The organism is Pseudomonas sp. NPDC089996 (assembly GCF_044748405.1).
In the GTDB taxonomy this organism is placed as follows: Bacteria; Pseudomonadota; Gammaproteobacteria; order Pseudomonadales; family Pseudomonadaceae; genus Aquipseudomonas.
Window position 1 is genome coordinate 56,139 of record NZ_JBIVGA010000011.1, and the last position, 111,575, is coordinate 167,713.

General features: G+C 63.2%; 102 protein-coding genes, 1 tRNA gene and 2 pseudogenes (2 of these 105 cut by a window edge). 48 read left to right on the forward strand and 57 right to left on the reverse strand.

Annotated features, from left to right (window positions below):
• Window positions 1-1,139 carry the 3' portion of an MFS transporter gene (locus tag ACIPW4_RS19395; RefSeq protein ID WP_400660653.1) on the forward strand. Its footprint begins 103 nt before the window's first position, so the window shows 1,139 of its 1,242 coding nt (coding positions 104-1,242); its start codon lies beyond the left edge, outside the window; it ends in the stop codon at window positions 1,137-1,139.
• Window positions 1,140-1,268: 129 nt separating this feature from the next.
• On the opposite strand, the gene ACIPW4_RS19400 is transcribed toward ACIPW4_RS19395, so the two are convergent.
• Both ACIPW4_RS19400 and ACIPW4_RS19405 read right to left on the reverse strand, forming a co-directional pair.
• The gene (locus ACIPW4_RS19400) at window positions 1,269-2,816 is read right to left on the reverse strand and encodes an AmpG family muropeptide MFS transporter (RefSeq protein WP_400660655.1); all 1,548 of its coding nucleotides are present in this window, start codon (window positions 2,814-2,816) and stop codon (window positions 1,269-1,271) included.
• Window positions 2,817-2,859: 43 nt separating this feature from the next.
• Window positions 2,860-3,213: an MGMT family protein gene (locus ACIPW4_RS19405; RefSeq protein WP_400660657.1), complete on the reverse strand. Its 354-nt coding sequence runs from the start codon at window positions 3,211-3,213 to the stop codon at window positions 2,860-2,862.
• A 151-nt stretch (window positions 3,214-3,364) separates the two neighbouring features.
• On the opposite strand from ACIPW4_RS19405, the gene ACIPW4_RS19410 reads away from it, so the two are divergent.
• From ACIPW4_RS19410 to groL, 5 genes are all read left to right on the forward strand, one after another.
• Window positions 3,365-4,375 (forward strand): DUF481 domain-containing protein, encoded by a 1,011-nt coding sequence (locus tag ACIPW4_RS19410; protein ID WP_400660659.1) that lies wholly within the window; start codon window positions 3,365-3,367, stop codon window positions 4,373-4,375.
• A gap of 162 nt (window positions 4,376-4,537) precedes the next feature.
• Window positions 4,538-5,269 carry a HugZ family protein gene (locus ACIPW4_RS19415; protein WP_400660661.1) on the forward strand — a complete coding sequence of 244 codons (732 nt, stop codon included), beginning with the start codon at window positions 4,538-4,540 and terminating at the stop codon, window positions 5,267-5,269.
• A 67-nt stretch (window positions 5,270-5,336) separates the two neighbouring features.
• Entirely contained in the window at window positions 5,337-5,798 is a 462-nt protein-coding gene (locus tag ACIPW4_RS19420) for an FxsA family protein (RefSeq protein WP_400660662.1), read from the forward strand.
• A 253-nt stretch (window positions 5,799-6,051) separates the two neighbouring features.
• Entirely contained in the window at window positions 6,052-6,345 is a 294-nt protein-coding gene (locus ACIPW4_RS19425; protein WP_009684394.1) for a co-chaperone GroES, read from the forward strand.
• Between the two features lie 48 nt (window positions 6,346-6,393).
• Window positions 6,394-8,037 (forward strand): chaperonin GroEL, encoded by a 1,644-nt coding sequence (gene groL / locus ACIPW4_RS19430; RefSeq protein ID WP_400660664.1) that lies wholly within the window; start codon window positions 6,394-6,396, stop codon window positions 8,035-8,037.
• Window positions 8,038-8,101: 64 nt separating this feature from the next.
• Here the strand turns inward: groL and ACIPW4_RS19435 are convergent, their stop codons facing one another.
• Window positions 8,102-8,830, reverse strand: a complete 729-nt coding sequence (locus ACIPW4_RS19435) for a phosphatase PAP2 family protein (protein ID WP_400660666.1) — start codon at window positions 8,828-8,830, stop codon at window positions 8,102-8,104.
• A 180-nt stretch (window positions 8,831-9,010) separates the two neighbouring features.
• Between ACIPW4_RS19435 and colR the strand changes: the two genes are divergently transcribed.
• The 5 genes from colR to ACIPW4_RS19460 all read left to right on the forward strand — a co-directional run bounded on the left by colR (window position 9,011) and on the right by ACIPW4_RS19460 (window position 12,699).
• The gene (gene colR / locus ACIPW4_RS19440; RefSeq protein WP_102682693.1) at window positions 9,011-9,694 is read left to right on the forward strand and encodes a two-component system response regulator ColR; all 684 of its coding nucleotides are present in this window, start codon (window positions 9,011-9,013) and stop codon (window positions 9,692-9,694) included.
• Entirely contained in the window at window positions 9,684-10,985 is a 1,302-nt protein-coding gene (locus ACIPW4_RS19445) for a sensor histidine kinase (RefSeq protein ID WP_400660667.1), read from the forward strand. The genes colR and ACIPW4_RS19445 overlap by 11 nt, the downstream gene beginning before the upstream one ends.
• Window positions 10,986-11,092: 107 nt before the next feature.
• Window positions 11,093-11,773: a class I SAM-dependent methyltransferase gene (locus tag ACIPW4_RS19450; RefSeq protein ID WP_400660668.1), complete on the forward strand. Its 681-nt coding sequence runs from the start codon at window positions 11,093-11,095 to the stop codon at window positions 11,771-11,773.
• A 6-nt stretch (window positions 11,774-11,779) separates the two neighbouring features.
• On the forward strand, window positions 11,780-12,481 hold the full coding sequence (locus ACIPW4_RS19455) for a lipopolysaccharide kinase InaA family protein (RefSeq protein WP_400660670.1): 702 nt from the start codon (window positions 11,780-11,782) through the stop codon (window positions 12,479-12,481).
• The gene (locus ACIPW4_RS19460) at window positions 12,478-12,699 is read left to right on the forward strand and encodes a hypothetical protein (protein ID WP_400660671.1); all 222 of its coding nucleotides are present in this window, start codon (window positions 12,478-12,480) and stop codon (window positions 12,697-12,699) included. Before ACIPW4_RS19455 ends, ACIPW4_RS19460 begins: the two co-directional genes overlap by 4 nt.
• Before the next feature lie 227 nt (window positions 12,700-12,926).
• Here the strand turns inward: ACIPW4_RS19460 and ACIPW4_RS19465 are convergent, their stop codons facing one another.
• From ACIPW4_RS19465 to ACIPW4_RS19505, 9 genes are all read right to left on the reverse strand, one after another.
• Window positions 12,927-15,971: a multidrug efflux RND transporter permease subunit gene (locus ACIPW4_RS19465; protein ID WP_400660673.1), complete on the reverse strand. Its 3,045-nt coding sequence runs from the start codon at window positions 15,969-15,971 to the stop codon at window positions 12,927-12,929.
• A gap of 13 nt (window positions 15,972-15,984) precedes the next feature.
• Complete coding sequence (locus ACIPW4_RS19470) at window positions 15,985-17,133, reverse strand: efflux RND transporter periplasmic adaptor subunit (RefSeq protein WP_400660675.1); 1,149 nt, start codon at window positions 17,131-17,133, stop codon at window positions 15,985-15,987.
• A 206-nt stretch (window positions 17,134-17,339) separates the two neighbouring features.
• Window positions 17,340-18,437, reverse strand: coding sequence for a DUF1513 domain-containing protein (locus ACIPW4_RS19475; RefSeq protein WP_400660676.1), 1,098 nt, complete (start codon window positions 18,435-18,437; stop codon window positions 17,340-17,342).
• A gap of 2 nt (window positions 18,438-18,439) precedes the next feature.
• Entirely contained in the window at window positions 18,440-19,504 is a 1,065-nt protein-coding gene (locus ACIPW4_RS19480) for an imelysin family protein (protein ID WP_400660677.1), read from the reverse strand.
• 18 nt (window positions 19,505-19,522) lie between these two features.
• Window positions 19,523-20,950 carry a di-heme oxidoredictase family protein gene (locus ACIPW4_RS19485; protein ID WP_400660678.1) on the reverse strand — a complete coding sequence of 476 codons (1,428 nt, stop codon included), beginning with the start codon at window positions 20,948-20,950 and terminating at the stop codon, window positions 19,523-19,525.
• Between the two features lie 275 nt (window positions 20,951-21,225).
• Window positions 21,226-22,563, reverse strand: coding sequence for an imelysin family protein (locus ACIPW4_RS19490; protein WP_400660680.1), 1,338 nt, complete (start codon window positions 22,561-22,563; stop codon window positions 21,226-21,228).
• A gap of 157 nt (window positions 22,564-22,720) precedes the next feature.
• Window positions 22,721-24,772, reverse strand: coding sequence for a putative bifunctional diguanylate cyclase/phosphodiesterase (locus ACIPW4_RS19495; protein ID WP_400660682.1), 2,052 nt, complete (start codon window positions 24,770-24,772; stop codon window positions 22,721-22,723).
• Window positions 24,773-25,010: 238 nt separating this feature from the next.
• The gene (locus ACIPW4_RS19500; protein WP_013974076.1) at window positions 25,011-25,607 is read right to left on the reverse strand and encodes a superoxide dismutase; all 597 of its coding nucleotides are present in this window, start codon (window positions 25,605-25,607) and stop codon (window positions 25,011-25,013) included.
• 191 nt (window positions 25,608-25,798) lie between these two features.
• Window positions 25,799-26,398: a LysE/ArgO family amino acid transporter gene (locus tag ACIPW4_RS19505; RefSeq protein ID WP_400660683.1), complete on the reverse strand. Its 600-nt coding sequence runs from the start codon at window positions 26,396-26,398 to the stop codon at window positions 25,799-25,801.
• 90 nt (window positions 26,399-26,488) lie between these two features.
• On the opposite strand from ACIPW4_RS19505, the gene ACIPW4_RS19510 reads away from it, so the two are divergent.
• The 3 genes from ACIPW4_RS19510 (at window position 26,489) to ACIPW4_RS19520 (ending at window position 29,329) form a co-directional block, all read left to right on the forward strand.
• Window positions 26,489-27,379, forward strand: coding sequence for a LysR family transcriptional regulator ArgP (locus ACIPW4_RS19510; RefSeq protein WP_400660685.1), 891 nt, complete (start codon window positions 26,489-26,491; stop codon window positions 27,377-27,379).
• Between the two features lie 45 nt (window positions 27,380-27,424).
• Window positions 27,425-28,420 carry an NAD-dependent epimerase/dehydratase family protein gene (locus tag ACIPW4_RS19515; RefSeq protein WP_400660687.1) on the forward strand — a complete coding sequence of 332 codons (996 nt, stop codon included), beginning with the start codon at window positions 27,425-27,427 and terminating at the stop codon, window positions 28,418-28,420.
• 87 nt (window positions 28,421-28,507) lie between these two features.
• Window positions 28,508-29,329 (forward strand): ATPase, encoded by an 822-nt coding sequence (locus tag ACIPW4_RS19520; RefSeq protein WP_400660689.1) that lies wholly within the window; start codon window positions 28,508-28,510, stop codon window positions 29,327-29,329.
• Window positions 29,330-29,456: 127 nt separating this feature from the next.
• Here ACIPW4_RS19520 and ACIPW4_RS19525 read toward each other — a convergent pair whose 3' ends face one another.
• Window positions 29,457-30,506 carry an alkene reductase gene (locus ACIPW4_RS19525; RefSeq protein WP_400660690.1) on the reverse strand — a complete coding sequence of 350 codons (1,050 nt, stop codon included), beginning with the start codon at window positions 30,504-30,506 and terminating at the stop codon, window positions 29,457-29,459.
• A gap of 17 nt (window positions 30,507-30,523) precedes the next feature.
• Window positions 30,524-30,826, reverse strand: a complete 303-nt coding sequence (locus ACIPW4_RS19530; protein WP_060508508.1) for a helix-turn-helix transcriptional regulator — start codon at window positions 30,824-30,826, stop codon at window positions 30,524-30,526.
• Between the two features lie 151 nt (window positions 30,827-30,977).
• Here ACIPW4_RS19530 and ACIPW4_RS19535 point away from each other — a divergent pair, with 151 nt between their 5' ends.
• A complete protein-coding gene (locus ACIPW4_RS19535; protein ID WP_400660692.1) occupies window positions 30,978-31,562 on the forward strand; it encodes an ACP phosphodiesterase in 585 nt (194 codons plus the stop codon).
• A 122-nt stretch (window positions 31,563-31,684) separates the two neighbouring features.
• Here the strand turns inward: ACIPW4_RS19535 and ACIPW4_RS19540 are convergent, their stop codons facing one another.
• Entirely contained in the window at window positions 31,685-32,473 is a 789-nt protein-coding gene (locus ACIPW4_RS19540) for a lysophospholipid acyltransferase family protein (protein ID WP_400660694.1), read from the reverse strand.
• Window positions 32,473-33,228: an L-ornithine N(alpha)-acyltransferase gene (gene olsB, locus ACIPW4_RS19545; RefSeq protein ID WP_400660695.1), complete on the reverse strand. Its 756-nt coding sequence runs from the start codon at window positions 33,226-33,228 to the stop codon at window positions 32,473-32,475. The genes ACIPW4_RS19540 and olsB overlap by 1 nt, the downstream gene beginning before the upstream one ends.
• Window positions 33,229-33,372: 144 nt before the next feature.
• Here olsB and ACIPW4_RS19550 point away from each other — a divergent pair, with 144 nt between their 5' ends.
• From ACIPW4_RS19550 to ACIPW4_RS19575, 6 genes are all read left to right on the forward strand, one after another.
• Complete coding sequence (locus ACIPW4_RS19550) at window positions 33,373-34,260, forward strand: acyl-CoA dehydrogenase (protein WP_400660696.1); 888 nt, start codon at window positions 33,373-33,375, stop codon at window positions 34,258-34,260.
• A gap of 152 nt (window positions 34,261-34,412) precedes the next feature.
• Entirely contained in the window at window positions 34,413-35,492 is a 1,080-nt protein-coding gene (locus ACIPW4_RS19555) for a serine hydrolase domain-containing protein (RefSeq protein ID WP_400660698.1), read from the forward strand.
• Window positions 35,489-35,785: an amidase gene (locus tag ACIPW4_RS19560; protein ID WP_400660699.1), complete on the forward strand. Its 297-nt coding sequence runs from the start codon at window positions 35,489-35,491 to the stop codon at window positions 35,783-35,785. The genes ACIPW4_RS19555 and ACIPW4_RS19560 overlap by 4 nt, the downstream gene beginning before the upstream one ends.
• Before the next feature lie 44 nt (window positions 35,786-35,829).
• Complete coding sequence (locus ACIPW4_RS19565) at window positions 35,830-36,411, forward strand: YceI family protein (RefSeq protein WP_400660700.1); 582 nt, start codon at window positions 35,830-35,832, stop codon at window positions 36,409-36,411.
• A gap of 1 nt (window position 36,412) precedes the next feature.
• Complete coding sequence (locus ACIPW4_RS19570) at window positions 36,413-37,570, forward strand: phosphatidylserine/phosphatidylglycerophosphate/cardiolipin synthase family protein (RefSeq protein ID WP_400660702.1); 1,158 nt, start codon at window positions 36,413-36,415, stop codon at window positions 37,568-37,570.
• A gap of 51 nt (window positions 37,571-37,621) precedes the next feature.
• Window positions 37,622-38,200 carry a DJ-1/PfpI family protein gene (locus ACIPW4_RS19575; RefSeq protein WP_400660703.1) on the forward strand — a complete coding sequence of 193 codons (579 nt, stop codon included), beginning with the start codon at window positions 37,622-37,624 and terminating at the stop codon, window positions 38,198-38,200.
• 140 nt (window positions 38,201-38,340) lie between these two features.
• Here ACIPW4_RS19575 and ACIPW4_RS19580 read toward each other — a convergent pair whose 3' ends face one another.
• Window positions 38,341-38,739, reverse strand: a complete 399-nt coding sequence (locus ACIPW4_RS19580) for a nuclear transport factor 2 family protein (protein ID WP_400660705.1) — start codon at window positions 38,737-38,739, stop codon at window positions 38,341-38,343.
• A 115-nt stretch (window positions 38,740-38,854) separates the two neighbouring features.
• Here ACIPW4_RS19580 and ACIPW4_RS19585 point away from each other — a divergent pair, with 115 nt between their 5' ends.
• Together ACIPW4_RS19585 and ACIPW4_RS19590 are read left to right on the forward strand one after the other, a co-directional pair.
• On the forward strand, window positions 38,855-39,445 hold the full coding sequence (locus tag ACIPW4_RS19585; RefSeq protein WP_400660707.1) for a GNAT family N-acetyltransferase: 591 nt from the start codon (window positions 38,855-38,857) through the stop codon (window positions 39,443-39,445).
• A complete protein-coding gene (locus ACIPW4_RS19590) occupies window positions 39,442-40,314 on the forward strand; it encodes a carbon-nitrogen hydrolase family protein (protein ID WP_400660709.1) in 873 nt (290 codons plus the stop codon). Before ACIPW4_RS19585 ends, ACIPW4_RS19590 begins: the two co-directional genes overlap by 4 nt.
• Before the next feature lie 120 nt (window positions 40,315-40,434).
• Here ACIPW4_RS19590 and ACIPW4_RS19595 read toward each other — a convergent pair whose 3' ends face one another.
• The gene (locus ACIPW4_RS19595; protein WP_400660710.1) at window positions 40,435-41,958 is read right to left on the reverse strand and encodes a fumarate hydratase; all 1,524 of its coding nucleotides are present in this window, start codon (window positions 41,956-41,958) and stop codon (window positions 40,435-40,437) included.
• Window positions 41,959-42,208: 250 nt separating this feature from the next.
• Here ACIPW4_RS19595 and ACIPW4_RS19600 point away from each other — a divergent pair, with 250 nt between their 5' ends.
• Complete coding sequence (locus ACIPW4_RS19600; RefSeq protein ID WP_400660711.1) at window positions 42,209-43,129, forward strand: iron-sulfur-binding ferredoxin reductase; 921 nt, start codon at window positions 42,209-42,211, stop codon at window positions 43,127-43,129.
• Window positions 43,130-43,266: 137 nt separating this feature from the next.
• Here ACIPW4_RS19600 and pyk read toward each other — a convergent pair whose 3' ends face one another.
• On the reverse strand, window positions 43,267-44,721 hold the full coding sequence (gene pyk, locus ACIPW4_RS19605; RefSeq protein ID WP_400660713.1) for a pyruvate kinase: 1,455 nt from the start codon (window positions 44,719-44,721) through the stop codon (window positions 43,267-43,269).
• 180 nt (window positions 44,722-44,901) lie between these two features.
• Between pyk and ACIPW4_RS19610 the strand changes: the two genes are divergently transcribed.
• The 3 genes from ACIPW4_RS19610 to sbcB all read left to right on the forward strand — a co-directional run bounded on the left by ACIPW4_RS19610 (window position 44,902) and on the right by sbcB (window position 47,255).
• Window positions 44,902-45,288: a tol-pal system YbgF family protein gene (locus ACIPW4_RS19610; protein ID WP_085675131.1), complete on the forward strand. Its 387-nt coding sequence runs from the start codon at window positions 44,902-44,904 to the stop codon at window positions 45,286-45,288.
• Between the two features lie 124 nt (window positions 45,289-45,412).
• Window positions 45,413-45,772 carry a PilZ domain-containing protein gene (locus tag ACIPW4_RS19615; RefSeq protein WP_400660715.1) on the forward strand — a complete coding sequence of 120 codons (360 nt, stop codon included), beginning with the start codon at window positions 45,413-45,415 and terminating at the stop codon, window positions 45,770-45,772.
• A gap of 46 nt (window positions 45,773-45,818) precedes the next feature.
• The gene (gene sbcB, locus ACIPW4_RS19620; RefSeq protein ID WP_400660717.1) at window positions 45,819-47,255 is read left to right on the forward strand and encodes an exodeoxyribonuclease I; all 1,437 of its coding nucleotides are present in this window, start codon (window positions 45,819-45,821) and stop codon (window positions 47,253-47,255) included.
• Window positions 47,256-47,325: 70 nt separating this feature from the next.
• On the opposite strand, the gene mvaT is transcribed toward sbcB, so the two are convergent.
• Window positions 47,326-47,703: a histone-like nucleoid-structuring protein MvaT gene (mvaT, locus tag ACIPW4_RS19625; RefSeq protein WP_400660719.1), complete on the reverse strand. Its 378-nt coding sequence runs from the start codon at window positions 47,701-47,703 to the stop codon at window positions 47,326-47,328.
• A gap of 297 nt (window positions 47,704-48,000) precedes the next feature.
• Here mvaT and purU point away from each other — a divergent pair, with 297 nt between their 5' ends.
• The gene (gene purU, locus ACIPW4_RS19630; RefSeq protein ID WP_027594078.1) at window positions 48,001-48,852 is read left to right on the forward strand and encodes a formyltetrahydrofolate deformylase; all 852 of its coding nucleotides are present in this window, start codon (window positions 48,001-48,003) and stop codon (window positions 48,850-48,852) included.
• 273 nt (window positions 48,853-49,125) lie between these two features.
• Here the strand turns inward: purU and ACIPW4_RS19635 are convergent, their stop codons facing one another.
• The 5 genes and pseudogenes from ACIPW4_RS19635 to ACIPW4_RS19655 form a co-directional block, all read right to left on the reverse strand.
• A complete protein-coding gene (locus ACIPW4_RS19635; RefSeq protein WP_400660721.1) occupies window positions 49,126-50,118 on the reverse strand; it encodes a lysylphosphatidylglycerol synthase transmembrane domain-containing protein in 993 nt (330 codons plus the stop codon).
• Entirely contained in the window at window positions 50,115-50,879 is a 765-nt protein-coding gene (locus ACIPW4_RS19640; protein WP_400660722.1) for a DUF2334 domain-containing protein, read from the reverse strand. The genes ACIPW4_RS19635 and ACIPW4_RS19640 overlap by 4 nt, the downstream gene beginning before the upstream one ends.
• Window positions 50,872-51,993 carry a glycosyltransferase family 4 protein gene (locus tag ACIPW4_RS19645; RefSeq protein ID WP_400660723.1) on the reverse strand — a complete coding sequence of 374 codons (1,122 nt, stop codon included), beginning with the start codon at window positions 51,991-51,993 and terminating at the stop codon, window positions 50,872-50,874. Before ACIPW4_RS19645 ends, ACIPW4_RS19640 begins: the two co-directional genes overlap by 8 nt.
• Window positions 51,994-52,189: 196 nt before the next feature.
• Complete coding sequence (locus ACIPW4_RS19650; protein ID WP_400660847.1) at window positions 52,190-52,954, reverse strand: methyl-accepting chemotaxis protein; 765 nt, start codon at window positions 52,952-52,954, stop codon at window positions 52,190-52,192.
• A 93-nt stretch (window positions 52,955-53,047) separates the two neighbouring features.
• Window positions 53,048-54,250, reverse strand: a pseudogene (locus ACIPW4_RS19655) (cache domain-containing protein); the annotation flags it as partial.
• Here ACIPW4_RS19655 and ACIPW4_RS19660 point away from each other — a divergent pair.
• Entirely contained in the window at window positions 54,231-55,706 is a 1,476-nt protein-coding gene (locus ACIPW4_RS19660) for a helicase HerA-like domain-containing protein (RefSeq protein WP_400660725.1), read from the forward strand. The pseudogene ACIPW4_RS19655 and the gene ACIPW4_RS19660 overlap by 20 nt on opposite strands.
• A gap of 160 nt (window positions 55,707-55,866) precedes the next feature.
• Here ACIPW4_RS19660 and ACIPW4_RS19665 read toward each other — a convergent pair whose 3' ends face one another.
• Both ACIPW4_RS19665 and ACIPW4_RS19670 read right to left on the reverse strand, forming a co-directional pair.
• Window positions 55,867-57,339 carry an inorganic phosphate transporter gene (locus tag ACIPW4_RS19665; protein WP_400660727.1) on the reverse strand — a complete coding sequence of 491 codons (1,473 nt, stop codon included), beginning with the start codon at window positions 57,337-57,339 and terminating at the stop codon, window positions 55,867-55,869.
• Window positions 57,340-57,655: 316 nt separating this feature from the next.
• Window positions 57,656-57,856 (reverse strand): hypothetical protein, encoded by a 201-nt coding sequence (locus ACIPW4_RS19670; RefSeq protein WP_400660729.1) that lies wholly within the window; start codon window positions 57,854-57,856, stop codon window positions 57,656-57,658.
• 458 nt (window positions 57,857-58,314) lie between these two features.
• Between ACIPW4_RS19670 and pcaR the strand changes: the two genes are divergently transcribed.
• The 7 genes from pcaR (at window position 58,315) to pcaC (ending at window position 66,232) form a co-directional block, all read left to right on the forward strand.
• Entirely contained in the window at window positions 58,315-59,190 is an 876-nt protein-coding gene (gene pcaR / locus ACIPW4_RS19675) for a pca regulon transcriptional regulator PcaR (RefSeq protein ID WP_400660731.1), read from the forward strand.
• A 292-nt stretch (window positions 59,191-59,482) separates the two neighbouring features.
• The gene (locus ACIPW4_RS19680; RefSeq protein ID WP_400660733.1) at window positions 59,483-60,826 is read left to right on the forward strand and encodes an MFS transporter; all 1,344 of its coding nucleotides are present in this window, start codon (window positions 59,483-59,485) and stop codon (window positions 60,824-60,826) included.
• A gap of 153 nt (window positions 60,827-60,979) precedes the next feature.
• The gene (gene pcaF / locus ACIPW4_RS19685; RefSeq protein ID WP_400660849.1) at window positions 60,980-62,185 is read left to right on the forward strand and encodes a 3-oxoadipyl-CoA thiolase; all 1,206 of its coding nucleotides are present in this window, start codon (window positions 60,980-60,982) and stop codon (window positions 62,183-62,185) included.
• Window positions 62,186-62,374: 189 nt separating this feature from the next.
• Window positions 62,375-63,664, forward strand: coding sequence for an MFS family transporter (locus ACIPW4_RS19690; protein ID WP_400660735.1), 1,290 nt, complete (start codon window positions 62,375-62,377; stop codon window positions 63,662-63,664).
• 9 nt (window positions 63,665-63,673) lie between these two features.
• Window positions 63,674-65,026, forward strand: coding sequence for a 3-carboxy-cis,cis-muconate cycloisomerase (locus ACIPW4_RS19695; protein WP_400660737.1), 1,353 nt, complete (start codon window positions 63,674-63,676; stop codon window positions 65,024-65,026).
• Between the two features lie 11 nt (window positions 65,027-65,037).
• Window positions 65,038-65,829 (forward strand): 3-oxoadipate enol-lactonase, encoded by a 792-nt coding sequence (pcaD, locus tag ACIPW4_RS19700; RefSeq protein ID WP_400660739.1) that lies wholly within the window; start codon window positions 65,038-65,040, stop codon window positions 65,827-65,829.
• A 10-nt stretch (window positions 65,830-65,839) separates the two neighbouring features.
• A complete protein-coding gene (gene pcaC, locus ACIPW4_RS19705) occupies window positions 65,840-66,232 on the forward strand; it encodes a 4-carboxymuconolactone decarboxylase (protein WP_028635111.1) in 393 nt (130 codons plus the stop codon).
• Here pcaC and ACIPW4_RS19710 read toward each other — a convergent pair.
• From ACIPW4_RS19710 to ttgA, 6 genes are all read right to left on the reverse strand, one after another.
• The gene (locus ACIPW4_RS19710) at window positions 66,229-66,741 is read right to left on the reverse strand and encodes a DUF962 domain-containing protein (protein WP_400660741.1); all 513 of its coding nucleotides are present in this window, start codon (window positions 66,739-66,741) and stop codon (window positions 66,229-66,231) included. The genes pcaC and ACIPW4_RS19710 overlap by 4 nt on opposite strands.
• A 133-nt stretch (window positions 66,742-66,874) precedes the next feature.
• On the reverse strand, window positions 66,875-67,798 hold the full coding sequence (locus ACIPW4_RS19715) for a LysR family transcriptional regulator (RefSeq protein WP_400660742.1): 924 nt from the start codon (window positions 67,796-67,798) through the stop codon (window positions 66,875-66,877).
• Between the two features lie 159 nt (window positions 67,799-67,957).
• Entirely contained in the window at window positions 67,958-69,121 is a 1,164-nt protein-coding gene (locus ACIPW4_RS19720; protein WP_400660850.1) for an OprD family porin, read from the reverse strand.
• Window positions 69,122-69,452: 331 nt separating this feature from the next.
• Window positions 69,453-70,907: an AdeC/AdeK/OprM family multidrug efflux complex outer membrane factor gene (locus ACIPW4_RS19725; protein ID WP_400660744.1), complete on the reverse strand. Its 1,455-nt coding sequence runs from the start codon at window positions 70,905-70,907 to the stop codon at window positions 69,453-69,455.
• Window positions 70,904-74,056 carry a multidrug efflux RND transporter permease subunit TtgB gene (gene ttgB, locus ACIPW4_RS19730; protein WP_400660745.1) on the reverse strand — a complete coding sequence of 1,051 codons (3,153 nt, stop codon included), beginning with the start codon at window positions 74,054-74,056 and terminating at the stop codon, window positions 70,904-70,906. The genes ACIPW4_RS19725 and ttgB overlap by 4 nt, the downstream gene beginning before the upstream one ends.
• A gap of 3 nt (window positions 74,057-74,059) precedes the next feature.
• Window positions 74,060-75,214 carry a toluene efflux RND transporter periplasmic adaptor subunit TtgA gene (gene ttgA / locus ACIPW4_RS19735; protein ID WP_400660747.1) on the reverse strand — a complete coding sequence of 385 codons (1,155 nt, stop codon included), beginning with the start codon at window positions 75,212-75,214 and terminating at the stop codon, window positions 74,060-74,062.
• 255 nt (window positions 75,215-75,469) lie between these two features.
• Between ttgA and ttgR the strand changes: the two genes are divergently transcribed.
• Entirely contained in the window at window positions 75,470-76,102 is a 633-nt protein-coding gene (ttgR, locus tag ACIPW4_RS19740; protein ID WP_400660749.1) for an efflux transport transcriptional regulator TtgR, read from the forward strand.
• Between the two features lie 221 nt (window positions 76,103-76,323).
• On the opposite strand, the gene ACIPW4_RS19745 is transcribed toward ttgR, so the two are convergent.
• Window positions 76,324-77,775, reverse strand: coding sequence for an MDR family MFS transporter (locus tag ACIPW4_RS19745; protein ID WP_400660751.1), 1,452 nt, complete (start codon window positions 77,773-77,775; stop codon window positions 76,324-76,326).
• Window positions 77,776-78,129: 354 nt separating this feature from the next.
• Between ACIPW4_RS19745 and ACIPW4_RS19750 the strand changes: the two genes are divergently transcribed.
• A complete protein-coding gene (locus ACIPW4_RS19750) occupies window positions 78,130-78,999 on the forward strand; it encodes an oxaloacetate decarboxylase (RefSeq protein ID WP_400660752.1) in 870 nt (289 codons plus the stop codon).
• A gap of 19 nt (window positions 79,000-79,018) precedes the next feature.
• Here the strand turns inward: ACIPW4_RS19750 and ACIPW4_RS19755 are convergent, their stop codons facing one another.
• The gene (locus ACIPW4_RS19755; RefSeq protein WP_400660754.1) at window positions 79,019-79,192 is read right to left on the reverse strand and encodes a hypothetical protein; all 174 of its coding nucleotides are present in this window, start codon (window positions 79,190-79,192) and stop codon (window positions 79,019-79,021) included.
• 149 nt (window positions 79,193-79,341) lie between these two features.
• Window positions 79,342-80,217 (reverse strand): LysR substrate-binding domain-containing protein, encoded by an 876-nt coding sequence (locus ACIPW4_RS19760; protein ID WP_400660755.1) that lies wholly within the window; start codon window positions 80,215-80,217, stop codon window positions 79,342-79,344.
• 114 nt (window positions 80,218-80,331) lie between these two features.
• Here ACIPW4_RS19760 and ACIPW4_RS19765 point away from each other — a divergent pair, with 114 nt between their 5' ends.
• Window positions 80,332-81,969 carry a 5-guanidino-2-oxopentanoate decarboxylase gene (locus ACIPW4_RS19765; RefSeq protein WP_400660757.1) on the forward strand — a complete coding sequence of 546 codons (1,638 nt, stop codon included), beginning with the start codon at window positions 80,332-80,334 and terminating at the stop codon, window positions 81,967-81,969.
• Window positions 81,970-82,103: 134 nt separating this feature from the next.
• On the opposite strand, the gene ACIPW4_RS19770 is transcribed toward ACIPW4_RS19765, so the two are convergent.
• Window positions 82,104-83,024, reverse strand: a complete 921-nt coding sequence (locus tag ACIPW4_RS19770) for an AraC family transcriptional regulator N-terminal domain-containing protein (RefSeq protein WP_400660759.1) — start codon at window positions 83,022-83,024, stop codon at window positions 82,104-82,106.
• Window positions 83,025-83,226: 202 nt separating this feature from the next.
• Here ACIPW4_RS19770 and ACIPW4_RS19775 point away from each other — a divergent pair, with 202 nt between their 5' ends.
• Entirely contained in the window at window positions 83,227-83,520 is a 294-nt protein-coding gene (locus ACIPW4_RS19775) for a putative quinol monooxygenase (RefSeq protein ID WP_103449332.1), read from the forward strand.
• A 12-nt stretch (window positions 83,521-83,532) separates the two neighbouring features.
• Window positions 83,533-83,799 (forward strand): hypothetical protein, encoded by a 267-nt coding sequence (locus ACIPW4_RS19780; protein WP_400660761.1) that lies wholly within the window; start codon window positions 83,533-83,535, stop codon window positions 83,797-83,799.
• Here the strand turns inward: ACIPW4_RS19780 and ACIPW4_RS19785 are convergent, their stop codons facing one another.
• The 6 genes from ACIPW4_RS19785 to bglX all read right to left on the reverse strand — a co-directional run bounded on the left by ACIPW4_RS19785 (window position 83,800) and on the right by bglX (window position 92,551).
• The gene (locus ACIPW4_RS19785) at window positions 83,800-84,405 is read right to left on the reverse strand and encodes a flavin reductase family protein (RefSeq protein ID WP_400660762.1); all 606 of its coding nucleotides are present in this window, start codon (window positions 84,403-84,405) and stop codon (window positions 83,800-83,802) included.
• A gap of 102 nt (window positions 84,406-84,507) precedes the next feature.
• Window positions 84,508-84,834 carry a hypothetical protein gene (locus ACIPW4_RS19790; RefSeq protein ID WP_400660764.1) on the reverse strand — a complete coding sequence of 109 codons (327 nt, stop codon included), beginning with the start codon at window positions 84,832-84,834 and terminating at the stop codon, window positions 84,508-84,510.
• Between the two features lie 621 nt (window positions 84,835-85,455).
• Window positions 85,456-86,775: an MFS transporter gene (locus ACIPW4_RS19795; protein ID WP_400660766.1), complete on the reverse strand. Its 1,320-nt coding sequence runs from the start codon at window positions 86,773-86,775 to the stop codon at window positions 85,456-85,458.
• Between the two features lie 253 nt (window positions 86,776-87,028).
• Window positions 87,029-88,363, reverse strand: coding sequence for a sigma-54-dependent transcriptional regulator (locus ACIPW4_RS19800; protein ID WP_400660767.1), 1,335 nt, complete (start codon window positions 88,361-88,363; stop codon window positions 87,029-87,031).
• Window positions 88,357-90,114: an ATP-binding protein gene (locus tag ACIPW4_RS19805; RefSeq protein WP_400660769.1), complete on the reverse strand. Its 1,758-nt coding sequence runs from the start codon at window positions 90,112-90,114 to the stop codon at window positions 88,357-88,359. The genes ACIPW4_RS19800 and ACIPW4_RS19805 overlap by 7 nt, the downstream gene beginning before the upstream one ends.
• Window positions 90,115-90,259: 145 nt before the next feature.
• Window positions 90,260-92,551, reverse strand: a complete 2,292-nt coding sequence (gene bglX / locus ACIPW4_RS19810) for a beta-glucosidase BglX (protein WP_400660852.1) — start codon at window positions 92,549-92,551, stop codon at window positions 90,260-90,262.
• Between the two features lie 187 nt (window positions 92,552-92,738).
• Between bglX and ACIPW4_RS19815 the strand changes: the two genes are divergently transcribed.
• The 4 genes and pseudogenes from ACIPW4_RS19815 (at window position 92,739) to ACIPW4_RS19830 (ending at window position 95,577) form a co-directional block, all read left to right on the forward strand.
• Window positions 92,739-93,356, forward strand: coding sequence for a TPM domain-containing protein (locus ACIPW4_RS19815; protein ID WP_400660771.1), 618 nt, complete (start codon window positions 92,739-92,741; stop codon window positions 93,354-93,356).
• 74 nt (window positions 93,357-93,430) lie between these two features.
• Complete coding sequence (locus tag ACIPW4_RS19820; protein ID WP_400660772.1) at window positions 93,431-94,645, forward strand: class I SAM-dependent methyltransferase; 1,215 nt, start codon at window positions 93,431-93,433, stop codon at window positions 94,643-94,645.
• A gap of 178 nt (window positions 94,646-94,823) precedes the next feature.
• A pseudogene (locus ACIPW4_RS19825) lies at window positions 94,824-95,086 on the forward strand (hypothetical protein).
• A 2-nt stretch (window positions 95,087-95,088) separates the two neighbouring features.
• On the forward strand, window positions 95,089-95,577 hold the full coding sequence (locus tag ACIPW4_RS19830) for a helix-turn-helix transcriptional regulator (RefSeq protein WP_400660774.1): 489 nt from the start codon (window positions 95,089-95,091) through the stop codon (window positions 95,575-95,577).
• 40 nt (window positions 95,578-95,617) lie between these two features.
• Here the strand turns inward: ACIPW4_RS19830 and ACIPW4_RS19835 are convergent, their stop codons facing one another.
• Window positions 95,618-96,628: a DUF4917 family protein gene (locus tag ACIPW4_RS19835; protein WP_400660776.1), complete on the reverse strand. Its 1,011-nt coding sequence runs from the start codon at window positions 96,626-96,628 to the stop codon at window positions 95,618-95,620.
• Between the two features lie 95 nt (window positions 96,629-96,723).
• Here ACIPW4_RS19835 and ACIPW4_RS19840 point away from each other — a divergent pair, with 95 nt between their 5' ends.
• Window positions 96,724-97,821 carry a glycerophosphodiester phosphodiesterase gene (locus tag ACIPW4_RS19840; protein ID WP_400660853.1) on the forward strand — a complete coding sequence of 366 codons (1,098 nt, stop codon included), beginning with the start codon at window positions 96,724-96,726 and terminating at the stop codon, window positions 97,819-97,821.
• Window position 97,822: 1 nt separating this feature from the next.
• Here ACIPW4_RS19840 and ACIPW4_RS19845 read toward each other — a convergent pair whose 3' ends face one another.
• From ACIPW4_RS19845 to ACIPW4_RS19875, 7 genes are all read right to left on the reverse strand, one after another.
• A complete protein-coding gene (locus ACIPW4_RS19845) occupies window positions 97,823-98,086 on the reverse strand; it encodes a helix-turn-helix domain-containing protein (protein WP_400660777.1) in 264 nt (87 codons plus the stop codon).
• Window positions 98,061-99,779, reverse strand: a complete 1,719-nt coding sequence (locus tag ACIPW4_RS19850; RefSeq protein WP_400660779.1) for a SulP family inorganic anion transporter — start codon at window positions 99,777-99,779, stop codon at window positions 98,061-98,063. Before ACIPW4_RS19850 ends, ACIPW4_RS19845 begins: the two co-directional genes overlap by 26 nt.
• A gap of 175 nt (window positions 99,780-99,954) precedes the next feature.
• Window positions 99,955-100,028 (reverse strand) — tRNA-Gly (locus ACIPW4_RS19855).
• A 110-nt stretch (window positions 100,029-100,138) separates the two neighbouring features.
• Window positions 100,139-101,026 (reverse strand): alpha/beta fold hydrolase, encoded by an 888-nt coding sequence (locus ACIPW4_RS19860; protein WP_400660781.1) that lies wholly within the window; start codon window positions 101,024-101,026, stop codon window positions 100,139-100,141.
• A 335-nt stretch (window positions 101,027-101,361) separates the two neighbouring features.
• Window positions 101,362-102,054: a 16S rRNA pseudouridine(516) synthase gene (locus ACIPW4_RS19865; RefSeq protein WP_400660782.1), complete on the reverse strand. Its 693-nt coding sequence runs from the start codon at window positions 102,052-102,054 to the stop codon at window positions 101,362-101,364.
• A gap of 31 nt (window positions 102,055-102,085) precedes the next feature.
• The gene (locus ACIPW4_RS19870; protein WP_400660784.1) at window positions 102,086-102,316 is read right to left on the reverse strand and encodes a cysteine-rich CWC family protein; all 231 of its coding nucleotides are present in this window, start codon (window positions 102,314-102,316) and stop codon (window positions 102,086-102,088) included.
• On the reverse strand, window positions 102,309-103,799 hold the full coding sequence (locus ACIPW4_RS19875; protein ID WP_400660786.1) for a diguanylate cyclase: 1,491 nt from the start codon (window positions 103,797-103,799) through the stop codon (window positions 102,309-102,311). Before ACIPW4_RS19875 ends, ACIPW4_RS19870 begins: the two co-directional genes overlap by 8 nt.
• A gap of 212 nt (window positions 103,800-104,011) precedes the next feature.
• Between ACIPW4_RS19875 and ACIPW4_RS19880 the strand changes: the two genes are divergently transcribed.
• On the forward strand, window positions 104,012-104,452 hold the full coding sequence (locus ACIPW4_RS19880) for a hypothetical protein (RefSeq protein WP_400660787.1): 441 nt from the start codon (window positions 104,012-104,014) through the stop codon (window positions 104,450-104,452).
• 5 nt (window positions 104,453-104,457) lie between these two features.
• Here the strand turns inward: ACIPW4_RS19880 and ACIPW4_RS19885 are convergent, their stop codons facing one another.
• Window positions 104,458-105,567 (reverse strand): enoyl-CoA hydratase/isomerase family protein, encoded by a 1,110-nt coding sequence (locus tag ACIPW4_RS19885; protein ID WP_400660788.1) that lies wholly within the window; start codon window positions 105,565-105,567, stop codon window positions 104,458-104,460.
• A gap of 126 nt (window positions 105,568-105,693) precedes the next feature.
• Between ACIPW4_RS19885 and ung the strand changes: the two genes are divergently transcribed.
• Entirely contained in the window at window positions 105,694-106,386 is a 693-nt protein-coding gene (gene ung / locus ACIPW4_RS19890) for a uracil-DNA glycosylase (protein WP_400660789.1), read from the forward strand.
• Between the two features lie 110 nt (window positions 106,387-106,496).
• Here ung and ACIPW4_RS19895 read toward each other — a convergent pair whose 3' ends face one another.
• The 5 genes from ACIPW4_RS19895 to ACIPW4_RS19915 form a co-directional block, all read right to left on the reverse strand.
• Window positions 106,497-107,528, reverse strand: coding sequence for an AbrB family transcriptional regulator (locus ACIPW4_RS19895; RefSeq protein WP_400660790.1), 1,032 nt, complete (start codon window positions 107,526-107,528; stop codon window positions 106,497-106,499).
• Window positions 107,521-109,035, reverse strand: a complete 1,515-nt coding sequence (locus ACIPW4_RS19900) for a tripartite tricarboxylate transporter permease (RefSeq protein ID WP_400660791.1) — start codon at window positions 109,033-109,035, stop codon at window positions 107,521-107,523. Before ACIPW4_RS19900 ends, ACIPW4_RS19895 begins: the two co-directional genes overlap by 8 nt.
• Before the next feature lie 3 nt (window positions 109,036-109,038).
• Complete coding sequence (locus tag ACIPW4_RS19905; RefSeq protein WP_400660792.1) at window positions 109,039-109,497, reverse strand: tripartite tricarboxylate transporter TctB family protein; 459 nt, start codon at window positions 109,495-109,497, stop codon at window positions 109,039-109,041.
• A 178-nt stretch (window positions 109,498-109,675) separates the two neighbouring features.
• Window positions 109,676-110,656, reverse strand: a complete 981-nt coding sequence (locus ACIPW4_RS19910; protein WP_400660793.1) for a Bug family tripartite tricarboxylate transporter substrate binding protein — start codon at window positions 110,654-110,656, stop codon at window positions 109,676-109,678.
• 31 nt (window positions 110,657-110,687) lie between these two features.
• A protein-coding gene (locus ACIPW4_RS19915; RefSeq protein WP_400660794.1) for an OprD family porin crosses the window boundary here: on the reverse strand, window positions 110,688-111,575 show its 3' portion. Its footprint extends 402 nt past the window's final position; 888 of the gene's 1,290 nt are visible here — the last part of the coding sequence; the start codon falls outside the window, past its right edge — the gene reads right to left on this strand; the stop codon is at window positions 110,688-110,690.

Sequence of the window (111,575 nt, forward strand, 5' to 3'; positions counted from 1 at the left end):
CGGCCATGCCAGTGGTGGTCGAGCACCTGAACGCCAGCCCCGAGTACATCCCCCATGCGCTCAACCTGTACCTGCTCGGTGGTGTGCTGCTGCAATGGCTGATCGGCCCGCTGGCCGACCGCTATGGCCGCCGTCCGCTGCTGCTGGCCGGCTGCGCGTTTTTCGGCGTCGCCTGCCTGGCCACCTACTGGGTGCAGGATATTGGCCTGTTCAACCTGCTGCGCCTGCTGCAGGGCATCGGCCTGGGCTTCGTGGTAACCGTCAGCTACCCCGCGCTGAACGAAGCATTCAGCGAGGCCGACGCCGTGCGCATGATGGCGCTGCTGGCCAACATTGCCCTGCTGTCGCCGCTGCTGGGGCCGTTGGTCGGTACGCTCATGCTGCAGTGGCTGGATTGGCGCTGGCTATTCGTGGCCTTCGCCATGGGGGCCGTCTTGTGCTGGCTGCTGCTGCATCGACTGATGCCGGAAACCCTGGGTGTGGAGCGGCGCGACGGCTCGCGTCTGCCGTTCACGCCGATCCACCTGTTGCCACTGCTGGCCGGATACGGCCAGTTGCTGGGCAACCGCAAGTTCGTCGCTGGCAGCGCCGCATTGGGCCTGGTAGGCCTGCCGCTGATTGGCTGGATCGGCCTGTCGCCAGTGCTGCTCATCCACGATGAGGGGCTGAGCACGATGGAATATGCACTGTGGCAGCTGCCGGTGTTCGGCGGGCTGATTCTCGGCAACCTGATCATCAACCGCATTGCCGATCGTTACCCACTACCGGCCTTGGTGCGCGGGGCGTTAGGGCCCTACCTGGCCGGGTTGTGTCTGATGGTATTGGCCACCTGGTGCTGGCCGACGGTGATCAGCGTGGTCGCTGGCATGTCGCTCTATGCGTTGGGGCTGGGGGTGGCCAATGCGGTGCTGTACCGCATGACGCTGTTTGCCAGCGAGCAGAGCAAGGGGCTGGTGTCGGCGATGCTGGGGATGATCACCATTGCCTTGCTGGGGCTCGGTGGCGCGTTGCTGGCGATGATCGGGGCGGGGGCCAGCCTCTTGCACTTCGCCCTGGCGGCTGGCGTGGCAGGTGCCTTGGCGCTGTGGCCGTTGTGGTTCGTGGTTGGCGGGCCGCGGGGGGAAGGCGCTGTCGTGTAGGAGCGGCCTTGTGTCGCGAAAGGGCCGCAAGGCGGCCCCAGGATTTCGGCGGTGTTGCAACATTTGCTGGGGCTGCTGTGCAGCCCTTTCGCGACGCAAGGCCGCTCCTACAAGGATCGCTCCAACCCTTCAGGGCTGTTCGGCCGCCGGGTTATCCACCGGCACCTGCTTTCCCCGGCCCGCCTCCTGGCGCCATTGCAGCGCAATCAGGATCAGGGTCGGCACGCCCAACAGCGCGGTAATCAGGAAGAAGTCGTGATACCCGAACTTCTCCACCATCACCCCCGAATACCCGCCGATCAGGCGTGGCAGCAACAGCATGATCGAGCTGAGCAGCGCATATTGCGTGGCCGAGAACTTCAGGTTGGTCAGGCTCGACAGGTAGGCGACGAAGGCTGAGGTGGCCAGGCCCGAGCTGAAGTTGTCCAGCGAAATGGTCACCACCAGCATCTCCAGGTCCGGCCCCATGTCGGCCAGCATCAGGAACAGGATGTTGGTGGCCGCCGAGGCGGCGCCGCCGATGAACAGGATCGGCAGAATGCCGAAACGCACGATCAGCAGGCCGCCAGCACCGGCACCGACCAGGGTCATGATCAGGCCGAAGACCTTGCTGACGCTGGCGATCTGGTCCTTGGTGAAGCCCATGTCGATGTAGAACACGTTGGCCATCACACCCATGACCGTGTCCGACATGCGGTAGGTGGCGATCAGGCCGAGCAGCAGCAGCGCCTGCCAGCGGTAACGGGCGATGAAGTCATGGACCGGTGTCAGCACCGGCGCCAAGCCCCGACGGCCCAGGCTCGACAGGCAGGCCCAGCTCAGCAGCACGTAGAGAATCAGGCGCAGGAAGGCACGGTCTTCAAGCAGCAGGTCGAGTGGTGTCGCATCGCCGGAAATCACGCTCGACCAGCCAGTGTTGAACATCTGGGTAAAGCTGGCCGGCACCGACACCAGCAGGATGATCAGCACGAACACCGAAGCCATCTGATGCATCAGGCCATAGCGCGCGGCCGACAGCTGGGTGCGCATTGGTACCGGTGGCTCACGCATCACCAGGGTGGTGAACAGGGCCGGCAGCATCATCACGCCGAACAGCACGTAGGTCCCGGCCCAGGCCTTGTGCAGGTAGCTGAAGCCGGTGGAACCGAACCATTCGGCGAAAAACAGTGCGCCTGCGGTCGCGAGCAAGGCGGCGACCCGGTAGCCGGCCATGTAGCTGGCGGCGAGGGCCGCCTGGCGCTGGTCGTCGGCAATCTCCAGGCGGTAGGCATCGACGGCGATGTCTTGGGTGGCGGAAGCGAAGGCCACCAGTACTGCCAGGGCGATCAGCCAGGAAAGATGTTGCTGTGGGTCGCACAGGCTCATGCCGACCAGGCCGATCACCACCAGCGCTTGCGACAGCAACAACCACGAACGCCGACGCCCCAGGCCGCCAAGCAGCGGCAGGCGCCATTGGTCGAGCAGTGGCGACCAGACCCATTTGAAGGCATAGGCCAGGCCGATCAGGCTGGCATAGCCAATGGTCTCACGGGCCACACCCGCTTCGCGCAGCCACACTGACAGGGTCGAGAACACCAGCATGTAGGGCAGGCCGGCGGCGAAGCCGAGCAGCAGAAGTACCAAGGTTGACGGGCTGGCATAGGCAGCGAGCGCAGCGCGCCAGGTTTTACGGGGCATGGGCCAACATCTGCCTCAAATTTGCGAAAACAAAGCGCGCACTCTAACCGCTGTGCTCCATCGGGCGCCAGCCATGGCGTGTCATATCCACACGATTATTGGTTACATTCACACCTTCTGCGCGCAGCCTGGCGCGCTGTTCATCGCCCGAAGGCGTGCCCTGTGCCAGGCTCAGGCGCCCGCCTGCGCCAAGTACCCGGTGCCAGGGCAGTCGGGTATCGGCTGGCAACTGCCCCAGGGTGCGCCCGACCCATCGGGCTGCACGCCCGAGGCCTGCCAGTTCGGCAAGCTGGCCATAGCTGACGACCTTGCCTTCAGGCACCTGGCCAAGCACCGAATAGAGGGCCGTTCGTCGGGCTTCGGGTGAATCCTGAGTGTGCTCATATCCCTCAGACATCAAGGCAGCCCTGGCCTGGGATGAAACCGGACGAGTGGTCGCGGTAAATGAGAGTTGAACTCAACGGCATGCACTGGGTCAGTCCTTGCTCTGATCGTCGGTATCTGGATAATGCCCGGCTTTTTCGTCAAATCGAACCTGTAGTCCGCTTATGTATTCTAGATCGTTGCTGTGCCTGTTGACCGCTTCGCTGTTTGCCGCACCGGCATTCGCCGACACCGTGTGGATGAAGAACGGAGACCGCCTGAGCGGTAAGATCCGTGTGTTCGACGGTGGCAAGTTGCTGCTGGAGACCCCGTATGGCGGCTCGATCTCGCTGGACTGGAAGCAGGTGCAGACGCTTGAAAGCGACCAGAAACTGCTGGTCAAGCAGGACGCCTACACCGGCGAGGTGGCCAAGTCGCTCAAGGCAGCCGAGCCGGGCAAGGTGACGCTGGCCAACGGTGATGCGCCAAAAACAGTCGACTTGGCTAGCGTCCAGCAGATCATGAAGCCCAAGCCGCTGGTGGAAGATTTTGTCTGGAAGGGCAACGTCGACGTGGCTCTTGATTACAAGCGAGCTGAAAACGATACCGATGATTACGATATCGGCTTCAAGACCACGGCCCGCCATGGCCGCTGGCGGCACAATGCCGAAGGCGAATACAACCGCGAAACCAAGGACGACGTCACCACCACCGACAACTGGAGCGCCGAATATGCGCTCGACCGCTTCATCACCGAGAAGTGGTTCTGGCAGGGGCGCATGGAGTACAAACGCGACCACATCGAAGACCTGGCCCGCCAGCGCACGGTCGGTACCGGCCCTGGTTACCAGTTCTGGGATGACGAACTGGGCGCGTTCTCGCTGGGCTCGCTGATCAACCGTACCGATTTCGAATACCAGGACGGTGCCAAGGACAACTTCTATTCGGCAGCGGTGAAGTGGGACTACACCCGCTACCTGATCGGCAAGAACGTTCAGCTGTTCACCAACGGCGAATTCGCCAAGCCTCTGGGCGGTGTCGCCGACTACTCGCTGGATGCCGAAGTGGGGCTGCGCTACAAGGTCACCGAATGGGCCTCGCTCAACCTCAAGGCGGAGAAGGACATCATTACCGGCACGCGTGAGAGTGATCTGGACAAGACCCGCTATACCGCAGGCTTCGGCGTAACCTGGTAAAGCGCCGGGGGCGCGTTGCGCCCCTTTCGCGACACAAGGCTCCCACCGTTGATCGGCGTGCGCCTCGTGTCGCGATAGGGCTGCAAGTCAGCCCCATTGGCACTGGATGTGATAATGCTTATCTTGTCACTCATCCAGTCCGCCGCCAGGAGCCGCCCTCAAGTGAGTACCAACGCCATCCGCCCCGCCCGGGAACTGCTGCTCAAGGAATACCGCGGCGTGCTCTCGACCCATTCCAAATCCATGCCGGGCTTCCCCTTCGGGTCGGTGGTGCCGTACTGCCTGGATGCCGAGGGCAGGCCGCTGATCCTCATCAGCCGCATCGCCCAGCATACCCACAACCTGCTCAAGGACCCCAAGTGCTCGCTGCTGGTGGGCGAGCGTGAAGCTGAAGACGTGCAGGCCGTAGGCCGCCTGACGGTGATGGCCGAGGCGCACAAGCTGGTCGACGAGACGGCCATCGAGGCGGCGGCCGAGCGCTACTACCGCTACTTCCCGGATGCCGGCAACTACCACAAGGCTCACGATTTCGACTTCTGGGTCCTGCAGCCGGTACGCCATCGCTACATCGGCGGTTTTGGTGCCATCCACTGGCTCGATCAGGTGACCCTGGCCAATCCGTTCGCCGGCAAGGCCGAGGCAAGCATGATCGAGCACATGAACAGCGACCACGCCAATGCCATCGCCCACTACGTCGAGCTGAGCGAGTTACCGCGCAGCGCACCGGCGCAGATGGTCGGCATCGACAGCGAAGGCATGCACCTGCGCATTGGTCAGGGTATCCACTGGCTGGCGTTTCCTACCCCTTGCAATACGCCGACACAAGTCCGCGAAGCCTTGGTTTTGCTGGCGCGCGCCGACCAATGGCCAGCTGCGACTGAAGTCGAGGCTTGAAATCCCGAGCGCACGCATCCATTTGTAGGTCTTACAGGAAGGATTTCTTCCGACGAGGAATGCTTTGATGCGTGCTTTTCTATTGCTGTTTCTGTTGTTCCCGGTGCTGGAGCTGTTCGTATTCGTCAAGGTCAGCGGCGCCATCGGTTTCTTTCCGGCGCTGCTGCTGATCATCGCCGGCTCCGCCTTGGGTGTGCTGGTGATGCGCGTGGCCGGCCTCGCCACCGCCCTGCGTGCCCGTGAAAGCCTGCAGCGTGGCGAACTGCCCGCCGAGGACATGTTCCAGGGCCTGATGCTGGCCGTGGGTGGTGGTTTGCTGCTGCTGCCGGGCTTCATCAGCGACGTGCTGGGCGTGCTGTGCCTGCTGCCGTTCACCCGCCACCTGGCCGCCCGCAAGATGCGCGAGCGTGCTGAAGCCCAGGCCATGCGCCAGCGTGCGTTCCAGGACAGCCCGTTCCAGGCGCAACCGCGCAACGGCGGCCATCGCCCTGACGTGATCGAAGGCGAGTACGAGCGCCGCGATAAATAGTCAATTCCTTCACCCTCGGGGCCGCACAAGCGGCCCCGGTGTTTTTTCAGCTTGCTGAAAAATTTTCCACAGCAAGCCTTGTAATTGAATATGGCGGCCTCATGTATGTGGTCACCGCAAGGTTTCTGGTGGCAACACCAGTCATGACACAGGTGGTTCGCCCTTTGCGGGCCACCCCCGGCAACGCCGGACCGCATCAACCCGCCGGTGTCGATACCGGCCGATGAAAACCACAATTTGGGAGAGATCGACAATGAAGCTTCGTCCTCTGCATGACCGCGTAGTCATCCGTCGCAGCGAAGAAGAATCGAAAACCGCTGGCGGTATCGTCCTGCCGGGTTCGGCCGCTGAAAAACCAAACCGCGGCGAAGTCGTTGCTGTTGGCACCGGTCGCGTTCTGGAAAACGGCGAAGTACGTGCGCTGGCCGTAAAGGTCGGTGACAAAGTGGTTTTCGGCCCTTACTCGGGCAGCAACACCGTGAAAGTCGATGGCGAAGACCTGCTGGTCATGGCCGAGAATGAAATCCTCGCCGTTATCGAAGGCTGATTTCCCCGACTTCCCGTTACTCCAAAGAATTCCAAGGATTAAACGATCATGGCTGCTAAAGACGTAAAATTCGGCGATTCCGCCCGTAAGAAAATGCTGGTTGGTGTCAACGTTCTGGCTGACGCGGTAAAAGCGACCCTCGGCCCGAAAGGCCGTAACGTAGTGCTGGCCAAGAGCTTCGGCGCACCGACCATCACCAAGGACGGCGTTTCCGTCGCCAAAGAAATCGAGCTGAAAGACGCCTTCGAGAACATGGGCGCCCAACTGGTCAAGGAAGTGGCTTCCAAGGCCAACGACGCTGCCGGTGACGGCACCACCACCGCTACCGTTCTGGCTCAGGCCATCGTCAACGAAGGCCTGAAAGCCGTCGCTGCCGGCATGAACCCAATGGACCTGAAGCGCGGCATCGACAAGGCCACTGCCGCCGTTGTCGCCGAGCTGAAGAACCTGTCCAAGCCATGCGCCGACTCCAAGGCCATCGCCCAGGTAGGTACCATTTCTGCCAACTCCGACAACTCCATCGGTGAAATCATCGCCGAAGCCATGGAAAAAGTCGGCAAGGAAGGCGTGATCACCGTTGAAGAAGGCTCGGGCCTGGAAAACGAACTGTCTGTCGTTGAAGGCATGCAGTTCGACCGCGGCTACCTGTCGCCGTACTTCGTCAACAAGCCGGACACCATGGTTGCCGAGCTGGAAGGCCCGCTGCTGCTGCTGGTCGACAAGAAGATCTCCAACATCCGTGAGCTGCTGCCAGTTCTGGAAGCCGTTGCCAAAGCCGGCCGTCCGCTGCTGATCGTTGCCGAAGACGTCGAAGGCGAAGCCCTGGCGACCCTGGTGGTCAACAACATGCGCGGCATCGTCAAAGTTGCTGCGGTCAAGGCTCCGGGCTTCGGCGACCGTCGCAAGGCCATGCTGCAGGACATCGCCGTCCTGACCGGCGGCCAGGTCATCTCCGAAGAAATCGGCCTGACCCTGGAAACCACCACCCTGGAGCATCTGGGTAACGCCAAGCGCGTCATCCTGTCCAAGGAAAACACCACCATCATCGACGGTGCTGGCGTTGACGCCGACATCGAAGCACGCGTCAAGCAGATCCGTGCCCAGATCGAAGAAACCTCTTCGGACTACGACCGTGAGAAGCTGCAAGAGCGTCTGGCCAAGCTGGCTGGCGGTGTTGCCGTGATCAAGGTTGGTGCTGGCACCGAAGTTGAAATGAAAGAGAAGAAAGCCCGCGTTGAAGACGCCCTGCACGCTACCCGTGCTGCCGTCGAAGAAGGCGTGGTGCCTGGCGGTGGTGTGGCCCTGGTTCGCGCCCTGGCTGCCATTGTCGACCTCAAGGGCGACAACGAAGACCAGAACGTCGGTATCGCCCTGCTGCGTCGCGCTGTAGAAGCACCGCTGCGCCAGATCACCGCCAACGCCGGCGACGAGCCAAGCGTTGTTGCTGACAAGGTCAAGCAAGGTTCGGGCAACTACGGCTACAACGCCGCTACCGGCGAATACGGCGACATGATCGAGATGGGCATCCTCGACCCGGCCAAGGTCACCCGTTCGGCTCTGCAAGCCGCAGCTTCGATCGGCGGTCTGATGATCACCACCGAAGCCATGATTGCTGATGCCCCGAGCGAAGCTCCAGCTGGCGGCGGCATGCCAGACATGGGCGGCATGGGTGGCATGGGTGGGATGATGTAAGCCAGCCTTACCCCTGTATCAGGAAGAAGCCCCGCCTAGTGCGGGGCTTCTTCGTTTTCCGCTTTCAGGCAACGCGACGCTGGACGGCTGGCACTTCGGCCATGCCCTTGCGATACAGCACCAGGTAATACGACCCCAGGCCGATCAGCCAGCAGAACACTGCCGTCCATACGTTATGCGACAGGAAGTGCGCACCCTGCAGCATCCGCCCCAGCCCCAGTGTCGAGCCGGCCACCAGGGCCACCACGAACGCCACCCGCGCCAGCTTTGGCCGGCGGTCACGGAGCATGAAGAACAGGCCGAACAGGCAGAATCCGGTGGCCGCATGCCCCCCTGGCCAGCACAGCCCCGGCTTGTCGGTCGCAGGTCGGTGTTCCAGCAGCTTGCTGTAGGTTTCCTTGCCGCCGAACTGGGTCAGGCTCCACGGGCATTGCACCTGGGTCACCTTCTTCAACGGCGTGACGAAGGCCGTCGACAGCCCCAATGCCAAGACCAGGCAACCCAACTCGCGGCGCCAGCCGAACAATTTCCGGCAAAGGAAGCTGAGGGCGAACATCACCAGGGAAACCAGCCCGAGCAGGATCACGCCTTGCTTGACCCGGTCATGCATGACCGTTTCCAGCAGGTAGCTGTGACGACCGATGAACTGCCCGGCAGCGGGGTCGAAGAACAGGTTGGCGATATCCATGTCGACCGAGGTCAGTTCCAGCAGAAACAGGGCCACGGCAACCGCCAGTGGTATCCCCAGGTAAAGCCACAGATTGATCGGACGCGGACGAATGCGATGTTGCATGACGACTCCAGGGGGTAAAAAGACCGGGCATTGTCGTGCGCCCGCTATCCTCTGTCCGTGAAGGATCAGTGAAAAAACCGTCAAGTTCGCTGAATTCGCGCCGGGGCTGGCACAGTACCGGCGATGGCCTTAAGCTGCGCCTGCCGCGCACCCTAGCGAAGCGCCGCACAGGAGAACCCGATGCGTATTCTTTTGGTTGAAGACAACCGCGATATTCTTGCCAACCTTGCCGATTACCTGGGCATGAAGGGCTACACCGTCGACTGCGCCCAGGATGGCCTCTCAGGCCTGCACCTGGCTGCCACCGAGCACTACGACCTGATCGTGCTCGACATCATGCTGCCCGGTATCGACGGTTATACCCTGTGCAAGCGCCTGCGCGAGGATGCCCGCCGTGATACCCCGGTGATCATGCTGACGGCCCGCGACCAGCTGGACGATCGCCTGCAGGGCTTCCGCTCCGGTGCCGATGACTACTTGCTCAAACCCTTTGCCCTGTCCGAGCTGGCCGCACGCATCGAAGCAGTGCTGCGCCGGGCCCAGGGCGGCGGACGGCGCACCCTGCAGGTTGCGGACCTGAGCTACGACCTCGATACCCTCGAAGTGACCCGCCAGGGCCGCCTGCTCAAGCTCAACCCCGTCGGCCTCAAGCTGCTTGCCGTACTGATGCAGAAGAGCCCGCATGTGCTGCGCCGCGAGGTGCTGGAAGAGGCCCTGTGGGGCGATGACTGCCCTGACAGCGACAGCCTGCGCAGCCATGTGCATCAGTTGCGCCAGGTGATCGACAAACCGTTCGAAAGGCCCCTGTTGCATACCGTGCATGGCGTTGGCTATCGCCTCGCCGAGGGCCGCGATGGAGTTTAAGCAAAGCCTTGCCCAGCGCATCATCATCGCCTTTGCGTTGATGAGCGCGCTGGTGGCCGGCGCCTTCGCCTTCGGTATCGTCGCCACCGTGCACCTGGTCGAGGAGCGCCTGATCTCGTCGGTGCTCGGCGGTGATCTGCAGCGCCTGCTGCGCATGGACAGCGTCAGTGACTGGAGCCATCGACCACGGCCAGACCAGCTGTTCTATTTCAGTGGCGGGCGCGATGATTTCGAGCTGCCCAAGGACCTGCGCCACCTCGATGTCGGCTTTCATGAGGTGTTTCGCGACCAGCTGTCCTACCACGCGATGGTCGAGATCGTCGATGGTCGCCGTTATGTACTGCTGCAGGACCAGAGCGATTTCGAAGAGCGCGAGCGCGTGCTGTTTGCCGTGGTGGTGGTGGGTTTCGTGCTCAGCCTGGTGCTGGCGGTGGTGCTTGGCTGGCTGTTGGCGCGCCGGGTGATGGCACCGGTCATCCGCCTGGCGCAACAGGTTCGCCATCGTGACCAGCTGCTTGGCCTGGCGCCGCCGCTGGCACCGGACTACGCGGCCGACGAAGTCGGTCAGCTGGCAGTAGCGTTCGACGATACCCTGGGCCGGCTGCGCAATGCACTGAACCGCGAGCGCTTGTTCACCAGTGATGTCAGCCATGAGCTGCGGACCCCGCTGATGGTGCTGGCCACCTCGTGCGAACTGCTGATGGAAAACCGCAATCTGGATACGCGCTCGCGCAGCCAGGTGGAACGCATCGCCCGTGCCACGGAAGAGATGCGAGAGCTGGTCAAGACCTTCCTGATGCTCGCCCGCGCTCAACGTGACCAGGGGGCGGTGGCGTCCCAGGCAAACTTGCGCGAAGTCGCCGACGACCTGATCGGCGTGTGGCGCGACACCATCGAGCAGAAGGGGCTGACGCTCTACTACGATGGCCAGGTCAGTGCAGGTCCGCTGCTGTACAACGCCACGTTCCTGCAATCGGTAATGGGCAACTTGCTGCGCAACGCCGCCCATTACACCGATAGCGGTTACATTCGCCTCAGCCTGCAGGCCAACGGCTTCAGTGTCGAGGACAGCGGCGTGGGGATCCCGGAGGAGCAGCGCGAAGCGATGTTCCAGCCCTTCGTGCGCGGCGAGGAGCGGCGTGGTGAAGGCCTCGGGCTGGGTCTGTCGCTGGTGCAGCGGATCTGTGATGATCAGGGCTGGCGAGTGAAGCTGACCTCGACGGCACCTCATGGCTGCCGCTTCCAGGTCGACCTGAGCCGAAGCGCGGAAAAGACCGATCCATCACAGTAATACGGTGAAACATTCCTACAGCGTGATTACATTATTTTCACATTGGCATGACCTGTTTCCAACGGATGGTTACCTAAGGTAAGCGCATTGGAGCCAGGAGACCGCCGATGCGCAGCCCGATCAAACTCGAATTTTCCGAGAAGTATGACCAGCAACATGCCAAGGAGTACTTCCTCAAGCACCAGGATGGACTGGCGCGCCGTCTGTCGCACAAGCGTGACGAACAGCTGGCCCGTCGTGCCCTGGCGCTGGCAGGGGAACCGGGCCTGGTTCTTGACCTGCCCTGCGGCGCGGGCCGTTTCTGGCCCCTGCTGGCGGAAAAGCCGAACCGGGTGATCATCGGCGCCGACAACTCCGAGGCGATGATCCAGACGGCCTGTGCGGCACAACCGCCAGCGGTGGTGGCGCGGGTACGTCCTTTGCAGACATCGGCATTCGCGATCGACTTGCCGGATAATTCGGTCGACAGCATCTTTTGCATGCGGTTGTTCCACCACATTGGCGAGGCGGCTCACCGCAAGACCATTCTTGACGAGTTTCAAAGGGTTAGCCGTGACAGCGTAATCCTGTCATTGTGGGTGGACGGCAACTTCAAGGCCTGGCGCCGGCAAAAGCTCGAGCGCAAGCGCAGTGCCAAGGCCGAGCAGGGCAGTTATCAGAACCGTTTCGTGTTACCGGCAGAAACGGTTGAAGCAGAATTCAAGGCCGCCGGCTTCAGAATCCAGGAGCACCTCGACTTCCTGCCGTTCTATGCCATGTGGCGGGTCTATGTATTGCGTAAGGGGTAGTGTTTGATGGCTGTAGCCCAAAATGGGGAGTCGCAGTTCGATTATTACTGGCGCCAGCAGGGCGAATGGGTCGAGGAACCCAACCAGCGGCGCGGCGGCGAAAGTGGCGTACAACGACTGAGCGATGGCAACGGCAAGGTGCTGTATGCCAAACGTCAGGTCGGCCATATCTATCGCAGCCTGTTGCACCCATTCGGCAGGCCGACCGTGTTGCGTGAACTCGATGCCCTGAACAGCTGCGAGCAGCTGGGGGTGCGCGTGCCGCGCATCGTGTTTGCGGGTGCCGTGCGCGATACCGAACACCAATGGCGCGCGCTGCTGGTCAGCGAGGCGCTGGACGGTTTCATCGAGCTTGATACATGGCATGCCGAAGGTGCGCGCGAGCGCTACCCTCAAGTCGTGCATGAGCGGATGCTCAAGGACCTGGCGGACAACCTGGCGCGCATGCACCTGGGCCACTGGCAGCATGGCTGCCTTTACGGCAAGCACGTCTTTATCAAGGTCATCGGCGAGGGTGAGCAGGCCCGCGTCGAGGTAGCACTTCTGGATCTGGAAAAGTGCCGACGCCGCATCAGCTGTCAGCGGGCTGCGGGTAACGACCTGCGCCAGCTGCGCCGCCACTCGTCGCTAAATGACACGGAATGGCAAACCCTGCTCTATTTTTACCAGATGGCGTTTGGCAGCGCTGTCAAAGGGTTAGGGCAATGAAACTAGAAATCGCTCGAGCTTTGTTCCTGGTGGCAGGGCTGGCTGTGACCACGGCGGCGGTGGCTGCCTGGGAAGAGCCGCAGCTTGTGGTGTTCAGCAAGGCGGACCAGTGCGCGGTGCCGCATGAGGTCAAGGCCCCACAGAGCCAGGCTCAGCCAGACCATGATCTGTTGCTGTTCCTGTTCGGCTTGCGCCAGGGGCTTCGGCCATTTGGCTGATACAGCTTGAGCAAAACCAGGGCCTCGCAATCGCGAGGCCTTTGTTTTTGTCTCCAAGGCACACGCTGGCCCTTGTAGGAGCGGCCTTGTGTCGCGAATGGGCTGCGAAGCAGCCCCGGCAATCTGTGATATGGCCAAGATCCCAGGGCCGCTACGCGCCCCTTTCGCGACACAAGGCCGCTACGCGCCCCTTTCGCGACACAAGGCCGCTCCCACAGGAGGCGCGATCAGGCTGTTACCGGCTGCTTGGCCTCAGACTTGTGTGCCAGCAAGGTGTAGATACAAGGCAGCACAAAGAGGGTAAACAAAGTCCCGATCGACATACCGGTGGCAATGACCGTACCGATGTCAAAACGGCTGACCGCACCGGCCCCGGTGGCCAGGATCAGCGGCACCATGCCGAATACCATCGCCGCCGTGGTCATCAGTACCGGCCGCAGGCGAATGGCGGCCGCTTGCTCGATGGCTTCGCGCACGCTAAGGCCCTTTTCCTCTCGCAACTGGTTGGCGAACTCGACGATCAGGATGCCGTGCTTGCTGATCAGGCCGATCAGCGTCACCAGTCCCACCTGGGTATAGATGTTCATGCTGGAAATGCCCAGGAACAGCGGTAGCAACGCGCCACAGATCGATAGCGGCACGGTCACCAGAATCACCAGCGGGTCGCGGAAGCTCTCGAACTGTGCGGCCAGCACCAGGAAGATGATCGCCAGTGCCAGGCCGAACGTTACCCACAGTGCGCTGCCTTCCTGCACATACTGCCGCGCTGTACCGGCATAGTCGAATGAGAAGCCTTCGGGCGCCTCCTCTCGGGCGATGTCGCGTACCGTCTGCAACGCATCGCCGATGCTGACCATCGGTACCCCCTGAATGATTGCCGAGTTCAATTGCTGGAACTGGTTGAGCTGGCGGGGGCGGGCGCGGTCGCTGAGCGTGATCAGTGTCGACAGGGGCAGCAGTTGCCCTTGCTCGTTCTTCACGTAGTAGTTGTTCAGCCAGCCAGCGTTGTCCCGGTAAGTGCGCTCGACCTGGGCAATCACCTTGTAGCTGCGCCCCTCCAGGGTGAAACGGTTGATTTCCCCTTCGCCCAGCAGGGTGGCCAGGGTTGCGCCCAGCGCATCCATGGAGACGCCCATCTGCGCCGCCTTGGCCCGATCTATGTCCACCACCACCTCGGGTTTGTCAAAGGCCAGGTCGATATCGAGGAAGGCGAACTTGCCCGACTCCTGGGCCCGCTGCTTGACTCGCTGGGCGACTTCCAGCAGGGCAGGGTAATCACCAGCCGTGTTGATCACGAACTGGAACGGCAGGCCCTCGCCGGTGCCCGGCAGTGACGGCAGGTTGAAACCGAAGATCTGCAGCCCGCCGATCTGCTCGAGCTTGGCTTGTACCAGCGGCAGCAGCTCCATCTGCGTGCGCTCGCGCTCGTTCCAGGGCTTGAGCAGGAAACCGCCGATACCGCTCTGCACGCCGTTGAAGCCGTTGATCTGGAATGACGAGTAGTACTCGGGGAAGCCCTTGAACAGCGGCGTGAACTGGTCGGTGTAGGCGTTCAGGTAGTCAAGGTTAGCCGGCTGCGGCGAACTGCTCATCATGAAGATCACGCCCTGATCCTCGTTGGGCGCCAGCTCGTTCTGGGTAAACTTCAGCAGGACCGGGATCAGGCACAGAATGATCACCGCGAACACCAGCACCACCGGACGGCTGTCGAGCGTGGCATGCAGCAGGCGCTGGTAGCGCACCTTGAGGCCTTCGAACAACACGTCCAGCCGATGGGCCAGCCCGCTGCTGTTCTGCTCCTGGCGCAGCAGCAGGGCGCACATCATGGGTGACAGGGTCAGGGCGACGATGCCGGAGATGACCACTGCGCCAGCCAGGGTCAGGGCGAACTCCTTGAACAGTGCGCCGGTGAGCCCGGTAAGAAAGCCGATGGGGGCGTAAACCGCCGCCAGGGTGATGGTCATCGACACCACCGGCATGGCAATTTCCCGCGCGCCTTCCAGGGCGGCGTCGAAGGGCGATTTGCCTTCCTCCATGTGCCGGTGAATGTTCTCTACCACCACGATGGCATCGTCCACCACCAGGCCGATGGCCAGCACCATCGCCAGCAGCGTCAACAGGTTCAGCGAATAGCCCATCATCTGCATGAAGAACAGCACGCCGATCATCGACAGCGGAATGGTCACCACCGGGATCAGCACCGAGCGCAGCGCGCCGAGGAACAGGAATACCACCACGATGACGATCAGCACGGCTTCGCCGAGGGTCTTGATCACTTCGTCGATGGAGGCCTGGATGAACAGCGTGGCGTCGTAGGCGATCGATACCTTCAGCGCCGAGGGCAGCTGACTTTCCAGCTCCGGCATGATGCGCCGCACTTCCTTGATCACCTCCAGCGGGTTGGCCGCCGGGGTGGCCTTGATGCCGATGTAGACCGACGGCGTGCCATCGAACGAGCTGACCGTGTCGTAGTTTTCCGCGCCCATCTCGACGCGTGCCACATCGCCCAGCAGTACCCGGCTGTCACCGGACACCTTGAGCGGCAGCGCGGCGAAGGCTTCGGCCGATTTCAGCTCGGTGCTGGCGTTGATGCTGGTAACCACGTATTCGCCCTTCACCTCACCGGCGGCGGAGAGGAAGTTGTAGCGGCGCACGGCACTCGTCACGTCGGTGGCCGAAAGGCCGAAGCCGGCCAGTTTCACCGGGTCGATCCAGATACGCATGGCGAACACCTGGTTGCCGAGGATTTCCGCCTCGGCCATGCCCGGTAGCGTCGCCAGCTTGGGCTGGATCACCCGCGACAGGTAGTCGGTGATCTGCGGGTTGCTCATTTCCTTGCTGTAGAAACTGATGTACATCAGGGCCGAGGCGTCGGCGGCTTCCTTGCTCAGCACCGGGTCTTCGGCGTCCTGAGGCAGCTGGTTGCGCACCTCGTTGGCCTTGGCCAGCAATTCGGTGAACAGGCGGTCGCTGTCGGCGCCGATGCGGGCGTAGATGGAAATCACCGAGAAGTTCTGCCGGCTGACCGAGGTCATGTAGTCGATCCCTTCGGCACTGGCCAGGCTCTGTTGCAGCGGCTGGGTGATGTAGCCCTGGATGGTCTCGGCGTTGGCCCCGGGGTAGGCGGTGGTCACCGTGATCAGGGCGTTCTCCATTCGCGGGTACTGGCGGATCTGCAACGTGTTCCAGGCCTGGAAGCCGAGCAACAGGATCAGCAGGCTGACCACGCTGGCCAGTACCGGGCGGCGGATGAACGGGTCGGTGAACGCCATGCCTGCCTCCAGCTCAGTCGGTGCGCGGGGCGCCCTGTTCGGGCTTGAGCGCGCTGTCCTGGCCGATGCTGATGGCCGCACCGGGGGTCAGCTTGAGCTGCCCGCCGGTGACCACCTGCTCCCCGGCCTTGAGGCCCTTGCTGACCACCACCACGCCATCGCGGCGCTCGCCGGTCTGTACCGTGCGTTGTTCGGCGGTGAGCTGCGGCTGGCCCTTGTCGTCGTTTTCCAGGTTGCCGTCCTTGTCCTTTTTCGGCGTGGCGACGTACACCGAGTTGCCGTACAGGGTGTAGGTGATGGCGCTTTCCGGGACGACTACCTGCGGCTGCGGGTCGGGCAACAGGATCAGCAGGTTGGCGAACATGCCGGGCAGCAGCTTGTCGTCCGGGTTGGCCAGGGTCGCGCGCACCAGCAGGTTGCGCGTGTTCTCGTCGACCTTGGGGTTGATCGCGCTGAGGCTGGCCGGGAAGGTCTGGCCGGGGTAGGCAGCCACCTGCACCAGCACCTGCTGGCCCAGGCTGAGGTGTGGCAAGGCCTGTTCCGGGACGTTGAAGTCGACGTACAGGCTGGACAGGTCCTGCAGCGTGGCGATCACCGTGCCGGCGGCCAGGTACTGACCGATGTCCACCTGGCGGATGCCAATGGTGCCACTGAACGGTGCGTTGATGCTTTTCTTGATCTTCTGCGCCTTGAGCTGCTCGACCACTGCCTGATTGCGCCGGTACTGGGACGACAGGCGATCGAACTCGCCGCGGGAGATGGCGGCATCACCGACCAGCTGGCTGCCGCGGCCGAAATCGACCTTGGCCAGCCCCAGGTCGGCCTGGGCGGTGCCGAGCAGGGCGGTTTCCTGGTCATCGTTGAGCTGCAGCAGCGGTTGCCCGGCTTTGACCTTCTGCCCGGAGTCGAAGTACAGGGCCTTGACGATGCCTTCCACTTCCAGGCTCAGCTCGACGCCCTGCAAGGCTTTCAGGCTGCCTACGGCAGGCAGGCGCTCCTGCCACTGGCGCTGTTCGGCCGAGGCAGCGGCAACGGTGATGGGTGGCCTGGGCGCGGAGAACATCTGGATCTGTTGGTAGATCGAGAAGCCCTTGTAGCCCCCCAGGGCCAGCACGATCAGCAGAACGACGGCCAACATGATGAGCATGCGGCGGCGTAGCATAAGTCCGGTTCCTTGGATGTGTGGTTGTTATTCGTTTTGACACGACAACGGGCGATCCTGCCCACGTGCGGATGGGGGAAGTATTGCAGATAGGGAGCGGATTGCCTGCACTGGCCTCTTCGCGGGCATGCCCGCTCCCACAGGGTCACTGTAATTCCAAGGATCGTGGGATCCTTGTGGGAGCGGGCGTGCCCGCGAAAGGGCCCTCAGACCAGATGCAAGTGGTTGTCCCAGAACCCGGAAGGCAACTCCATCGGTTCCCCGATCAGCTCGGCCTTGCGGCAATCGTAGAAGCGGCAACGGCCTTGCCCGGAAGTGACCACGAAACCATCCTTGACCGCACCGACCCCGGCGCAATCGGGCATCGGTGCGTCGAGCTTCACCGCACCGCTGTCCAGGTCCCAGACGAACAGGCGGTTGGCCCGTGGCGCGGTCAGCGCCACCAGGCGCAGGTCGCTGTGGATGGCGACGCTGGCGGTGTATTGGGCCATCGATTGCAGCTGGCGCTCCGGCACCGGGAAGGCCTTGAACGGCTCGCCCGGGCGCTTGATCGCCAGCAGCTCGGCAGTTTCGTCGGCATCCCCCATGAACTGCTGGCAGGCAGCGATGGTGCCGTCGTCGCCCACCGCCAGGTGGCGCACGCTGTTCATCTGCTGGGCCAGGGTTTCCTTGCTCAGCAGGGTGCCGTCGCGCTGCATCAGCACCAGGCTCGGCTCCATGGCATTCAAGTTCATCTCGACCCGGCTCTCGGCCTCGGTACGAATACCGCCGTTAGCCACGATCAGGGTTTCGCCGTCCGGCAGCCAAGCCACTTCGTGGGGGCCAATGCCGTGGGTCGGGATCTCGCCCGTGTGCACCAGGCGCTCACCCTCGAAGCGGTATACGCCAAGCACGCCACGCCCTGGGTCGGTGGTGTCGTTCTCGGTGGCATACAGCCATTCGCCACCTTTGTGGATCACCGCATGGCCATAGAAGTGCCGGTTCGGTTGCGAGGTGACGGTCTGCAGCAGACGCCCGTCGCGCAGGTCGACCAGGTAGCTTTCGGTACCGGGGCGGCGGGCGACGAACAGGGCGATCGGCAGTTCGGGATGATCGATGATGGCATGGCAACGCTGGGCGACCTGGGTGCTGAACACCTGGGTGCCGTCCAGGCGGAACCCGACCGCATAGTGCTTGCCGTCGCCATCGTCACGCGCCGACAGCAGCAAGGGTTCGCTGCCTTTGTTGCGAAACAGGCTCCAGCCGCCCAGGGTCAGGGCGCTGAGCAATACGCTACCGAGTTTGAGGGCCTGGCGTCGCAGCATGATCAGTCACCGTCGTTGGCATTGAAGCCCAGCTGGATGTTCAACGCCTTGGCCAGCTCGCCTTCGTGCAGGCGGTGGACGACGTTGAGGCTGTCGTAGATCTGGTTGAGCGTCTGCTGGCCAGCGTCATCGGCGAGCAGTTCGCCCAGGGTCTTCTGGTTGTCGGCCAGCAGTTTGAGCGAGGTAGCGTAGGCGTCGTCGATCTTCTGTGCCAGGGCTTTCTGATCGCTGGGCAGCAGCCCGCGCAGGCCCTGGTTGTCGACACCGACCCATACGGCCTGGGCGGCCTTGAGGGTGGCTTCGATGCTCTTGATCGACGCGTGGCTGCGCCAGGCTTCGGCCTGCAGCGGCTGCGGGATGCCCTTGCTCTGGCGGCCCATGGGGGCGCCGAGCTTCTTCTTCAGGGTGTCCAGGGCGGTGACCTGGGAACGCAGCAGGTCGGCGATCGCTTCATGCGAATCGGCGTAGCGCTGGTTAGGGAACTTGGTCATCTGCGAGAGCATGCCGTCGGTGCTGTTCCAGCCCTTGAGGATTTCTTCGGCCAGGGCCTTCTGGTGCTCGCCGATGGCAACCAGCAGCGGGCAGTAGCGGGCCTTCTGCTCGGCGGTGGCGATGTCCGGCTTGCTGTCGAAGAGGATGTATTCATAGGCCGACAGGCCGCGCACCACGACACTGGATTTGCCCAGGCTGGCGGCATCGACCGGCTTGTCGCCGTTGACCAGCTGTTCGACCTGACGGCCGACCAGGTTCTTCTTGTCAGGCCAGAACTGTACCTGCCAGGCACGGTTGCCTTCGGCCAGCGGGCCGACCAGCAACGGCTGCAGCTCGGCCCAGGCCTTTTGCGCATTGAGGAAGTCGGCGCGGGCGGTGTCCAGGCTCTCCTTGCCTTCACAGTAGGCCAGGGCGCTGGCGGCCAGCTGGCGGTCGGCTTCGACCCAGCGGCTGTAGGTCGGCAGGATCACCTGCTTGGCGATGGCGGCGGAGGTCACCGCCTGTGGGTCCTGCGGCGAGCAGGCACCCAGGGCGAGTGCGGCGAGGCTGGTGAACAACAGTTTGGGTCGGAACATGCCCGGCTCCTTGCGCGTTTAAAGTGAGTTCAGGAAGGCCAGCAACGCGGCGCGCTGCTCGGCATTGAAGGTCAATACATGGTCGCGCGCCGGCTGGGCTTCGCCGCCGTGCCAGAGCACGGCTTCGAGCAGGTTGCGGGCACGGCCGTCGTGCAGGTACTGGGTGTGGCCGCTGACCGCTTCGGTCAGGCCGATGCCCCACAGCGGCGGGGTACGCCAGTCCTGGCCGTTGGCAGCGAATTCGGTGCGCTCGTCGGCCAGGCCCGGGCCCATGTCATGCAGCAGCAGGTCGCTGTAGGGGCGGATCACCTGGTTGGCCAGCTCCGCTTCCACGTTATTGGCGGCGGTGGTGAACTGCGGAACATGGCAGGCCTGGCAGCCGGCCTGGAAAAACAGGTTCTTGCCGGCCAGCACCTGCGGCGCGCCGACATCGCGACGCGCAGGCACGCCGAGGTTGCGGGTGTAGAAGGTGACCAGGCGCAGGATGTTGTCGCTGACTTCTTTCTCGTCGCCTTCGCCGTCGCCATTGAGCGCGGCCAGGCAGTCGAGCTGGGCCGGGCTGCAGTCGTCCTTTGGTTGCAGGGTGCTGGTCAGGCCCATGTCACCGTTGAAGGCGTGCACATTCTGCTGATTGACGTTGGGCTGCCCGGCCTTCCAGCCGAAGCGGCCGATGACGGTCTTGCCCTGGGCGTCGTCCCAGACTCGATTGGCGCGGCCACGAATGCCGTCATGGTTGCGGTCGTCCGGGTCTTCGTTGGCCAGGAGGTCGGCCTCGGGGATGGCTTCGAGCAGGCCCAGGCCGATCATCGGCGGGGCCACGCGGGCCGAGAAGCGCGTGTCGGGATGCATCGGGCCGTAGCCCAGTTGGGTGATCTGCAGGGTCGGGCGACGCAGCTCCACCGGGTGGCCATCCTTGAAGGTGACGGTCTGGGTGGTGTAGCTCACTCGCACCTTGCCTTCCGGCGCCACGCCCGGGATGGCCATGTCCTGCAGCTGGGTGCCGTAGGCCGGTTCGGGGACCACGCCCAGGCGCTCGATCTCTTTGGCCAGGTAAGGCTGATCGGGGATCGACAGGCGCACCAGCATGCCCACGGCATTGCTGTCGCCGGGCTCTGGCGGGTGCCCACGGCCGTCGCGCACATGGCAGTTCTGACAGGCCGTGGTGTTGAACAACGGGCCCAGGCCGTCACGCGCAGTGGTCGTGGACGGGGCGATCACCCAAGGGCTGCGGAAAAAACTGTTGCCCACGGCAAAGTCCAGGCGGCGTTCGGCCGACAGGTTGGCCGAGGGCAGGGAAAACGCCTTGCGGTCGTCGCGCTGCACCGTCGCCTGGCCGCCAGACAGCGCTTCGCCGGGCTCGGCCTGGGTGAAACGCGGGGCGTCGTCACAGGCGGCAAGGGCGAGGGCCAGCAGCAGAGGGGAGAGTCGGGACAGCGACGAGGACATGCAAAATCCTGGGCGTGGACGAAAAACCGGCGTGCAAGCTTAGCAGGCCAGCCCTGTTTGAATAAGAGCAATTTGCAATTACCCGGGTGAAAAGAATGTTAAATGCCAGCATCTTCATGAAGTTCACCGGCCCCTTCGCGGGTGAACCCACTCCCACAGCGACCGCACAAGGCCAGAGCCTGTGGAGATCCTGTGGGAGCGGGGTTACCCGCGAAAGGGCCGGCACAGAAAAAAGGCGACCCGAAGGCCGCCTCTGTTCAAACCAGAACAGCTGATCAGAACTCGTGATCGGCGGTGTCCGGGTTCAGGTTGGAAATACCCAGCTTGCCAGCAGCCTGCTCGATCGAGCCGGTCTGCTTGACCAGCGAGGCGATGGCATCGCGTACGATCTGGTTGCCGGCAGCGTTGTCGGCGGCGATCAGCTGGTCGTAGTGCTCGCCCTTGAGCGCGTGGTCGACCATCACCTGGATCTTCGCTTCGGTGGCTTCGAGGTCGGCCTTGAGGGTGGTGTCGGCTGCCGGGTCGGCCTTGGCCACCAGCGAGGACAGGCTCGGGCCGGTCATCTTGGTGCCATCGACACGGGTGTACTCGCCCAGGTAGACGTTGCGGATGCCCTTGGCGTCGTAGAAGTGCGAGTAGTGGGTGTTGTCGCTGAAGCAGTCCTGCTCATCTTCTGGCGAGTTGGCTTCCAGCGAGACCTTCATGCGCTCACCGGCCAGTTCGCCCAGCGACAGGCTGCCCATGCCGAACAGCATCTTGCGCAGGCCATCGTTCACCGGCTCGGCTTCCAGCTTGGCGCGGTAGTTGTCGGCGACGTTCGGTGCCCAGTTGCCGACCATTTCTTCAAGGTCCTTGACCAGCAGTTCGGTGACCGCCTTCAGGTACGCACGGCGACGATCGTTGTGGCCACCGGTGGCGCCTTGGCCTTCCAGGTAGTCGGACGCCGGGCGGGCGCCAGCGCCTGGACCGGTGCCGTTGAGGTCCTGGCCCCAGAGCAGGAATTCGATGGCGTGGTAGCCAGTGGCGACGTTGGCTTCGGAACCTGCCAGTTCGTTCAGGCTGGCCAGCTTGTCAGCGGTGATGTCCTTGACGTCGACCTTTTCTTCGCCCACCTGGATCTCGGTGTTGGCAATGATGTTGGCGCTGGCCGCCGGGTTGCCCAGGGCGTGCTCGTAGCTCTTGTCGACGTAGTCGATCAGGCCTTCGTCCAGCGGCCAGGCGTTCACCTGGCCTTCCCAGTCGTCGATGATGGTGTTGCCGAAGCGGAACGCCTCGCTTTGCAGGTAAGGAACGCGCGCGGCGGCCCAGGCCTCTTTGGCAGCCTTCAGGGTTTCGTCGTTGGGCTTGGCGAGGAACGCGTCGACGGCGGTCTGCAGGGTCTTGGCAGTGCTCAGCGAATCGCTGTACACGGCGTAGACCATTTCGGCGTAATGCTTGACCACGGCTTTGCCGGCCGCTTCGTCGACAGCCCCGGGCGCCGCTACGGTGGTGCTGGCAGCAGCAGGTGCCTGAGCTTGCGGAGCGGCTGCCTTGTCATCCTTGCCTTCGCCGCAACCGGCGAGAGCGATGGCGATGGCCAGCAGACTGGCGGAGGCCAGAGGCATTCGAATCATTATTGGTTTTCCTGCGTCGTGTGGTTGGACCAAGGGGTTAGGCCGTGCGCCGTGGCACGCGAAACCGCAACATCATGCGAAAGATTTGCATTTGCTGTAAAGGGGCGGGCGCGCAATTCATGCAAATGCGCGTAATGGCCTGTAATCACGAGGTGCGTTACAGCGCCGAGACCTGATTGCGCTGCGCCTGCTTGAGGAAGCTGGTCAGCTCGCGCGCCGACAGCGGCTTGCTGTAGTGGTAACCCTGACCCTCATGGCAACCCTGGGCGATGATGTAGGCCTCCTGCTCGGCGCTTTCCACGCCTTCGGCGATCACCTGCATCCCCAGGCTCTTGCCCAGCTGGATGATCGCGCGAACGATGGTGGCGTCGTCATCGTCGTCGAGCAGGTCCTGGACGAAGCTCTTGTCGATCTTGATCTTGTCCAGCGGCAGCGACTTCAGGTAGCTGAGCGACGAATAACCGGTGCCGAAGTCGTCGATGGCGATCATCGCCCCGGAACGGCGCAGGCTCAGCAGGTGCTGGGCAGCGGTGCTGATGTCTTCCATCAGGCCGGTTTCGGTCACCTCCAGCTCCAGGCTGCGCGGTGGCAGGCGGTAGGCCTGCAGCAGGTTGTTGACCACCCGCGGCAACTCGTTGTGGTGCAGCTGCACGGTGGACAGGTTGACCGCCATGCGCAGTTCGCTGAAGCCCATGTCATGCCATTCGCGCAGTTGCCGGCAGGCCTGGTCGAGCACCCACTCGCCGATGCCGATGATGCTGCCGTTCTGCTCGGCCAGCGGGATGAACTGGTCGGGCGGGACCATGCCCAGCTCCGGGTGCTGCCAGCGCAACAGGGCCTCGACGCCGACTACGCGGTGGTCGCGGTAGCTGATCTGAGGCTGGTAGACCAGGTACAGCTGGTTGCGCGGCAGGGCTTCGCGCAGGTCCTTTTCCAGCTCGCGGCGGCGGCGCATTTCACTGTCGACGCTGGCGATGTAGAACTGGTAGCGGTTGCGTGAGCGGGCCTTGGCCAGGGTCATGGTCTGTTCGGCCTTTTGCAGCAGCTTCTCGGTGCTGTCGCCGTCTTCGGGGAACAGGGTGATGCCGATGGTGGCGCGCAGGCGTATCTGCTGGTGGTCGAGGCCGAACGGCTGTTCCAGGTCGTCGAGGATGCTCTGGGCCAGCTCCGCTGCCTCGTAAGGTTGCTCGATATTGGCCTGGACCAAGGCGAACTGGTCGCCACCCAGGCGTGCCAGGGCACCCAGGCGGCCACTGTGGGCGCGCAGACGGTCGGCCAGGGCCAGCAGCAGCTGGTCGCCGGTCTGGTAGCTGAACTGTTCGTTGATGCCCTTGAAGTCGTCCAACCCTACGCACAGCACGGCGACGCGATGCTGCAGGCGGCCGGCATCGGCAAGAATCTTGTCGAGCTGCTCCTGCAGTTGCTGGCGGTTGGGCAGGCCGGTGAGGAAGTCATACTGGGCCATGCGCTGCAGGCTGTTCTCGGCTTCGTGGCGCAGGTGGGTGTTGCGCTCGATCGAGGCCAGCAACTGGTTGGCGGTATTGACCCAGATGCCCAGCTCGTTCTTCTCATGGCCCTTGAGCAGCGGGATCTGATGCTGACTGGGGCGGTCCGGGTTGATCTGGGTGAGGTGCTCGATGATCTTCGACAGCGGCTTGGTCAGCAACCAGTGGTAGACCAGGTACAGCACCAGGCCCATGGCCAGGGCGCGCAGCACGCCGGAGATGAAGATGATCACCGCGTTGATCAGAAAGTCTTCGCCGTAGGAGGAAGTATCGAGGGTGATGCTCAGGTCGCCGTAGTACTCGCTGTATGGGCCGCGGCCGACCAGTTGGGTGGTGTAGGTGCGTTCCTGGCCGAGGATCAGGTCGGTCAGCCAGCGCATCGACATGTCCTGCAGCGGGCGGGATTTTTCCGCCAGCATGGTTTCGTTGGGGTGGCCGATCGACGCCATGCGCACCGATTCGTCCTGGAACAGGCCTTCCATCACCTGCATGCCCATCTCCCGGTCAAGGCTGTATACCGCCTGGGTGGAGGGGTCACGGAACATGTCCAGAATGCGTTGAGCGTCGTTGTTGACGGCCTGGCGGGTCTTGTAGGTGTCGTAGACGATCTGCGCGCAACTGAGTACGACGCCGACCGCCAGCGCCGATAGAAGCACGACCCTGAGCAACTTGACCGATAAGCTGTTCCGCAATTCCAGCTTCAATGGGGTTTCCTTAATCCATGCGCATGGCATCATTTTGCCATTAACGTTGGCAATACACTATCGGCCGACCTTGGGTAGTGTATCGGTTGCCCGACCCTGCAACTTGAGTGCGCGCTTTCAAACTTCCAGAGGTTTGATGTTAGCGCGCTATGCGCGCTGAGCAAGACCCTGCGGGGAAAACTGTCGGGCACAAAAAAGCCCGGCGCAGGGCCGGGCTTTTCGTTCAGGGCTGAATGAATCAGGCCTTGAAGGTCTTGCCTTCGAACTGTTCGGCAACGAAGGCCCAGTTGACCAGGTTCCAGAACGCCTCGACGTACTTCGGACGCAGGTTGCGGTAGTCGATGTAGTAGGCGTGTTCCCAGACGTCGCAGGTCAGCAGCGGGGTGTCGCCGCTGGTCAGCGGGCAGCCGGCACCGATGGTGCTGGCCAGGGCCAGGGAACCGTCGGCTTTTTTCACCAGCCAGCCCCAACCGGAACCGAAGGTGCCGACGGAAGTCTTGGTGAACTCTTCCTTGAACTTGTCGAAGGAACCGAAAGCGGCGTTGATGGCATCAGCCAGGGCGCCGGTCGGCTGGCCACCAGCGTTTGGCGCCAGGCAGTTCCAGTAGAAGGTGTGGTTCCAGACTTGAGCGGCGTTGTTGAAGATACCGCCGGAAGAAGACTTGACGATCTCTTCCAGGGTCTTGCCTTCGAATTCGGTGCCTGGGACCAGGTTGTTCAGGTTCACGACATAGGTGTTGTGGTGCTTGTCGTGGTGATACTCCAGGGTTTCCTTGGAGATGTGCGGCTGCAGGGCATCGTGGGCGTACGGCAGCGGCGGCAATTCAAAAGCCATGGTGGATCTCCTGATTCAGGTCTGTTTGCGGTTTGCGCAAGGCCGATCACGGGCGGCCCGATGTACGTCGGCGAGTTTGTACTCTTTGCGACGCAAGGGCTGGATCATAGCACCGGGCCCGGCGCATAACCACGCAACAAAGATAGGGAATAGAGGTTCCAGAGCGGTTGGCGGCTGCCGACCGGCGGCCTTCAATTGAAGATCAGTTGCGCCGCCACAGCGAACATCATGACCGCCACCATCAGGTCCAGCATGCGCCAGGTGGCCGGCCGTGCCAGCCACGGTGCCAGCCAGGCAGCACCGATCGCCAGGGTTGAGAACCACAGCAGCGAAGCGCTGGCGGCGCCGGCCACATAGGCGCCAGGCGCCGTCTGCTGGGCCCCCAGAGAACCAATCAGCAATACGGTGTCGAGATAAACGTGCGGGTTGAGCAGTGTAACCGCCAACGCACTCAGCAACACCGCCCGGCGCGAGCGCATACCCTGGCCTTCCTGATGCTGCAGGCTTTGCTTGGAAAAGGCACTGCGCAGGGCCTTGGCGCCATACCAGATGAGAAACACCGCTCCCCCCCAGCGGGCAATGGCCAGCAGCGTCGGGTTGTGCGCCAGCACCGTGGCCAGCCCGAACACCCCGGCTGCCACCAGCAGGGCATCGCAGACGATGCACAGCGCCGCCACCGGCAAGTGGTGCTCACGGCGCAGGCTCTGGGCGAGAACGAAGGCGTTTTGTGCGCCGATGGCCATGATCAGGCCGAAGGCCACCAGCATGCCGTTGAGATAGCTTTGCCACATGGCGATTACTCCATAGAAGATGCTGGATATTGTGGCGAGTGAAACTGTATAAGAAAAACAAATAGCGCTGATCCGTCATTAGGAAAATCGATGTTCGACTACAAATTGCTGGCTGCCCTCGCGGCGGTGATCGAACAAGGTGGTTTCGAGCGCGCCGCGCAGGTGCTGGGGCTCTCGCAGTCGGCCATCTCGCAGCGCATCAAGCTGCTCGAAGCGCGGGTCGGTCAGCCAGTGCTGGTACGTGCCACGCCGCCGAGCCCGACCGAGGTCGGCCGCCAGTTGCTCAACCATGTGCAGCAGGTGCGCCTGCTCGAGCGCGACCTGCAGCGCCAGGTGCCGGCACTGGATGAGGAAGGCATGCCTGAGCGGCTGCGCATCGCCCTTAATGCCGACAGCCTGGCAACCTGGTGGGCCGGCGCGGTGGGGGCATTCTGCGCCGAGCATCAGTTGCTCACCGACTTGGTGGTGGAAGACCAGGAGGTCGGCCTCAAACGCATGCGCGCCGGTGAAGTGGCAGCCTGCCTGTGTGGCAGTGAGCGGCCGGTGGCTGGCGCACGCAGCCTGCCGTTGGGGGCCATGCGCTACAGGGCGCTGGCCAGCCCAGGGTTCATGGCGCGCTATTTTCCACAGGGGTTCCAGGCGCAGCGCCTGGCCCGCACGCCAGCCATCGTCTACGGGCCGGATGATTTCCTGCAGCACCGCTACCTGGCTTCACTGGGAATTGAGGATGGTTTCCTGCACCACCTGTGCCCTTCGTCCGAAGGCTTTCTGCGCATGACCGAGGCAGGCCTGGGTTGGGGCCTGGTGCCCGAATTGCAGGCCCGTGAGCAGTTGGCGAACGGCCAGTTGGTGGAAATCTGCAGCGATACTCCCATCGATGTGCCGTTGTACTGGCATCATTGGCGCAACGGCGGGCACCTGCTCGCGCAACTGACCGAACATTTGCGGCACACGGCACGGCACTGGCTGGTGCCCTTGTAGCGGCAGCTGGCGTCTGTTGCATCTGAAATCTAGGCGGAGTCATACATGCAAATTCTGGTCACCGGCGCGAGCGGCTTCATTGGCGGGCGCTTTGCGCGCTTTGCGCTGGAGCAGGGCCTGGCGGTACGGGTCAGCGGCCGGCGTGCCGAAGGCGTGGAGCACCTGGTCAGGCGAGGCGCACAGTTCATCCCTGGCGACTTGGGCGACCCGGAGCTGGCCCGCCGCCTGTGCCAAGGGGTCGAGGCCGTGGTGCATTGTGCCGGTGCCGTGGGCAACTGGGGGCGCTACCAGGACTTTCACCAGGGCAACGTGGTGGTCACGGAGAACGTCGTCGAAGGCTGCCTGAAGGAGCATGTGCGACGCCTGGTGCACCTGTCGTCGCCGTCGATCTATTTCAACGGCCGCTCACGCCTGGATATACGGGAAGACCAGGTGCCGCGCCGCTTTCACGACCCCTATGCGCAAACCAAGCATATTGCAGAACAGAAAGTGTTCGGCGCCCAGGAGTTCGGCCTGGAAGTGCTGGCGCTGCGACCACGCTTCGTCACCGGGGCTGGCGATGCGAGCATCTTCCCGCGGTTGATGCAGATGCAGCGCAAAGGCCGTGTGGCGATCATCGGCAACGGCCTGAACAAGGTCGACTTCACCAGCGTGCACAACCTCAACGAGGCGCTGCTCAGTGCATTGTTCGCCGAAGACCGCGCCCTGGGCCAGGCCTACAACATCAGCAACGGCCAGCCGCTGCCGCTGTGGGACGTGGTCAACTACGTCATGCGCCAGATGCAGCTGCCGCAGGTCACCCGCTATCGCTCCTATGGCCTGGCCTACAGCATGGCGGCCTTGAACGAGGCCGCCTGCCTGCTCTGGCCCGGGCGCCCGCAGCCAACCTTGTCGCGCTTGGGCATGCAGGTGATGAGCCGTGATTTCACCCTGGACATCAGCCGTGCACGCCAATACCTGGATTACCAGCCCAAGGTCAGCCTGTGGACCGCGCTGGATGAATTCTGTGCCTGGTGGAAGCATCAGCCGCTAGGGCAGTGAACCAGAACTGCAGATGATGGTCATCAGTGCGCCGCCTGAGCGGTTTATACTCATGTCTCTTTGCTACCAGTGCGATTGAAACCACCTATGCGTAACGATCCCCACGACGATTTTGATGATGTGCCTACCTTGCGGGCCGGTACTCGCGATGACGACGAACTGCTGCCCGCGCATGTAGCGCGCAACCGCAAGAAGGCCGCCAGGCCGGCAAGCACCGGGCCGCTGTGGGCATTGCTGGGTGCGTCGTTCATCGCCTTGGCGGGGCTGGGTTGGTGGAGCTTCCAGCAGATTTCGCTGATGGAGCAGCAACTGGTGGCCACCCAGGAAAGCTTTGCGCGTATCAGCGAGGAAGCCGCCGGGCGTTTGCAGGCGATCAGCGGCAAGGTCGATGCCAGCGAGACATCGAGTACCACGGGCAGTGAAGCGCTGAAGCTGCAGATCCGTCAGCTGCAGTCCAGCCTGGCCGAGCAGGGCAAGCAGCAGCAAGGGGTGGCGGGGCAGGCCGGTGACCTGGGCAAGCGCCTGGAGCAGGTGCTGGCCGATACCCGTGAGCAGCAGAAAGCGGTGACCGAACTGCAGACCCAGCTGCAGGCACAGTTGAAGGCCGTGAACACTGAGCTGGCGGCGTTGAAGTCGGGGCAAGTGGATGGCGGCAAGCTCGATGGCCAGTTCAAGAGCCTGAACGAAGAGGTGGCCGCACTGAAGCAGCAGGGCAACCAGAAAGCTGCCATCGACAGCCTGGAGCAGGATGTGCTGGTGCTCAAGACCCAGATGGAAAATCGCTCGTCGTCGCCTGGTGGCGCGACGGTGCAGGAGTTCGATGCCTTCCGTGGGCAGACCACGCGCAGTCTCAACACCCTGCAGAGTCAGGTCCAGAACCTGCAACAGCAGATCAATGCCCGGCGTTGAGATCACCTGAACCTTCTTCGCGGGCTCGCCCGCTCCCACAGGTACATCGCCAAGCTTGAGGCCTGTGCAGTTCATGTGGGAGCGGGCAAGCCCGCGAATGGGCCGCAAGGCGACCCCGAGGTTTCAATCAGAGGCGCGGATAGTCGATGTACCCCACCGGCCCCTTGCCATAGAAAGTCTCTGGATGCGCCTGGTTCAACGGCGCATCGGCCGCCAGCCGCGCTGGCAGATCAGGGTTGGCGATAAACGGCACACCAAACGCCACCGCATCGGCCTTGCCCGCCGCCAATGCAGCATTGGCACTGGCCTTGTCGAAGCGCTCGTTGACGATGTACGGCCCGCCAAAGGCCGCTTTGATCAGCGGGCCAATGCTGTCGTCGGCTTCCTTCTCCCGCGAGCAGATGAAGGCGATGCCGCGCTTGCCCAGTTCCCGCGCCACATAGGTGAAGGTTTCGGCGCGGTCGGCGTCGCCCATGTCATGGGAGTCGGCTCGCGGTGCCAGGTGCACGCCCACACGTCCCGCGCCCCACACTTCGATGGCCGCGTCGGTCACTTCCAACAGCAGCCGCGCGCGGTTTTCCAGCGAGCCACCGTAGCGGTCAGTGCGTTGATTGGTGCTGCTCTGCAGGAACTGATCGAGCAGGTAGCCGTTGGCACCGTGAATTTCCACACCATCGAAGCCCGCCGCCTTGGCATTCTCGGCGCCGCTGCGGTAGGCCTCGACGATGTCGGCGATTTCTTCGGTTTCCAACGCCCGTGGGGTGGGGTACTCGGTGATCGGGCGTACCAAGCTGACATGGCCCTTGGGCTGGATCGCACTGGGCGCCACCGGCAGCTCACCGTTCAGGTAGCTGGGGTGCGAGACGCGGCCGACGTGCCACAGCTGCAGGAAAATACGTCCACCAGCGCCATGCACGGCCTTGGTGACATTGTTCCAGCCGCGAACCTGCTGATCGTTCCAGATACCGGGGGTGTCGGGGTAGCCGACGCCCATCGCGGTGACCGATGTCGCTTCGCTGAGAATCAGGCCGGCGCTGGCGCGCTGCACGTAGTATTCGGCCATCAGTGCATTGGGCACGCGGCCTTCATCGGCGCGGCAACGGGTCAGTGGCGCCATGATGATGCGGTTGGGCAGCTGCACATCGCCCAGTTGGATCGGATCGAAAAGCGTGGTCATAACGGTTACCTGCCTTGTCAAAGCGCTTGGCGCAGTTGTTCGAGGAACGCCTCGATGGTGGCTTCGTTGCGTTTGAAGAAGTGCCACTGGCCAACCTTCTGGCTGCTGATCAGACCGGCCCGCTGCAACGTGGCCAGGTGGGCGGATACGGTCGACTGCGAGAGCCCGCAGCGCTGGTCGATCTGCCCGGCACAGACTCCGTTTTCGGTGCTGTGATACTGGTCGGGAAACTGCATTGCCGGGTCTTTCAGCCAGCTGAGGATTTCTCGCCTGACCGGGTGGGCCAGTGCTTTTATGATTTCGTCGAGATCGAGTGGCATGGTTGAGGCTCGTGCTGTAGCGGTATATCGCGATAGGACGAAACGTACATCGGTATTTCGCGATATACAAATATGAAGAGGTTCTGAGCTGAGCACGAATCGCTATATCGCGTTATGACGATATACGAGATGGCGGTGCTAGACTGCCTCCATGAACTACCTCGCACACCTGCACCTGGGCGGCCCGGCGCCGCAACAACTGCTCGGCAGCCTGTATGGCGACTTCGTCAAAGGCTCGCTGGAGGGGCGCTTCCCGCCTGCGCTGGAGGCGGCGATCCGGCTGCATCGGCATATCGACAGTTACACCGACCGGCACCCCTTGGTACTGGCGGCGCTGGCGCGTTTTCCGCGGGAGCGGCGGCGCTTTGCCGGCATCGTTGTGGATGTGTTTTTCGACCATTGCCTGGCGCGGCACTGGGGGGATTACGCCGAACAGCCGCTGGCGCAGTTCACCGGGGATTTTTATCGGGTGTTGCTGGCCGAGCCCGAGCTGCCGGGGCGGCTGGCGCGGATTGCGCCGTTCATGGCGGCGGATGACTGGCTGGGGGCGTATGGCGATTTTGCCACGCTGGAGCAGGTGTTCAATGGCATTGCCCGGCGTTTGTCGCGGCCCGAGGGGATAGCCGGGGTGATGGATGAGCTGGAGCGGTTGTATGAACCGTTGCTGGCGGATTTCAGAGCGTTCTATCCACAGCTGCAGGCGTTTGCCGCAGCAGGAAGGCTTTCTGACAGCTGAGTCTTGTACTGGCCTCTTCGCGGGCAAGCCCGCTCCCACAGGTACATCACAGTTTTCGAACCTGTGGTCATCCTGTGGGAGCGGGCTTGCCCGCGAAGAGGCCAGTACAGGCACTGCATGAATCAGGCAGCGCGTGCCTGGCGGCGAGGCGCCGCTACAACTTCCTCGACTCCGAACAACGCCATGTGAATCGCCTGTTGCGCCTGAAACGCCAGCGCCGCACGTTCCTTCCCGGTACTGCCAATCGGCTTCAACAGGTGAATGCACACCTCCCCCCGAGGTTCGGCAAACAAGCGCATCAGGTGCGATACCAGGTCATCGTCGCCAATGAAGGGCGCAATCGGGTCCACTTCGCCATTGCGCAGGTACTGAATGGCCACCGGCTGCACTGCCACACCCTGGTCGATCGCACCAGCCAGCAGGCGGCCGTGGAAGGTGCGCAGCTGGCGACCGTCGGTGGTGGTGCCTTCGGGGAAGATCAGCAGCGGCCGGGCCTGGCCCAGCTGGTTGCTTATCTGTTCGCGCAGGCGCTGGCCATCACCCCCACCGCGGCGGATGAACAGCGTGCCGGCCTTCTCCGCCAGCCACCCAGCCACCGGCCAGTGGCGGACTTCGGCCTTGGACAGGAACGACAGCGGCAGCAGCATGCCGAGCAGGGGGATGTCGGTCCAGGAAACGTGGTTGCTGACCCACAGCATTGGCCGCTGTGGCAACTCACCGATCACCCGCACCTCGAAGGGCAGGGCGCCGACCAGGCGCTCCATGAACCAGCAGGACCAGCGCTGGCGAAGTTCGACGGACGCCTTGATCCCCAGGCGCTCGCCCACGGCGATGACACCGGCCATGAGCATGCCGAGCGACAGCACCAGCAGCAGCCGCGAGAGGCGGGCGAGCACCCGCAGGCCAGGCATCAGACCGCAGCCTTGAAGTGGCGGGCGTAGCGCGGGCACAGGTCGTCACGCTTGAGCAGAATGAAAACGTCGGCCACCTGAAAGTCCTCGTCCCAGCACGGCTCGCCGCAGATTTTCGCGCCCAGGCGCATGTAGGCCTTGAGCAGCGGCGGCATTTCAGCGATGACGTTGTTCGGCAGGGCCAGGTTTGGCAACGGGTTCTTCGGCTCGGCGCGCAGGTGCTCGGTGCACAGGTAGCGCTCGCGCAGGCGCTGCATGACCGCGTGGGCCTGCACGCCACCATCCTGCATGGGGATGCTGGCGCAGCCCATCAGGTAGCTGTAGCGGCCCTCGTTGAGCACTTCGGCCAGCTCCCCCCAGAGCACGGCGATGGTGCCGCCGTTGCGGTAGTCGGGGGCGACGCAGGTGCGGCCCAGTTCGAGAATCGGGCCCTGCAGTTGCAGCAGGCCGTGCAGGCTGAATTCTTCTTCGCTGTAGAAGCGCCCCAGGCTGCTGGCGGCCTGGTGGTCGAGCAGGCGGGTGGTGGCTACCAGCTCGCCGGTGCTCAGGTCGCGCACACCGATGTGGCGGCAATGTACGTCATAGTCATCCATGTCCAGGCCCCGTTCGGCGCCTTTGAGCTTGGCCTTGAATTCTGCGCTGAACACCTTGTAGCGCAGGGCCTGGGCTTCCTGCAGGGCCGCGGCGCCGACCAGGCGTTCGGCTTGCAGACGGCGTTCGGTGCTGTTGTCGCCAGAGTGAGCGATCCGAGTCATTACGAGTCTCCATAAGCCAGCCATGAAGGGTTGCGGCCGGTCGGCTTTGTTGTGCAAAGTCAGCCTAGGTAGACGCGGTGTCACCCCTGTGAATCTTTGGTGATGCTTGCATGACACTAGAACAGCCCAATGAAGGAGCGCTCGATGGCCTGGTTGCAACGACTCAACGACCCTCTCCGCCAGCCTTTGGCCGGTACCTTGGGCGAGACCTATGCCGCGCAGCTCGAGCGCCTCGGCACGGTTGCCCCGTTCGAACTGGCGGTGCTCGGCGGGCGTGCCATGGCCACGCCTGGCCTGGCTTTTCTCATCGGTTACCAGGCAGCCCTGCGCGTGCTCTGGCCCAGCGCGCCTGCCAGCCTTGGCGCGCTGTGCGCCACCGAGCGGCGTAGTGTGCGGCCGGCAGACATGCATACCCGGCTGGTGGGTTTGCGCCTGAACGGCAACAAGGATTTCGTCACTGCCGGGCTCGATGCGGAATGGTTGTTGGTGGCCGCGCGCAACGAAGCGCTAGGTGAGCCGCCACGGCTGAGCCTGGCGGTGGTTTATCCGGGGGAGGCCGGGGTAACGCTGGAGCCATTGCCGACCTTGCCGCTGATGCCGGAAGTGGGGCATGGCCGACTGCACTTGCAGGACGTGGCCTGTGAACTGCTGGCTGGCGATGGCTGGGACGCATACGTCAAGCCGTTCCGCTCGCTGGAAGATTTGTACGTGCTGGCAGCCTTGACCGCCTGGTTGTATGGAGTAGGCCAGGAGTGCGACTGGCCGCAAGAACTGCGCCTGCGTCTGCTGGGGCTGCTGGCGGGGTGTGCCGAAGGCAGCCGGCAGTGCGCCGACAGCGTCGGCTGTCACCTGTTGCTGGGGGGACTGTTCTCGCAATTTCAGGAGCTGCGCGGGGCGATCGACAAGGCGCTGCTGGCCGGGCCGGAGCAGTGGGCACAGCTGTGGCAGCGGGATCAGGGGGTGCTGGCATTGGCCACCGCGGCGCGCGAAAAGCGCCTGGCCAAGGCTTGGTTGGCAGCAGGGTTGTCATGAAAGCCTGAGACGCTGTGTGATCTTTTAGATCCTGGGGCCGCTTTGCGGCCCTTTCGCGACACAAGGCCGCTCCCACAAGGGAACGCGATCTCCTGCAGGAGCGGCCTCGCGTCGCGAAAGGGCTGCAGAGCAGCCCCCAGCAGGCGATGAAGATGAAAGCATTTGCACTGCTTCTTGCTTTGACCATGGGCCCCACCTGGGCCGAAACCTGGCCCGAACCTGACTGGCCAATCGACAATGCCGCCTTCGACTGGCAGTCCGTCGACAGCTACGCGTTCCCCGAACGCAATGCCGGCGAGCGCAGCGGCATCCGCACCGACGCCCTGTTGATCATCCGCGACGGTCGCATCCTTCACGAACGCTACATCGCCCCCACCACCGCCGATACCGCCCACCTGACCTGGTCGGTCAGCAAGAGCGTGCTGGCCACCGTACTGGGCGTCGCCCAGGGAGAAGGCCGCTTCCAGCTGCAGGACCCCGCCGCGCGCTACTACCCGCCCATGCAGGCGCACCCCGACGTGCGCCTGGCCGATCTGCTGCACTGGGCCAGCGGCCTGGACTGGCAGGAAGACTACGAATACGCACCGTTGAAGTCTTCAGTCGTGGCGATGCTCTACACCCGCGGGCGCAACGACATGGCGGCGTACACTGCTGCCCGCAACACTGCCGAAAAACCCGGCCAGCGTTTTCTCTATTCCAGTGGCGACAGCAATGTGCTGGCTGGCGCGTTGCGTGGCATGCTCGACGCCGGTAGTTATGCCGACTATCCCTGGCAGGCGCTGTTCACCCCACTAAGCATCGAAAGCGCGGTCTGGGAACGTGACGGCGCGGGCAACTTTGTCGGCTCTTCCTACCTCTATCTCAGTGCCCGGGACCTGGCGCGCATTGGCTTGCTGATGCAGCGCGATGGCCGCTGGCAAGGTCGCCAGCTGTTGCCGGCCAGCTGGGTTGCCTTCAACCGAACCCTCTTTGACCAGGCCGCCGCGATGCCTGGTGAAGCCAACCCAGGCGGCCACTGGTGGCTCAATCGGCCAATGCCGGGAAGCCCCACACCCTGGCCCGACGCCCCGACAGATACCTACGCCGCGCTCGGCCACTGGGGTCAGGCGCTGTATATCGTGCCGTCGCAGAAACTGCTGATCGTGCGCTATGCCGATGACCGCGGCGCCAGCTACAGCCACAACGAACTGCTCAAACGGGTGCTGGCAGCGCTGGCCGGGGAGGGCGCATGAAGCGCGTGCTGTTGCTGTTGATCGTCGTCCTGCTTGGCTGGACCTGGCTGGAGCGCCAGGCGCTGGCGGACTTCCCGGGCATCCTTTCGGCCTATTCAGCCAAGGAGTACTGCTCGTGCCGCTTTGTCATGGGCTTCGATGAGGCCTACTGCCGAGGGTATGTGAAGCAATGGTTGCCCCTGAGCCGGTTGCAGGAAAATGCCCCACAACGCCTGGTCACCGCCGAGGGCCTTGGCCAGCGCAATCAGGCTGTATGGCAGGGCGCGCAGGCAGGCTGCCGCTTGCTGCCATGAACACACGCGGGTAAGGTTGGCGGTCAAGTTTCACGAGACCTGTCATGTTCAAGCTGCCCCGTCTTCTGCCTGCCCTGCTGCTGGCTCTGTGCCTGCCTGCCCACGCCAACTGGCACCTGGATGGCGAGTCTTCACGCCTGTCATTCGTCACCGGCAAGAACGGTGATACCGCCGAGGTGCATCGCTTTCTGGTGTTGCACGGCAGTGTCGACCGCAAAGGCACGGCCGCGCTGCGCATCGAGATGGACTCGGTGAGCAGCGGCATCCCGCTGCGTGACGAGCAGATGCGCGACAACCTGTTCGAGGTGCAGCGTTTTGCCGAGGCAAGCGTGAAGGCGCAGATCGACCTGCGGCCGATCAATGACCTGGCCGATGGCGCGCAGATCGAATTGCGCCTGCCACTCACCGTCACCCTGCACGGTCAATCGCACAGCTACAACGCCTTGTTGCTGGCGACCCGCCTGGATGCCCGGCGCTTCCAGGTGGTGACCCTCGAACCGCTGATTCTGCGGGCGCAGGACTTCGGCCTGCTGCCTGGCCTGGAGACCCTGCGCAAATTCGCCAAGCTCGAGTCCATCAACCCGACAGTACCGGTCAACGCGGTGCTGATCTTCAACGCACGCTGACATGCCGGGGCCGGTCTTCCCCTGGCGGGATGGCAATGAATTCGAACTGCTGATCGACGGCCCCGAATTCTTTCCGCGGATGCTCCAGGCAATCCTGCGCGCCGAGTTCCAGGTCGACCTCGAGTTGTACCTGGTCGAGGCCGGTGCCTGTGCCGAGGCGGTAGTGGAGGCGCTGGAGCGGGCGGCACGTCGTGGTGTGCGGGTGCGTTGCCTGTTCGATGACTATGGTTCGCTGGCGTTCACTGCGGCGTTGCGCCAGCGTCTGCTGGAAGCCGGGGTCTACCTGCGCTGGTACAACCGCCTGCGCTGGAAGCGCGGTTTTCGCAATCTGTATCGCGACCATCGCAAAATGTTGCTGGTGGATGAGCGTTGGGCGGTGGTGGGGGGCACGGGCGTTACCGACGAGTTCTGGACGCCGGGTGAGGCAACCAGCGAGTGGCACGAAGTGATGGTGCAGATGCAAGGGCCGGTGGTGACCGACTGGCAGTTGCTGTTCGATCGCCAGTGGCACGCCAACAACCGTCGCACGGCCTGGCGCCCGGCCGAGGGCTTCGGTCTGCCGCGCTTGCCCAAGGTACCGGTGCAAGGCCAGGGCATGGGCCGGGTGGCCTATGCCGACGCCCGCCAACACCAGGACATCCTGCATTCGCTGGTCCGTGCGATCAACAGTGGCCAGCAGCGGGTGTGGCTGGCCACGCCGTACTTCCTGCCGACCTGGAGCGTGCGCCGGTCGTTGCGCCGTGCTGTCGGCAAAGGCGTCGACGTGCGGTTACTGCTGACCGGTCCACGCACCGACCACCCGTCGGTGCGTTATGCCGGGCACCGCTATTACCCTCGCTTGCTGCGTGCCGGGGTGCGTATCTACGAGTACCAGCCGTGTTTCCTGCACCTGAAGATGGTGCTGATCGACGATTGGGTCAGTATCGGTTCGTGCAACTTCGATCACTGGAACCTGCGCTTCAATCTGGAGGCCAACATCGAGGCGCTCGACCCGCCGTTGACGGCCGCCGTACAGGCCAGCTTCGAGCGTGACTTTGCCTTGAGCGAGGTGGTCGACCTTGACCACTGGCATGCCCGGCCGCTGTGGCGTCGGGTGAAGCAGCGCATCTGGGGCTGGCTGGACCGGTTGGTGGTCAACGTGCTCGACCGACGCAACTGAGAGCGGCTATCGTGCAGTGACTGTCCCTTGGCGATCGAAGGAGTGGGTGCGATGACGGCAAAGAAGATTCTCATGCTGGTTGGTGACTACGTCGAGGATTACGAGGCCATGGTGCCGTTCCAGGCGTTGACCATGGTCGGGCACACGGTGCATGCGGTGTGCCCGGAGAAGGTCGCGGGGCAGACTGTGCGCACGGCCATTCATGATTTCGAAGGCGAGCAGACCTACAGCGAAAAGCCAGGGCACAATTTTGCCCTCAACTACGATTTCGTGCGGGCGCGGGCCGAGGGGTACGATGCGTTGCTGATCCCAGGTGGCCGCGCGCCGGAGTACCTGCGCCTGGATGAGAAGGTGCTGGAGCTCGTGCGCGCGTTCGACCAGGCCGGCAAGCCGATCGCGGCGGTGTGCCATGGCGCGCAGCTGCTGGCGGCGGCAGGCGTGCTGGAAGGGCGCGAATGCAGTGCGTATCCGGCCTGCGCGCCGGAAGTGCGCCTGGCCGGTGGCACGTTCATCGATATCGCGGTGGACCAGGCGCATGTCGATGGCAATCTGGTGACCGCGCCCGCCTGGCCGGCGCACCCGGCGTGGCTGGCGGCCTTCCTCAAAGTGCTGGGCACCCGTATCGCCTGATTGCCCTGGCCTTGTAGGAGCGGCCTTGTGTCGCGAAAGGGCTGCGAAGCAGCCCCGGCGATATCAGCGGCGGAGCTCACATCTTGGGGCCGCTGCGCGCCCCTTTCGCGACACAAGGCCGCTCCTACAAGGCGCAGCGCTTAGGCAACCTGCTCGACCCAGTCATTGAGGTTGTAGTAGTTGGTGACCCGGGCAATCTTGCCGCAGTGGATGTAGAAGAAGGCCCCCGCCGGCAGCACATAAGTCTGCCCGTTGGCCGCCGGCAACCCTTCGTCGTCGGCTAGGTATTCCCCATGCACGGTGAACTCCGCCGCCGCCCGGCTGCCGTCGGCGTTCTGCATCACCACGATGTCGGCCAGGCGCTCGCGGTAGCAGCGGTTCATCTTGACCATGAACGCGGCGAATTTCGCCTTGCCCATCTGCCGCTCGCCCTGGTTGATGTCGTGGATCACGTCTTCGCTAAGCAGTGCCAGAAAGGCTGGCATGTCGCCAGCATTGAAGGCGGCATAGTAAGCATTTACCAGTTCGGTAGCGGTCATGGAACAATACCTGTCGTGTAGGGAAAAGGCGGTGTGCTGCATCGGATGATAGGGTTTCCCCTCAAGCCCGGCTTAGCCGAGCGCGTCATCCACATCGACAAAACGACCGCCACGCATGGAAATACGCCTGTTGCACGGCGCCGCTATCGCGCCTTACATCGATGACCTCGCTCGCCTGCGCCTGACCGTGTTTCGCGAGTTTCCCTATCTCTACGACGGCACCCCGGAGTACGAGGCCGACTACCTGGCCAGCTACACCCGCTCCGGGCGCAGCCTGGTGGTGCTGGCCCTGGACGACGGCCAGGTGGTGGGTGCTTCGACCGGCTTGCCGCTGGTGGATGTAGCCCCCGAGTTCCAGCAGCCATTCCTGGCCCAGGGGCGCGACCCGGCCAGCATCTACTACTTCGGTGAGTCGCTGGTACTGCCGGCGTACCGTGGCCGCGGGCTGGGCGTGCGCTTCTTCATCGAGCGCGAGTCCTATGCGCACAAACTGGCCGAATTCGACTTCTGCGCGTTCTGCGCCGTGGAGCGCCCGGGTGTGCATCCGCGCCGGCCTGCGGACTACAAGCCGATGCACGGATTCTGGCGCAATCGTGGCTTCCTGCATGAGCCATCCTTGCGCACCCGCTATGCCTGGCGAGACCTCGACGAGCCGGAAAGTTCGGAAAAGATCATGTCGTTCTGGACCAAGGAACTGCCGATTTGATTCGCCTCGCGGCCTGCCAGTACGCCATCGAGCTGCATGAAACCTGGGAAGCCTACGCCGACCACTTGCAGGCGTCGTGCGCCGACGCCGTGGAGGCGGGTGCCCAGCTGCTGTTGCTGCCCGAATACGCCGGGCTGGTGCTCAGTGGCCAGCTGCCGGCTGAACAGCGGGGTGACCTCAAGGGATCGATCGCTGGCATCCAGCCGCTGATCGAGCCCTGGTTGGCATTGTGCGAAGGGCTTGCCCGGCGCTGGGGCATCTACCTGCAGCCGGGCAGCCTGCCGGTGCTCGACCTCGACGGGCAGTACCGCAACCGTGCCTGGCTGTTCGGCCCCACGGGCATGCTTGGTTATCAGGACAAGTTGATGATGACCCGCTTCGAGCGTGAGCACTGGGGCATCGCTGCAGGTGACGGGCTGCAGGTATTCGATACCGATCTTGGTCGTCTGGGCATCCTGATCTGCTACGACAACGAATTCCCGATGCTAGCGCGGCGCCTGGCCGAAGGTGGCGCCGACCTGATCCTGGCGCCGAGCTGCACCGACACCGAGGCGGGCTACCATCGGGTGCGGATCGGTGCGCAGGCACGGGCCCTGGAAAACCAGATTGCCGTGCTGCAGAGCCCGACGGTGGGAACGGCGCCCTGGTCGCCGGCGCTGGATGAGAACATCGGCCGGGCTGGGCTGTTCGTTCCGCCAGATCGCGGGATGCCGGGGGACGGGGTGGTCGCGCTGAGTGAGGCGTTGAGCCCGGTGAGCAGCCAATGGCTGGTGTGCGATGTAGATCTGGAGCAAGTAAGACGGGTGAGGCGGGAAGGGCAGGTGTTTACCCGCAGGGATTGGCCGGAGCAGTTCGAGAAACTTCTGTGAGAGCGGCGGCGCCTGCTTCGCGGGCAAGCCCGCTCCCACAGGTAAAGCACAGCCCTCAAGCTTGTGCTGTACCTGTGGGAGCGGGCTTGCCCGCGAAGCAGGCGCCGCGTTACATCAGGTTCACTTCACTTCGACTGCCAGGCTCTCGGCAATCTTGCTCTGCCACAGCGCAGGGCCAGTGATGTGCACCGACTCACCGTTGCTGTCGACAGCGACAGTCACTGGCATGTCCTTGACCTCGAACTCGTAGATCGCTTCCATGCCCAGCTCGGCGAAGGCCAGGACCTTCGACTTGCGGATGGCCTGGGCCACCAGGTAGGCAGCGCCACCTACGGCCATCAGGTACACAGCCTTGTTGTCCTTGATCGCTTCGATCGCGGTCGGGCCACGCTCGGACTTGCCGATCATGCCCAGCAGGCCGGTCTGTTCGAGGATCTGGCGGGTGAACTTGTCCATGCGCGTGGCAGTGGTCGGGCCGGCTGGGCCAACCACTTCGTCACCGACCGGGTCGACCGGGCCGACGTAATAGATGAAGCGGCCTTTGAGGTCGACCGGCAGCTCTTCGCCACGGTTGAGCATTTCGACCATGCGCTTGTGCGCAGCGTCGCGGCCGGTGAGCATCTTGCCGTTGAGCAGGATGGTCTCGCCCGGCTTCCAGCTGGCGACTTCTTCCGGGGTGATGTCGTCGAGGTTGACGCGACGGGCGCTCGGGCCGGCTTCCCAGACAATTTCCGGGTAGGCGTCCAGCGATGGCGCTTCCAGCTCGGCCGGGCCGTTGCCGTCGAGCACGAAGTGCGCGTGACGGGTGGCGGCGCAGTTCGGGATCATGCATACCGGCAAGGAAGCGGCGTGGGTCGGGTAGTCCATGATCTTGACGTCGAGCACGGTGGTCAGGCCACCCAGGCCCTGGGCGCCGATACCCAGCTGGTTGACCTTGTCGAACAGCTCCAGGCGGATCTCTTCGAGGCGGTTCTGCGGGCCACGGGCTTTCAGCTCGTGGATGTCGATGGACTCCATCAACACTTCCTTGGCCATTACCGCGGCTTTTTCGGCGGTACCGCCGATGCCGATGCCGAGCATGCCAGGCGGGCACCAGCCAGCGCCCATGGTCGGAACGGTCTTGAGCACCCAGTCGACGATCGAGTCGGACGGGTTGAGCATGGCCATCTTCGACTTGTTCTCCGAACCGCCGCCTTTGGCTGCAACGTCGACTTCGACCTTGTCGCCAGGGACGATGGAGTAGTGGATGACGGCCGGGGTGTTGTCCTTGGTGTTCTTGCGGGCACCAGCCGGGTCGGCCAGGATCGAGGCGCGCAGGACGTTTTCAGGCAGGTTGTAGGCGCGACGCACACCTTCGTTGATCATGTCGTCGACGCTCAGGGTGGCGCCGTCCCAGCGCACGTCCATGCCCACGCGGATGAACACGGTGACGATACCGGTGTCCTGGCAGATCGGGCGGTGGCCGGTGGCGCACATGCGCGAGTTGATCAGGATCTGGGCGATCGAGTCGCGTGCGGCGGGCGATTCTTCACGCAGGTAGGCCTCGTGCATCGCCTGGATGAAATCGACGGGGTGGTAGTACGAGATGAATTGCAGGGCGTCGGCGACGCTCTGAATCAGGTCGTCTTGCTTGATCACGGTCATGCAGCGCGCTCCTCTTAAAGACGGGAACATTCAAAAAGACGCTCGACGGTGCCGACCAGCGTGTCGAAACGCCTTGCAAGGCGCGCCGGCAGGCTGGCCGACGCAAAAGGGCGCGGCAGTATAGCGCGCCTCACCGCGCGAAACACCTGCGCGTGGTCTGGACCATGGTCGGCTGGTGGCAGGCATCCTTTTTGCTGCCAGTGCGCGGTTGGCATACAGTGACCCGGTGATCGATGGAGACAGACTTACCATGCCTGAGCTTTGCGTGGGCGCACGCCGCTGGACGGTGCCGCACGGCAGCAATTTGCTTGATGCCCTCAACGAGGCAGGGCTGAATGTGCCCTACAGTTGCCGTGCCGGCAGTTGCCACGCGTGCCTGGTGCATTGCCTGGAAGGGCAGCCGGTGGATGCCTTGCCCGAGGCCCTGGCGCTGGACAAGCACGCACTGGGCTGGCGCCTGGCCTGCCAGTGCCGGGTGGTCGAGGATCTGCACGTGGCGGTGTTCGACCCGCAGCGCGACGGCGTGCCGGCGCGGGTTTGCGCGGTGGACTGGTTTGGCGATGTGCTGCGTTTACGTGTTCGTCCAGAGCGAGGGCTGCGTTACCAGGCCGGTCAGCACATCGTGCTGTGGCTGGGCGCGGTCGCCAGGCCTTATTCGCTGGCCAGCCTGCCGGGGGAGGATGATTGCCTCGAATTCCATATCGATTGCCAGCGCCCAGGTGCCTTCTGTGACAAGGCGCGAGGGCTGCAGGTGGAGGATGAGTTGCGCCTGGGCGAGCTGCGCGGCGGGGCTTTGCACTATGACCCGGACTGGCAGGCACGGCCGCTCTGGTTATTGGCGGCGGGCACAGGATTGGCACCGTTGTGGGGCATCTTGCGAGAAGCGTTGCGCCAGGAGCATCGAGGGGAGATTCGGGTGGTGCATGTGGCGCGAGACAGCGCTGGGCACTATCTGGCTGAGCCGCTGACGCAACTGCCGGGCGTGAAGGTCGAGCTGGTGCTGGCGGAGCAGATGGATGAAGCGTTGGCGGGGTTGCGGCCGTCGTCGCGGCAAACGGTGGCGTTGCTTTGCGGGGCGCCGGGGAGTGTCGAGCGGTTTGCCCGGCGGTTGTTCATTGCCGGGGTGCCGCGGGGGCAGGTGTTTGCTGATGTGTTCGTTGAACATGCTTGAGTGAGCTGGGAGGGCTTTGCCCTCCTATCGCGACACAAGGCCGCTCCTACAGGTAAATGCAATCGCCTGTAGGAGCGGCCTTGCCGGGGCGCCGGACCGGTCGGAAAGGGCCGCAAAGCGGCCCCATTTGGAGCAGATCAGCCGACCAGCGGATCACCGACGTGCAGGATCTTCATGCCGTTGGTGCCACCGATGGTGTGGTAGCTGTCACCCTTGGTCAGGATCACCCAGTCACCTTGCTCCACCAGGCCGCGCTTGAGCAGCTCGTCGACGGCTGCCTGGCTGACCTTGTCGGCCGGCAGCGAAGCCGGGTCGAAGGCGATCGGGTAGACGCCGCGGAACATGTTGGCCCGGGCCTGGGTGGCGCGGTGCGGCGACAGTGCGAAGATCGGCACGTGCGAACGCAGACGCGACATGATCAGCGGGGTGTAGCCGCTTTCGGTCAGGGCGATGATCGCCTTCACGCCCGGGAAGTGGTTGGCGGTGTAGATGGCCGCCAGGGCGATGCTTTCGTCGCAACGCTCGAAGGTGGTGTGCAGGCGGTGGCTGGACTTCTGGCTGGTCGGGTGCTTTTCGGCACCGGAGCAGATACGGGCCATGGCCTGTACGGCCTCGATCGGGTACGAGCCGGCGGCGCTTTCGGCCGACAGCATCACCGCATCGGTGTTGTCGAGCACGGCGTTGGCGACGTCGGACACTTCGGCGCGGGTCGGCATCGGGTTCTGGATCATCGACTCCATCATCTGGGTCGCGACGATCACCGCCTTGTTGTTGCGGCGTGCGTGCTGGATGATCTTCTTCTGGATGGCGATCAGCTCGGCATCGCCGATTTCCACGCCCAGGTCGCCACGGGCAACCATCACAGCGTCGGAGGCGAGGATCAGCTTGTCCAGGGTCTCATCGTCGGCAACGGCCTCGGCACGCTCGATCTTGGCAACCAGCCAGGCGCTGCCGCCGGACTCGTCACGCAGCTTGCGCGCGTATTCCATGTCGCTGGCGTCACGCGGGAAGGAGACGGCCAGGTAGTCCAGGTCCATTTCCGCGGCCAGCTTGATGTCGGCCTTGTCTTTTTCGGTCAGGGCCGGTGCGGTCAGGCCACCACCTTTGCGGTTGATGCCTTTGTGGTCCGACAGCGGGCCACCGATGATCACCACGCAGTGCAGGGCATCTGCAGTGGCAGTCTCGACGCGCATGACCACGCGGCCGTCGTCGAGCAGCAGTTCGTCACCGACGCCGCAGTCCTTCACCAGGTCGGGATAATCGATACCGACGATATCCTGGTTGCCTTCGGTCAGTGGGTGGGCGGTGGAAAAGGTGAACGTGTCACCGACCTTCAGTTCGATGCGCTTGTTGGCGAACTTGGCGATGCGGATCTTCGGACCCTGCAGGTCGCCCAGCAGTGCGACATGGCGGCCGTTCTTGGCGGCGATGTCTCGGATCAGGCGGGCGCGCGCCTTGTGCTCGTCCGGAGTGCCGTGGGAGAAGTTCAGGCGTGCCACGTCCAGGCCGGCGAGGATCAGCTGTTCGATCACTTCCGGCGAGTTGCTGGCGGGGCCAAGGGTGGCGACGATTTTGGTACGGCGGATGCTCATGCACAGACTCCTATAGTGAAGCGCAGCGAAAGGCTACTCCTCAATTGCGCTGTAGTCATTGTTCCGTTGCACTACCTGCGACCAATGCAGGGTGGCATTTGAACGGGCGGAGTATCCTTGCAAAAGGCTGTGAAGATTTGCCGTCAATGGCCGATACATTGGCATCAAAGGAGATACCCCATGCGCGCCCTGATCGTAATTGCCCTGGCGGCCAGCACCGTAGGCTGCACCCGCTGGTCCATGGACCACCACCTGAACAATGCCTACCGCGCCTATGACCGTGGCGATTGTTCGAAGGTCATGCTGGAGTTGTCGCAGGTCGACCGCACCAGCCGTGCGCGGCCGTTCATCCACCCGGAAGTGTCGCTGTTGCGTGGTCAGTGCCTGGAGCGCGACATGCTGTATGTGGATGCCGCGCAGACCTACGAGTACCTGATCCAGCAGTATCCGGGCAATGAATACGCGTACCGGGCCAAGGCACGGCTGGAGACCCTGCAGAAGCTTGGGCACTATCGGGGGGCGGAAGCGGCGGTGGCCAACCCGGTGAATACACCCACTTGGCGTTAACACCAAGGTGTCGTTAATTTCACGGGATTTGCCCGGTGCGCTGCGCTAATCTGTAATCCAGTTGTTACAACAACCGCCAGTACCTTGCATTTCTGGCTCCAGGTACGGGATTACACTCGCGATCATGTTCAACCAGCGCCATATCGAACGTCATCAACTGCCTTGTGTGCTCAAGGTCTACAACCGATTTACCGATCAGCCGATCGGTCAGCTAGGCAATGCTTCCGAAGACGGGATGATGCTGATCAGCTCGCTGCCTGTGCTGGTCGGGCCTGACTTCGAACTGCAATTGCGCCTGCCACTGGCCGGTGGCGGGTTTCAGTTCATCAACCTGACTGCCAGTTGCCTGTGGTGCCGCGAAGACCAGACCCCAGGCCACTACGATTCCGGCTTCATGCTGCTGCAGGCGCCGCGCGAGTACTACGAATTCGTCCGCTCGCTGCGCGACTATTTCAGTTTCCGCCCTGCCAACGCTTCCGCCTGAGCCTGGCTCCGCTAGAATCGGGTCGACCTCGAAACAGGACGACCCCGTGACTACCAGCATCTTCTGGCACGACTATGAAACCACCGGCATCAACCCGCGCTGCGACCGGCCGCTGCAGGTGGCGGGTGTGCGCACCGATCTCGATCTCAACGAGATCGAAGACCCGATCAACCTCTATTGCCGCCCCTCGGACGATATCCTGCCGCACCCGGCCGCCTGCCTGGTCACCGGCATCACCCCCGAGCAACTCGCCAACCAGGGCCTGTGCGAAGCCGAGTTCATGACCCGGGTCCACGAGCAGCTGGCGCGCCCCGGCACTTGCGCTGCCGGCTACAACACCCTGCGCTTCGACGACGAAGTGACCCGCTACAGCCTGTACCGTAATTTCTTCGACCCTTATGCCCGCGAGTGGCAGGGCGGCAACAGCCGTTGGGACCTGATCGACGTGGTGCGCACCGCTTACGCATTGCGCCCGGAAGGCATCGTCTGGCCGCAGCAGGACGGGCGCACCAGCCTGCGCCTGGAGTTGCTCAGCCAGGCTAATGGCATCGACCATGGGCATGCGCATGAAGCGCTTTCCGACGTACGGGCCACTATCGCCCTGGCACGCCTGATCAGGCAGAAACAACCCAAGTTGTTTGAGTGGCTGTTTCAGTTGCGCAGCAAGCACAAGGTGATGGAACAGGTGCGTCTATTGCAGCCACTGGTGCATATATCCGGGCGGTTTTCTGCGGCGCGTAATTATCTGGGTGTGGTCCTGCCATTGGCCTGGCATCCGCGTAATCGCAATGCACTGATTGTGTGCGACCTGCATCAGGAGACCCTGCCTTTGATACGGGAAAGTGCCGAGGTACTGCGTGAGCGTTTGTACACACGGCATGAGGAATTATCTGAAGGGCAGTTGCCGGTTCCGCTTAAGTTGGTGCAGATCAATCGCTGTCCGGTAGTCGCGCCACTCTCGGTATTACGCCCTGCGGATCAGCAACGGCTGGGCATCGATCTGGCAATGGTGCAATCACGCGCTGAACAGTTGGTCAATCAACAGTCCGCCTGGCAAGACAAGCTCGAACATATCTACGGCAAGGAGGATTTTGCGGCGGTTGAAGACCCGGAACAGCAGTTGTATGACGGTTTCATCGGTGACCGCGACCGCCGTCTGTGCGAACAAGTTCGCACGCTGGACCCTGCGCAATTAGGCCACGGCCACTGGATGTTTGATGATCCGCGCTTGCCGGAGTTGCTGTTCCGTTACCGTGCGAGGAACTTCCCTGAGACCTTGAACAGTGAAGAGCGCGAACGCTGGTACGGTTTCTGCCAGCAGCGCCTGAGCGACCCGCAGTGGGGTGCACCCAACACGCTGGGTGATTTCGAGCAGGCCAGGCTGAGCGCCTGGGCCAATGCCGACGAGGCCGGGCGGCGGGTGCTGGACGCATGGCAGGTGCACGCTCGCAACTTGCGCGAGCAGTTTGCAATCGGCCTTTGAATCAGCAAACAAGAACGCCGGCATCATGCCGGCGTTCTTGTTTGTATAGGCGTTGCGTTGCTGTGGACAATCAGTCCAGCAGGGTCGCCCAGCTTTCAACCACGTCGCCACCCCATTTGGCTTTCCATTCTTTCAGGGTCTTGTGATTGCCACCTTTGGTTTCGATCACTTCACCGTTGTGCGGGTTTTTGTATTGCTTGACCTTGCGCGCACGCTTGGTGGCGACAGGTTTGGCCACGCCACGTGGGGCTTTGCTCAGTTTCGACTCTGGGTCGAGCAGGGCGATGACGTCGCGCAGCGACTTGGAGTACTCGCCCATCAGGGTGCGCAGTTTGCCTTCGAACTCCAGTTCTTGCTTCAGCTTGTCGTCCTGCGACAGGTTGGCCAGGCGGGCCTGAAGTTCCTTGATGGCTTCTTCGGTAGCGCGGTATTCGTTGATCAGGGACATGGAGTGTTCCTTAATGCGTGTTCGGAAATGTGTGGGGCAATAATAGACAGGCGATACTCTCAAGTAAACATATTATTCGGTACTTAACTGTTATTAACCCTGTGACAAAATATCTCCGGATTAAGAAAAATTTACATAAGGCCCTGGAGTTCGTCCTGATTGTCATCAGGCTGTAGTCAGCCACGCTGACACGCAACCTTTGCGGGCGAGGGGCAACCGGCGGGTGCAATGATTACTGCGTTTTTCTGGTCGGGCCGCTAGAATGAGCGCCTTTGCGAAGTTCTGGAGTCTTAATTCATGCGCACCTATCGTCTGGTGATCGCCTGCCCCGACCGTGTTGGCATCGTGGCGAAAGTCAGTAATTTCCTGGCCTTGTACAATGGCTGGATCAACGAAGCCAGCCACCACTCCGATGAGCAGAGCGGCTGGTTCTTCATGCGCCATGAAATCCGCGCCGAATCGCTGCCATTCGGTATCGAAGCGTTCCGTGAAGCCTTTGCGCCGATCGCCGAAGAGTTTTCCATGACCTGGCGCGTTACCGACTCGGCGCAGAAGAAGCGCGTAGTGCTGATGGCCAGCCGCGAATCGCACTGCCTGGCCGACCTGCTGCACCGCTGGCACACCGATGAACTGGATTGCGATATCCCTTGCGTGATCTCCAACCACAACGACCTGCGCAGCATGGTCGAATGGCACGGCATTCCGTTCTTCCACGTGCCGGTCGACCCCAAGGACAAGGCCCCGGCCTTTGCCGAGGTGTCGCGCCTGGTGCAAGAGCACGCGGCTGATGTGGTGGTGCTGGCGCGTTACATGCAGATCCTGCCGCCGCAGCTGTGCCAGGACTATGCCGAGAAGGTCATCAACATCCACCACAGCTTCCTGCCATCGTTCGTCGGTGCCAAGCCGTACCACCAGGCTGCCCTGCGTGGGGTGAAGCTGATCGGTGCAACCTGCCACTACGTGACCGAAGAGCTGGACGCCGGCCCGATCATCGAGCAGGACGTGGTGCGTGTGAGTCACGCCGACAGCATCGAAGACATGGTCCGCTTCGGCCGTGACGTCGAGAAGATGGTGCTGGCCCGTGGCCTGCGCTATCACCTGGAAGACCGTGTGCTGGTGCATGGCAACAAGACTGTGGTTTTTGACTGATACCGCATGGGGCTGCAGCGCAGCCCTTGTGGGAGCGGGCATGCCCGCGAAGCAGGCGACGCGGTGGACGGCACGGGCTTCGCCCGTGTTCGCGGGCATGCCCGCTCCCACAGTGCCCTCTTATACGGGAGCGCCCCATGGCCAAGCGTAACAAACCCACCGCCTCACCCCCGCCCACCCTCGGCGAAGGCTGCCTGGCCCGCTACGACCCCGAAGCCCTGAGCGACGACGACGGCACCGACTTCCCCGATGCCGCCGAACTCTGGCGCCAGCTCAACCCGCCTGACGCCGCCAGCGCTCCAGCAACGGACGCCCCAGCAGGCAGACAAACACCGGCCCACCCGCCAGCAGATAAAAGTAGTAAGTGATCGCCCGCCAGATCAGGATCGCCGCTGCCGCAGTCGAACTGCCAACCAGCGGTGTCAGCAGGCTGGCCGAGGTCAGCTCGGCGGCACCGGCGCCTCCCGGTAGCAGGCTGAACTGCCCGGCACTGAGCGACAGCATCTGCACCAGGAAGCTCGGGATCCACGACAACTCCACGCCTAGCCCCCGCAGCACCAGGTACAGCACGCTGTAGCGCAGGCTCCAGTGCAGGCAGGTGAGGGTGAACACCAGCGCCAGGGTGCGCTTGGGCAACTGCCAGGTCTGCGCCAGGGCGTCGATGAAGTGCAGAACTTTACGCGCCCAGCGTCGCCTGCGCTTGCCGGGCACGCCCAGGCGCTGCAGCAGGCGCCCGTTCAAGCGCATCAGTGCACGCCGATAGCGCAACAGCACCAAGATCATCGCCAGGGCAGCGCACAGCAACAGCGCGCTACCCAGCAGCATGCCTTGCTGGCTGCGCCCCAGGCTGTGGAACAGGGCATAACCGGCAATCATTAGCGTCGCGCAGAAGAAGAACAGCAAATCGTTCAGCTGATCGATGGCGAAAACCGCACCGCTGCGTGCCGGCCCGATGCGGTCACGGGCCAGCAGGGCCATCAGGGTGATCGGCCCGCCACTGCCGCCAGGGGTGGTGCAGATGGCGAACTCGGTGGCCATCACCACGCCTAGGCTGCGCACTCGGCCAAGCTGCGCGGCTTGCTGGCCGAGCAGCAGACGCAGGCGAATGGCATTGATCACCCAGCACAGCAGGATCATGCCGAACAGTGCCAGCAACAGCCTGGTGTCGAAGGCCATCAGCCTGGGCAGCAGTTCATTGCCGCCCAACAGCATGGGTACCAGCACGGCACCGGCCAATGTCAGGGCCAGCCAGCCGAAGCGGTTCATGCGATCACCTGGCGCTCCAGCCAGGCCGACTTGGTCAGTGGCTCGCGGCCTTGCAGCAGCAGGTTTTCGAGGGTGCGCAGCCAGTAGTTGCGCGACGAGCGGTGGCGCATGTCCACCGGGTGCAAGCCCAGGCGCAGGGTTTCGGCGCTACGCAAGCTTCGGCACTGCCAGTCGCAGATCACCCGCGACAGGCCGCGGCGCCAGGCACTGCGCGCGCTCCATACCAGGCCCGGGGCCTGGTAGGCGGTAAAGTCCGGTAATCGATAGAGGTGCTGGGGGGTGCTGGTATAGCGCAGCGGCAACTGGCTCAGCGCCTGCCGTGTACCTTGGCTCATCAGCCAGGCCGGGGCGACGAAGCCGGCCACTGGCCAGCCTTGCCGGTCGAACAGCGCCAGGCCTTGTTCCAGGCGCCGCAGGGCCTGCGCCTGGTCAAGGGCGTAGAACTCGCCTTCGTGGGTGTAGATCCGCCGCATGAAGTACTCGCCGAGGCTGCGTGGCGCGGGCCCGTCGTCAGCGTGATAGAAACCATGCAGCGCCAGTTCGTCACCCCGCGCCAGGCGCCGGTCAAGCAGGCGGCAGAAGGTCGGCGAGCGGGTCAGCGGGTTGCAGTGATGGAAGTCCGGCACCACCAGCCAGGTCATCGGTACGTTGCCCATTTCGTCCACGGCCTGCACGAACGGCTGGTAGTCAGGCCAGGTTTCGGGCGCGATATCGTGCAGCACCAGCATCAGGCTGCACGCGGCACCGCCGGGCTCAGCCATGGGCGCGCACCTGCGGTTGGTGGCCGAGCACTGCCTGGTAGTGTTGCAGCAGGCCGGTCACCACGTTGTCCCACGAATAGTGCTGTTCCACGTGCTGGCGGGCATGGGCGCCGAGCTTGCGCACTCCGGCCTCGAACGCTTCGCGCACAGCAAGGGCCATGGCCTGGCCATCGTTGGCCCGGCACAAGCGCCCGCAGTGTTCGTTGACGATTTCGCCGAAGGCCCCGGCGCGCACCGCGACCACCGGGGTGGCACTGGCCATGGCTTCGAGGATGACCAGGCCGAAGGTTTCCTGGTCGCCGGCGTGCACCAGCAGGTCGGCACTGGCCATCAGGCGGGCGACTTCCTGGGGTGGGCGGAACTGGTCGATGACGCTGACGTTCCCGGGCACATTGGCCGGCATGTTCGAGCCGACCAGCAGCAAGTGATAGGGGCGCCCGAGGTGTTGCATGCAGTCGAGCAGCACCGGCAGGTTCTTTTCGCGTGAGCCGCGCCCGGCATAGATGAGCAGGCGGCTGGTGTCGGCGATGCCTAGCTGGGCGCGCAGCTGCGGGTCACGATGGTCGGGATGGAAGGTCTGCAGGTCGACCCCCAGGCGCTGCACGTGCACGTCGCGCACGCCGAGGCGGCGCAGCTTGTCGGCCATCACCAGGCTCGGTGCCAGCACTCGGTCGAAATTGCCGTACAGCTTGCTGACGTAGGCTTCGACATTGGGCGTGAACCAGTTGCCCATGCGGTTGCTCACCAGCAGCGGCAGGTCGGAGTGGTAGAAGCCGATCACCGGCACGTCGAGCTTGCGCCGGGCTTCCAGTGCTGCCCAGGCGGTGAGGTAGGGGTCGCCGACTTCGATCAGGTCAGGCTCGAGCTTGCGCAGCTCGTTGCACCAGGGCGCCAGGCGTACCGGGAAGCGGTAGCCTTTGCCGAACGGCAGGGGCGGTGCTGGGACCTGGTAGATGCCATCGGCATGGCTGGCGCTGGGGCCGGGGATCAGGAGGCTGTGGCGTACGCCCGGAAGGGCGTCGAGGCGGTGGTGTTTGGCATCGAGGTACGTCCGCACGCCGCCGCTGGCCGGGGCGTAGAACATGGTGATGTCAGCGATGTGCACGATCAGCATCCCTCCGGGATCGTCTTCGGGTCTGTCATCTAGTAATGACGCGCCTAAAGGTTGACCTTTCTGAAGGATAGTTTGTTCGATCGGGTTGGGCGGGAGGACGGGGCTGGATTCTTCGCGGCTAAAGCCGCTCCTACAGGGATTTCCACACTCCTGTAGGAACGGCTTTAGCCGCGAAGCAGGCTACGCGGTCTGATGGTCAGATACGGAAGCTGCCGACCAGGTGTTTCAGGCGGGTGGCCTGCTGCTCCAGGTCCGAGCAGGCGCGCAGGGTGGCCTGCAGGTTTTCGACACCCTCCTGGTTGAGCATGTTGATCTCGTTGATGTCCATGTTGATCGAGTCGACCACGGCGGTCTGCTCTTCGGTGGCAGTGGCCACCGACTGGTTCATGCCGTCGATCTCGCCGATGCGCACGGTCACGCTGTCCAGGCGCTCGCCGGCCTGGTTGGCGATCTGCATGCTGTCCTGGCTGTGGCGCTGGCTCTGGCCCATGGTGTCGACCGACTCGCGGGCACCGACCTGCAGCTCCTCGATCATGGTCTGCACCTGCTGCGCCGACTCCTGGGTGCGGTGCGCCAGGTTGCGTACCTCGTCGGCGACCACGGCGAAACCACGGCCGGCTTCACCGGCACGTGCCGCTTCGATCGCGGCGTTGAGCGCCAGCAGGTTGGTCTGCTGGGAGATGCTGGTGATCACTTCGAGGATCTGGCCGATGTTCACGGTCTTGCTGTTGAGCGTCTCGATGTGTGCGCTCGAGGTGACGATCAGGTCGGACAGGCGGTTCATCGCCGCGATGTTGCGCTCCACCACCTGCTGGCCCTCTTCTGCCAGCAGACGTGCGGAACTGGCGTGCTGCGAGGCCTGGGCGGCATTGCCGGCGATTTCCTGGGCGGCAGCGCCAAGTTCATTGATGGCCGCGGCCACACTGTTGGTGCGGTTGGACTGTTCGTCGGAGTTGGTCATCGACGAATTCGAGGCGCTGATGACGCGCAGGGCCACTTCATTGACCTGCTCGGTCGCCGAGGACACTTCACGGATCGAGCTGTGGATGCGTTCGACGAAGCGGTTGAAGGCCTTGCCGAGAATGCCGAACTCGTCATGGTTGTGGATGCTCAGGCGCTTGGTCAGGTCGCCTTCACCTTCGGCGATGTCTTCCATGGCGCGGGTCATGGTGTGCAGCGGCTGCATCAGCACGCGGATCAGCAGGCCGAGCAGGCCGATGATGATCACCACGGCCACCAGGGTAGCGATCACCGCCGAGGTGCGGAACGTGCTGAGCATGGCAAAGGCCTTGTCCTTGTCCACCGACAGGCCGATGTACCAGTTGGCCGATGGCAGGCCCTTGATCGGCGTGAAGGTCAGCAGGCGGGCCTGGCCGTTGGCGTCGACTTCGGTCAGCTCACCGGACAGTGTCGGCGTGTGCTGCGGGAACAGGTCCGACAGCGACTTCATGACCAGGTCCTTGTCCGGGTGGACCAGGATCTTGCCCTGGTCGTTGACCAGGAAGGCATAGCCCATGCCGCCAAAGTTCAGCGAGTTGATGATCTGCACCAGGCCGTCGAGGGCCAGGTCGCCGCCGACCACGCCGACGCTGGACGAAACCTTGCTGAGGATGCCGATGACCATCTTGTTGGTGGTCAGGTCGATGTAGGGCTCGGTGAGAATCGCCCCCTGGGCGTTCATGCCGTCCTTGTACCAGGGGCGGGTGCGCGGGTCATAGCCGTCTGGCATCTTGGCGTCCGGGCGTACGCTGAAGCCACCGTCGACTTTGCCCAGGTAGACGGTGAGAAAACTCGAGATCAGGGCATTCTGGCCCATCAGCGTTTCGGCGTTAGCCGGTTCATTGGCAATGTTCTGCGCCAGGTTTTCCACCAGCTTGATACGGCCGTCGAACAGGTTGCGGATGTTGGTCGAAGTGGATTCGCCCATTTCAGCCAGATAATTCTCCAGATTTTCGCGGATCGCATTACGCTGGAGGTAATCGTTGTACAGGGTGAACAGGCTGAAGGCGAGTATCACGATCAATGACGCAGCCAAAAGGATCTTGTGGCTGAAACGCAGGTTTTTGTTCATGGCGTAATCGGTTCCGCTAAGGTTTTTATCGGGCGTTCGCACGGTGTCGCTGCAAACAGTGCAACATCCCGAAAAGTCCTTTTTCGGTTGCTCCTGTCTATTAAGGCGAATATCACCCAAAGGTATCGGCCGAATTAAGCTAAAGCTTGAGCAGGGGAATAAAGAGATGTCAGAAACTTCGACCATAGTTGTAGGCGCTGACCCAAACGGTCAGCCCGTTCAGCAGGCCATGCGCCTTGCCAACCGTCACGGCCTGGTCGCCGGGGCTACCGGTACCGGCAAGACCGTGACCCTCCAGCATCTGGCAGAGGTGTTCAGCGACGCCGGTGTGGCGGTGTTCGCTGCAGATGTCAAAGGCGACCTGTGCGGCCTGGGTGCGGCGGGTGCGCCGCAAGGCAAGGTGGCTGAGCGAATCGCCGGCATGCCTTGGCTGGGGCATGCGCCGCAGGCCTATCCGGTATCGCTCTGGGATGTGGCCGGGCAGTCTGGGCACCCTTTGCGGACCACGCTCAGCGAAATGGGCCCGTTGCTGCTCGGCAACCTGCTGGAGTTGACCGATAGCCAGCAGGCTGCGCTGTATGCGTCATTCAAGGTGGCGGATCGCGAAGGTTTGCTGCTGCTCGACCTGAAAGACCTCAAGGCCCTGTTGGCGCATTTGAAGGACAACCCGCAGCTGCTCGGTGAAGACAGCGCGCTGATGACCACAGCCTCGACGCAGGCCTTGCTGCGCCGGCTGGCAACCCTCGAGCAGCAAGGCGCCGAGGCATTGTTTGGCGAACCGGCGCTGCAACTGGAAGACCTGCTGCGGCCAGATGCTGATGGCCGAGGGCGTATCCACCTGCTCGATGCCAGCCGGCTGGTGCACGAGGCACCCAAGGTGTACGCCACCTTCCTGCTGTGGCTGCTGGCTGAACTGTTCGAGCAGTTGCCGGAGCGCGGTGATGCCGACAAACCTGTACTGGCGCTGTTTTTCGATGAGGCGCATCTGTTGTTCAACGGCACGCCGAAAGCACTTCAGGACCGCCTGGAGCAAGTGGTGCGGTTGATCCGTTCCAAGGGGGTTGGCGTGTATTTCGTCACCCAGTCGCCGGGCGATCTGCCAGATAGCGTGCTGGCCCAGCTCGGCTTGCGCATCCAGCACGGCCTGCGCGCCTTCACGGCCAAAGAGCAGAAGTCACTCAGGGCCGTGGCTGATGGTTTCCGCCCGAACCCGGCGTTCGACAGCCTGGCGGTGCTCACCGAACTGGGGATTGGCGAGGCATTGGTTGGCACCCTGGAAGAGAAGGGCACGCCGGCAATGGTCCAGCGTGTACTGATCGCGCCACCGCAATCGCGCATAGGGCCGTTGAGTGCAGCCGAGCGCAGTGCGCTGATTGCGGGTTCACCCTTGTCGGGGCGGTATGACAAGGCGATTGACCGGGAGTCGGCGTATGAAATGCTGACCCAGCGTAAAGGTGAACCGGTGGAGCCGGCGCCAGTGCCGAAGGCCGATGAAGGGAGTTTCGCTGACAAGGCAGGCGATTTTCTGCAGGGCGCGGCGGGGCAGGCGATCAAATCGGCGGTGCGCCAGGCAGCTAATCAGTTGGGGCGGCAGTTGGTGCGGGGGTTGATGGGGTCGCTGCTGGGTGGCAAGAAACGCTGATTGTCATGGTTGCGCGGCCCTTGTGGGAGCCTTGTGTCGCGAAAGGGCCGCTTGGCGGCCCCAGCAATCTGTGCTGTTGCATAGATCCTGGGGCCGCTACGCAGCCCTTTCGCGACACAAGGCCGCTCCCACAGGGCCTTTTTCAGTGCAGCGGGATCGATCAGGCCAGTGCCTTGGACGCCAGCCAGAACAGCCCGGCCGCCAGGCCCATCGAGGCCGGCAGGGTCAGTACCCAGGCCAGCAGGATGGTCTTCACAGTACCGCCTTGCAGGCCGCTCTTGTTGGCGACCATGGTGCCGGCAACGCCCGACGACAGCACGTGGGTGGTCGACACCGGCAGGGCGAACACGTTGGCCATGCCGATGGCGCAGGCTGCGGTGATCTGCGCCGACATGCCCTGGGCATAGGTCATGCCCTGCTTGCCAATTTTCTCGCCGACGGTCAGTACGACGCGCTTCCAGCCCACCATGGTGCCCAGGCCCAAGGCCAGGGCGACGGCCACGATGACCCAGAACGGGGCGTATTCGGTGGTGGCGGTCAGGTCCTTGCGCAGCTTCTCGAGGTCGGCCTTTTCACGGGCGTCCAGGCCAGGCAGCTTGCCTACCTTCTTCGCGGTGTCGTCCAGGCACAGCAGGTAGCGGCGCACTTCGACACGCTTGTCGGCATGCAGTGCGTGGTAGTCGGTCACGCCCTGCAGCGAGGACTGCAGGGCAGCGATGGTCGGCTCGGTCTGCTGCGGGTTGCAGCTGAACTGCTCCGGCAGGTCGGTCGACTTGGCCTTGCCCAGTGCCAGGAACTCACCCAGGGTGGCGGCGTTGCGCTGGTAGAACTGGCTCATGTGCAGAGTGGCGTCGCGGGTGCGCTCGATCTGGTAGGTGGTGCTGTTCAGGTCGAGCACGAATTTGGCCGGGACGATACCGATCAGCACCAGCATGATCAGGCCGATACCTTTCTGGCCATCATTGGAGCCGTGCACGAAGCTGACACCCATTGCCGAAATCACCAGCACCAGGCGGTTCCAGAATGGCGGGTGTTTCTTGTCGTCGAGCTTGCGGCGCTGCTCCGGGGTCTTGTGCATCTTCGACAGCGGGCGCCACCATTTGAGGCCGATCAGCACCAGTGCGGCGACAGCGAAGCCGGCGATCGGCGAGACCACCAGCGACATGGCGATGTCGATCGCCTTCTGCCAGTTGACGCCATCGCCCAACGGGATGTCGTTGATCAGCGCGTTGGCCAGGCCCACACCGAGGATCGAACCGATCAGGGTGTGTGAGCTGGACGCGGGGATGCCGAAGTACCAGGTGCCGAGGTTCCAGGTGATGGCCGCGGCCAGCAACGAGAAGACCATGGCCAGGCCATGCCCGGTATTCACATTGATCAGCAGTTCGACCGGCAACAGGTGCACGATGGCATAGGCCACCCCGACACCGCCGAGCAGAACGCCGAGGAAGTTGAACACCCCGGAGAAGAACACGGCCAGGTGTGGTGGCATGGCTTTGGTATAGATGACGGTGGCTACCGCGTTGGCGGTGTCATGAAAGCCATTGATGAACTCGAATGCGAGCACGAAGGTCAGGGCGAGCAGCAGGCTCACCAGTACCCAGGCATCCAGTCCGCTGAATAAATCGATCATGAAGGTTGTCTGGCGGTCATAGGGGGGCCGGATTATGCCAGAAAACCTTGGCAATCGATGCACCCACTGCTGACCGATGGCAGCTTTGTGAGCGCCCTCTCAGCCTGGCAAAAGACGACGTCTGGCTGGAAAAGTTCCGCTAAAAATCAGGAAATTGCCAGAAATGCGTTAAATTTCTGGAAAAACCATTTCCCCGCCAAGGTTCAAACGGTTGTATGAAATTTGTGTAATTCCATTTCATCCTCGGCTAGTCGGTAACGATCAGCCGCGTCGAGGGCGCCTTGGCCCGCGACGTGAGGGCGGTGCACCGGGCAGCTCAGGGCTCATCGCTGCGCAGTTCCTTTTCCATTTTTTCCAGCTCTTGGCTGAATGCCTGGTCCTGAACGGTGGCACGCTTGCGCCAAGGCTTGCGTTCCGGTTCCGGTTGCGCGGCATAAGTGGTGACTTCGCCACCGTAAACATCCGTGTAACGTTCAGCCTGGCGCTCGAGTTCTGCGCGCAGTTCATCTTTCGTCACAGTTAGTACCTGAATAAGTAGAAGTGGCTGGTGTTGCATGCAGGTGCAAGTTGCCCGTACACACGACGTGCTGGTTGGCGGATGAAAGCCGGGCCATCGTTCCATTGCCGAGTTTCGATCCGGGCCAGCGGAATCGATTATAGCAATCGGTAAATCGCCAAACAGGGTTATTTATGCAACAGCGTGCAAAGTTTTCAGACCGGCTCCGGCCTGTACAAACTTTGAGCATGAATGGCATGGAACAGTTCGCTGTCATTTTACTGCCAGGCATAAATAAAACGGCCCCGCACGAGGCGAGGCCGTTGCCTGGGGACTTCTACGGTGGGTACCTGACCAGTCTCTCCAAAGAAGCCACATGTGGCAGGGGAAAGGTATAAGTAAATTTGTCGGCGGTCAATTGCGATTATCGGCCGTTCGTTCGATAATCGCACGAGCCAGCGATTTTTTTGAGGTATGCGATGAACGACGAAAACGTGGCCAACGAAGCGGCCAACCCAGAGGCACCCCGCCCGAGCGCACCTGCGCTGGCGCCGCCGATCGTGGCCTCACCGGCCAAGCGTATCCAGGCGTTTACCGGTGACCCGGACTTCATGACCTCCCTGGCGCGCGGCCTGGCGGTGATCCAGGCGTTCCAGGAGCGCAAGCGCCACCTGACCATCGCGCAGATCAGCCATCGCACCGAAATCCCCAGGGCCGCCGTGCGCCGCTGCCTGCACACGCTGATCAAGCTGGGTTACGCCACCACCGACGGGCGTACCTATTCGCTGTTGCCCAAAGTGCTGACCCTGGGGCATGCGTACCTCTCGTCTACACCGCTGGCGGTATCCGCCCAGCCCTACCTGGACCGCATCAGTGACCAGTTGCACGAGGCGGCCAACATGGCCACCCTCGAAGGCGATGACATTCTTTATATAGCCCGCTCGGCCACGGTGGAGCGGCTGATCTCGGTCGACCTGTCGGTGGGTGGACGGTTGCCGGCCTATTGCACGTCCATGGGGCGCATCCTGCTGGCGGCAATGGACGACACCAGCCTGCGCGAATACCTTGACCGCGCTGACCTCAAGGCGCGGACCAGCCGTACCCTGAACGACGCCGAGTCGTTATTCGCCTGCATCCAGCAGGTGCGCGAGCAGGGCTGGTGTGTGGTCGACCAGGAACTTGAGCAGGGGCTGCGCTCGATTGCAGTGCCTATCTATGATGCGTCCGGCCAGGTGCTGGCGGCGCTGAACGTGAGCACCCATGTCGGGCGGGTGACGCGCAGCGAGCTGGAGCAGCGCTTCCTGCCGATCCTGCTGGCGGCCAGCCGCGACCTTTGCCATCAGTTGTTCGGCTGACGGCGTTGTTGGCGCTGATTCCTGTTCGATAAACGCACAGTGTTGCTCCGGATGAATTGCGCCACCCCATATCGCTGATTAATGTCTCTCGCAACGGTCGGCTCTGCCGACCGATACAAGAAAAACATAAGAGGCGCATCCCATGACCACTGTCACTCGACTGCCGCGGCCGCACCCGTTCGCAGTGCCGTTGTATCCAGGCTGATTCAGGCCGCACTTCATCGATACCCAAGCCCTGTACTCTTGACTCAAGTGCAGTGGCCCGACCGTGCCCCTTTTCTGGATAACAACAATGAACCAACCACACTCTGTCGGGAACAATCTCGACGTCCAGTCGTTCATCAACGAACAACCGCTGTCGCGCTATCAGTGGCGCGTGGTGATTCTCTGCTTCCTGATCGTTTTCCTCGATGGCCTCGACACCGCGGCCATGGGGTTCATCGCGCCTGCCTTGTCGCAGGAGTGGGGCATCGACCGCGCCAGCCTTGGCCCGGTAATGAGTGCCGCCTTGATCGGCATGGTGTTCGGTGCGCTGGGTTCCGGGCCGCTGGCCGACCGTTTCGGGCGCAAGGGCGTGCTGGTCGGTGCGGTGCTGGTGTTCGGCGGTTTCAGCTTGGCCTCGGCTTATGCCAGCAACGTCGACCAGCTGCTGATGCTGCGCTTTCTGACCGGCCTGGGGCTGGGGGCGGGGATGCCCAATGCCACCACGCTGCTGTCCGAGTACACCCCGGAGCGCCTCAAGTCGCTGCTGGTAACCAGCATGTTCTGTGGCTTCAACCTTGGCATGGCCGGTGGCGGGTTCATTTCCGCGAAGCTGATCCCGGCCTACGGTTGGCATAGTCTGCTGGTGATCGGTGGCGTGCTGCCGTTGCTGCTGGCTGTGGTGCTGATGGTCTGGTTGCCGGAATCTGCGCGCTTCCTTGTGGTGCGCAACCGCGGTAACGACAAGGTGCGCAAGACCCTGGCGCCGATTGCGCCGGCGGTGGTCGCACAGGCGACCAGCTTCAGCGTGCCGGAGCAGAAGGTCGTGGCTGCGCGCAACGTGTTCGCGGTGATCTTCTCCGGTACCTACGGCCTGGGCACGGTATTGCTGTGGCTGACGTACTTCATGGGCCTGGTGATCGTCTACCTGCTGACCAGTTGGCTGCCGACGTTGATGCGCGACAGCGGCGCAAGCATGGAGCAGGCGGCGTTCATCGGTGCGTTGTTCCAGTTCGGCGGTGTACTTAGTGCAGTGGCGGTGGGGTGGGCCATGGACCGCTTCAATCCGCACAAGGTCATCGGCATCTTCTACTTGCTGGCCGGGGTGTTTGCCTACGCAGTGGGCCAGAGCCTGGGCAACATCACCGTGCTTGCCACCCTGGTGCTGGTCGCCGGTATGTGCGTGAACGGCGCGCAGTCGGCCATGCCATCGCTTGCCGCACGTTTCTACCCGACCCAGGGCCGCGCCACGGGCGTATCCTGGATGCTGGGTATCGGCCGCTTCGGTGCGATTCTCGGGGCCTGGAGCGGCGCGACACTGCTGGGGCTGGGCTGGAACTTCGAACAGGTATTGACCGCATTGCTGGTGCCGGCCGCGCTGGCTACGGTGGGCGTGATCGTCAAAGGGCTGGTGAGCCACGCCGACGCGACATGACCTCGTGAAGGCCGCGCTGTCGCCCTGCAGTCAGAGATGAATGGCAGGGTAACATTTTGTTCGATAATCGCACCAATAGTCGATTATCGAATTGTAAGCGACCCCCCTGTCTCCTTAATCTGGGCTGAACGTAGCACCCTTGGCAGGAGAAGCCTGATGCGTGAAGTATTTATCTGTGACGCCATCCGCACCCCGATCGGCCGCTTTGGCGGCGCCCTGGCAGGCGTGCGTGCAGACGATCTGGCGGCCGTGCCGCTGAAGGCGTTGATCGAGCGCAACCCGTCGGTGCAGTGGGACCAGCTCGACGAAGTGTTCTTCGGCTGCGCCAACCAGTCCGGTGAAGACAACCGCAACGTCGCGCGCATGGCCCTGCTGCTGGCCGGCCTGCCTGAGAGCATCCCGGGCGTGACCCTCAATCGCCTGTGCGCTTCGGGCATGGATGCCATTGGCACGGCCTTCCGCGCCATCGCCAGTGGCGAGATGGAGCTGGCGATTGCCGGCGGCGTCGAGTCGATGTCGCGTGCACCGTTCGTCATGGGCAAGGCCGAAAGCGGCTACTCGCGCAACATGAAGCTCGAGGACACCACCATCGGCTGGCGTTTCATCAACCCGCTGATGAAGAGCCAGTATGGCGTCGACGCCATGCCGGAAACTGCCGACAACGTGGCCGACGACTATCAGGTTTCCCGCGCTGACCAGGACGCTTTTGCCCTGCGCAGCCAGCAGAAGGCTGCTGCGGCCCAGGCTGCCGGCTTCTTCGCTGAAGAGATCGTGCCAGTGCGTATCGCCCACAAGAAGGGCGAAACCCTCGTCGAGCGTGATGAACACCTGCGCCCTGAGACCACTCTCGAAGCGCTGACCAAGCTCAAGCCGGTCAACGGCGCGGACAAGACCGTCACTGCAGGCAACGCCTCGGGCGTCAACGATGGTGCCGCGGCACTGATCCTGGCGTCGGCAGAAGCGGTGAAGAAGCACGGCCTGACCCCACGTGCCCGGGTACTGGGCATGGCCAGCGCCGGTGTTGCCCCCCGTGTCATGGGCATCGGCCCGGTGCCAGCGGTGCGCAAGCTGACCGAGCGCCTGGGTGTGGCAGTGAATGATTTCGATGTGATCGAGCTCAACGAAGCCTTTGCCAGCCAAGGCCTGGCGGTGCTGCGTGAGCTGGGTGTGGCCGACGATGCGCCGCAGGTGAACCCCAACGGTGGCGCGATCGCCCTGGGCCACCCGCTGGGCATGAGCGGTGCGCGCCTGGTGCTGACGGCGCTTCACCAGTTGGAGAAGACTGGCGGGCGCAAAGGCCTGGCGACCATGTGTGTGGGTGTTGGCCAAGGGTTGGCACTGGCCATCGAACGCGTTTGACCTGTACCGGCCTCTTCGCGGGCAAGCCCGTTCCCACAGGGGGAACCACGCCTCCCTCTGTGGGAGCGGGCTTGCCCGCGAAGAGGCCGGCACTTTCGACACAAGGCCAATTGCCAGCCCGCAAGCGGAACGAGTGTGTTACTAGGTATGTCTAGACTTACCTAGGACCCCTCCAGGAGTAAAACCGTCATGACCTCAACCTATTACACCGGTGAAGAGCGCAGCAAGCGCATCTTCGCCATCGTCGGTGCCTCTTCGGGCAACCTGGTGGAATGGTTCGACTTCTACGTCTACGCCTTCAGCGCGATCTACTTCGCCGCCTCTTTCTTCCCCTCTGACGACCCCACTGTCCAGCTGCTCAACACGGCCGGGGTATTCGCTGCAGGCTTCCTGATGCGCCCGATCGGTGGCTGGATCTTCGGCCGTCTGGCCGACCGCCATGGCCGCAAGAATTCCCTGATGATCTCGGTGCTGATGATGTGCTTCGGCTCGCTGATGATCGCCTGCCTACCGACCTATTCGAGCATCGGCGCCTGGGCACCGGCGCTGCTGTTGCTCGCGCGGCTGATCCAGGGCCTGTCGGTGGGCGGTGAATATGGCACCACTGCGACCTACATGAGTGAAGTGGCGCTGCGCGGTCAGCGTGGCTTTTTCGCCTCGTTCCAGTACGTGACCCTGATCGGTGGCCAGCTGCTGGCGGTGCTGGTGGTGGTGATCATGCAGCAACTGCTGACCGAGGAAGAGCTGCGCGCCTGGGGCTGGCGCATTCCGTTCGTGGTCGGCGCCATCGCCGCGCTGATCTCGCTGATGCTGCGCCGCTCGCTGCACGAAACCAGCAGCGCCGAAACCCGCAAGGACAAGGACGCCGGCACCATCAAAGGGCTGTTCCGCCACCACACCGCAGCGTTCATCACCGTGCTGGGCTACACCGCCGGTGGCTCGCTGATCTTCTACACCTTCACCACCTACATGCAGAAGTACCTGGTCAACACCGCAGGCATGCCGGCGAAGACCGCCAGTTTCGTGATGACCGGCGCGCTGTTCCTCTACATGGTGATGCAGCCGTTCTTCGGCATGCTCTCCGACCGTATCGGCCGGCGTAACTCGATGCTGTTGTTCGGTGGGTTGGGGACGATCTTTACCGTACCGCTGCTGATGGCGCTGAAGACCGTGACCAGTCCGTTCATGGCGTTCGTGCTGATCACCCTGGCGCTGTGCATCGTCAGTTTCTACACCTCGATCAGTGGCTTGGTGAAAGCCGAGATGTTCCCCCCGCAGGTTCGAGCGCTGGGCGTCGGCCTGGCTTACGCGGTAGCCAACGCAGTGTTTGGTGGCTCGGCCGAATACGTGGCGCTGGGCCTGAAGACCATGGGCATGGAAAACACGTTCTACTGGTACGTGACGGCCATGATGGCAATTGCCTTCCTATTCAGCCTGCGCCTGCCGAAGCAGGCGCAGTACCTGCACCACGATGATTAAGGACGTTGCATGAGCAACCAACTGTTCGACGCCTACTTCACCGCGCCGGCCATGCGCGAAGTGTTCTCCGACCGTGGCCGCCTGCAGGGCATGCTCGACTTCGAGGCCGCGCTGGCCCGTGCCGAGGCTGCGGCCGGCCTGGTGCCGCACAGCGCCGTGGCGGCCATCGAGGCGGCTTGCCAGGCCGAGCGCTATGACGTGCGTGCCCTGGCCGATGCCATCGCTACCGCCGGCAATTCGGCGATCCCGCTGGTCAAGGCGTTGGGCAAGGTGATCGCCAGCGGCGTGCCCGAGGCCGAACGCTACGTGCACCTGGGCGCCACCAGCCAGGATGCGATGGATAGCGGGCTGGTACTGCAACTGCGTGATGCGCTGGCGCTGATCGAGGCCGACCTCGGCAAGCTGGCCGACACCCTGGCACGCCAGGCCTTGCAGCATGCCGACACGCCGCTGGTCGGCCGCACCTGGCTGCAACACGCCACGCCGGTGACCCTGGGCATGAAGCTGGCCGGTGTGCTCGGCGCCTTGACCCGCCATCGCCAGCGCCTGCTTGAGCTGCGCCCGAGGTTGCTGGTGCTGCAGTTCGGTGGCGCGTCCGGCAGCCTGGCGGCCCTGGGTAGCAAAGCCCTGCCGGTGGCTGAAGCGCTGGCCGAACAACTCAAGCTGACCTTGCCAGAGCAACCCTGGCACACCCAGCGTGATCGCCTGGTGGAGTTTGCCTCGGTGCTGGGCCTGATTGCCGGCAGCCTGGGCAAGTTCGGCCGCGATGTCAGCCTGCTGATGCAGACCGAAGCCGGGGAGGTGTTCGAGCCTTCCGCACCCGGCAAGGGCGGTTCCTCGACCATGCCGCACAAGCGCAACCCGGTGGGCGCGGCGGTGCTGATCGGTGCTGCTACCCGCGTGCCGGGCCTGCTTTCGACACTGTTCGCCGCCATGCCTCAAGAGCATGAGCGCAGCCTCGGCCTGTGGCATGCCGAATGGGAAACCTTGCCGGACATCTGCTGCCTGGTCTCTGGCGCCCTGCGCCAGGCCCAGGTAATTGCCGAAGGCATGGAGGTGGATGCCGAGCGCATGCGCCGCAACCTCGACCTCACCCAGGGCCTGGTGCTGGCCGAGGCGGTGAGTATCGTGCTGGCCCAGCGCCTGGGCCGTGACCGTGCCCACCACCTGCTGGAGCAATGCTGCCAGCGTGCCGTGGCCGAACAGCGCCACCTGCGTGCCGTACTCGGTGACGAGCCGCAGGTCAGTGCCGAATTGAGCGCGGAAGAACTCGACCGCTTGCTCGACCCTGCTCATTACCTCGGCCAGGCCCGCGTCTGGGTGGCGCGCGCCGTGGCTGAACATCAACGTTTGACTGCCTGAAGGAGACCGCTGTGGCGCACTTGCAACTGGCCGATGGCGTACTGAACTACCAACTCGATGGCCCGGCCGATGCTCCGGTGCTGGTCCTGTCCAACTCGCTGGGTACCGACCTGGGCATGTGGGACAGCCAGATTCCGCTGTGGAGCGAACACTTCCGCGTGTTGCGCTACGACACCCGTGGCCACGGCGCTTCACTGGTCACCAAAGGCCCGTACAGCATCGAGCAACTGGGCCAGGACGTACTGGCGCTGCTCGACGCCCTGGAGATCCAGCACGCGCACTTCGTCGGCCTGTCCATGGGTGGCCTGATCGGCCAGTGGTTGGGCATCAATGCCGGCGAGCGCCTGCACACCCTGACCCTCTGCAACACTGCTGCCAAGATCGCCAACGACGAGGTGTGGAACACCCGTATCGACACCGTGCTCAAGGGCGGGCGGCAAGCCATGGTTGACCTGCGCGATGCCTCCATCGCCCGCTGGTTCACCCCGGCGTTCGCCGAGCAGCAGCCGCAAGAGGCGCAACGCATCTGCCAGATGCTGGCGCAGACCAGCCCCGAGGGTTACGCCGGCAACTGCGCGGCCGTGCGCGACGCCGACTTCCGTGAGCAACTGGGCCGCATCCAGGTGGCGACGCTGATCGTCGCCGGTACCGAAGACGTGGTGACCACGCCGGAGCATGGCCGCTTCATGCAGGCCGGTATCATTGGTGCCACGTACGCCGAGTTCCCGGCGGCGCACCTGTCCAACGTCGAGATCGGCGAGGCGTTCAGCCGCCGCGTGCTCGACTTCCTGCTGGCTCGCTGAGGAATTGGCCATGGACGAGAAACAACGTTACGACGCCGGCATGCAGGTCCGCCGTGCAGTGCTGGGCGATGCCCACGTCGACCGCAGCCTGGAGAAGCTCAACGACTTCAACGGCGAGTTCCAGGAAATGATCACCCGGCACGCCTGGGGCGACATCTGGACCCGTCCGGGCCTGCCACGCCACACCCGCAGCCTGATCACCATCGCCATGCTGATCGGCATGAACCGCAATGACGAGCTCAAGCTGCACTTGCGTGCCGCGGCGAACAATGGCGTGACCCGCGACGAGATCAAGGAAGTGCTGATGCAGAGCGCGATCTATTGCGGCATCCCGGCAGCCAATGCCACCTTCCACCTGGCCGAGTCGGTGTGGGACGAGCTGGGCGTAGAGTCGCGGGGTTAAGCCCCGCGCACGGCCACCGGTCCGGCATTGGCTTCCACGGCCTGTTTCAATGCCGGGCACAGGCCGAGCATGAAGGCCGCCTCAGCTACCACGAACAGCGGGCCGATGATCAGCCCGCTGATATCGTCAACGAACGCCGGTTTGCGGCCTTCGTAGTGATGCCCGACAAACTGGATGATCCAGCCCACCACGAACGCGCCCAGCCCGGCACTGAGCCACAGGCCGGTGGATTGCGTGGCCAGTGCCTGGCCGATCCACAGGCACAGGCCCAGCAGCAGGCCCATGACCAGGCCGAAGCGCAGGTCCAGGCGCAGGTAGAAGCGTACCGCAGCGGCTGCGGCGAGCAGGGCGGGGGACAGCCAGATGCCGGCAAGGTCCCAGCCGGGGCGCGACAGCAGCACCGTGACGGCCACCACGATCAGCGGAATGCCGACGAAGTGGGTGGCGATGTTGCGCGGGTCGCGGTGGTAATTGGCGTACTGGCTCAGGTGCTCGACGAGGTTTTTCATTGTTGTTCCTCCCTGGGTGGCCTGATCTGGTTTGGTCGCGTGTTCCGGCCCTTTCGCGCCGAACCGCCGCGAAAGGGCCGGGACTGGCAACCGATATAGCTCAGGATAGTCTGTAGCCACCACCATCATCAGTTCAGCGAATGCCGGCAGCGCGCATTGGTGCATCCAGCCCCACCAGGGTCTCAATCATAGCCCTGGCCGCCGGTGACAGCCGGTAGCCGCTGCGGCTGACCACTCCACACCGCACGCTCAGCACCTCCAGCGCCGGAGGCAGGTTGCGCCAGTGCAGGCGCACCAGATTCCCGGCGGCGAGGTCATCGGCCACGGCTTCTTCGCTGGCCGTGCCTACGGCATCGCTGGCCAGTACCACGCTGCGCAGCACCGCCAGGTGCTCGGTCTGCAGGTGCGGGATGAAGTCGCTGCGCCCACTCAGGTTGGCCAGGCGTTTGCGCACACCGGGGGCGAGCAGGGCGCTGGCCAGGGGGTAGGCGAACAGGTCGTTGGTCGACAGGCTGTCCTTGCTCAGCAGCGGATGGCCGGGGCGGCAGAAGAACAGCCCGGGGCGCGGGGTGAGTGGTTCGGTGTGGAAGTTGGGATCGGCTTCGAAGGGGCGGATGTCGTCGACGAAGAACTCGATCTGCTCGCGGCGCAGGGCCTGGCCCAGGCGCTCGGCATTGTCCACCACCAGCGCCGTGCGGATGCCGGGGTGGCTGGCGATGAACTGTTGCAGCGCTTGCGGGACCAGGCGCACGGCAAGGGCGGGGCCGCTGCCGAAGTGCAGTTCGCCGGCGTCGAGCTTGGTCATCTGCAGCACTTCGTTGCTCAGCTGCGTGGCCCCTTGTACCAGGCGGCGGGCGTGCTGCAGCACCACCAGGCCCTCGGGGGTTGGGGGCAGGGCTTTGCTGGCGCGGTCGACCAGGGGGCAGCCGAAGGTCTGTTCGAGGTTCTGGATGGCACGGCTGAAGGCGGGTTGGGTGATGCCCATGGCTTCTGCGGCACGGACGAAACTGCGGTAATCGGTGAGGGCGATGAAGTAGCGCAGTTGGCGAAGGTCCATGTCGAGGCTCTGCGGAGGAACAGGGCTCGATTTAAGCGATTGTTTTTTATGTCGTCAAAGAAGGTTTTTAGATTTGTTTATTTCCATTGGTTATTTGTAAAGGCGTCTGGCCTCTTCGCGGGTAAACCCGCTCCTACAGTCGCGAAGAGGCCTGTGAATTCAGAGGAGGTTCAGCGGGTAGCTCACGATCAACCGGTTCTCATCGAACGCGTTGGTGCTGAAGTCCCGGCGCATGGTGGAGTTGCGCCATTTCACCGACAGGTCCTTGAAGGAGCCCGACTGGATCACATAGGCCAGCTCGCTTTCCCGCGCCCATTCCTTGCCATCTGTCACGCCGCCTGCGCTGACGTTGTCACCCTTGATATAGCGGTTCATCAGGGTCAGGCCGGGGATGCCGACGCTGACGAAGTTGAAGTCGTGGCGTACCTGCCAGGAGCGCTCCTTGGCATTGTCGAAGCTCGAGTTGTAGCTGTCGTTGGCCAGGGTGCCGCCGCTGGTGCCGTTGACTCGCATCCAGGCATCGTCACCGCTGACCTTCTGCAGGCCGACATAGAAGGTGTTGCCCTTGTAGCGCGCCGACAGCATCGCCGAGGCGGTTTTGTTGTCCAGCTGGCCGGCGCGTTCTGCGCCATCCTCCTTGCCCCAGAAGTAGCCAAGGTTGGCGCCGAGGGTCCATTCGCCCAACGGCTGGCTGTGCACCAGGTTCAGGTACTGCTGGCGGTAGATGTCCTTGAGCTGGGCGTCCCACAGGCCGATCAGCGTGCGCTTGTCGTTGAAGGTGTATTCCCCGCCGCCGAAGTTGAAGCGGTCCGAGGTGAAGGCTGCGCGGCCGTTGAGCGACATGTCTTCCATGCTGGCATCGTTGCGCGGGCTGTTGGCGCGGAACTGGCCAGCGTAAAGGGTCAGCCCTTCGATCTCCTTCGAGGTGACCTGGCCCCCACGGAAGGTCTGTGGCAGCGAGCGACCGTCGTCCGAACGCAGGATAGGCAGGACGGGCATCCATTCGCCGACCTTCAGTTCTGTTTGCGAGACCCTGGCTTTCAACGCCACGCCCAATCGGCCGAAGTCGTCGGCCGGGCGGCCATCGTCGTGCACCGGTAGCAATTGGGTATTGGCGGTGCCTTTACCGCCATCGAGCTTGACCGAATACAGGCCCAGCACGTCGACACCGAAGCCGACAGTGCCTTGGGTGAAGCCGGAGCGGGCATCGAGGATGAAGCTCTGGGTCCATTCCTCGGCCTTGCCCTGGGCGTTGGCCGGGTCGACGAAGTTGCGGTTGATGTAGAAGTTGCGCAGGTTGAGGCTGGCCTTGGCGTCCTCCATGAACCCGCCAGTGTCGGCGGCGTATGCAGGCAGGGCGCAGGAAAGGGCCAACAGGCCGGGCAGCAGCTGGCGTGCGGGTTGCGAAGTGCTCATCTGTCGTGGATCTCTTGTTTTTATGGGCGAGCCGGTCCGCTGCAGGGTGCGGCCTGCAGGCGCGGGTCTTTTGATGAACTTGTGCAACGTTGCGTGGAGGATGGTGAGGGGCAAGGCGGGGGTGAGGCAATTCGCCGCAAACGGTATTGGGCGATAATCGAACGCTATGTTCCAGCTGGTTAATTTTGTCCAATAAAAAGCCCAGCGCGAGGCTGGGCTTTGTGCTGATGCCGGTTGATCAGCCTTTCGGCGTATCTACCGAAGCCTGTTGATTGGCTTGGCCTGTCTGCTCGTACCAGCCGCCGCCAAGTGCCTTGTACAGGTTGACCTCGCTGGTCAGCTGCGAAAGACGGTCGGTGATCAGCGACTGCTGAGCGCTGAACAGGTTGCGCTGGGCATCGAGGAAGGTCAGGTTGCTGTCGATACCGATGCGGTAGCGGCGTTCGGCCAGGCGGTAGTAATCCTGGTTCGCCTGCACCAGGTCGCGTTGCGCCTGCAGCTGCTCGTCGAAGGTCTTGCGTGCCGCCAGGCCATCGGAGACTTCCTGGAAGGCGGTCTGGATGGTCTTTTCGTACTTGGCGACGTTGATGTCCTTCTGGATCTTCGAGTAGTCCAGGCTGGCCTTCAGGCTGCCGGCGTTGAAGATCGGCAGGTTGATCTGCGGCTGGAACAGCCAGGTGCCCTGGCCGCCTGCGAACAGGTGACCCATGTCGGGGCTCAGGCTGCCGGCGTTGGCGGTCAGGCTGATGCTCGGGAAGAACGCTGCACGGGCGGCGCCGATGTTGGCATTGGCAGCCTTGAGCAGGTGTTCCGCTTCCTGGATGTCCGGGCGGCGCTGGAGGATGTCGGACGGCAGGCCGGCCGGCACTTCGGCCAACTGGTCGGCATTGAGCTCCAGTGGCTTGGCGAGGTTCGCCGGAATGCCGGTGCCCAGCAGCACGGTCAGGCTGTTGACGTCCTGGGCGACCAGACGCTGGTACTGCGAGTACTTGACCCGTGCACCTTCCACGGCGGTACGCGACTGGCTGACGTCGAGCGCAGAAGCCACACCGACTTCATTGCTGCGACGGGTCAGGTTGTAGCTTTCCTCGTAGGTCTTGAGCGTGTCTTCGGTCAGCTTGAACAGGGCCTGGTCGGCCTGCCAGGTGTAGTAGGCGTTGGCCACGCTGGCCACCAGGGCGATCTGCGTGGAGCGGCGCGCCTGCTCGCTGGACAGGTAGGTTTCCAGCGCCTGCTCGGTCAGGCTGCGGACACGTCCGAACAGGTCCAGCTCATAGGCGCTGACGCCCAGGGTGGCGGAGTATTGGCTGGTGATGCCGGACTCACCGGTTTGCGACATGTTGGCCGGCACCCGTTGACGGCTGCCGCTGCCGGTGGCCGAAACCGCCGGGAACAGGTCGGCGCGCTGGATGCGGTACTGGGCGCGGTAGGCGTCGAGGTTCAACGCCGCCACGCGCAGGTCGCGGTTGTTCACCAGCGAAGTCTGGATCAGCTGCTGCAGCGCCGGGTCGTGGAAGAACTGGCGCCAGCCCTGTTCGGCGGCGGCAACGTCGGCCGACTGGGTCGGCGAGTACGCAGGGCCTTGCGGCCACTGCTCAGCCACCGGCGCTTCCGGGGTCTGGTAGTCAGGGATCAGCGAGCAGCCGCCGAGAATGAAAGCGGTTACCGCCAGGGACAACAAAGACTTGGTCATTGCCCAGCCTCATAACGTGGAGTTTCAGGGGTGGCGTCCTTTTCCGGCTCTTTGCTGCCGAACAGCGACGACACTGCGACGAAGAATAGCGGTACCCAGAAGATTGCCAGCACGGTCGCACTGATCATGCCGCCGATCACACCGGTACCAATAGCGTGCTGGCTACCGGCGCCGGCGCCGCTGGCGATGGTCAACGGTACCACGCCGAGGATGAACGCCAGCGAGGTCATGATGATCGGACGCAGACGCATGCGGCACGCCTCGATGGCCGCGTCGTACAGGCTGCGGCCCTGCTCGTGCAGTTCCTTGGCGAATTCGACGATCAGGATCGCGTTCTTCGCGGCCAGGCCGATGGTAGTCAACAGGCCGACCAGGAAGTACACGTCGTTGGACAACCCGCGCAGGCTGGTGGCGATCAGTGCACCGATGATACCCAGCGGTACTACCAGCACGACGGCGATCGGGATCGACCAGCTTTCGTACAGCGCTGCCAGGCAGAGGAACACGAACAGTAACGAAAGGGCGAACAGCGCCGGCATCTGCGAGCCGGAGAGTTTTTCCTCGTAGGACATGCCGGTCCAGGAGAAGCCGACACCCGCTGGCAGTTCACCGGCAATGCGCTCGACTTCGGCCATGGCTTCACCCGTACTGTAGCCCGGCGCCGGTGCACCGAGGATCTCCATCGCTTCGACGCCGTTGTAACGCGACAGCTTCGGCGAACCGTAGGTCCATTCCCCCTTGGCGAAGGAGGAGAACGGCACCATCTCGCCGGCGCCGTTGCGCACGTACCACTTCTGCAGGTCTTCCGGGCTCATCCGCGAGTCGGGTTCACCCTGGATGTACACCTTCTTGACCCGGCCACGGTCGATGAAGTCGTTGACGTAGCTGGCACCCAGGGCAATCGACAGGGTGTTGTTGATGTCGGCGATGGTCACGCCCAGGGCGCTGGCACGTTCGTCATCGATGGTCAGCTGGTACTGCGGTTCATCGTTCAGGCCGTTCGGGCGCACGGCACTGAGGATCTTGCTTTGCGCGGCCTTGGCCAGGAACTGGTTGCGCGCCTCCATCAGTTTGGCGTGGCCGACACCGCCGCGGTCCTGCAGGAACACGTCGAAGCCGGTGGCGTTACCCAGCTCCAGCACCGCAGGCGGGGCGAAGGCGAACACCATCGCATCGCGGAAAGTGAAGAAGTGTTGCTGGGCGCGCTGGGCGAGGTTGAACACGCTGTTCTCGGCCGAACGCTCACCCCATGGCTTGAGCATGATGAATGCCATGCCGGAGCTCTGGCCACGGCCGGCGAAGTTGAAGCCGTTGACGGTGAACACCGAGGCTACGGTGTCGGCTTCTTCCTTGAGCAGGTACTCGCGCATCTGGTCGACCACCACTTGGGTGCGCTCGGCACTGGAGCCGGCCGGCGTCTGCACCTGGGCGAACAGCACGCCCTGGTCTTCTTCAGGCAGGAACGCGGTAGGGATGCGGGCGAACAACCAGATCATGCCGACCACGATCAGCGCATAGGCCAGCAGGAACGGCATCTTATTGCGCAGAATGGTGCCAACGCTTCGCTCATACCCGTTGACGCTGCGGTCGAAGTTGCGGTTGAACCAGCCGAAGAAGCCACCTTTGGCGGTGTGGTGCTCGCCTTTCTTCAGGGGCTTGAGCATGGTTGCGCACAGTGCCGGGGTGAAGATCAGCGCCACCAGCACCGACAGGCCCATGGCCGAGACGATGGTGATGGAGAACTGCCGGTAGATCACCCCCGTGGAGCCACCGAAGAACGCCATGGGCAGCAGTACCGCCGACAACACCAGGGCGATACCCACCAGGGCGCCCTGGATCTGCTCCATGGAGCGTTTGGTCGCTTCCTTGGGCGGCAAGCCTTCCTCGGACATCACCCGCTCGACGTTTTCCACCACGACGATGGCGTCGTCCACCAGCAAGCCGATGGCCAGGACCATGGCGAACATGGTCAGGGTGTTGATGCTGAAGCCCGCAGCGGCAAGGATGCCGAAGGTCCCCAGCAACACCACCGGGACGGTCATGGTGGTGATGATGGTGGCGCGGAAGTTCTGCAGGAACAGGTACATCACCAGGAACACCAGGACCACGGCTTCGATCAGGGTGTGGATCACACCGCTGATCGATTCGGTGACCACCGGGGTGGTGTCATACGGGAATACCGCCTTCACGCCTGGCGGGAAGAACGGCTCCAGGTCGGAAATGGTCTTGCGCAGGGCCTTGGCAGTGTCCAGGGCGTTGGCGCCGGTGGCCAGCTTGACCGCAAGGCCGGAAGCCGGCTTGCCGTTGAACTGCGCACTGATCGCGTAGTTTTCGCCGCCCAGGCCGACCTGGGCAACGTCGCCCAGACGCACTTGCGAGCCGTCGTTGTTGACCTTGAGCAGGATCTTCTCGAACTGCTCGGCGGTCTGCAGGCGGGTCTTGCCGATGATGGTGGCGTTCAGCTGGGTGCCCGGCAGGGCAGGCAGGCCGCCGAGCTGGCCGGAGGATACCTGCACGTTCTGCGCGGCAACCGCGGTCCTGACGTCGACCGGGGTCAGCTGAAACTTGTTCAGCTTGGCCGGATCGAGCCAGATGCGCATGGCGTACTGTGCACCGAACACCTGGAAGTCACCGACACCGGCGGTCCGCGAAATCGGGTCCTGCATGTTGGAGACGATGTAGTTGGCCAGGTCGTCCTTGGTCATGCTGCCGTCTTCGGACACCAGGCCGATCACCAGCAGGAAGTTCTTCACTGCCTTGGTGACGCGGATACCTTGCTGCTGCACTTCCTGCGGCAGCAGCGGGGTGGCCAGGTTCAGCTTGTTCTGCACCTGGACCTGGGCAGTGTCGGAATTGGTGCCCTGCTCGAAGGTGGCGGTAATGGTCATGCTGCCATCGGAGTTACTTTCCGACGACACATACCGCAGGTTGTCGATACCGTTGAGCTGCTGCTCGATGACCTGTACCACGGTGTCCTGCACGGTCTGCGCCGAGGCGCCCGGGTAGGTCACGGCGATGGCGATGGCCGGCGGCGCGATGCTCGGGTACTGGTTGATCGGCAGCTTCAGGATCGACAACGTGCCGACCAGCATGATCACCAAGGCGATCACCCAGGCGAAGATCGGGCGATCGATAAAGAACTTCGACATGGTTTACTCCGCTTTGGCGTCGGCTTTGGCCGCGTTGGCCTGATCAGGGCCACCTGGCTTCTTGACGTTGGTGGCGTCGCTGACCTTGACCTCGACGCCTGGGCGCACGTACTGCAGGCCTTCGGTGATCAGGCGGTCGCCCGGGTTCAAGCCTTCCTCGATCAGCCAGTCGCTGCCCAGGGTACGGCTGGCCTTGAGCTGGCGCAGTTCGACCTTGTTCTCCTGGTTGACCACCAGCGCGGTCGGCGCGCCTTTGAGGTCGCGGGTCACGCCCTGCTGCGGAGCCAGGATGGCGTTGGCGTTGACCCCGGCCTTGAGCCGCGCGTGCACGAACATGCCAGGCAGCAGGGTGTGATCGGGGTTGGGGAACAGCGCACGCAGGGTCACCGAGCCTGTGGTCTCGTCGACCGAGACTTCGGAGAACTCCAGGCGACCGTCCTGCTTGAACAGGCTGCCGTCTTCCAGCACCAGCTGCACCGAGGCGGCGTTGGCGCCGGCCTTCTGCAGCTGGCCGCTTTCCAGGTCACGGCGCAGCTTCAGCAGCTCGGCGGTGGACTGGGTGACGTCGACGTAGATCGGGTCGAGCTGCTGGATGGTGGCCATGGCGTTGGTCTGGCCATTGCTCACCAGGGCGCCTTCGGTGAACGAGGAACGGCCAATACGGCCGCTGATCGGGGCGAGGACCTTGGTGTAGCGCAGGTCGATCTGCGCGCTTTTCAGCGAAGCCTCAGCCTGCAATCGTTTGGCACTGGCGTCGTCGTATTCCTGTTTCGACACCGCCTGTTCGCTGACCAGCTGCTTGTAGCGCTCGGCCAGCGACTTGGTCGCCTGCAGGTTGGCCTGGGCGTTGGCCAGGGTGGCTTCATACACGGAAGGGTCGATCTGGTACAGCTGCTGGCCTTCCTTGACCTCGCTGCCTTCCTTGAACAGGCGCTTGAGGATGATGCCATTGACCTGCGGGCGCACTTCGGCGACGCGGAAGGCGCTGGTGCGCCCCGGCAGTTCCGAGGTCAAGGTGAAGGATTGCGGCTGGATGGTCACGACGCCTACCTGAGGAGCCTGTGCTGCGGGCGCGGCTTCTTCTTTCTTACAGCCACTTAGCAGGGTTGCCAGGGCGACGGCGGAAACCAGAGCGGTAACGGCTGGCTTGAATTGCATGAGGATCCTCGGGTCGCAAGAGCAGGGAGACGCTCAAGAGTAATGGAAGAGTCTTGTCAGAAAAAAACTATCCGGTGGATAAATAGCTTACTAACGAATATACTTACATTCACGGTTGTTTGTAAATACCGCTGGGTAGTACTTGGCTACTACCGCAGCCCTTGATTAGCCCATCCGGGAGGCACCCTGCAGAGGTGACCCCGGCGGTTTTCCCCGTTTGCACAGCGCAGCGGGCCCAGATGAGGTTGCACTGCCATGGTCCGTCGAACCAAAGAAGAAGCCCAGGAAACCCGCGCCCAGATCATCGAGGCAGCGGAAAAGGCCTTCTACAAGCGCGGGGTTGCGCGCACCACGCTGGCCGACATCGCCGAACTGGCTGGCGTGACCCGAGGGGCAATCTACTGGCACTTCAACAACAAGGCCGAGCTGGTGCAGGCGCTGCTCGACAGCCTGCATGAAACCCATGACCACTTGGCGCGGGCCAGTGAAAGCGAAGACGAACTGGACCCGCTCGGCTGCATGCGCAAGCTGCTGCTGCAGGTGCTGAACGAGCTGGTACTGGACGCCCGTACGCGGCGTATCAATGAAATCCTGCATCACAAGTGCGAGTTCACCGATGACATGTGTGAAATACGCCAGCAGCGCCAAGGGGCGGTGCTGGATTGTCATGTGGGCATCGACCTGGCGCTGGCCAATGCCGTGCGCCGCGGGCAGTTGCCGGTGGAGCTGGATGTCGGGCGCGCGTCTGTCGCCCTGTTCGCCTATATAGACGGCCTGATCGGGCGCTGGCTGCTGCTGCCGGACAGTTTCGATCTGCTGGGCGACGTGGAAAAATGGGTCGACACAGGGCTGGATATGCTGCGCTTGAGCCCCGCGCTGCGCAAATGACACTTTGTTAAGGATTGTGAGGAAGTGTTTCCCTTGTGTATTAAGTGAGCATTAATACCTTTCGGCAATCCTGCTGCACGCTCATTCTCTATAGGAGCGGCCTTGTGTCGCGAAAGGGCCGCAGAGCGGCTCCGGCAATTCACGCGGCGGAGCTGAAATACTGGGGGCGCTTCGCACCCCTTTCGCGACACAAGGCCGCTCCTACAAAAAGCGCGCAGGCGTTAGCGGCCGCGTAACTGCCGGTCGGGCAGTGCCAAGGCCGCCAGCAGACCCAGCAAGGCAATCGCCGCACTGCCCAGCAACAGATGGCGGAACGTCTCCAGTAGCCTCATCTGGGTGCCTGGATCCGGCTCGCCCGCCTTCAGGCTGCCCAGCAGCGGGTTGCCCAGCAACTCGAAACCACCCTGTTGCAGCAGCGCCAGCAGCAGACTGGACATGCACGCCACACCCATGGCCCCACCCAGTGAGCGGAACAGGTTGGTGGTGCTGGTGGCCACCCCGATATCCTTGCTGTCCACGGCGCTCTGCGTACCCACCAGCGAGGTCGGGAACTGCAAACCGCAGGCGATACCGGTCAAGAGCATGAATACGGCACTGAGCACGCCTGACTGCGGCGGGGTGATGGCCATGGCGAAGACCGCCACGGGCATCAACACGGCACCTGCCAGAATCTGCGGCTTGAAGCGCCCGGTGCGGCTGGTCATGCGGCCACCGGTGAAGGCGCCCAGGGGCAGGCCCAGGGCCAGCGGCAGCAGGTGCAGCGCGGCGCTGTCGGCACCGGCGCCGGTGATGCCCTGATAGCGCAGCGGCATCAGCATGGTCAGCGAAATCGACTGGAAGCTGGCGAAGAAGATTACCCCCCAGCACAGCACGGCCACCCGATTGCCGAACAGGCCCATGGGCAGCAGCGGTTCCTGGCAGCGCCGCTCATGGCCGATGAACAAGGCCAGGGCCAGCACCGCACAAGCGAACAAGGCCAGCACGGAAGGCGTGGTCCAGGTCAGGCCTTGGCCGACCAAGGTAATGCCCAGCAGCAGGCTGCCCAGGCCGAGGATCAGCAGCACGGCGCCGAGGTAGTCGACCCGCGCCTGGCGACGCTGTACCGGCATGCCGGCCAGGGCGCGGTGGATCGCCCACAATGCGACCAGGCCCAGCGGCAGGTTGATCCAGAATACCCAGCGCCAGGACAGGTATTCGGTCAGCCAGCCGCCGAGCACTGGCCCGGCCACGCTGGCCACGGCATACATGCTGCTGAAGTAGCCCTGATAACGGCCTCGCTCACGCGGCGGCACGAAGTCGCCGATGATCGCCTGGCTCACCGATACCATGCCGCCAGCACCGATGCCTTGCAGCACCCGCGCCATCACCAGTTGCGGCATGTCCTGGGCCAGGGCGCAGGCGATCGAAGCCAGGGTGAACAGGCTCAGGCCGGTGAGGATCATGCGCCGGCGGCCATACAGGTCGCCGAGCTTGCCGTAGATCGGCACGGCCACGGTCATGGCCACCATATAGCCGGAAATCACCCAGGCCAGCAGGCCGACGTCATTGAATTGAGCGGAGATGGCCGGCATGGAGACGGCAACGATCGTCTGGTCCAGGGCACCGAGGAAGATCGCCAGCATCAGGGCGGTCAACACGTTGCGCAGGGCTGTCGGGGGCAGGGCGGCGGTCACGGGGTTACCTTGTCCGGAGGATGGCGCGAGTAGCGGGATTGTAACCCGAGTTAGGTAGCTTCCTATGTACTATCTGCATCGCCTATGCAAGATCGGCATTGGCGCATTCATCCAGCGCTGCATGGCCGCGTGATATCGTTGGTATGCCACAGGGGCTGAAAAGCCGCGGCCTGCACCAGCTTGGTGCAACATATTGCCGCAGGCTCGATACGCCACTGTCTCCCACACCTTTTATTCCTCTGCCTGCATGTCGAGCATGACCGCCCAGATGGCGACGGTTGGAACAGGTCAGGTAGACCCGATTCAGGGGTCGGTAGCAACCGTTCAATTTCTACATATATAAGCGGAGTGATCATGCCCAAGGCTTCCCATCAAGATCTGCGTTTTGCCTTCCGCGAGCTGCTCGCTTCAGGTTCTTGCTATCACACCGCCTCCGTGTTCGACCCGATGTCGGCCCGCATCGCTGCCGACCTGGGTTTCGAAGTCGGTATCCTCGGCGGTTCCGTGGCTTCGTTGCAGGTGCTGGCGGCACCTGACTTTGCCCTGATCACCTTGAGTGAGTTCGTCGAGCAGGCCACCCGTATCGGCCGCGTGGCGCAACTGCCGGTACTCGCCGATGCCGACCACGGCTATGGCAATGCGCTCAACGTCATGCGCACAGTCATCGAACTGGAGCGCGCAGGCGTGGCTGCGCTGACCATCGAAGACACCCTGTTGCCCGCCCAGTTCGGGCGCAAGTCCACCGACCTGATCCCGGTCGAGGAGGGCGTGGGCAAGATCCGTGCAGCCCTGGAAGCGCGCGTCGATTCGTCGTTGTCGATCATCGCCCGGACCAACGCCGGCGTGCTCACCACCGAGGAAATCATCGTGCGCACCCAGAGCTACCAGAAGGCTGGTGCCGACGGTATCTGCATGGTCGGGGTGACGGATTTCGAGCAGCTGGAGCAGATTGCCGAACACCTGACCGTGCCGCTGATGCTGGTGACCTACGCCAACCCCAACCTGCGCGACGACGAGCGCCTGGCGCGCTTGGGCGTACGGATTGTGGTCGATGGCCACGCCGCCTACTTTGCCGCGATCAAGGCCACTTACGACTGTTTGCGCCTACAGCGCGGCCGTCAGAACAAGTCCGAGAACCTCAACGCCACCGAACTTTCGCACACCTACACCCAGCCCGAGGACTACATCCGCTGGGCCAAGGAGTACATGAGCGTCGAGGAATGATCGGCGTGGCGCCGGTCAGTTAACGAACGGCACTCAAGGTTGCTGTATGCGGCACGCAGTGTTCGTGCAAGCAACTGTTGGCCGCACTGGGCTGGTTGCGTAGCAGCTCGGCGCGCCAGCAGGCCGAGCCATACAGCGCTGCGACCGCGGTCAGGGCCATGACCAGGGCGACTCTTCTGGACTTGATGCCCATGGTGCTCACCTCCTGTTACTGCGACAGGTGACACCCCTAAGCATAGTCAATACAAACCCCGGTCCCACTGCGGTTCGTCCTTGAACCGCTGCACGTAATCGGCGACCGCATCCACCAGCCCGGATACCTAGTCGCCCGCGAACAGGCCGTCACTGGCTGGCTCGGTTTTCCAGCCAATCTAGCAATTCCACCAAGACCGGCGAATGGCTCCTGGCGTGGCTCGCCAGGTAATACGCTTTGCCGGTTCGTACCTTCAGCGCAAATGGCATGCACAGTCGCCCCCCGCGCAAGTCATCACCGATCAGCGCCCAGTCACCAATCGCCACTCCGGTTCCTTGCGAGGCCATGGCCATTGCCATGTCCAGTGTCTCGAAATGCTGCTTCGGCCCCTGTGCCTCCAGTACCACGCCCGCTGCCTGGAGCCACAGCTGCCAGTCATGTTCATCCCGTGACGGGTGTAACAGCATGTGGCGCGCCAGGTCCTGGATCTGTTGCAGCGGAGCGGGCCCATTCAACAGCGACGGCGCGCACACCGGCGTCAGCTGTTCGTCGAACAGCTTGCGCACCCGCAACCCATGGTTCGGCGCATCGCCATAAACCACGGCGGCGTCGAACCCCTCACGGCGAAAGTCGACGCCATGCTGCACCGTGGTCGTCAGTTCGACCGGCACGTCGGGCCGCAGCGCCTGCCACTCCATGAGCCGCGGCAGCAGCCAGCGCATCACGCAGGTCGGTGCCTTGAGCTGCAAGGTGGCGCTGCGCCCGCCCACTTCGCGCACGCCTTGTTCGATAAGGCCGAAGATCTGCTGTACCCGTGGCAGCCAGTCCTGACCTTCGCGGGTCAGGTTCAAACCGCGGGCCTGGCGCTGGAACAAGGCGTAGCCCAGGTGCTCTTCGAGCCCGGCGATCTGGCGGCTCACGGCGCCTTGGGTGATGTGCAGCTGCTGTGCGGCACGGGTGAAATTGCAGTGCTGGGCGGTCACCAGAAAGGTGTGCAGGGCGGGCAGGGGAGGTAAGCGTTTCATTGCACTCAGCCATGATTTCAGGACATGGCTAGTATGTGTTTTTTTGCATTGTGGCGGTAGCCATGCCAGCGGTCCAATGGGTGCAGATTCCAACAAGATCGAAGGTAAAATCCGATGGCAACCTGCGGCGAAGTACTGGTCAAACTCCTTGAAGGCTATGGCGTGGACCATGTCTTCGGCATTCCCGGCGTACACACCGTCGAGCTCTACCGGGGCTTGGCGGGGTCGTCAATCCGTCATATCACCCCACGTCACGAGCAGGGCGCCGGGTTCATGGCTGATGGCTATGCGCGTACCCGTGGCAAGCCAGGGGTGTGCTTCATCATTACCGGCCCGGGAATGACCAATATCACCACTGCCATGGGCCAGGCTTATGCCGACTCGATCCCGATGCTGGTGATCTCCAGCGTACAGTCGCGCGATCAGCTGGGCGGTGGTCGTGGCAAGCTGCACGAGCTGCCCAACCAGGCCGCGCTGGTATCGGGTGTGGCGGCGTTCTCGCAAACGCTGATGAGCGCCAATGACCTGCCGCAGGTGCTGGCTCGCGCCTTTGCCGTGTTCGACGGCGCCCGCCCGCGCCCGGTGCATATCGAAATCCCGTTGGATGTGCTGGTCGAACCCGCCGACCACCTGCTGCCCGGCCGCCCTGTGCGCAGTGCCCGCGCAGGCGCCGCACCCCAGGCGGTGGCCGCCATGGCCGAGTGCCTGGCCAAGGCCCGCCGGCCGTTGATCCTTGCCGGAGGCGGCGCACTGGCTGCGGGAGCGCCACTGGCGCTGCTGGCTGAACACCTGCAGGCTCCGGTGGCGCTGACCATCAATGCCAAAGGCCTGCTACCTGCCAGCCACCCGTTGCAGATAGGTTCGACCCAATCGCTGGTTGCCACCCGTGAACTGGTGGAAGAGGCCGATGTGGTACTGGCGATCGGCACCGAGCTGGCCGAGACCGACTATGACGTGACGTTCAAGGGTGGCTTCAAGATTCCGGGGAGCTTGCTGCGCATCGACATCGACCCGGACCAGACCGTGCGCAATTACCTGCCGGAGCTGGCGCTGGTCGCGGATGCCGAGCTGGCCGCCCTGGCCGTGCTCGAGGCCTTGCGGCAGCTACCAGCGCCAGTGCATGCCGAAGGTTGGGGCGTTGCCCGGGCGCAGCGCCTGCGCGAAACGTTGGCAACGGGCTGGGACCAGCCGACATTGAGCCAGACGCGCTTGCTGACGGGCATCCTGGAGCGGCTGCCCAATGCGATCCTGGTCGGTGACTCGACTCAGCCGGTGTACACCGGCAACCTGACCCTGGACATGGCTCAGCCGCGCCGTTGGTTCAATGCATCAACCGGTTACGGCACCTTGGGTTACGCCTTGCCTGCTGCGATGGGCGCCTGGTTGGGCAGTGCCGAAAAAATCAGCGAGCGGGCACCGGCTATTTGCCTGATTGGCGATGGCGGCATGCAGTTCACCCTGCCGGAACTGGCCAGCGCGGTTGAGGCTCAGGTACCGCTGATTGTGCTGCTGTGGAATAACCAAGGCTACGAGGAGATCAAGAAGTACATGGTCAACCGGGCCATCGAGCCGGTTGGCGTGGATATCCATACCCCGGACTTCATCGCTGTGGCGCGGGGATTGGGCGCTGAAGCCGAACATGTTGCCGATGTCGGGCAACTGCAGGCTGCGTTGGGCAAGGCGGTGGAGCGCAAGGGGCCGACCTTGATCCAGGTCGATCAGAACCAGTGGCAGGCTTCAGTGGTGGAGTGAGATACAGTCTTTGCTGCACCGGCCTCTTCGCGGGCAAGCCCGCTCCCACAGGTACGGCGCAGTCTCCGAGACTGTGGAGACCCTGGGGAGCGGGTTTACCCGCGAAGAGGCCGGTGCAGGTTCGCGCTGATTCTTCAACCGGCGCTGGCCCGCAACCGCGCCACATCTCGGATCGGCGGTGCGCCATACAGCCGGCTGTACTCGCGGCTGAACTGCGACGGGCTTTCATACCCTACTCGATAGCCCGCAACCGCAGCCTCCAGACCATCATTGAGCATCAGCCGCCGCGCCTCCTGCAGGCGCAGTTGCTTCTGGTACTGCAAGGGGCTCATCGAGGTCACGGCCTTGAAGCGGTGATGCAAGGTCGAGGTGCTGAGGTTGACCTCGCGGGCCAGGTCCTCGATGCGCAGCGGTTGCTGGAAGTTCTGGTTGAGCCATGTGATGGCCTGGCACACTCGGTGAGTCTGGCTGTTGGCCAGGGCAATTTCGTACAGGCGATAGCCCTGCGGCCCACGCAACAGGCGGTAGAGGATCTCGCGACGGATCAGCGGCGCCAGCATGCCGATGTCACGTGGCGTATCGAGCAAGCGCACCAGCCGCAGCAGCGCGTCGAGCAGCTGCGGGTCGGTGCGCTCCACATACAGGCCGCGCCCGGAAGGCAGGTTGGGCACCAGCATGGGGCCACTTTCCGCGATCAGCTGGCTGATCTCTGCCGGGTCGAGGTCCATGCGGATGCCCAGGCTCGGGTTCTCCGGGCTGGCGTCCAGCTTCACACCACTGAGCGGCAAGGTCACCGATACCACCATGTAGTGCAACGGGTCGTAGGCGTACTGTTCGTCGCCGAGGAACAGGCTTTTACTGCCTTGCGCCAGGATGCACAGGGCCGGCTGGGCCAAAGTCGGCACCGAACGGACGTTCTCTGTGTAGCGCACCAGGTACAGGTCGTCGATAGCCGACGCGGGGCCGTAGGGCTCACCGGCGTGCTTGCGAATCAGCTCGGCCAGTTCCTGGCGTTGCACTTCCAGAGTCGGGTCGATGGACGGGGCGGTGGTCATGATGGCGTTCCTCTGCTGACCGACGCAGCATAGGTTTGGGCAACGGCGGGCGCTAGTCGAAAGCTGCACGTCGATTGCCTGATCCTGCCGCGCTGCAGGATCAGGCAATCGCTGAGCAGTAATGACCTAACGCGCCACGCGCGCCAACCCCTAACCTTGGCAGCCTGGTTTTTCCGCCCGCGTGCTTCAAGGAGATCGTGCAATGACCCTACGACAACCGGTCACCCATCTGGCATTCATCCGCGCCAGCAGCGGTCGTTCCGCAGAGCTCGGCGCGCGCCTGCGCGACCTGCTGGAGCCGTCCTTGCGCACCCCGGGGTGCCTAAGCTTCACCGTGCAGCGCTCCCAGGCTGACGCCGACCTGTGGTTGCTCAGCGGTAGCTGGCAGGATCAGCAGGCGATGAGTGGCTACTTTGCCTCACCCACTCTCAATGTGTTCGGCGAGCTGGTGCAGGCGCAGGTCGTCAGCAGCCTCGACCTGCATACCTTCGATTGAAACACGGTTAGAATGCCGCCCCTCGATCAACAGGCGGATGGCAACATGGCACGTAGAGAATTCCCGCATTTCGAAGCGGTTTCGGCGATGGTCCCGGTGGAAGGCGGTGGCTATAACGCTGCCATCGCGGTCAAGGCCCTGGGCATGGGCGGCGCGCCGCGCTTTCATAAAGTACTCGACGGGCAAGTGTTCAACAGCGCCATGGCGGCCGACGAAGCCGCCTGCGCCGAGCTTTCACGCCTGCAGGGTGTGGGCGAGGAAGGCGAACTGATCTGGTGATCAGGCCTGTGGGCGAGCCATCTTGAACAGGTTGCCCAATTCGAAGTAATCCGCCGGGCCTCCGCCACGCAGGATCGGCTCGGCGGCAGCGGTATCGTAGATACCGTTCCTGAGCAGGTGTTCGGCAATGTGCACCGCCACCACCTCACCCAGGATCAGCCAGCTCGGCACCGGTTCCTGATCGGCGCGCCTGAGCTGGACGATCTGGCTCACCTTGCACTCGAAGGCCACTGGCGTTTCGCCCACGCGTGGCACCTTGACGATGTTCGATGGCACCGCAGTCAGGCCGCTCAGCTCGAACTCGTTGATATCGGCGGCGACGGCCGCGCAGCTCTGGTTCATCTGCTCGGCCAGTGGCCGGGTCGCCAGGTTCCAGACGAACTCGCCGGTCTGCTCGATGTTGTTCAGGCTGTCTTTGCGCCCGACGCTGCAGAAACCGATGATCGGTGGAATGTAGTTGAAGGCGTTGAAAAAGCTGTACGGCGCAAGGTTCAACTGGCCGTCCTGGCTCTGCGAGGAGATCCAGCCGATCGGGCGCGGGCCGACGATGGCGTTGAACGGGTCGTGGGGCAGGCCGTGGCCTTTGGCGGGTTCGTAGTAGTACATCTGCCAGCATCCTGGGAACGAGGTGCCTAGTGTGCCAAGGCTTTGTCCGCCTGAAAATGATCAAGCCCGGCGCGAGGCCGGGCTGGTAGCGCGCAACAGGTATCAGCTGATGCGGTGGGCGTTGGTGTGGTCGAAGCCATCTTCGGCGAAGCGTTGGCCACCGGTGCGATCGAAACCGTCTTCGGCGAAGCGCTGGGCGCCAGTGCGGTCGTAACCGTCTTCGGCAAAGCGTTGGCCGCCAGTGCGGTCGAAACCATCTTCAGCGAAGCGTTGTGCGCCAGTGTGATCGAAGCCGTCTTCGGCGTAGCTGGCCGATTGAGTCTGGGCGGTGGCGAAGGTGTGGGCGTTGGTGCGATCGAAACCATCTTCGGCGAATGCACCAGCAGCGAATACCGAGAGGGCCAGGGTGAGAATCAGTTTGCTTTTCATGGTGGTTGCTCCTTTGAGTTGCGAGAGATGGTTTGTTTCGATGGATTTGATGCTACGCCGATGAATTTGATAAAAAAGCGCAAAAAATAGCGCCTAAAAATCGAATTTTCAGATATATATGGCCGCACGCTCGGTAAATCTACGAGTGGCAATGCCTCCGCGTGAGGGGCTTAAAACCCAGGCGAGCGCAATACTTCGCCAGTGGATGCAGATTGAGGGCGTGGGATTAATCAGCGGTTAAGAACGAAGAATGTTGATTTGTAACAGCGTATGAACGCCTGTTTATACATCACCAACCGATTTTTCATGCTCCGCTCAGCACCATCGCCCCAGTCAATTCCGAAGCCGAGAAGGGTGGGCTGGATTTTGGCACCATCGGTTCTTCAGCAGTGCTGGGGGGCGTGCTGCTGGTGCCGGTGCTTATGGCGAGCTGGTGTCAGCGCCGTGAGCTGAATAAGTAGATTTTTCCCATGTTCGGAAATAGCCTACGCAAGGGTTCTGGCCGGGTCTTGGTAGAAGAGGCTGAAAGAGGGTTGTCGGAAGTGCTCCGGAGCGAATCCCTGGCAATCAAAAAAGGGCGTCCGTATGACGGAGCGCCCTTTTTCTATCGCTGAATAGCGGTCAGTCAGTAGTAATCCGCGAATGCTGCTTGGTGTCTTTCATGGTCGCATACACCAGCAGGGAGCAGGCGATGCACGCCGTGACGTACCAGTAGAAGCCGCTTTCCATGCCGACGCTCTTGAACCACAGGGCCACGTATTCGGCGGTGCCGCCGAAGATCGAGACGGTCAGCGCATACGGCAGGCCGACGCCCAGGGCGCGGATCTCAGTCGGGAACAGCTCGGCCTTCACCACCGCATTGATCGAGGTGTAGCCGCTGACGATGATCAGCGCCGCCATGATCAGGAAGAACGCGCCCCACCAGGTCTGAATGGTGTGCAGGGTGCTGAGGATCGGTACGGTGAACAGGGTGCCGAGCACGCCGAAGGCGATCAGGATGGGGCGACGGCCGATCTTGTCGGACAGCCCACCGATGACAGGCTGCAGGCACATGAACAGGAACAGCGTGGCCGCCGAGATGGTGGTCGAATCGCTGATGCTCATGCCCACGGTGTTGACCAGGTACTTCTGCATGTAGGTGGTGTAGGTGTAGAAGGCCAGGGTGCCGCCCATGGTCAGGCCCACCACGGTCATCAGCTCCTTGGGGTGACGCATGAGGGTGCGCATCAGGCTTTCCTTGGCCTTTTCCTTCTTGGTGAAGGACGCGGTTTCTTCCATGCCGCGGCGCAGGTACAGGGCAACTACCGCGCACAGCGCGCCGATCACGAACGGTACGCGCCAGCCCCAGGCATACAGCTGCTCGGTGGTCAGGGTCTGCTGCAGGATGATCAGTACTGCCAGCGCAATGAGCTGGCCGGAGATCAACGTCACGTACTGGAAGCTGGAGAAGAAGCCTCGGCGTTCCTTGCTGGCCATCTCGCTCAGGTAGGTGGCCGAAGTGCCGTATTCGCCGCCTACCGACAGGCCCTGCAGCAGGCGGGCAATGACCAGCAGGATTGGCGCGGCGACGCCAATGGTTTCATAGCCCGGGGTCAGGGCGATGACCAGGGAGCCGGCGCACATCAGCAGTACCGAAGCCATGAGCGCGGCCTTGCGGCCCTTGCGATCGGCGTACAGGCCCATCAGCCAGCCACCGATCGGGCGCATCAGGAAGCCCACGGCGAAGATCGCGGCGGTGTTGAGCAGTTGTGCGGTGGAGTCGCCGGCAGGGAAGAAAGCCTTGGCGAAGTACAGCGAGAATGCGGCGTAGACGTACCAGTCGTACCATTCGACCATATTGCCGATGGAGCCACTGAAGATCGACTTGAGGCGGCTGGCGGTAGTTTTTTCAGCGGCGGGCGTGACGGCCGCCCCGGCTGGCAGGGAGGTGGCGTTATCCATCAGGGATACCTTCTCGTTGTTTTTGTGGAGCGCGCCGAAGCGCTGCTTGCCAGGGCAATTGCAGAAGGTGTGCCAAATGGGTGCGTGGCGATCCAAATGGGAGCGCTTTACCCCCGATAAGCCGCCATCTGCCAGACACGGCGCATTCCACTGTAGGAGCGGGCTTGCCCGCGAAGGGCTACAAAGCAGCCCAAATCTTGAATGAGTAAGCGGATTTTCGCCTATCACACATCGCCAGTGAGCGGATTTCCGCCTATTCCCGTGCGACAAATTCCTCGCGAACCAAGCCATGCCGTTGCATCTTTTCGTTAAGCGTTCGCCGAGGCAGCTGCAAAGCCTCCATCACTGCTTTGATCTCCCCCGCGTGCTGGCGCAACGCAGCACGCAGGCACTGCGCCTCGAATGCCTCCATCTGCTCGCCCAACGACTGCCCGGCGGGTGTCACCTCGATATTCGGCGAGCCCAACCCCAATGCATGGCGCTCTGCCGCATTGGCCAGCTCCCGCACATTGCCTGGCCAGTCATGGGACAGCAGCTGCGCCAGTTGCGCACCACTGGGCGCTGGTGCCGCTCGGCCCAGCCTGTCGGCGGCTGCACGGGCAAAATGCTCGAACAGCAGCGGGATGTCCTCACGCCGGTCACGCAACGGCGCCAGGCGCAGCTCCGCCACGTTCAGGCGATAGGCCAGGTCCTCGCGAAAGCGTCCGGCGCGAGCCTCCTCGAGCAAGTCGGGCTTGGTGGCGGCAATGATTCGCAGGTCGACGCTGATGCTCTGGTTGGCCCCCAGTCGCTCTACCTTCTGCTCCTGGATCACCCGCAACAGCTTGGCCTGCTGGGCCAGCGGCATGCTCTCGATCTCGTCGAGGAACACCGTACCGCCGTTGGCGTATTCCAGTTTGCCGATGCGTTTGCCTTGGGCGCCCGTGAAGGCTCCGCTTTCGTGGCCGAACAGTTCGGCCTCGAACAGTGACTCGGGGATGGCTGCGCAGTTGAGCGCGACGAACGGTTTTTCGGCACGCGGGCCGAAGTCGTGCAGGCAGCGCGCCACGCGCTCCTTGCCGCTGCCGGTCTCGCCGCGGATGAGCACATTGACCGGCAGGCTGGCCAGGTCCAGCACCTGCTTGCGCAACTGCTGCAAGCCTTGCGACATGCCCAGCAGGGTTGTCTCCAGGCGCGACTTGAGGTCGGCCTGTTCATGCAGGCGACGGTTTTCCAGGACCAGCTGGCGTTTTTCCAGGGCGCGGCGCAGGCTGCCAAGCAAGTGCTGCGGCGTGAAGGGCTTTTCGAGGAAATCGTAGGCGCCATTGCGCATCGCCTCGACCGCCATCGGCACATCGCCATGACCAGTCAGCAGGATCACCGGCAGGTCCGGATCATCCGCCTGCAAGCGTTCGAGCAGTTGCAGGCCCCCCATGCCCGGCATGCGCACATCGCTGATGACCACGCCGGCAAAGTGCACCGGTAACTGGGCCAGGCAGTCTTCGGCACGGGCGAACAGCTGCACGCTGAAGCCCGAAAGGCTCAGCCACTGCTCGACCGCAGTGCGGATGCTGGCTTCATCATCGACGACGATCACCGAATTCAACATACAGGCTCCAGGTCACGGGGCAGGGTCAGACTCAGCCGGGCGCCGCCCGGGAGGTTTTCGGCGTGCAGCTGGCCGCCGGCTTCGACGATGATGCCATAGGAAATCGCCAGGCCCAGGCCCAGACCTTCGCCCACCGGCTTGGTGGTGAAGAACGGGTCGAAGACTTTGGCCAGGTCCGCTTCGGCAATGCCGCCACCGGAGTCCAGCACGCTCAGGCGCCACTGCTCGTGGTCCGGTTCGATGCGGACCTCCAGGCGCTTGTAGCGTTTGTCGGCCATGGCGTCGAGGGCATTGTGCAAGAGGTTGATCAATACCTGCTCGAGGCGGATCGCATCGCCCCGGACCCAGGCCGGGCGGGCCAGGTAAAGGGCTAACTCGACTTCCTCGCCGCGAATGCGGGTGTCCAGCAGGTGCAGGGCCTGATCGACCACGGTGGCCAGGTCGAGGCGTTCGCGCAGGCCGACCGGGCTGTTGCGGGCAAAGGTCTTCAGGTGACTGGTCAGCGCGGCCATGCGCGTGAGCATCTGCTCCAGCGGCTCGAGGGCCTTGCGTGCCTCGTCGTAGCGGCCGTGGTCGAGCAACAGGCGCAGGGTTTCCAGTTGCATGCGCTGGGTGGTCAGCGGCTGGTTGATTTCGTGGGCCATGGCCGCCGACATCTGCCCCAGCGCGGCCAGCTTGGCCGACTGCACCAGGCCTTCCTGGGCGGTGCGCAGTTCGCGGGTGCGTTCCTCGACCTGGCGCTTGAGCTCTTCGCGGCTGCGCTGGCGCAGACGGGCCAGGCGCAGGCGCTGGCTGACGAACAGTGCGGCAAACACCACGCTCAGCCAAACGGCGGCGGCGCCCAGCGCGGCATTGCGGCCAGCGGCCTGGACCTGCGGCTTGCGCAGCAGGTGCAGGGTCCAGTCCTCGCCTTCCAGCGGCAGGCTCTCCCAGAGGAATTCGGCGGTGCCATCGGGGCTCTGCACGCGGCTCAGATGACTGTTGCTGGCGAAGCGGGTCAGTACCTGATGCTGCAGCGGCACCAGCGGCTGTTTGTCGTATTGGCGGGTCTCGGCCAGTTCGGCGCGATCGGCGTCGCTGAGCGGTTTGAGCTCGCGGTAGCGCCAGCCGTCCTGGTTGGCGATGAAGGTAATGCCGCGGGCATCGCTGACCAGCAGGATGTCGCTGCCCTGGCGCCACTCGCGCTCGAGCTCGGGGAACTCCAGCTTGACCACCATGGCGCCGAGGAAGCGCCCATGTTCGTCGTTCACCGCACTGGCCAGGAAGTAGCCCGGCACGCCACTGGTCACACCCACCGCATAGAAGCGGCCGCTACCCTGGTTGCGGGTCTGTTTGAAGTAGGGGCGAAAACCGTAGTTGGAACCGACGTAGGTGGTCGGCAGGCGCCAGTTGCTGGCGGCCACCGCCAGCCCGGTGCGGTCGAGCAGCTCCAGGGTCGAGGAGTTGGCGGCGCCATTGATGCGTTCGAGTTTGAGGTTGAGTGCGTGTTGCACCTGCTCGCTGACCGGGCCGCGCAGGGCTTCGATCAGCTCCGGGTCCAGGGCCAGCACGGCGGGCAGGGCGCGGTAGCGATCGATCAGGGTGTGCAGGGCGTTGGCGTACAGCACCAGCTGCTGGCTGGCGCGGCGGGCGTCGTCTTCCATTGCCTGGCGCTTGGCCTGGTGCATCGCCCAGCCGGCGCTGAGCACCGTACCAAGCACGATCAACAGGGTGATCAGCCCCAGACGCAGGGCGCGAAAGGACAAGGGCATGGGGCGAATCCGGATTCAGGGATATCAGGCCTGGTCTCTTCGCGGGCTTGCCCGCTCCCACAGGATACTCACAGCCCAATGGACTTGTGCAGTACCGGTGGGAGCGGGCGAGCCCGCGAAAGGGCCGGTACAGGCAACCTTTCAGTTACAGCAGTTCGAAGCTCTTTTGCTGCACCGCCTCGGAGTCCAGCCCGACCTGGACATTGAACTCGCCAGGTTCGGCCACCCGCTGCAGCTGGCCATTGTAGAACTTCAGGTCGTCCTCGCTGATGCGGAAGGTCAGGGTCCGAGACTCGCCGGCCTTGAGCAGCAGTTTCTGGAAGTTCTTCAGCTCCTTGACCGGGCGGCTCATCGATGCCGATACATCCTGCAGATACAGCTGAACCACCGTCTCGCCTTCAAGCTTGCCGGTGTTCTTCACCGTCACTTTGGCCTCCAGGGTGCCGCCACGTTTGAGGTCCTTGTTCGACAGGGTCAGGCCCGACAGCTCGAAGCTGCTGTAGCTCAGGCCATAGCCGAACGGGTACAGCGGGCCGTTGGGTTCTTCGAAGTACTGCGAAGTGTAGTTGCCCGGCTTGCCTGGGGTGAAAGGCCGGCCGATGCGTGTGTGGTTGTAGTACATCGGGATCTGGCCGACCGAACGCGGGAAGGTGATAGCCAGCTTGCCCGACGGGTTGTAGTCGCCGAACAGCACGTCGGCGATGGCGTTGCCGCCTTCGGTGCCGGAGAACCAGGTTTCAAGGATGGCGTCGGCCTGTTCACGCTCCCAGCCGATCGACAGCGGGCGGCCGTTCATCAGTACCAGCACCAGCGGCTTGCCGGTGGCCTTCAGGGCCTTGATCAGCTCGCGCTGACTGGCGGGGATTTCCAGGGTGGTGCGGCTCGACGACTCGTGGGACATGCCCCGCGACTCACCGACCACGGCCACCACCACGTCGGACTGCCTGGCAGCCTTGACCGCTTCATCGATCAACACGGCCGCGGGGCGCGGGTCGTCGACGATTTCCGGGGCATCGAAGTTGAGGAAGTTGAGGTAGTCGAAGATCGCTTTGTCGCCGGTAACGTTGGAGCCTTTGGCATACACCAGCTTGGCCTTGCCCTCGACAGCGCGGCGCAGGCCTTCGCGGACGGTGACCGAGTGCATCGGCTTGCCGTCGGCGGCCCAGCTGCCCATCATGTCGATCGGAGCATCGGCCAGCGGGCCGACCAGGGCGATGGTGCCGGCCTTTTTCAATGGCAGGGTCTGGTTGCGGTTTTCCAGCAGCACCAGGCTGCGGCGCGCCACGTCACGGGCGGCATCGCGGTGCAGGCGGTCATCGGTGTAGTAGTCTTTCAGGTCGGTTTCGGCTTTGCCGATGCGCACGTACGGGTCCTTGAACAGGCCCATGTCGTATTTGGCGCCGAGCACCTCGCGCACGGCCTGGTTCAGCTCGTGCTGGGTCACCTCGCCGGACTTCAGCAGGCCTGGCAGCTCCTCGCCGTACAGGGTGTCGTTCATGCTCATGTCGATGCCGGCCTTGATCGCCAACTTGGCGGCTTCGCGGCCGTCGCGGGCGACACCGTGGCGGATCAGCTCCTGGATGGCGCCGTGGTCGCTGATGGTCACGCCCTTGAAGCCCCACTCCTTGCGCAGCAGGTCGTTCATCAGCCAGGTGTTGGAGGTGGCCGGCACGCCGTTGATCGAATTGAGCGCCACCATCACCCCGCCAGCACCGGCGTCGAGCGCGGCGCGGTAGGGCGGCAGGTAGTCGTTGTACATCTTCGGCAGGCTCATATCGACCGTGTTGTAGTCGCGCCCGCCTTCCACCGCGCCATACAGGGCGAAGTGCTTGACGATGGCCATGATGCTGTCGGGGTTGGCCGGGCTGCTGCCCTGGAACGAACGGACCATCACCTGGCCGATCTTCGAGGTCAGGTAGGTGTCTTCGCCGAAACCTTCACTGGTGCGGCCCCAACGCGGGTCGCGGGCGATGTCGACCATGGGTGCGAAGGTCATGTCCAGGGCATCGGCCGAAGCTTCGATGGCCGAGGTGCGGCCGACCTTGGCGATGGCGTCCATGTCCCAGCTGGAGGCCAGGCCCAGGCCGATCGGGAAGATGGTGCGCTCGCCATGGATGGTGTCGTAGGCGAAGAACATCGGGATCTTCAGGCGGCTGCGCATGGCGGCATCCTGCATCGGCCGGTTCTCGGGGGCCGTGCGCGAGTTGAAAGTGCCGCCAATGCGCCCGGCGGCGATTTCTTCGCGGATCTTGGCGTGGGGCATTTCCGGGCCGATGCTGATCAGTCGCAGCTGGCCGATCTTTTCAGCTTCGGTCATCTGGCCGATCAGATGGTCGATGAACGCCTGCTTGTCCTGCAGGGGCGGCGCGGTAGGGGCGGCAAGGGCCGCCTGGCTGGCAAGGCCCATGGCCAGGCCCAGCAAAGACAGTTTCATCATCAATTCCATTGTCGAGGCTCTTGCCGTATCCAGGGTGATACGTGCGCGGCCGAAGTTTTCAGGCGGCTATTGTTGTACGATTCGCCGGTAATTCATCCAGCGGCGGATTATGCCTGAATATGTCGGCCGCGGAGGAAGCCCCGGGTGCCGGGACAACAACAATAAGAACGCTGACGAGACCGAAGGCATGACACCCCTCGACGAATACGAACGCCGCCAGGTGGCCGAGGCCATCGCCAGGGTGGAGCGGCGCACCGATGCGCAACTGGTGACCGTGCTGGCGCGCCGCGCCGATGACTACGCTTACCTGCCTCTGTTCTGGGCCGCGGTGCTGGCACTGGCCGTGCCTGGCCTGCTGCATGTGTTGTTCGCCTGGCCCGGTGGGCGCGGGTTGCTGGTGGCCAACGTGCTGCTGTTCATCGGCCTGTGCCTGCTGTTGCGCAGCCCGCGCCTGGCGGCCATGCTGATCCCTGCGGTTTTGCGCCGCTGGCGCGCGTCGCGGCTGGCGCGCCAGCAGTTTCGCGAGCAGAACCTGCAGGGCACGGCGGGGGCTACTGGGGTACTGATCTTCGTCGCCGAGGCCGAGCGGCATGTGGAAATCCTTGTCGACCAAGGCATCGATCGCCATCTCGATGCCCAGGCCCGCGCCGTGTTGGTTGCGCGTTTCGCCGAACAGGTTCGCCAAGGGCGGACCTTGCAGGGCTTTGTCGAGTGCATCGAGGCGTGCGGGGAGCTGCTGTGCGAGCACCTGCCACGCACCCATGCACGCAACGAACTGCCCAACCGTCTGGTGATTCTCGACTGAAGCGGCTGTCGCAGGGGTGTAGAATGCGCGGCATTGCGCAACGCGCTCCCTGTTATCCGAGGCAACTGCTTTCCATGTCCGCCAGTACTTCTGCTTCCTCCGCGCCGGATGCGCGCGCCCAGTTCCTTGGCCTGCTCAATGATGCCCTGCGCGGGAACACGCTGGTCAAGCTGGTGTTGGCGCGCCATGTGGGTGCCGACCAGTCCTTGCAGCGCATCATTGCCAAGCCGCTGCTTGTGAAGGGGCAGCCCCAGCTGTCGCTGGTCTATCGCCACCAGACACGGGACATCACCCGCAACCTGCCACTGGACCAGGCCCAAGTACTGGTTGCCCAATTGCTGCCCGAAAGCTTCCGCAATGCCCACCTGTTCGACGCGGATGGCGAAGTACAGTTGACCTTCAGCAAGAAGGGCAAGCCGATGCTGCAGCGCCACGGCGCGCAGGCGCCACGCGAGGTTGCCGCCACTAGCGGCCATGATCGCGAGAAGAAACGCTATCTGGAGCTGTCGCGCCCCTTCCTGCGCGACCTGGGCGTGACCGATGCGCAAGGCGCGCTGATCCCGTCGATGTCCCGCAAGTGGAAGCAGATCAACAAGTTCATCGAAGTCTTCGACCACGCCCTGGCCAATGCCCCGGTGTCGGCCGAGCAGACATTGCGGGTAGCCGACTTCGGCTCGGGCAAGGGCTACCTGACCTTCGCCATGCATGATTACCTGCGCAACACACTGGCTCGCGAGGCACAGGTAACCGGGGTGGAGCTGCGCCAGGACATGGTCGACCTGTGCAATGCCGCCGCGCAGCGGCTGGAGCACGCTGGCCTGGCGTTCCAGTGCGGCGACGTGCGCAGCGTGGTGCCCGAGGCCATCGAGGTGATGATCGCCCTGCATGCCTGCGACATCGCCACCGACTACGCCATCCACACCGGCATCCGCTGCAACGCCGCGATCATCATGTGCTCGCCATGCTGCCACAAGCAGATCCGCCCACAACTGCACAGCCCGGGGCTGCTGCAGCCGATGCTGCAATACGGGCTGCACCTGGGACAGCAGGCCGAGATGCTCACCGACAGCCTGCGCGCGCTGTACCTGGAAGCCTGTGGCTACGAGACCAAGGTGTTCGAGTTCATCTCCCTGGAGCACACCAACAAGAACAAGATGATTCTTGCGGTGAAGCGCCGTCAGGTGGGGGATAACGCGGCATTGCTGGAGAAGATCGAGCAACTCAAGGCGTTTTATGGCGTGCAGGAGCATTGCCTGGAGACGTTGTTGCGGGCCGACAAGCTGCTTTGATTACAGCAAGATGAGGTGCAATGCAGCATTGCTCCTACTTTCTTGTAGGAGAATTCCCAAGAGCATTCAACGGCCGTTGTGATCCTCAAGATTTCTGTAGTGTGGCGTGATTGTTCGTCAATCTAGAAGGTTGTCATTTGACAACCTGCTGATCACAAGCCCACACTGGAGAAAGCTGATGTCACGCCCCAGTCATGCCAAGAAAGAGGTCGAGCAGGCCTTGAGGCACGCTGAGTCACAGGGATGGCGGGTGGTGGTAGGAGGTGGCCATTGTTGGGGAAAGCTGTACTGCCCCCTAATGATGCCGATTGCCGTTGCGGGGAGTTTTGCATTACCAGCGTCTGGAACACCCCGAAAAACCCTGGCAATTTCGCCCGTCAGCTAAAGCGCGTCGTAGACAACTGCACCAGCAGTATGGCCAAAGCGGGTGAGGAGAGATAGCGGTGGAATACGAGTTCACCCTGAGGTATCAACTGATCGAAGACGAAAACGTCGATGCGATGCTGGAGCGTTTGGCCGAGGCAGGTTGTGATGATGCAATGGTTGGTGTTGGCCAGCCAGGCCGCTTGGCTTTGGCTTTTGTGCGCGAAGCGCCCTCTGCCATGGACGCCATTGAAAGTGCGCTGAGTGATGTACGTAACGCAGTGCCGGGTGCCCGCCTGGTCGAAGCGACACCCGACTTGGTAGGGCTCACCGACGTAGCGCAAATCATCGGTGTGTCACGGCAGAACATGCGCAAGTTGATGCTTTCGCATATGTACAGTTTCCCGGCACCTGTTCATGAAGGCAGTACATCGCTTTGGCATCTTGCGGATGTGCTGATCTGGTTGCAGGCGCGGGGAAGTTACGCGATCGGTCAGGACATTGTGGATCTGGCTCGGGTAGCCATGTCTGTCAATGTATCCCGTGCACATGAGCGCGTTTTCGGTTGAGTGCGAAACCCAGCCTTTTGAAGCGAGTTCAGTGCGGCCATCAGTGACGCGCTGACGTCACCTCGATCGCCAACCCCTCCAACCCCAACGGATGTGTGCTGGCATCGAAAAAGTGCAGCGTTGTCCCGGCCATGTCCCCGAACCGCTCGACAAAGTGCTGCTTCTGGTTGATCACCGAAGCCTCGCTCAACGGCCGGATGGCAATCGACATATGTACAGGACGCGCCTGGCGAATGGCTTCGACCAAGTGCTGGTCACTGCTGTCCAGATGCTGCCCGAACAGGCACATGCCCTGGCTTTCCTGTGCCAGTTGCCCCAGGCCCCAGGTCAGGTAGTCCGAGTTGCGGATGGCACGCAGTTTCTCGTCGCTGCGCGCTTCGTTGACGAACAACGGCACTTCCCCGGGAATGTTCACGGCAAAGCCGTCCAGCAACTCGGCGCTGTCGGCGCTGCGCTGGCGGGTGCTGCCGTCGGGCAGCTTGATGAGATGCAGGCCGCCGTGAAGGTGCAGCACGCGGGTGCCTTCGCTGCGGGTGCGGCGAACGTCGAAAAACCCTTGATCGTCGAACAGTGCGGCGAAGCCTTGCGGGGCTTGCTGCAGGGCCCAAGGCAGGATCAGGTCGTAGTTGCTGGTATAGACGCTGCGGTACTCGCGCAATGCCTGGTTGATCGACGCCAGAGTGGCGACCGGCATCAGCGGCCAGGGCAGGTGCAGGGTACGGATGGCGTGGATCAGCCCTTCCTTGATCGAGTAGTAGCGGTTCAGCGGCGCGGTGGAGTTGATGGCCAGGGCGGCGTTGGCGCGCACCGTGTGGTTGAGGGTGCTCAGTACCGGCTCGAACAGTTCGGTGCCCAGCGACTTGAACAAGGCCTGGTCACTGATCGCCAGGCCTTTCTTGCGCCCGGCACGCTGGGCTTCCTCGTACAGCGAGAAGTAGCCGAACGGTTTCCACAGCGCGCGACTGGCGCCGTTGCCCAGCAGCAGGGCGGTGCATGGGTGGCGCTGGTTGAGGTCTGGCCATGAGGCGAGGTGGGCGTCGAGAGCTGACATGTGCGATCCGTTCGGCAGTGCGGGAAACGGCGGGGACTTTAGCATGTCATGCAAGGTGTGCGAGGGTTGCTGTTTACCTGGCCGCTTTGTGCAGCCTGCCATGCAGGACAACAAAGGACTCATCCATGTGCAGCCCGCTATTTCGCATCATTGCCCTGAGCACGCTGTTCTCGGCTTCATTGGCTTCAGCCTCCAACGGCAGGGCCCTGGCCGCTGCCCACGGTATTCCCTATCCAGCCGTGATCGCCCACCGCGGCGCGTCCCACGATGCCCCTGAGTCCTCCGCACCTGCCTACCTGCTGGCCCGCGAATTGGGTGCCGATTATCTGGAGCTGGACCTGCAACGCACGCGCGACGGCGTGCTGGTGGTGGTCCACGATGATGCGCTGTCGCGTACCAGCAACGTCGCCGAGCGGTTTCCCGAGCGTGAGAAAAGCCCAGTCAGTGCCTTCACCCTCGCCGAGCTCAAATCGCTGGATGCCGGCAGCTGGTTCAACCAGGCATACCCGAAACGGGCTCGTCCATCGTTTGAAAAGCTGCCGATCCTGACGCTGGATGAAGTCATCGATATCGCCGAAGGCAATCCAGACCGCCACCCTGGGCTGTACATCGAGACCAAGATACCCAACCAGTTCCCCGGGATCGAAAATGACTTGAAAGTGCGCCTCGAAGCCCGTGGCTGGCTCGACCGGCCGGGGCGAGTAGTGTTGCAGACCTTCGACCGCAACAGCCTCAAGCTGCTGCACGAAGCGATGCCGCAGGTGCCGAAGATCCTTCTGCTGTGGGTAGGCAACAAAGGTATTGAATCGGCTTCCGGGCAGGATTTCGCCCAGTCGGGCGAGCAGGACAAAGCCGCTTTCTACGCACGCCAACAGCCCAAGGACAAGGCGGAGTTCCTGCGCTGGCTCGACCTTGCAAAGCAGGAGGGCGCCATTGGCACCGGCCCGTCAGCCACGCGCACTCACCTGGGCGAGCAGAGCTACAGCGACCTGATCCAGCCGTGGATGAACCAGGCCAGCCATGAGCGCGGGCTGTTGGTTCATGTCTACACCCTGGATGAACGGGTGGATTTCGACAAAGCCATGAAGGCCGGTGTCGACGGAGTCTTCACCAATCGGGCAGGAGAGCTTTTGCGCGCTTATCAGCGCCCGGTAGAAAGCGAGGCGTTCTTGTTGAAGCGTTTGGGATACTGAATCAATGGGCAAGTGCCCTGAGGACATGGTCAGGGTCGTTGCGTATGGCACGTAGCAAAGCCTTGGCCGGCCCCGTAGGCTCCCTGCGCCCTTGCTCCCAGTTCCTCAGTGTAACGACTTGAACATCGATCATCTCGGCGAAACGCACCTGGGACAAACCCGTGGATTTGCGGATGCTTCGGACCTGCAGCGCATCTATCTCGATGACCCGCGAGGGCATACGGTTACCCTGAACGATTTCATCCATCTGCTGAACGCTTTCCATCCACTGGCGCCTTGCGCTGCCTGTTCCGCCAGACCCGATAAGCCCGAATGCCCGCCCTTACCGAGCCGAACAGCAACGTGTCTTCCATCTCCCGGGCCATCCCCGAGCGCACCAGCATGCGCAGGAAGTTGCCGCGGGCACGGGCAATGGCGAAGTGGATACCCTGCGCTGTCAGGGTGTCGCGCACTTCGCGCAGGGCGGCGATGCCGCTGACGTCGATGCTGCTCACCGCTTCGGCATCGAACAGTACCGCCTGGGGCTGGGCCTGGCTCTGCACCGCGTCGAGCAGGCGCATCTTGAAGTAGTCGGCGTTGAAGAACAGGATCGCGTCGTCGAAGCGGTACACCACCAGGCCCGGTACGGTGCGGGCGTCCTTGTGCTTGCGGATGTCGACCTGGCCTTCGGTGCCCGGCAGCCAGCCGAGCACGGCGTCGGTGGGTTGGTAGATGGTGTAGAGCAAGCGCAGAATCGCCAGGGTCACTGCAAACACGATGCCCGGCAAGACGCCCAGGCCGAGCACGCCGACCGTGGTCAGCAGGCACAGCCAGAACTCGAAGCGGCTCAGGCGTCTGATGCCGCCCAGCGACTTGATGTCGATCAGGCCCCAGCCCGCCATCAGCAGCACCGCACCCAGCACCGCCTGGGGTATCCACGCCATCGGCGCGGTGAAGAACAGCAGGATCAGGGCGATCACCAGTGCGGCGATGATGCCGACCAGCTGGCTCTTGCCGCCCACCATGTCGTTGACCGCCGTACGTGAATCGGCGCCGCTGATGGCAAAGCCTTGGGAAATACCGGCGGCCAGATTGCTCACGCCCAGGGCGACGAACTCATGGTTGGCGTTGATCGCATAACCGTGGCGCGCGGCGAAGCTGCGGGCGGTGAGCATGGCACTGCAGAAGCTCACCGTGGCGATACCCAGGGCATCGCGCAGCAGGCTCTTGCTTTCATCCAGGTTGCTGCGCGGCCAGGCAAGCGTGGGCATGCCGGACGGCACCGGCCCCAGAATGGCGACACCCAAACGGTCAAGGCCGAGCAGGCCGGCCAACAGGGTAAGTACGGCGACGGTCACCAGCGCCGCTGGCAGGCGAGGGTAGCGGCGCGGCAGCCAGATCAGCAGCGCCAGGCCGGCCAGGCCGATGCTCAGGGTTATCCAGTGAATCTCGTTCAGGCGCTGGAAGAAATTGATCACGCTGAGGATGAACCCGTCACCCTCGATCCTGAACCCCACCACTTTGGACAGTTGCCCGGCAATCAGGCTCAGGCCGATGCCGTTGAGGTAACCGATCAGGATCGGCCGCGAAAAGAAGCTGGCGATGAAGCCGGCGCGCGCCAGGCCGGCGACGATAAGCATGACCCCCACCAGCACGGTGACGATCACCGACAGTTCGGCAATGCGCTGCGGGTCGCCCATGGCCAGCGGCGCCACGGCGCCGGCGATCATCGCGCAGGTGGCGGCGTCCGGGCCGACCATCAGCTGGCGCGAGCTGCCGATCAGGGCATAGACCATCATGGGCAGCACACACGCATACAAGCCATATTGCGGCGGCAGGCCGACGATCTGTGCATAGGCGATGGCGATTGGGATCTGGATCGCCGCCACGCTAAGCCCTGCTTGCAGGTCGGCAAGGAACCATTCACGGCGGTAGTGCAACAGGTTGGCAAGGCCGGGGAACCAGCGGGAGAGAAACATGCGTCGTCCTTTCGAAATGTTTCACGAATCCATGAAGCATATGCGCCCCAAGCGGTTTCGCTGGCAAGCGCATCGAGGTGCAAAAGCATTGAACGGGCAGAAACGAAAAAAGGAGCCGTGGGCTCCTTTTGACAGCGATGACGTTGCTGGAACGCCATGCGGGGAATGCAATGTGTGGAGCGGGTAGAGGGAATCGAACCCTCAACTAAAGCTTGGGAAGCTTTCGTTTTGCCACTAAACTATACCCGCGTCTGCGCTGGACTTTTTACCAGAAGCGTTCATGAATTAGAAGCCCAAGTTATAAAAAAGCTTTTCGGCGCCCCTGACCTGCGGGTGTTGGCTGCGGGACGCCGATGTGCTCAGACGGCCAATGCATGCTGCCCCTGGATGTACTGATTGCCGCGTTGACGGGACTCGCGCAGAGTCGGCTTGAGGAACCCGAGCAGCACGTTGCGGGTGTCTTCACAGGCCGACTTGTTTTCCATGTCGAGGAAGTGCCCAGCGTCGCGGATCACGCTGAACTGGCTGTTGCCCACATGCTTGCCGAACTCGCGGGCGTCTTCGACGGTGGTGTATTCGTCGCGGTCGCCGTTGACGAACAGCACCGGAATGTCGATGTTGCGCGCGCCGTTCAATGCCCGCTGCAGGTCACGCTGCAGCACTTCGTTGATGTGGAAGTGCATCTGCGCGTACTCATGGCTGTCCAGGCTGCTGACATGCCGGTAGTTGAAGCGCTTGAACAGTGAGGGCAGGTACTTGCCGATGGTGTCGTTGACCAGGTTGCCGACCTGGTAGCGATCACAGGCAGCCAGGTACCGGCAACCCCGCTCCAGGTAGTCGCGCATAGGCTCGTTGATCACCGGCGAGAAGGAACTGACCACCGCCTTTTTCACCAGCCGTGGCTGGTGCGCCAGCGCCAGCAGGGTGCAGGCACCGCCCCAGGAAAAGGACATGACATGGTCGCACTGGAAGCGCTCGATCAGTTCGAGGAGGATCTGCGCCTCGTCCTCCTTGCTGATCAGCCGTTCCTGGCGGTTGTGCGGCTTGGACTTGCCGGCATACGGCTGGTCGTACAGCACGACGTTGAATTGCGGGTGCAGGTTACGCACCGTCTGGGCGAACGAGGCCGTGGTGGCCAGCGACCCATTGATCAGGATGATCGTCTTCTCGGCCGCATCCGCGCGATAGAACTCCGTGTAAACCCGAAACTGACCTTGGATATCAAGTACAGCGATTTCTGGCCTCATGTCATCGACTCCTGGCGCAAAAAGGGTAATCGCGTCACCTAGGGTGCACGTGATTTATGACAGGTAGGCATTTGCCTGTAGGAAAAATCGGGGGCCCTGTGTCGATCCTTGGCACACGTGTCGACGATATTGTTGTGGCGGGCAATTTGCCGTGCCCCAAGGCATCAGGGCTTCGGGTGGCCGGCAAAAGGTGTCATGAACCGCGGGCGTGACTGGTTGGTCACTCGAGGACTGACGAGTTAGGAGTCAAGCAGCGGGTCGGGGATCCCGCAAGTGCCGTTTGCGCAAATTTGTGACTCGAGCCGCTCAGCGGTCGTATGCCTGTATTACGGCATTCAGACCGAGGCGATTTCTTCCGCTGTCAGGGCCCTGAATTCGCCAGGCTGCAAGTCCGGATCGAGCTCGATGGTGCCCATGCTTTCGCGATGCAGGCCGACCACCTTGTTGTCGAAATGCCCGAACATGCGCTTGACCTGGTGATAGCGCCCTTCGACGATTGCCAGCCGCGCCTGACGAGGGCCAAGGATGTCGAGTCGGGCCGGCAGGGTGGTCAGGTCTTCGAAGGCGAAGTAGAAGCCTTCTTGGAACTTGGCGGCATAATGCGCGCCAATCTCGTCTTCGGTTTCCACCAGGTAATGCTTGGGCAGCTTGGTGCCCGGCTGGGTCAGGCGCCGCGACCATTGGCCATCGTTGGTCAGGATCATCAGGCCGGTAGTGTTGAAGTCCAGGCGCCCGGCGATGTGCAGGTCGTCGCGCAACTCGCCTGGCAGCAGGTCGAGCACGGTGCGGTGAAGTGGGTCTTGCGTGGCACTGACGCAGCCGGTGGGTTTGTGCAGCATCAGGTAACGAGCCGGGCGGCCGGCCTGCAGCAGTTGATCGTCGACGTCGACGCGGCTGAATTCGCGGACTTCTGCCTTGCGGTCGGTGACCACTTCGCAGTCCAGGCGCACACGGCGCTGCGCCAGCAGCAGGCGCACTTGCTGACGGTTGTAGCAGGGCAGGTTGGCGAGGAAGCGGTCGAGGCGCATGTCGGCAAGATGATAAAAGGAGGCCCGCAGTCTAGCGGTTTTCACCGGTGACCGCTGTTGCATCACGCTCAAGCTGGTCTTCCACGGCGGCGCAGCGCGGGCACAAGCAGGCTTTGTCGCGCAGTTCGGCAGGCAGGGCCTGAAGCACGGCGGGGTCGATGCTCACGCCAAAGCACCAACAGGCCTGGGTGGCACGGGGTGGGTCGGCCAGGCTGCACTGGTTGAGGGCGCCACAGGCGGGGCAGTGCTGGCTGTCATTCATGTACGGTTCCAAGTGTTTCACTGCAGACGCGGTTGCGGCCGGCCTGTTTGGCACGGTAAAGCCCACGGTCGGCGCGGGTCAGCAGGGCGTGAAGGGTGTCGCCTGGCTGCAAGGCGCTGAGGCCGATACTGGTGGTCAGGCGCAAGGGTCGGTCTTCGTAGCTGAAGGTCAGTTGCTCGGTACGACGGCGGATCTTCTCGGCCACGTCGATGGCCTGCCGGCCACCCGTCTCACGCAACAACACGATGAACTCCTCACCGCCCCAGCGGCAGAGTATATCCGACTGACGCAAGCTGCCCTGCAACACGTTGGCGAACTGGCGCAGCACTTCGTCGCCTGCCAGGTGGCCATGGGTATCATTGAGAACCTTGAAATGGTCGAGGTCGATCAGCAAGGCGACCAACGGCGCGCAGTCGCGCTGGGCCTCCTGCAGGGCTTGGGCTGCCAGCAGGTCGAAGCTGCGCCGGTTGGGCAGCCCGGTAAGGCTGTCGAGGGTCGCCAGTGCCTCGGTGCTGGCCTGGTGGCGGCGGAGCATGCCATCGAGCAACGACAGCACTACCAGGGTGATCATCGCGCAGATCGCCAGGTTCAGGTACAGCGAATGGCGGATGCGGTCCAGGGCGCCGGTCTCGCGTTTGTCGACCAGCAGGTACCAGCCCAGTTCCGGTAATTGCCGCACGTTGAGGAAGTGGCTGTGGCCGTTGCTGTCCTCGTACTCGTGGCTGCCCTCGCCGGGTACCGGGCCATGCGCCAGCAATTCACCGAGGTCGGTATTGTCGGCCAGCGGTTGCCCGACCTCCAGGCCATGGGGGCCACCGTCCGAGCCGGTCAGGATGACCTTGCCCTTGGCGTCGGTGAAGAACACCGAGCGCTGGTAGCGGCGCTGGTATTTGTCGATGAGCTTGATCACCGCGTCCACGCTCAGGCCAACGCCGGCAGCGCCGATGAAGCGCTGCTGGTAGTCCAGCACCCGGTAGTTGATGAACACTGTCAGGCTGTCCTGGTTGGCCATGTCCAGGTCGACGTTGATCTCATATGGCGTTGTCATCTCGCGCAGGCGGAAGTACCAGGCGTCGCGCCAGGTGTTCGGTACAACGTGCTTGAGCACACCCTTGGCCTGGTAGTAGGTCAGGCTGCGGTCGGAGACGAAGAACGAGGTGAAGGTATCCTGCTTGCCCATGACCTCGCCGAGGAAGCGGGTGATGCGCTGGGTGTCCTGTTCACCCGCCAGCACCCAGTCGCGCAGGAAGGTGTCCTGGGCCATCATCGAGGCGATCAGGACCGGGCGAATCAGGTCTTTCTGGATTTCCGAATAGACGGTATCGGAGGTCAGTGGCAACTCGGTATTGACGATACCGTCACGGATCGCGCTGCGCGACGCGCAGTAGCTGATCAGCGATGTCGCGAGGAAGCCGCAGGCCAGCAACAGCAGCAGGGTGAGGATCAGCGAGCGCTGTGAAAACAGGGCGGAGCGTGATGGCATGATCTTCCCGTGATGTGTGCCGAGGTGCTCATTCTAGTGAGATGACGGGCAAATGACTGCATGTTTTTCAGGGGTATTTCGACCTGTTTCAATTTGTTGCCGAAATGGCACTGCACCTCGGCGCAGCTGTCTGATTCATTGTCGACGAACGCATCGTTGTCGACGCTCGACAGCGTCGCTGTTCGGGCACCTCAGCGGTCCAGGAGGCCGCCATGTCCTATCGAATCCTGTTGATCGCCTTGTTAGGTCTGATGACATCTGCCTGCGCTCCGTACTACGAGAGTGGGGACTATTACCGCTCGGGCTATTACACCACCGATCGCTACGTAACACCGGGCTACTACCGTTATGACCGCTACTATGTGAACCCGCAACCGCGCTATTACTACCAGCCGGCGCCTCGTTATTACCACCCGGCGCCAGCCCCTTATTATCGGCCGCATCCCCAGCCGCGGGTGAATCAGTGGCATGGCAATCCACGCTATGACTACGGGAACCGCCAGCGTAACGACTATGGACGAGATCGCGATCGTCATGATTACCGCGATGGCAGCCAGCGTTACCAACATGATCGCTGGCACTCCAACAACCGCGGGGAAAACCAGCGCCGACCCGATCGGGTGCGTGGAGGTGACCGCAACTGGCAGCGCTGACCACGTCATGAAGCCAGATCGGCCAGAGGATGCCGCCCTTCCCACACCTTTGCAAAATGCGCCTCGACCACTGCCGCTGGCACTTGGGCCACATCCGGCCAGTGCCAGCGCGGCTGGTTGTCCTTGTCAAGCAGGCGGGCGCGTACACCTTCTCTGAATTCTGGGTGCCGGCAGCAATTGAGGCTCATGCTGTATTCCATCTGGAACACCTGTGCCAAAGACAAGTGCCGGGCGCGGCGGATCTGCTCCCAGACCAGGTGTGCCGTCAGCGGGCAACCTTCATGCAGGCGTTGACCGGCTTCGGCCAGCAGCGGATCAGGGTGCTGTTTGAGGTCTGCCAATGCTCGCCAGGCCGCAGCCGGGTCGGCCACATCGAGCAGTTCGTCGATCAGCTGGCGCCGCGGCAGCCACTGCGCCTCCGGCAGTTCGGCCCAGGCGCGATGCTGTTCGGCCTTGAGCAGGCTGTTCAATTGCAGGTCGGTCTGTTCCTGCCAGTTCAGTTGCAGCAACTCTTCGACCAATGCTTCCTGCTGTTCTTCGCCGAAGAATCGGTCAGCCAGGCCCAGGTCGAGGGCATCACGGGCATTGATCGGTGCACCGGTCAGCCCGAGGAACAAGCCGAGCTTGCCGGGCAAGCGGGCGAGGAACCAACTGGCGCCTACATCCGGGTACAGGCCGATGCTGATCTCCGGCATGGCCAGGCGGCTGCTGGGTGTGACGATGCGTACCCCGGCACCCTGCAGCAGCCCCATGCCACCGCCCAGAACATGCCCATGGCCCCAGCACAGCAGCGGCTTGGGGTAGGTGTGCAACAGGTAGTCGAGGCGATATTCGGCGGCGAAGAAGGTGGCGGCCAGCGGTGGCACGCTGCCGGGGTGGGCCAGGCAGGCCTGGGCCAGTGCCCGCACGTCGCCGCCGGCGCAGAACGCCCGGGCACCGTTGCCGCGCAACAGCACGCAGACCACCCCTGGGTCATTTGCCCAGCTGTGCAGCTGTTCGCCGAGCACTTCGATCATCGGCAGGTTGAGGGCATTGAGCGCCTTGGGGGCATCGAGCGTGGCGATGCCGATTCGGGCGCCATCGGCGCCGGTGAGTACCTCGCAATGAATGGCCATGAACTACCTCGCGCAAGTCATCCCCCTAGTATGGCCCGCATCGACGATCATGCCGGTCGTCGGTCGGATCGATTGACAAGGGCAGGTGGCTTACCTAGTGTCGCGCCATTGTTTACGGATGGCCCCATGACTGAAGAAGATCGCATCAAACTCGAACCCGGCTGGAAGGCTGCACTGCGCGCCGAGTTCGACCAGCCCTACATGCATCAGCTGCGCGAGTTCTTGCGCCAGGAGTACGCGGCCGGCAAGGAAATCTACCCGCCGGCGCCGCTGATCTTCAATGCGCTCAACTCCACGCCGCTGGATCAGGTCAAGGTGGTGATCCTCGGTCAGGACCCGTATCACGGCCCGGGTCAGGCCCATGGCCTGTGCTTCTCGGTGCAGCCGGGCGTACCCGCGCCACCGTCGCTGGTCAACATCTATAAAGAACTGCAGCGCGACCTGAATATCCCGATCGCCAGCCACGGCTACCTGCAGAGCTGGGCCGAGCAGGGTGTGCTGCTGCTCAACACGACCATGACCGTCGAGCGGGCCAATGCAGCGTCGCATGCGAAGAAGGGCTGGGAGTTCTTTACCGACCGGATCATCCAGGTGGTCAGCGAGCAGTGCCCGAACGTGGTGTTCCTGCTGTGGGGGGCGCATGCCCAGGGCAAGCAGAAGCTGATCGATGGCACCAGGCACCTGGTGCTCAAGTCGGTGCACCCGTCGCCACTGTCGGCCTATCGCGGGTTCCTTGGCTGCGGGCACTTCAGCCGCACCAACAGCTTCCTCGAGCAGCGTGGCATGGCGCCTATCAACTGGGCATTGCCACCACTCTGAAAATTGCTGGGGCTGCGTTGCAGCCCTTTCGCGACACAAGGCCGCTCCTACAGGATTAAGCAAGCCCTGTAGGAGCGGCCTTGTGTCGCGAAAGGGGCGCAGAGCGCCCCCTAACCAGTGGCCTTGACCCAGTATCTGAACAACGGCTCGGCCAGAAACAGCACCAGAATCAACCGCACCACCTGCAGCGCCGTCACCAGCGGCACCGACAGTTGCAAGGTTTCGGCCGTCAGGCTCATCTCGGCGATCCCGCCCGGCATCATCCCCAGCGTCAGCGAACGCAGGTCCAGCTCGGTCATCACGCTCAACCCCCACGCTGCGCTGCCGGCAATCGCCATGCACAGGGCCGTGGCCAGCAGCGTGCGCCCGAGGAAAGACGGCGCGCGGCGGAAGAACGCGCGGTTGAAGTGGCAGGCCAGGCCGCTGCCGATCAGCCACTGACCAAGCTGGCTGGCCCCGTTGGGCAACGCGATCTGCAAGTTGCCCGCCAGGCTCATCGTGGCAGCGACCAGCAAGGGCCCGAACAGCCAGGGGTTAGGTTGGCGCAAGCGCTGCCAGAGCAACCCCACCGCCACACCCAGTGGCACGATCAGCGCCAGCCAGCTCCAACTGACGCTGCCATTGTGGTTCAGCGGCACGCCGTCCCCGAGCAGGAACTTGAACAGGGCCGGTACGCACAGCACCACGGCCAGCACGCGCAGGCTCTGCGCCGCAGCCACCTGGCTGAGAACCGCGCCGTTGCGTGCGCCAAGGTTGACCATCTCGCCCGAGCCACCGGGCATGCTGGCGAAGAATGCCGTAGCGCGGTCCTCACCGGTGCGCCGCAGCAGCCACACGCTGATCACGCTGGAAAGCGTGGTGAACAGCGCGCCGAAGCAGATCAGCGCGAAGTGGCTGGCGACCTGCTCGATCACCGCCGGCGTGAAGTGCAGGCCGATACCGATACCGATGATGCATTGCCCGCACTTGCGGCCATTGGGAATTTCCGACAGTTGCCAGGGCGTCAGGCAGCGCACCAGGATGATCGCCAGCAACGAGCCGACCATCCACGGCAAAGGCCAGCCGACCTTGCTGGCGGCAAAACCACCAGCAAGGCCGACCAGCCCGGTTACGACGAACAGCGGCAGTGACCGATCAGGCATCAGCCAGGGCCCGGCGCTGCAGGCTGCGTTTGCGCCAGATGCGCAGCAGCGGCAGGGTCAGCATGCAGAGGGTAAGCACCCACACCGACATGCTGATCGTGCTCGACCAGAGGATGCCCAGTTCACCGTTGGAAATCGACAGCGCCCGGCGCAGGTTCTGCTCCATCAGGCCGCCGAGAATGAACCCGAGCAGGATCGGTGACAGGGGGAAGTCCAGCTTGCGCAGGATGTAGCCCATGATGCCGATGCCGACCATCAGGAACAGGTCGAAGGTGGTGGCGTGCACGGCGTATACACCGATCGCGGTGATGATCGCGATCACCGGCACCAGCGCCCAGTTCGGCACGGCGAGGATGCGGGTGAAGATGCGGATCATCGGGATGTTCAGGATCACCAGCATGATGTTGGCGACGAACAACGAGGCGATCAGGCCCCAGACGATGTCTGGCTGCTGCTCGAACAGCAGCGGGCCAGGGGTGATGTTGTACAGGGTCAGCGCGCCGATCATCACCGCGGTGGTGCCCGAGCCCGGTACGCCCAGGGTCAGCATCGGCACCAGGGCGCCACAGCAGGACGCGCCAATGGCGGTTTCCGGGGCCGCCAGGCCACGGGCATCACCTTTGCCGAACGTGCCCTTTTCACCGGCCAGGCGCTTCTCGGTCATGTAGGCCACGGCACTCGCCAGCGTGGCGCCGGCGCCCGGCAGCACGCCCATGATGAAGCCCAGCAAGCCGCAGCGGATGTTGACCATGAACACCGAAGCCGCCTCCTTGAAGTTGAACAGCATGCGCCCGGTGGCTTTCACCGCCTGGTGGCCATGGTGGGTTTTCTCCAGCAACAAGAGAATCTCGCTGATCGAGAACAGGCCCAATACCAGCACCACGAACTGGATGCCGTCGGCCAGGTGCACGCTGTCACCGGTGAAGCGATAAACGCCGCTGTTGGCATCGATACCGACCGCCGACAGGAACAGGCCGATCAGGGCGGCGATGAAGGTCTTCAGTGGCTTGTCACCGGCCATGCCGCCAAGGGCGACAATGGCGAACACCATCAGCACGAAGTATTCCGCCGGGCCGAAGGCGATCGCCCATTTCGCCAGCAGCGGGGCGAACAGCACCATGCCGCAAGTGGCGATCAAGGCACCGATGAACGAGCTCCAGGCCGACAGCGACAGGGCCACGCCGGCCAGGCCCTGGCGCGCCATCGGGTAACCGTCGAGGGTGGTCATCACGGTCGAGGCTTCGCCCGGGATGTTAAGCAGGATCGAGCTGATCCGGCCGCCGTATTCGCAACCCAGGTATACCGCCGCCAGCAGAATCAGCGCCGACTCCGGTGGCAGGCCGAGGGCAAAGGCAATCGGGATCAGCAGGGCCACGCCATTGATCGGGCCCAGGCCCGGCAGCAGGCCGACCACGGTGCCGATCAGCGTGCCCGACAAGGCGGTGACCAGGTTGTAGGGGGACAGGGCGACGCCGAAGCCCTGGCCCAGGTAGCTCAAGGTATCCATGTGTCAGTTCTCCAGTACGCTCAGCAGGCCGAGGGGCAGGGGCACGTCCATGACGCGGTCGAACAGCCAGTAGAGGAACACGCTCATGCCCACCACCACGAGGGTGCTGTGCAGCCAGCGACCGCCGTACAGGCGGGCCATGGGGATGCCGACCAGGATGGCGCTGAGGATGAAGCCCAGGGCTTCGAAGGTGGTGGCGAAAATGAGCAGCAGGCCGACGCAGGCGCTGATCTTGATCAGGGTTTCGCGGTCCAGTTCAGGTTCATCGTCCTTGCGCACGATCGGCGTGGGGCGGATCGCAAGGTACAACAGGCCCAGGCTCATCAGGCCGAGCATCAGCAAAGGGTAGGCGCGCGGGCCGACCGGCTCGTAGGAAAATGCGGCCTGGTAGGGCCAGGCCATCACGGCCAGGGCGGCACACACCGCCAGCAGGGCCAAGGCGAAGATGCGTTGCAGGATCATGAAGGAATCCTCTTGTTAGTCGGAGGACGCGGATCCTTGTGGGAGCGGCCTTGTGTCGCGAAAGGGGCGCGTAGCGGCCCCAGGATCTCAGCAGCACTGCAAGGAATGCTGGGGCTGCTGCGCAGCCCTTTCGCGACACAAGGCCGCTCCCACAAAAAAAGCTGACCGCGTGGGGGGCTTACTGGACCAGGCCGAATTCCTTGGCCAGTGCCTTGTAGTCAGCCACCTGCTTTTTCACATAGCCGTCCAGCTCCGCACCGGTCATGGCGAACGGGAACAGCTCGCGCTGGTCACGCAGCTTGGCGAAGTCTTCCGAAGCCAGCATCTTGTCGAACGATTCTTTCCACCAGGCGTACTCTTCGTCGCTCACCTTCGGCCCGAGGTAGAAGCCGCGCACCACCGGCCAAACAATGTCGTAGCCCTGTTCCTTGGCGGTGGGGATGTCTTTCATTTCCGGCTCGTCCAGGCGGTTTTCCGAGAACACCGCGAGGATGCGCATGTTGCCGCTCTGGATGTGTGGCATGGAGTCGGAGATGTCGGTGGAACCGACCTGGATGTGCCCGCCCAACAGCGCGGTGGCGATTTCGCCGCCGCCTTCCAGGGCCACGTAGCGCAAGTCGCGCGGATTGATACCGGCCGCCTTGGCGATCAGCGCGGTCTGCATCCAGTCCTGGCTGCCAACCGTGCCGCCGGAGCCGATCACCACCTTGCTCGGGTCTTTCTTCAGTGCCGCGACCAGGTCGTCGAGGGTCTTGTAGGGCGAGTCGCTCTTCACCGCGATGGCGCCGTAGCTGGTGCCGACTGCGGCCAGCCACTTCACCGCGTTCTCGTCGAAGCGGCCGAACTTGCCCTGGGCCAGGTTCAGCAGCGAGCCGCTGGACCAGGCCACCAGGGTGCCAGCATCGGCCGGGCGCTGGGCGACCACGGCGTTGTAGGCCACTGCGCCGACACCGCCGGGCATGTAGGTCACGCGCATCGGCTTGCTGAGGATCTTCTCCTGCACCAGGGCGCTCTGCACCAGTTTGCAGGTCAGGTCGAAGCCACCGCCGGGTGAGGCGGGGGCGATGCATTCAGGGCGTTTCGGTTCGGCAGCGAGGGCGTTGCCGGCCAGCAGCAGGCAGCCGGTGGCCAGAACGAGGCGGCGCAGTGAAAAGGTCATCGTCAGTCTCCGTGAGTGTTGTTGTTATGGGTTACCACAGGGCTACGCTGTAGCTCACCAGCAGCCGCACTTCGTCGGCATCGCGGGCGAAGTTGGAGCGGAAGGTGGCGTTGCGCAGGCGCACGGCGACGTTCTTCAACGGGCCGCTTTGTACCACGTACTTCATCTCGGTATCGCGTTCCCATTCCTTGCCCTCGCCGCCGGCGGCGCGGCTGACATTGTCGCCGCTGAGGTAGCGGGTCATGAAGGTCAGGCCGGGGATGCCGAGGGCGGCGAAGTTGTAGTCGTAGCGAGCTTGCCAGGAGCGTTCGTCGGCGCCGGCGAAGTCGTTGATCTGGACGAAGTTGACCAGGTACGGGTCGGCGCCATCGATGTAGGGGAAGGCGCTGTCGCCCGACAGCTGCTGCCAGGCGGCGCTGACCTTGTGCCCGCCCAGGGTGTAGCTGAGCATCGTGTTGAATGTGGTGTTGTCGATGCGCCCGGCCTTGGCTGCGCCGGCATCGTCGCTGATCGCCAGGCGTACATCAGCGCCAAAGGTACCGGGGCCCCACGGCTGGGTGGCGAGCATGCCGATGAAGTGCTGGCGGTAGATGTCGTCGAGCTGGGCGAAGTGGTAGCTGCCGGTGATGCGGTCGGTGAACTTGTAGTCCAGGCCGGCCAGGTCGAGGTTGTCGGCGCTGAAGGTGCCACCGAAGCGGCCGTTCTTGTTGTTGAGGGCCAGGTCTTCCCAGTTGGTGTCGTTACGGTCCTTGGCTTTGTCCAGGCGCCCGCCGGTGAAGGTCAGGCCCTTGATTTCCTGCGAGGTCAGCAGCCCGCCCTCGAAGGTTTGCGGCAGGATGCGGCCGTCGTTGGGCTGCAGGGTCGGCAGTTCAGGGATCAGGGTGCCGATCTTCAGTTCGGTCTTCGACACTTTCACCTT

What these genes read in the sequence shown, in the direction of transcription:
- ACIPW4_RS19400 (WP_400660655.1), bottom strand. Translation starts at nt 2,816, where the DNA reads ATGCCCCGTAAAACCTGGCGCGCTGCGCTCGCTGCCTATGCCAGCCCG.
- ACIPW4_RS19405 (WP_400660657.1), bottom strand. Translation starts at nt 3,213, where the DNA reads ATGTCTGAGGGATATGAGCACACTCAGGATTCACCCGAAGCCCGACGA.
- ACIPW4_RS19410 (WP_400660659.1), top strand. Translation starts at nt 3,365, where the DNA reads ATGTATTCTAGATCGTTGCTGTGCCTGTTGACCGCTTCGCTGTTTGCC.
- ACIPW4_RS19420 (WP_400660662.1), top strand. Translation starts at nt 5,337, where the DNA reads ATGCGTGCTTTTCTATTGCTGTTTCTGTTGTTCCCGGTGCTGGAGCTG.
- ACIPW4_RS19425 (WP_009684394.1), top strand. Translation starts at nt 6,052, where the DNA reads ATGAAGCTTCGTCCTCTGCATGACCGCGTAGTCATCCGTCGCAGCGAA.
- groL (WP_400660664.1), top strand. Translation starts at nt 6,394, where the DNA reads ATGGCTGCTAAAGACGTAAAATTCGGCGATTCCGCCCGTAAGAAAATG.
- ACIPW4_RS19435 (WP_400660666.1), bottom strand. Translation starts at nt 8,830, where the DNA reads ATGCAACATCGCATTCGTCCGCGTCCGATCAATCTGTGGCTTTACCTG.
- colR (WP_102682693.1), top strand. Translation starts at nt 9,011, where the DNA reads ATGCGTATTCTTTTGGTTGAAGACAACCGCGATATTCTTGCCAACCTT.
- ACIPW4_RS19445 (WP_400660667.1), top strand. Translation starts at nt 9,684, where the DNA reads ATGGAGTTTAAGCAAAGCCTTGCCCAGCGCATCATCATCGCCTTTGCG.
- ACIPW4_RS19450 (WP_400660668.1), top strand. Translation starts at nt 11,093, where the DNA reads ATGCGCAGCCCGATCAAACTCGAATTTTCCGAGAAGTATGACCAGCAA.
- ACIPW4_RS19455 (WP_400660670.1), top strand. Translation starts at nt 11,780, where the DNA reads ATGGCTGTAGCCCAAAATGGGGAGTCGCAGTTCGATTATTACTGGCGC.
- ACIPW4_RS19460 (WP_400660671.1), top strand. Translation starts at nt 12,478, where the DNA reads ATGAAACTAGAAATCGCTCGAGCTTTGTTCCTGGTGGCAGGGCTGGCT.
- ACIPW4_RS19465 (WP_400660673.1), bottom strand. Translation starts at nt 15,971, where the DNA reads ATGGCGTTCACCGACCCGTTCATCCGCCGCCCGGTACTGGCCAGCGTG.
- ACIPW4_RS19470 (WP_400660675.1), bottom strand. Translation starts at nt 17,133, where the DNA reads ATGCTACGCCGCCGCATGCTCATCATGTTGGCCGTCGTTCTGCTGATC.
- ACIPW4_RS19475 (WP_400660676.1), bottom strand. Translation starts at nt 18,437, where the DNA reads ATGCTGCGACGCCAGGCCCTCAAACTCGGTAGCGTATTGCTCAGCGCC.
- ACIPW4_RS19480 (WP_400660677.1), bottom strand. Translation starts at nt 19,504, where the DNA reads ATGTTCCGACCCAAACTGTTGTTCACCAGCCTCGCCGCACTCGCCCTG.
- ACIPW4_RS19485 (WP_400660678.1), bottom strand. Translation starts at nt 20,950, where the DNA reads ATGTCCTCGTCGCTGTCCCGACTCTCCCCTCTGCTGCTGGCCCTCGCC.
- ACIPW4_RS19490 (WP_400660680.1), bottom strand. Translation starts at nt 22,563, where the DNA reads ATGATTCGAATGCCTCTGGCCTCCGCCAGTCTGCTGGCCATCGCCATC.
- ACIPW4_RS19500 (WP_013974076.1), bottom strand. Translation starts at nt 25,607, where the DNA reads ATGGCTTTTGAATTGCCGCCGCTGCCGTACGCCCACGATGCCCTGCAG.
- ACIPW4_RS19505 (WP_400660683.1), bottom strand. Translation starts at nt 26,398, where the DNA reads ATGTGGCAAAGCTATCTCAACGGCATGCTGGTGGCCTTCGGCCTGATC.
- ACIPW4_RS19510 (WP_400660685.1), top strand. Translation starts at nt 26,489, where the DNA reads ATGTTCGACTACAAATTGCTGGCTGCCCTCGCGGCGGTGATCGAACAA.
- ACIPW4_RS19515 (WP_400660687.1), top strand. Translation starts at nt 27,425, where the DNA reads ATGCAAATTCTGGTCACCGGCGCGAGCGGCTTCATTGGCGGGCGCTTT.
- ACIPW4_RS19520 (WP_400660689.1), top strand. Translation starts at nt 28,508, where the DNA reads ATGCGTAACGATCCCCACGACGATTTTGATGATGTGCCTACCTTGCGG.
- ACIPW4_RS19525 (WP_400660690.1), bottom strand. Translation starts at nt 30,506, where the DNA reads ATGACCACGCTTTTCGATCCGATCCAACTGGGCGATGTGCAGCTGCCC.
- ACIPW4_RS19530 (WP_060508508.1), bottom strand. Translation starts at nt 30,826, where the DNA reads ATGCCACTCGATCTCGACGAAATCATAAAAGCACTGGCCCACCCGGTC.
- ACIPW4_RS19535 (WP_400660692.1), top strand. Translation starts at nt 30,978, where the DNA reads ATGAACTACCTCGCACACCTGCACCTGGGCGGCCCGGCGCCGCAACAA.
- ACIPW4_RS19540 (WP_400660694.1), bottom strand. Translation starts at nt 32,473, where the DNA reads ATGCCTGGCCTGCGGGTGCTCGCCCGCCTCTCGCGGCTGCTGCTGGTG.
- olsB (WP_400660695.1), bottom strand. Translation starts at nt 33,228, where the DNA reads ATGACTCGGATCGCTCACTCTGGCGACAACAGCACCGAACGCCGTCTG.
- ACIPW4_RS19550 (WP_400660696.1), top strand. Translation starts at nt 33,373, where the DNA reads ATGGCCTGGTTGCAACGACTCAACGACCCTCTCCGCCAGCCTTTGGCC.
- ACIPW4_RS19555 (WP_400660698.1), top strand. Translation starts at nt 34,413, where the DNA reads ATGAAAGCATTTGCACTGCTTCTTGCTTTGACCATGGGCCCCACCTGG.
- ACIPW4_RS19560 (WP_400660699.1), top strand. Translation starts at nt 35,489, where the DNA reads ATGAAGCGCGTGCTGTTGCTGTTGATCGTCGTCCTGCTTGGCTGGACC.
- ACIPW4_RS19565 (WP_400660700.1), top strand. Translation starts at nt 35,830, where the DNA reads ATGTTCAAGCTGCCCCGTCTTCTGCCTGCCCTGCTGCTGGCTCTGTGC.
- ACIPW4_RS19570 (WP_400660702.1), top strand. Translation starts at nt 36,413, where the DNA reads ATGCCGGGGCCGGTCTTCCCCTGGCGGGATGGCAATGAATTCGAACTG.
- ACIPW4_RS19575 (WP_400660703.1), top strand. Translation starts at nt 37,622, where the DNA reads ATGACGGCAAAGAAGATTCTCATGCTGGTTGGTGACTACGTCGAGGAT.
- ACIPW4_RS19580 (WP_400660705.1), bottom strand. Translation starts at nt 38,739, where the DNA reads ATGACCGCTACCGAACTGGTAAATGCTTACTATGCCGCCTTCAATGCT.
- ACIPW4_RS19585 (WP_400660707.1), top strand. Translation starts at nt 38,855, where the DNA reads ATGGAAATACGCCTGTTGCACGGCGCCGCTATCGCGCCTTACATCGAT.
- ACIPW4_RS19595 (WP_400660710.1), bottom strand. Translation starts at nt 41,958, where the DNA reads ATGACCGTGATCAAGCAAGACGACCTGATTCAGAGCGTCGCCGACGCC.
- ACIPW4_RS19600 (WP_400660711.1), top strand. Translation starts at nt 42,209, where the DNA reads ATGCCTGAGCTTTGCGTGGGCGCACGCCGCTGGACGGTGCCGCACGGC.
- pyk (WP_400660713.1), bottom strand. Translation starts at nt 44,721, where the DNA reads ATGAGCATCCGCCGTACCAAAATCGTCGCCACCCTTGGCCCCGCCAGC.
- ACIPW4_RS19610 (WP_085675131.1), top strand. Translation starts at nt 44,902, where the DNA reads ATGCGCGCCCTGATCGTAATTGCCCTGGCGGCCAGCACCGTAGGCTGC.
- ACIPW4_RS19615 (WP_400660715.1), top strand. Translation starts at nt 45,413, where the DNA reads ATGTTCAACCAGCGCCATATCGAACGTCATCAACTGCCTTGTGTGCTC.
- mvaT (WP_400660719.1), bottom strand. Translation starts at nt 47,703, where the DNA reads ATGTCCCTGATCAACGAATACCGCGCTACCGAAGAAGCCATCAAGGAA.
- purU (WP_027594078.1), top strand. Translation starts at nt 48,001, where the DNA reads ATGCGCACCTATCGTCTGGTGATCGCCTGCCCCGACCGTGTTGGCATC.
- ACIPW4_RS19635 (WP_400660721.1), bottom strand. Translation starts at nt 50,118, where the DNA reads ATGAACCGCTTCGGCTGGCTGGCCCTGACATTGGCCGGTGCCGTGCTG.
- ACIPW4_RS19640 (WP_400660722.1), bottom strand. Translation starts at nt 50,879, where the DNA reads ATGGCTGAGCCCGGCGGTGCCGCGTGCAGCCTGATGCTGGTGCTGCAC.
- ACIPW4_RS19645 (WP_400660723.1), bottom strand. Translation starts at nt 51,993, where the DNA reads ATGCTGATCGTGCACATCGCTGACATCACCATGTTCTACGCCCCGGCC.
- ACIPW4_RS19650 (WP_400660847.1), bottom strand. Translation starts at nt 52,954, where the DNA reads ATGACCAACTCCGACGAACAGTCCAACCGCACCAACAGTGTGGCCGCG.
- ACIPW4_RS19660 (WP_400660725.1), top strand. Translation starts at nt 54,231, where the DNA reads ATGTCAGAAACTTCGACCATAGTTGTAGGCGCTGACCCAAACGGTCAG.
- ACIPW4_RS19665 (WP_400660727.1), bottom strand. Translation starts at nt 57,339, where the DNA reads ATGATCGATTTATTCAGCGGACTGGATGCCTGGGTACTGGTGAGCCTG.
- pcaR (WP_400660731.1), top strand. Translation starts at nt 58,315, where the DNA reads ATGAACGACGAAAACGTGGCCAACGAAGCGGCCAACCCAGAGGCACCC.
- ACIPW4_RS19680 (WP_400660733.1), top strand. Translation starts at nt 59,483, where the DNA reads ATGAACCAACCACACTCTGTCGGGAACAATCTCGACGTCCAGTCGTTC.
- ACIPW4_RS19690 (WP_400660735.1), top strand. Translation starts at nt 62,375, where the DNA reads ATGACCTCAACCTATTACACCGGTGAAGAGCGCAGCAAGCGCATCTTC.
- ACIPW4_RS19695 (WP_400660737.1), top strand. Translation starts at nt 63,674, where the DNA reads ATGAGCAACCAACTGTTCGACGCCTACTTCACCGCGCCGGCCATGCGC.
- pcaC (WP_028635111.1), top strand. Translation starts at nt 65,840, where the DNA reads ATGGACGAGAAACAACGTTACGACGCCGGCATGCAGGTCCGCCGTGCA.
- ACIPW4_RS19710 (WP_400660741.1), bottom strand. Translation starts at nt 66,741, where the DNA reads ATGAAAAACCTCGTCGAGCACCTGAGCCAGTACGCCAATTACCACCGC.
- ACIPW4_RS19715 (WP_400660742.1), bottom strand. Translation starts at nt 67,798, where the DNA reads ATGGACCTTCGCCAACTGCGCTACTTCATCGCCCTCACCGATTACCGC.
- ACIPW4_RS19720 (WP_400660850.1), bottom strand. Translation starts at nt 69,121, where the DNA reads ATGGAGGACGCCAAGGCCAGCCTCAACCTGCGCAACTTCTACATCAAC.
- ACIPW4_RS19725 (WP_400660744.1), bottom strand. Translation starts at nt 70,907, where the DNA reads ATGACCAAGTCTTTGTTGTCCCTGGCGGTAACCGCTTTCATTCTCGGC.
- ttgB (WP_400660745.1), bottom strand. Translation starts at nt 74,056, where the DNA reads ATGTCGAAGTTCTTTATCGATCGCCCGATCTTCGCCTGGGTGATCGCC.
- ttgA (WP_400660747.1), bottom strand. Translation starts at nt 75,214, where the DNA reads ATGCAATTCAAGCCAGCCGTTACCGCTCTGGTTTCCGCCGTCGCCCTG.
- ttgR (WP_400660749.1), top strand. Translation starts at nt 75,470, where the DNA reads ATGGTCCGTCGAACCAAAGAAGAAGCCCAGGAAACCCGCGCCCAGATC.
- ACIPW4_RS19750 (WP_400660752.1), top strand. Translation starts at nt 78,130, where the DNA reads ATGCCCAAGGCTTCCCATCAAGATCTGCGTTTTGCCTTCCGCGAGCTG.
- ACIPW4_RS19755 (WP_400660754.1), bottom strand. Translation starts at nt 79,192, where the DNA reads ATGGGCATCAAGTCCAGAAGAGTCGCCCTGGTCATGGCCCTGACCGCG.
- ACIPW4_RS19760 (WP_400660755.1), bottom strand. Translation starts at nt 80,217, where the DNA reads ATGAAACGCTTACCTCCCCTGCCCGCCCTGCACACCTTTCTGGTGACC.
- ACIPW4_RS19765 (WP_400660757.1), top strand. Translation starts at nt 80,332, where the DNA reads ATGGCAACCTGCGGCGAAGTACTGGTCAAACTCCTTGAAGGCTATGGC.
- ACIPW4_RS19770 (WP_400660759.1), bottom strand. Translation starts at nt 83,024, where the DNA reads ATGACCACCGCCCCGTCCATCGACCCGACTCTGGAAGTGCAACGCCAG.
- ACIPW4_RS19775 (WP_103449332.1), top strand. Translation starts at nt 83,227, where the DNA reads ATGACCCTACGACAACCGGTCACCCATCTGGCATTCATCCGCGCCAGC.
- ACIPW4_RS19780 (WP_400660761.1), top strand. Translation starts at nt 83,533, where the DNA reads ATGCCGCCCCTCGATCAACAGGCGGATGGCAACATGGCACGTAGAGAA.
- ACIPW4_RS19785 (WP_400660762.1), bottom strand. Translation starts at nt 84,405, where the DNA reads ATGTACTACTACGAACCCGCCAAAGGCCACGGCCTGCCCCACGACCCG.
- ACIPW4_RS19790 (WP_400660764.1), bottom strand. Translation starts at nt 84,834, where the DNA reads ATGAAAAGCAAACTGATTCTCACCCTGGCCCTCTCGGTATTCGCTGCT.
- ACIPW4_RS19795 (WP_400660766.1), bottom strand. Translation starts at nt 86,775, where the DNA reads ATGGATAACGCCACCTCCCTGCCAGCCGGGGCGGCCGTCACGCCCGCC.
- ACIPW4_RS19800 (WP_400660767.1), bottom strand. Translation starts at nt 88,363, where the DNA reads ATGTTGAATTCGGTGATCGTCGTCGATGATGAAGCCAGCATCCGCACT.
- ACIPW4_RS19805 (WP_400660769.1), bottom strand. Translation starts at nt 90,114, where the DNA reads ATGCCCTTGTCCTTTCGCGCCCTGCGTCTGGGGCTGATCACCCTGTTG.
- bglX (WP_400660852.1), bottom strand. Translation starts at nt 92,551, where the DNA reads ATGATGAAACTGTCTTTGCTGGGCCTGGCCATGGGCCTTGCCAGCCAG.
- ACIPW4_RS19815 (WP_400660771.1), top strand. Translation starts at nt 92,739, where the DNA reads ATGACACCCCTCGACGAATACGAACGCCGCCAGGTGGCCGAGGCCATC.
- ACIPW4_RS19820 (WP_400660772.1), top strand. Translation starts at nt 93,431, where the DNA reads ATGTCCGCCAGTACTTCTGCTTCCTCCGCGCCGGATGCGCGCGCCCAG.
- ACIPW4_RS19835 (WP_400660776.1), bottom strand. Translation starts at nt 96,628, where the DNA reads ATGTCAGCTCTCGACGCCCACCTCGCCTCATGGCCAGACCTCAACCAG.
- ACIPW4_RS19845 (WP_400660777.1), bottom strand. Translation starts at nt 98,086, where the DNA reads ATGGAAAGCGTTCAGCAGATGGATGAAATCGTTCAGGGTAACCGTATG.
- ACIPW4_RS19850 (WP_400660779.1), bottom strand. Translation starts at nt 99,779, where the DNA reads ATGTTTCTCTCCCGCTGGTTCCCCGGCCTTGCCAACCTGTTGCACTAC.
- ACIPW4_RS19860 (WP_400660781.1), bottom strand. Translation starts at nt 101,026, where the DNA reads ATGAGGCCAGAAATCGCTGTACTTGATATCCAAGGTCAGTTTCGGGTT.
- ACIPW4_RS19865 (WP_400660782.1), bottom strand. Translation starts at nt 102,054, where the DNA reads ATGCGCCTCGACCGCTTCCTCGCCAACCTGCCCTGCTACAACCGTCAG.
- ACIPW4_RS19870 (WP_400660784.1), bottom strand. Translation starts at nt 102,316, where the DNA reads ATGAATGACAGCCAGCACTGCCCCGCCTGTGGCGCCCTCAACCAGTGC.
- ACIPW4_RS19875 (WP_400660786.1), bottom strand. Translation starts at nt 103,799, where the DNA reads ATGCCATCACGCTCCGCCCTGTTTTCACAGCGCTCGCTGATCCTCACC.
- ACIPW4_RS19880 (WP_400660787.1), top strand. Translation starts at nt 104,012, where the DNA reads ATGTCCTATCGAATCCTGTTGATCGCCTTGTTAGGTCTGATGACATCT.
- ACIPW4_RS19885 (WP_400660788.1), bottom strand. Translation starts at nt 105,567, where the DNA reads ATGGCCATTCATTGCGAGGTACTCACCGGCGCCGATGGCGCCCGAATC.
- ung (WP_400660789.1), top strand. Translation starts at nt 105,694, where the DNA reads ATGACTGAAGAAGATCGCATCAAACTCGAACCCGGCTGGAAGGCTGCA.
- ACIPW4_RS19895 (WP_400660790.1), bottom strand. Translation starts at nt 107,528, where the DNA reads ATGCCTGATCGGTCACTGCCGCTGTTCGTCGTAACCGGGCTGGTCGGC.
- ACIPW4_RS19900 (WP_400660791.1), bottom strand. Translation starts at nt 109,035, where the DNA reads ATGGATACCTTGAGCTACCTGGGCCAGGGCTTCGGCGTCGCCCTGTCC.
- ACIPW4_RS19905 (WP_400660792.1), bottom strand. Translation starts at nt 109,497, where the DNA reads ATGATCCTGCAACGCATCTTCGCCTTGGCCCTGCTGGCGGTGTGTGCC.
- ACIPW4_RS19910 (WP_400660793.1), bottom strand. Translation starts at nt 110,656, where the DNA reads ATGACCTTTTCACTGCGCCGCCTCGTTCTGGCCACCGGCTGCCTGCTG.